This is a genomic window from Amycolatopsis speibonae (assembly GCF_042647925.1).
Classification (GTDB): Bacteria; Actinomycetota; Actinomycetes; order Mycobacteriales; family Pseudonocardiaceae; genus Amycolatopsis; species Amycolatopsis speibonae.
Map to the genome: position 1 here is coordinate 57672 of NZ_JBHRWK010000038.1, position 115343 is coordinate 173014.

Annotated in this window: 93 protein-coding genes and 3 pseudogenes (2 of these 96 cut by a window edge); 61 read left to right on the top strand and 35 right to left on the bottom strand. The window is 65.4% G+C overall.

The window, feature by feature from the left end; genetic code table 11:
- Positions 1-3877: the 5' portion of a type VII secretion protein EccCa gene (gene eccCa / locus ACFOSH_RS24480; RefSeq protein WP_378241379.1), read on the bottom strand. The gene continues 107 nt to the left of window position 1, outside the view; 3877 of the gene's 3984 nt are visible here — the first part of the coding sequence; it begins with the start codon at positions 3875-3877; the stop codon falls past the left edge of the window.
- Between the two features lie 132 nt (positions 3878-4009).
- Between eccCa and eccD the strand changes: the two genes are divergently transcribed.
- From eccD to ACFOSH_RS24515, 7 genes are all read left to right on the top strand, one after another.
- Complete coding sequence (eccD, locus tag ACFOSH_RS24485; protein ID WP_378241380.1) at positions 4010-5404, top strand: type VII secretion integral membrane protein EccD; 1395 nt, start codon at positions 4010-4012, stop codon at positions 5402-5404.
- Positions 5404-6831, top strand: a complete 1428-nt coding sequence (gene eccB, locus ACFOSH_RS24490; protein WP_378241381.1) for a type VII secretion protein EccB — start codon at positions 5404-5406, stop codon at positions 6829-6831. Before eccD ends, eccB begins: the two co-directional genes overlap by 1 nt.
- 163 nt (positions 6832-6994) lie before the next feature.
- Positions 6995-7327, top strand: a complete 333-nt coding sequence (locus ACFOSH_RS24495) for a hypothetical protein (protein ID WP_378241382.1) — start codon at positions 6995-6997, stop codon at positions 7325-7327.
- Between the two features lie 45 nt (positions 7328-7372).
- A complete protein-coding gene (locus ACFOSH_RS24500; protein ID WP_378241383.1) occupies positions 7373-7666 on the top strand; it encodes a WXG100 family type VII secretion target in 294 nt (97 codons plus the stop codon).
- 88 nt (positions 7667-7754) lie between these two features.
- Positions 7755-8201 carry a hypothetical protein gene (locus ACFOSH_RS24505; RefSeq protein ID WP_378241384.1) on the top strand — a complete coding sequence of 149 codons (447 nt, stop codon included), beginning with the start codon at positions 7755-7757 and terminating at the stop codon, positions 8199-8201.
- A 93-nt stretch (positions 8202-8294) separates the two neighbouring features.
- Positions 8295-11021, top strand: coding sequence for a large repetitive protein (locus ACFOSH_RS24510; protein ID WP_378241385.1), 2727 nt, complete (start codon positions 8295-8297; stop codon positions 11019-11021).
- Between the two features lie 3 nt (positions 11022-11024).
- Positions 11025-12677: a WXG100 family type VII secretion target gene (locus tag ACFOSH_RS24515; protein ID WP_378241386.1), complete on the top strand. Its 1653-nt coding sequence runs from the start codon at positions 11025-11027 to the stop codon at positions 12675-12677.
- A gap of 1106 nt (positions 12678-13783) precedes the next feature.
- On the opposite strand, the gene ACFOSH_RS24520 is transcribed toward ACFOSH_RS24515, so the two are convergent.
- From ACFOSH_RS24520 to ACFOSH_RS24540, 5 genes and pseudogenes are all read right to left on the bottom strand, one after another.
- Positions 13784-14359, bottom strand: coding sequence for a MarR family winged helix-turn-helix transcriptional regulator (locus ACFOSH_RS24520; protein ID WP_378241387.1), 576 nt, complete (start codon positions 14357-14359; stop codon positions 13784-13786).
- Between the two features lie 163 nt (positions 14360-14522).
- Positions 14523-14896, bottom strand: a pseudogene (locus tag ACFOSH_RS24525) (S8 family peptidase); the annotation flags it as partial.
- A 318-nt stretch (positions 14897-15214) separates the two neighbouring features.
- Positions 15215-15667: an SsgA family sporulation/cell division regulator gene (locus tag ACFOSH_RS24530; protein WP_378241388.1), complete on the bottom strand. Its 453-nt coding sequence runs from the start codon at positions 15665-15667 to the stop codon at positions 15215-15217.
- Between the two features lie 96 nt (positions 15668-15763).
- Positions 15764-16177 (bottom strand): cold-shock protein, encoded by a 414-nt coding sequence (locus ACFOSH_RS24535; RefSeq protein ID WP_378241389.1) that lies wholly within the window; start codon positions 16175-16177, stop codon positions 15764-15766.
- 241 nt (positions 16178-16418) lie between these two features.
- Positions 16419-16901, bottom strand: a complete 483-nt coding sequence (locus tag ACFOSH_RS24540) for a MarR family winged helix-turn-helix transcriptional regulator (RefSeq protein WP_378241390.1) — start codon at positions 16899-16901, stop codon at positions 16419-16421.
- An 86-nt stretch (positions 16902-16987) separates the two neighbouring features.
- Here ACFOSH_RS24540 and ACFOSH_RS24545 point away from each other — a divergent pair, with 86 nt between their 5' ends.
- Both ACFOSH_RS24545 and ACFOSH_RS24550 read left to right on the top strand, forming a co-directional pair.
- Complete coding sequence (locus tag ACFOSH_RS24545) at positions 16988-17398, top strand: DUF6069 family protein (protein ID WP_378241391.1); 411 nt, start codon at positions 16988-16990, stop codon at positions 17396-17398.
- 144 nt (positions 17399-17542) lie between these two features.
- Complete coding sequence (locus ACFOSH_RS24550) at positions 17543-18607, top strand: hypothetical protein (RefSeq protein ID WP_378241392.1); 1065 nt, start codon at positions 17543-17545, stop codon at positions 18605-18607.
- A gap of 920 nt (positions 18608-19527) precedes the next feature.
- On the opposite strand, the gene ACFOSH_RS24555 is transcribed toward ACFOSH_RS24550, so the two are convergent.
- Positions 19528-22362 carry an AfsR/SARP family transcriptional regulator gene (locus ACFOSH_RS24555; protein WP_378241393.1) on the bottom strand — a complete coding sequence of 945 codons (2835 nt, stop codon included), beginning with the start codon at positions 22360-22362 and terminating at the stop codon, positions 19528-19530.
- A 660-nt stretch (positions 22363-23022) separates the two neighbouring features.
- Here ACFOSH_RS24555 and ACFOSH_RS24560 point away from each other — a divergent pair.
- Positions 23023-23943 carry a hypothetical protein gene (locus ACFOSH_RS24560; protein ID WP_378241394.1) on the top strand — a complete coding sequence of 307 codons (921 nt, stop codon included), beginning with the start codon at positions 23023-23025 and terminating at the stop codon, positions 23941-23943.
- Positions 23944-24402: 459 nt separating this feature from the next.
- Here the strand turns inward: ACFOSH_RS24560 and ACFOSH_RS24565 are convergent, their stop codons facing one another.
- The gene (locus ACFOSH_RS24565; protein ID WP_378241395.1) at positions 24403-25020 is read right to left on the bottom strand and encodes a superoxide dismutase; all 618 of its coding nucleotides are present in this window, start codon (positions 25018-25020) and stop codon (positions 24403-24405) included.
- A gap of 229 nt (positions 25021-25249) precedes the next feature.
- On the opposite strand from ACFOSH_RS24565, the gene ACFOSH_RS24570 reads away from it, so the two are divergent.
- From ACFOSH_RS24570 to ACFOSH_RS24600, 7 genes are all read left to right on the top strand, one after another.
- On the top strand, positions 25250-26371 hold the full coding sequence (locus ACFOSH_RS24570; RefSeq protein ID WP_378241396.1) for a zinc-binding dehydrogenase: 1122 nt from the start codon (positions 25250-25252) through the stop codon (positions 26369-26371).
- Positions 26372-26476: 105 nt separating this feature from the next.
- Positions 26477-27367: a GntR family transcriptional regulator gene (locus ACFOSH_RS24575; RefSeq protein WP_378241397.1), complete on the top strand. Its 891-nt coding sequence runs from the start codon at positions 26477-26479 to the stop codon at positions 27365-27367.
- A 424-nt stretch (positions 27368-27791) separates the two neighbouring features.
- Positions 27792-28412, top strand: a complete 621-nt coding sequence (locus tag ACFOSH_RS24580) for a helix-turn-helix transcriptional regulator (RefSeq protein ID WP_378241398.1) — start codon at positions 27792-27794, stop codon at positions 28410-28412.
- A gap of 54 nt (positions 28413-28466) precedes the next feature.
- Positions 28467-29735 (top strand): ABC transporter substrate-binding protein, encoded by a 1269-nt coding sequence (locus ACFOSH_RS24585; protein ID WP_378241399.1) that lies wholly within the window; start codon positions 28467-28469, stop codon positions 29733-29735.
- Positions 29719-30639, top strand: a complete 921-nt coding sequence (locus ACFOSH_RS24590; RefSeq protein WP_378241400.1) for a carbohydrate ABC transporter permease — start codon at positions 29719-29721, stop codon at positions 30637-30639. The genes ACFOSH_RS24585 and ACFOSH_RS24590 overlap by 17 nt, the downstream gene beginning before the upstream one ends.
- Positions 30639-31538 carry a carbohydrate ABC transporter permease gene (locus tag ACFOSH_RS24595; RefSeq protein ID WP_378241401.1) on the top strand — a complete coding sequence of 300 codons (900 nt, stop codon included), beginning with the start codon at positions 30639-30641 and terminating at the stop codon, positions 31536-31538. Before ACFOSH_RS24590 ends, ACFOSH_RS24595 begins: the two co-directional genes overlap by 1 nt.
- Positions 31535-32923: a GH1 family beta-glucosidase gene (locus ACFOSH_RS24600; RefSeq protein ID WP_378241402.1), complete on the top strand. Its 1389-nt coding sequence runs from the start codon at positions 31535-31537 to the stop codon at positions 32921-32923. Before ACFOSH_RS24595 ends, ACFOSH_RS24600 begins: the two co-directional genes overlap by 4 nt.
- Here the strand turns inward: ACFOSH_RS24600 and ACFOSH_RS24605 are convergent.
- Both ACFOSH_RS24605 and ACFOSH_RS24610 read right to left on the bottom strand, forming a co-directional pair.
- Positions 32895-36371 (bottom strand): BTAD domain-containing putative transcriptional regulator, encoded by a 3477-nt coding sequence (locus tag ACFOSH_RS24605; protein WP_378241403.1) that lies wholly within the window; start codon positions 36369-36371, stop codon positions 32895-32897. The genes ACFOSH_RS24600 and ACFOSH_RS24605 overlap by 29 nt on opposite strands.
- A gap of 197 nt (positions 36372-36568) precedes the next feature.
- A complete protein-coding gene (locus tag ACFOSH_RS24610; protein WP_378241404.1) occupies positions 36569-39754 on the bottom strand; it encodes a BTAD domain-containing putative transcriptional regulator in 3186 nt (1061 codons plus the stop codon).
- Positions 39755-40404: 650 nt separating this feature from the next.
- Between ACFOSH_RS24610 and ACFOSH_RS24615 the strand changes: the two genes are divergently transcribed.
- The 10 genes and pseudogenes from ACFOSH_RS24615 (at position 40405) to ACFOSH_RS24660 (ending at position 49791) form a co-directional block, all read left to right on the top strand.
- A complete protein-coding gene (locus tag ACFOSH_RS24615; RefSeq protein WP_378241500.1) occupies positions 40405-41643 on the top strand; it encodes a helix-turn-helix transcriptional regulator in 1239 nt (412 codons plus the stop codon).
- 201 nt (positions 41644-41844) lie between these two features.
- Positions 41845-42207: a hypothetical protein gene (locus ACFOSH_RS24620; protein ID WP_378241405.1), complete on the top strand. Its 363-nt coding sequence runs from the start codon at positions 41845-41847 to the stop codon at positions 42205-42207.
- A 107-nt stretch (positions 42208-42314) separates the two neighbouring features.
- Positions 42315-42845, top strand: coding sequence for a hypothetical protein (locus ACFOSH_RS24625; RefSeq protein WP_378241406.1), 531 nt, complete (start codon positions 42315-42317; stop codon positions 42843-42845).
- Positions 42846-42862: 17 nt separating this feature from the next.
- Positions 42863-43042 (top strand): hypothetical protein, encoded by a 180-nt coding sequence (locus tag ACFOSH_RS24630; protein ID WP_378241407.1) that lies wholly within the window; start codon positions 42863-42865, stop codon positions 43040-43042.
- A gap of 559 nt (positions 43043-43601) precedes the next feature.
- Positions 43602-43973, top strand: coding sequence for a thioredoxin family protein (locus ACFOSH_RS24635; RefSeq protein ID WP_378241408.1), 372 nt, complete (start codon positions 43602-43604; stop codon positions 43971-43973).
- 46 nt (positions 43974-44019) lie between these two features.
- Positions 44020-44478: pseudogene (locus ACFOSH_RS24640) on the top strand (peroxiredoxin); the annotation flags it as partial.
- A gap of 394 nt (positions 44479-44872) precedes the next feature.
- Positions 44873-45508, top strand: a complete 636-nt coding sequence (locus ACFOSH_RS24645; RefSeq protein WP_378241409.1) for a helix-turn-helix transcriptional regulator — start codon at positions 44873-44875, stop codon at positions 45506-45508.
- A gap of 104 nt (positions 45509-45612) precedes the next feature.
- Entirely contained in the window at positions 45613-46233 is a 621-nt protein-coding gene (locus tag ACFOSH_RS24650) for a helix-turn-helix transcriptional regulator (protein ID WP_378241410.1), read from the top strand.
- A gap of 513 nt (positions 46234-46746) precedes the next feature.
- Positions 46747-49314 (top strand): LuxR C-terminal-related transcriptional regulator, encoded by a 2568-nt coding sequence (locus ACFOSH_RS24655; RefSeq protein ID WP_378241411.1) that lies wholly within the window; start codon positions 46747-46749, stop codon positions 49312-49314.
- An 18-nt stretch (positions 49315-49332) separates the two neighbouring features.
- Complete coding sequence (locus ACFOSH_RS24660) at positions 49333-49791, top strand: SsgA family sporulation/cell division regulator (protein WP_378241412.1); 459 nt, start codon at positions 49333-49335, stop codon at positions 49789-49791.
- Between the two features lie 74 nt (positions 49792-49865).
- Here the strand turns inward: ACFOSH_RS24660 and ACFOSH_RS24665 are convergent, their stop codons facing one another.
- Positions 49866-52589 carry an ATP-binding protein gene (locus ACFOSH_RS24665; protein WP_378241413.1) on the bottom strand — a complete coding sequence of 908 codons (2724 nt, stop codon included), beginning with the start codon at positions 52587-52589 and terminating at the stop codon, positions 49866-49868.
- Positions 52590-52821: 232 nt separating this feature from the next.
- Between ACFOSH_RS24665 and ACFOSH_RS24675 the strand changes: the two genes are divergently transcribed.
- The 3 genes from ACFOSH_RS24675 (at position 52822) to ACFOSH_RS24685 (ending at position 59467) form a co-directional block, all read left to right on the top strand.
- Positions 52822-55218: a right-handed parallel beta-helix repeat-containing protein gene (locus ACFOSH_RS24675; protein ID WP_449224194.1), complete on the top strand. Its 2397-nt coding sequence runs from the start codon at positions 52822-52824 to the stop codon at positions 55216-55218.
- A 56-nt stretch (positions 55219-55274) separates the two neighbouring features.
- Positions 55275-57740, top strand: coding sequence for a hypothetical protein (locus tag ACFOSH_RS24680; RefSeq protein ID WP_378241414.1), 2466 nt, complete (start codon positions 55275-55277; stop codon positions 57738-57740).
- Positions 57741-58039: 299 nt separating this feature from the next.
- Positions 58040-59467 (top strand): LuxR C-terminal-related transcriptional regulator, encoded by a 1428-nt coding sequence (locus tag ACFOSH_RS24685; RefSeq protein WP_378241415.1) that lies wholly within the window; start codon positions 58040-58042, stop codon positions 59465-59467.
- A 337-nt stretch (positions 59468-59804) separates the two neighbouring features.
- On the opposite strand, the gene ACFOSH_RS24690 is transcribed toward ACFOSH_RS24685, so the two are convergent.
- The 6 genes from ACFOSH_RS24690 to phoU all read right to left on the bottom strand — a co-directional run bounded on the left by ACFOSH_RS24690 (position 59805) and on the right by phoU (position 63495).
- Positions 59805-60215, bottom strand: coding sequence for a DUF6221 family protein (locus ACFOSH_RS24690; RefSeq protein WP_378241416.1), 411 nt, complete (start codon positions 60213-60215; stop codon positions 59805-59807).
- Positions 60208-60666, bottom strand: a complete 459-nt coding sequence (locus tag ACFOSH_RS24695; RefSeq protein WP_378241417.1) for a PaaI family thioesterase — start codon at positions 60664-60666, stop codon at positions 60208-60210. The genes ACFOSH_RS24690 and ACFOSH_RS24695 overlap by 8 nt, the downstream gene beginning before the upstream one ends.
- Positions 60667-60679: 13 nt before the next feature.
- Entirely contained in the window at positions 60680-61519 is an 840-nt protein-coding gene (locus ACFOSH_RS24700) for a cytochrome P450 (protein ID WP_378241418.1), read from the bottom strand.
- Entirely contained in the window at positions 61497-61859 is a 363-nt protein-coding gene (locus ACFOSH_RS24705) for a hypothetical protein (protein ID WP_378241419.1), read from the bottom strand. Before ACFOSH_RS24705 ends, ACFOSH_RS24700 begins: the two co-directional genes overlap by 23 nt.
- A 404-nt stretch (positions 61860-62263) precedes the next feature.
- The gene (locus ACFOSH_RS24710; RefSeq protein ID WP_378241420.1) at positions 62264-62695 is read right to left on the bottom strand and encodes a hypothetical protein; all 432 of its coding nucleotides are present in this window, start codon (positions 62693-62695) and stop codon (positions 62264-62266) included.
- Between the two features lie 146 nt (positions 62696-62841).
- On the bottom strand, positions 62842-63495 hold the full coding sequence (gene phoU, locus ACFOSH_RS24715) for a phosphate signaling complex protein PhoU (protein WP_378241421.1): 654 nt from the start codon (positions 63493-63495) through the stop codon (positions 62842-62844).
- A gap of 631 nt (positions 63496-64126) precedes the next feature.
- Here phoU and ACFOSH_RS24720 point away from each other — a divergent pair.
- A complete protein-coding gene (locus ACFOSH_RS24720) occupies positions 64127-66133 on the top strand; it encodes a tetratricopeptide repeat protein (RefSeq protein ID WP_378241422.1) in 2007 nt (668 codons plus the stop codon).
- On the opposite strand, the gene ACFOSH_RS24725 is transcribed toward ACFOSH_RS24720, so the two are convergent.
- From ACFOSH_RS24725 to ACFOSH_RS24735, 3 genes are all read right to left on the bottom strand, one after another.
- Entirely contained in the window at positions 66090-67598 is a 1509-nt protein-coding gene (locus ACFOSH_RS24725) for a hypothetical protein (protein ID WP_378241423.1), read from the bottom strand. The two genes, ACFOSH_RS24720 and ACFOSH_RS24725, sit on opposite strands and share 44 nt — an antisense overlap.
- 576 nt (positions 67599-68174) lie before the next feature.
- Positions 68175-68591: an ATP-binding protein gene (locus ACFOSH_RS24730; RefSeq protein ID WP_378241424.1), complete on the bottom strand. Its 417-nt coding sequence runs from the start codon at positions 68589-68591 to the stop codon at positions 68175-68177.
- 323 nt (positions 68592-68914) lie between these two features.
- Positions 68915-69142 carry a hypothetical protein gene (locus ACFOSH_RS24735; protein ID WP_378241425.1) on the bottom strand — a complete coding sequence of 76 codons (228 nt, stop codon included), beginning with the start codon at positions 69140-69142 and terminating at the stop codon, positions 68915-68917.
- 169 nt (positions 69143-69311) lie between these two features.
- Between ACFOSH_RS24735 and ACFOSH_RS24740 the strand changes: the two genes are divergently transcribed.
- A complete protein-coding gene (locus ACFOSH_RS24740) occupies positions 69312-69500 on the top strand; it encodes a DUF6292 family protein (RefSeq protein WP_378241502.1) in 189 nt (62 codons plus the stop codon).
- Positions 69501-69577: 77 nt separating this feature from the next.
- On the opposite strand, the gene ACFOSH_RS24745 is transcribed toward ACFOSH_RS24740, so the two are convergent.
- The gene (locus tag ACFOSH_RS24745; RefSeq protein WP_378241426.1) at positions 69578-70717 is read right to left on the bottom strand and encodes a serine protease; all 1140 of its coding nucleotides are present in this window, start codon (positions 70715-70717) and stop codon (positions 69578-69580) included.
- A gap of 573 nt (positions 70718-71290) precedes the next feature.
- On the opposite strand from ACFOSH_RS24745, the gene ACFOSH_RS24750 reads away from it, so the two are divergent.
- Positions 71291-71599, top strand: coding sequence for a hypothetical protein (locus tag ACFOSH_RS24750; RefSeq protein WP_378241427.1), 309 nt, complete (start codon positions 71291-71293; stop codon positions 71597-71599).
- A 40-nt stretch (positions 71600-71639) separates the two neighbouring features.
- Here ACFOSH_RS24750 and ACFOSH_RS24755 read toward each other — a convergent pair whose 3' ends face one another.
- Positions 71640-71852, bottom strand: coding sequence for a WhiB family transcriptional regulator (locus ACFOSH_RS24755; RefSeq protein ID WP_378241428.1), 213 nt, complete (start codon positions 71850-71852; stop codon positions 71640-71642).
- Positions 71853-72367: 515 nt separating this feature from the next.
- On the opposite strand from ACFOSH_RS24755, the gene ACFOSH_RS24760 reads away from it, so the two are divergent.
- The 8 genes from ACFOSH_RS24760 to ACFOSH_RS24795 all read left to right on the top strand — a co-directional run bounded on the left by ACFOSH_RS24760 (position 72368) and on the right by ACFOSH_RS24795 (position 78364).
- Positions 72368-72652 carry a PaaI family thioesterase gene (locus tag ACFOSH_RS24760; protein WP_378241429.1) on the top strand — a complete coding sequence of 95 codons (285 nt, stop codon included), beginning with the start codon at positions 72368-72370 and terminating at the stop codon, positions 72650-72652.
- Between the two features lie 59 nt (positions 72653-72711).
- Positions 72712-73053 carry a DUF6221 family protein gene (locus ACFOSH_RS24765; protein ID WP_378241430.1) on the top strand — a complete coding sequence of 114 codons (342 nt, stop codon included), beginning with the start codon at positions 72712-72714 and terminating at the stop codon, positions 73051-73053.
- A 196-nt stretch (positions 73054-73249) separates the two neighbouring features.
- A complete protein-coding gene (locus ACFOSH_RS24770) occupies positions 73250-73711 on the top strand; it encodes a carboxymuconolactone decarboxylase family protein (RefSeq protein ID WP_378241431.1) in 462 nt (153 codons plus the stop codon).
- Between the two features lie 4 nt (positions 73712-73715).
- A complete protein-coding gene (locus tag ACFOSH_RS24775; RefSeq protein ID WP_378241432.1) occupies positions 73716-74483 on the top strand; it encodes a thioesterase II family protein in 768 nt (255 codons plus the stop codon).
- Positions 74480-75658 carry a cytochrome P450 gene (locus ACFOSH_RS24780; protein ID WP_378241433.1) on the top strand — a complete coding sequence of 393 codons (1179 nt, stop codon included), beginning with the start codon at positions 74480-74482 and terminating at the stop codon, positions 75656-75658. Before ACFOSH_RS24775 ends, ACFOSH_RS24780 begins: the two co-directional genes overlap by 4 nt.
- Entirely contained in the window at positions 75655-75903 is a 249-nt protein-coding gene (locus ACFOSH_RS24785) for a phosphopantetheine-binding protein (protein WP_378241434.1), read from the top strand. The genes ACFOSH_RS24780 and ACFOSH_RS24785 overlap by 4 nt, the downstream gene beginning before the upstream one ends.
- On the top strand, positions 75900-77468 hold the full coding sequence (locus ACFOSH_RS24790; RefSeq protein WP_378241435.1) for an amino acid adenylation domain-containing protein: 1569 nt from the start codon (positions 75900-75902) through the stop codon (positions 77466-77468). Before ACFOSH_RS24785 ends, ACFOSH_RS24790 begins: the two co-directional genes overlap by 4 nt.
- 224 nt (positions 77469-77692) lie before the next feature.
- On the top strand, positions 77693-78364 hold the full coding sequence (locus ACFOSH_RS24795; protein WP_378241436.1) for a DUF6537 domain-containing protein: 672 nt from the start codon (positions 77693-77695) through the stop codon (positions 78362-78364).
- 610 nt (positions 78365-78974) lie between these two features.
- On the opposite strand, the gene ACFOSH_RS24800 is transcribed toward ACFOSH_RS24795, so the two are convergent.
- Together ACFOSH_RS24800 and ACFOSH_RS24805 are read right to left on the bottom strand one after the other, a co-directional pair.
- The gene (locus tag ACFOSH_RS24800; RefSeq protein WP_378241437.1) at positions 78975-79820 is read right to left on the bottom strand and encodes an ABC transporter permease; all 846 of its coding nucleotides are present in this window, start codon (positions 79818-79820) and stop codon (positions 78975-78977) included.
- Complete coding sequence (locus ACFOSH_RS24805; protein ID WP_378241438.1) at positions 79820-80761, bottom strand: ABC transporter ATP-binding protein; 942 nt, start codon at positions 80759-80761, stop codon at positions 79820-79822. The genes ACFOSH_RS24800 and ACFOSH_RS24805 overlap by 1 nt, the downstream gene beginning before the upstream one ends.
- A 154-nt stretch (positions 80762-80915) precedes the next feature.
- On the opposite strand from ACFOSH_RS24805, the gene ACFOSH_RS24810 reads away from it, so the two are divergent.
- On the top strand, positions 80916-82085 hold the full coding sequence (locus tag ACFOSH_RS24810; RefSeq protein ID WP_378241439.1) for a sensor histidine kinase: 1170 nt from the start codon (positions 80916-80918) through the stop codon (positions 82083-82085).
- Positions 82082-82756 carry a response regulator transcription factor gene (locus ACFOSH_RS24815; RefSeq protein ID WP_378241440.1) on the top strand — a complete coding sequence of 225 codons (675 nt, stop codon included), beginning with the start codon at positions 82082-82084 and terminating at the stop codon, positions 82754-82756. Before ACFOSH_RS24810 ends, ACFOSH_RS24815 begins: the two co-directional genes overlap by 4 nt.
- Before the next feature lie 861 nt (positions 82757-83617).
- Here the strand turns inward: ACFOSH_RS24815 and ACFOSH_RS24820 are convergent.
- A complete protein-coding gene (locus tag ACFOSH_RS24820) occupies positions 83618-84211 on the bottom strand; it encodes a TetR/AcrR family transcriptional regulator (protein ID WP_378241441.1) in 594 nt (197 codons plus the stop codon).
- A gap of 114 nt (positions 84212-84325) precedes the next feature.
- Between ACFOSH_RS24820 and ACFOSH_RS24825 the strand changes: the two genes are divergently transcribed.
- Positions 84326-85510: a cytochrome P450 gene (locus ACFOSH_RS24825; RefSeq protein WP_378241442.1), complete on the top strand. Its 1185-nt coding sequence runs from the start codon at positions 84326-84328 to the stop codon at positions 85508-85510.
- Here ACFOSH_RS24825 and ACFOSH_RS24830 read toward each other — a convergent pair.
- A complete protein-coding gene (locus ACFOSH_RS24830) occupies positions 85491-86042 on the bottom strand; it encodes a hypothetical protein (RefSeq protein ID WP_378241443.1) in 552 nt (183 codons plus the stop codon). The genes ACFOSH_RS24825 and ACFOSH_RS24830 overlap by 20 nt on opposite strands.
- Positions 86043-86285: 243 nt before the next feature.
- Complete coding sequence (locus ACFOSH_RS24835) at positions 86286-86555, bottom strand: hypothetical protein (protein ID WP_378241444.1); 270 nt, start codon at positions 86553-86555, stop codon at positions 86286-86288.
- A gap of 263 nt (positions 86556-86818) precedes the next feature.
- Here ACFOSH_RS24835 and ACFOSH_RS24840 point away from each other — a divergent pair, with 263 nt between their 5' ends.
- The 3 genes from ACFOSH_RS24840 to ACFOSH_RS24850 are packed head-to-tail and all read left to right on the top strand — an operon-like array spanning position 86819 to position 89154.
- Positions 86819-88033 carry a polyketide synthase dehydratase domain-containing protein gene (locus ACFOSH_RS24840; RefSeq protein ID WP_378241445.1) on the top strand — a complete coding sequence of 405 codons (1215 nt, stop codon included), beginning with the start codon at positions 86819-86821 and terminating at the stop codon, positions 88031-88033.
- A complete protein-coding gene (locus ACFOSH_RS24845) occupies positions 88030-88461 on the top strand; it encodes an acyl-CoA thioesterase (RefSeq protein ID WP_378241446.1) in 432 nt (143 codons plus the stop codon). Before ACFOSH_RS24840 ends, ACFOSH_RS24845 begins: the two co-directional genes overlap by 4 nt.
- 12 nt (positions 88462-88473) lie before the next feature.
- Positions 88474-89154 carry a winged helix-turn-helix transcriptional regulator gene (locus ACFOSH_RS24850; RefSeq protein WP_378241447.1) on the top strand — a complete coding sequence of 227 codons (681 nt, stop codon included), beginning with the start codon at positions 88474-88476 and terminating at the stop codon, positions 89152-89154.
- 16 nt (positions 89155-89170) lie between these two features.
- On the opposite strand, the gene ACFOSH_RS24855 is transcribed toward ACFOSH_RS24850, so the two are convergent.
- Together ACFOSH_RS24855 and ACFOSH_RS24860 are read right to left on the bottom strand one after the other, a co-directional pair.
- Positions 89171-89893, bottom strand: coding sequence for a hypothetical protein (locus ACFOSH_RS24855; RefSeq protein WP_378241448.1), 723 nt, complete (start codon positions 89891-89893; stop codon positions 89171-89173).
- Between the two features lie 196 nt (positions 89894-90089).
- Positions 90090-91154, bottom strand: coding sequence for a cobalamin-independent methionine synthase II family protein (locus ACFOSH_RS24860; protein WP_378241503.1), 1065 nt, complete (start codon positions 91152-91154; stop codon positions 90090-90092).
- A 558-nt stretch (positions 91155-91712) separates the two neighbouring features.
- Between ACFOSH_RS24860 and ACFOSH_RS24865 the strand changes: the two genes are divergently transcribed.
- The gene (locus ACFOSH_RS24865) at positions 91713-91847 is read left to right on the top strand and encodes a hypothetical protein (protein ID WP_378241449.1); all 135 of its coding nucleotides are present in this window, start codon (positions 91713-91715) and stop codon (positions 91845-91847) included.
- Between the two features lie 320 nt (positions 91848-92167).
- Here the strand turns inward: ACFOSH_RS24865 and ACFOSH_RS24870 are convergent, their stop codons facing one another.
- Positions 92168-94984 carry an AfsR/SARP family transcriptional regulator gene (locus tag ACFOSH_RS24870; RefSeq protein WP_378241450.1) on the bottom strand — a complete coding sequence of 939 codons (2817 nt, stop codon included), beginning with the start codon at positions 94982-94984 and terminating at the stop codon, positions 92168-92170.
- A 118-nt stretch (positions 94985-95102) separates the two neighbouring features.
- On the opposite strand from ACFOSH_RS24870, the gene ACFOSH_RS24875 reads away from it, so the two are divergent.
- The 13 genes and pseudogenes from ACFOSH_RS24875 (at position 95103) to ACFOSH_RS24935 (ending at position 110397) form a co-directional block, all read left to right on the top strand.
- On the top strand, positions 95103-95783 hold the full coding sequence (locus ACFOSH_RS24875) for a hypothetical protein (RefSeq protein ID WP_378241451.1): 681 nt from the start codon (positions 95103-95105) through the stop codon (positions 95781-95783).
- Between the two features lie 119 nt (positions 95784-95902).
- On the top strand, positions 95903-97459 hold the full coding sequence (locus ACFOSH_RS24880; RefSeq protein ID WP_378241452.1) for a PrsW family intramembrane metalloprotease: 1557 nt from the start codon (positions 95903-95905) through the stop codon (positions 97457-97459).
- Positions 97452-98375 (top strand): hypothetical protein, encoded by a 924-nt coding sequence (locus ACFOSH_RS24885; RefSeq protein ID WP_378241453.1) that lies wholly within the window; start codon positions 97452-97454, stop codon positions 98373-98375. Before ACFOSH_RS24880 ends, ACFOSH_RS24885 begins: the two co-directional genes overlap by 8 nt.
- Positions 98376-98397: 22 nt before the next feature.
- Positions 98398-98901 (top strand): hypothetical protein, encoded by a 504-nt coding sequence (locus ACFOSH_RS24890; protein WP_378241454.1) that lies wholly within the window; start codon positions 98398-98400, stop codon positions 98899-98901.
- Positions 98902-98951: 50 nt separating this feature from the next.
- A complete protein-coding gene (locus ACFOSH_RS24895; protein ID WP_378241455.1) occupies positions 98952-99794 on the top strand; it encodes a hypothetical protein in 843 nt (280 codons plus the stop codon).
- A gap of 340 nt (positions 99795-100134) precedes the next feature.
- A pseudogene (locus ACFOSH_RS24900) lies at positions 100135-100350 on the top strand (transposase); the annotation flags it as partial.
- 715 nt (positions 100351-101065) lie between these two features.
- Positions 101066-104095, top strand: a complete 3030-nt coding sequence (locus ACFOSH_RS24905) for a VWD domain-containing protein (protein ID WP_378241456.1) — start codon at positions 101066-101068, stop codon at positions 104093-104095.
- 471 nt (positions 104096-104566) lie between these two features.
- A complete protein-coding gene (locus tag ACFOSH_RS24910) occupies positions 104567-104989 on the top strand; it encodes a hypothetical protein (RefSeq protein ID WP_378241457.1) in 423 nt (140 codons plus the stop codon).
- A gap of 2 nt (positions 104990-104991) precedes the next feature.
- A complete protein-coding gene (locus tag ACFOSH_RS24915) occupies positions 104992-105573 on the top strand; it encodes a DUF4917 family protein (RefSeq protein WP_378241458.1) in 582 nt (193 codons plus the stop codon).
- A gap of 549 nt (positions 105574-106122) precedes the next feature.
- Positions 106123-106329: a YqhA family protein gene (locus tag ACFOSH_RS24920; protein ID WP_378241459.1), complete on the top strand. Its 207-nt coding sequence runs from the start codon at positions 106123-106125 to the stop codon at positions 106327-106329.
- A gap of 331 nt (positions 106330-106660) precedes the next feature.
- Positions 106661-108157 carry a UvrD-helicase domain-containing protein gene (locus tag ACFOSH_RS24925; RefSeq protein ID WP_378241460.1) on the top strand — a complete coding sequence of 499 codons (1497 nt, stop codon included), beginning with the start codon at positions 106661-106663 and terminating at the stop codon, positions 108155-108157.
- A gap of 133 nt (positions 108158-108290) precedes the next feature.
- Positions 108291-108890: an ADP-ribosyltransferase gene (locus ACFOSH_RS24930; RefSeq protein ID WP_378241461.1), complete on the top strand. Its 600-nt coding sequence runs from the start codon at positions 108291-108293 to the stop codon at positions 108888-108890.
- Positions 108891-109068: 178 nt separating this feature from the next.
- A complete protein-coding gene (locus tag ACFOSH_RS24935) occupies positions 109069-110397 on the top strand; it encodes a GNAT family N-acetyltransferase (RefSeq protein WP_378241462.1) in 1329 nt (442 codons plus the stop codon).
- Positions 110398-110479: 82 nt separating this feature from the next.
- On the opposite strand, the gene ACFOSH_RS24940 is transcribed toward ACFOSH_RS24935, so the two are convergent.
- The 5 genes from ACFOSH_RS24940 to ACFOSH_RS24960 all read right to left on the bottom strand — a co-directional run.
- Positions 110480-110677 carry an SAM-dependent methyltransferase gene (locus ACFOSH_RS24940; RefSeq protein ID WP_378241463.1) on the bottom strand — a complete coding sequence of 66 codons (198 nt, stop codon included), beginning with the start codon at positions 110675-110677 and terminating at the stop codon, positions 110480-110482.
- A gap of 222 nt (positions 110678-110899) precedes the next feature.
- On the bottom strand, positions 110900-112063 hold the full coding sequence (locus tag ACFOSH_RS24945; RefSeq protein ID WP_378241464.1) for a glycosyltransferase: 1164 nt from the start codon (positions 112061-112063) through the stop codon (positions 110900-110902).
- On the bottom strand, positions 112060-112827 hold the full coding sequence (locus ACFOSH_RS24950) for an alpha/beta fold hydrolase (RefSeq protein ID WP_378241465.1): 768 nt from the start codon (positions 112825-112827) through the stop codon (positions 112060-112062). Before ACFOSH_RS24950 ends, ACFOSH_RS24945 begins: the two co-directional genes overlap by 4 nt.
- Positions 112828-112830: 3 nt before the next feature.
- Positions 112831-113106, bottom strand: a complete 276-nt coding sequence (locus ACFOSH_RS24955; RefSeq protein ID WP_378241466.1) for an acyl carrier protein — start codon at positions 113104-113106, stop codon at positions 112831-112833.
- Positions 113103-115343: the 3' portion of a beta-ketoacyl synthase N-terminal-like domain-containing protein gene (locus ACFOSH_RS24960; protein ID WP_378241467.1), read on the bottom strand. The gene runs 1743 nt beyond the window's last position; 2241 of the gene's 3984 nt are visible here — the last part of the coding sequence; its start codon lies beyond the right edge, outside the window; its stop codon occupies positions 113103-113105. The genes ACFOSH_RS24955 and ACFOSH_RS24960 overlap by 4 nt, the downstream gene beginning before the upstream one ends.

A 115343-nucleotide genomic window follows, 5' to 3' on the forward strand; every position in this document is an offset into this window, starting at 1 on the left:
GGTTTCCGAGGAAGGCACCCTCGGTCTTGGGACAGGAAAGCAACAGGGCAGGGGTCCCCAGCTCCCACATGCGGCGGATCGCGGGATTGCCCATCGAACGGCTTGCTCCGGCGGTGCTCCGGGCCAGGATCACGTGGATCCCGACGTCCGACGCCTGGGCGAGGACTGGCATCAGGGCCCCCAAGGGCCCCGCGCTCCCGGCGCTCTCGGACAGCTCGAAGTCGTCGATGATGATGTAGAGCCGCCCCCCTGTCCACCAGTCTCGCAACGGCAGCCTGTCGGGGCTGATCTCGGGCCCTGGTATGCGCTTTTCGATCACCGATGCCACGCCCGCGATGGACTTCGTGAGGGCCTCGGAGCCCACGGCGTACTCAAGCTGATACTCGGGGGGAATCGAACCCCGCAGCTCGCGGCGGAAGTCGCCGAACATGATGCGAGCCTCGTCGGCAGTATGGTGCGCCACCACGGACCGGGCGATGTGCCGGAGAAGGTTGGTCTTCCCGCTCTCGGCGTCACCGTAGACCAGCAGGTGTGGGCTGACGTCGAAATCGTGCCACTCGGGTTCCAAATGGACGTCTTCCAGGCCGAGCGCCATCCGCATCTCCGCGGACGGGGACGGCGCACGGGGCGCGGGGAGTTCGCGCACGTGCAAGGTCTGCGGCAGGAGCCGGACCTGGGGGGCGCGAGGTGCGCCTGCGGGCGCCAGCGATTCGGCCAGTTCGACCGTCGCCTCGGCGAGGTCCTCCGTCCAGGAGTCACCGTCGATCCGGGGGAGAGCGGTGAGGAAATGAAGTCGGTCCGGCGTGATACCCCGGCCGGGGATGGCGGGCACGGTGGCGGCGAACCGGCTGTTGATCTCCGAATCGACAGGGTCACCGAGCTTGAGCTCGAACCGGGTGCCTACGACGTCCCGCAGCCACGGCCGCATCTCCGACCAGCGGTTGGACGCGATCACGAGGTGGATGCCGAAGCTCAGCCCCCGGGCTGCCAGCTCGGTGAATTTCTCCTCCAGCTCCTCGAAGTCCTGGCGGATGGTGTACCAGCCGTCGACGACCAGGAAGACGTCGCCGTACGGATCGATGTCCCGGTACTCGCCCCGCGCCCGGGCGCGGCGGTAGCTGGCCATGGAGTCGACGTTGTGCTCGGCGAAGATGCCTTCCCGGCGGGCCATCAGGTTGGTGACTTCCAGGACCGTCCGGGTGGCGCGGTCGCGGTCGAGCCTGTTGGCGATGCTGCCGATGTGCGGCATCGACGCGAGAGCGGAGAGCGTCCCGCCGAAGTCCAGGCAATAGAACTGGACCTGTTCCGCGGTGTGGGTGACCGCGAGAGCACAGATCAGCGTACGCAGGAGGGTGCTCTTCCCGCTTTGCGGGCCGCCGACCACCGCCACGTTGCCCTTGCTGCCCGACAAGTCCGCGAGAAGCAGCTCGCGCCGCTGTTGCGCGGGCAGGTCGATCAGGCCCACCGGAACGGTGAGGTTCGCCGTGTTCAGCTCGCCGACCGGGCGCGGGCCGAACGTCGGATGATCGACGAGCGGCGGGAGCAGCTGATCCAGTGTGGCCGATTTCTTGAGCGGGGGGAGCCAGACCTGGTGTGCGCGGGGACCGATTCCGCGCAGACGGCCGATGAGTACGTCGATCATGGTGTCGGTGCCCTCATCGGACTGGTCGTCTTCGACAGCCGGCTCTGGCTCGCGGGTGACCGGGGATTCGACGAATCGTGGGCTGAAGGGAACGATGTGCTGTTCGACCGCGAGCCCCGTTTGCCGTCGTTTCGCCCGGTAGGGCGCGGAGGAGAAGGCCCCCTTGAAGCGAACCAGCGTCTGGGTGTCCGGCCTGAGGTAGCCGTTGCCCGGGCTGTTCGGCAGCTCATAGGCGTCGGGAACACCGATGACGCTCCGGCTCTCCATCGCGGAGAACGTGCGCAGACCGATCCGGTAGGAAAGATGCGTCTCGACCTTGTGGATCCGTCCTTCGTCGAGCCGCTGCGACGCGAGCAGCAGGTGGACACCGAGGCTGCGGCCGAGCCTGCCGATCATCGCGAACACGTCGATGAACTCCGGCTTGCTCGACAGCATCTCGCTGAACTCGTCCACCACGATGAAGAGCGCGGGCATCGGTTCGAGCGGCACGCCCTGAGCGCGGGCGGCCTCATAGTCCCGCCTGGAGGCGTAGTTGCCCGCCGCCCGCAGGTGTTCCTGACGCCGGTTGAGTTCGCCGGTGAGCGCGTCCTGCATCCGGTCGACGAGTTCGAGTTCTTCGGCGAGGTTGGTGATCACCGCTGACGTGTGCGGCAGCTGGTCGAAGCCGAGGAACGCGGCCCCGCCCTTGAAGTCCACCAGGACGAAGTTGAGATCGTCCGAGGAGTGTGTGGTGGCCAGCGCCAGCACCAGCGTGCGCAGCAGTTCGCTCTTGCCGGAACCGGTCGCGCCGACGCACAGCCCGTGCGGACCCATGCCGTCCTCGGCCGCCTCCTTGATGTCGAGTTCGAGTGGAGAGCCGGCTCCGGCGATCCCGATCGGTACCCGGAGGCGGCGCTTGCTGGTCTTACGGTCGCGCCGGTACTTCACCGGGTCGAACGTCGCCACATCGCCGATACCGAGCAGCGTGGCCAGGTCGTAGTCGCCGGCGAGCGGCTCGTCGTCCTCGGCGGCTTCGCCGACCCGGAACCGTGCCATCGTCCGGGCCAGGGCATTCGCCGCGACCTCGCTGAGGTGGTCCGGGCGGCACAAAGAGGCCGTCTCCTGCTTGCCGACCCGGTCGAAGGAGACTGTCCTGACTTCGTCGGCGTCGACCTCCAGGAAGAGTGCCCCGGCGCGCTGTTGCCAGGGCAGTGAGCCGGAAATGTCCAGTATGACCGCGTTGCGATAGCCTTCGTCGGCGAGGCGGTGGTCGCTGGGTACTGGAACGCCGTCGAGGATGAGGATGACGAACGGTTCGGACACGGTGACCGGGGTGTCGGCCTCGAAGCGTGGTCGTCCGGTGAACGAGGCGCCGCCGAGCAAGAGTTCGGTCTGGTTGATGTCGTGGGCCGCGAGCCGCCGGGCCCCCGCGGCGTCGCGGCTCTCCAGGTCTTGATTGTGCGGAAGCCATTTCAGCCAGTCCCAGCGGCCAAGCCGCCTGTCGTCGGCGCAGACCGCGATCCGGACGTCGCCGGGGGCGTGCGCCGTCGTCAGCTGACCGAGGATGGCTCGCACCAGGCCGAGAACGGCCTCGTCGTCCCCGCTGAACTGGATCTGCCCGAAGCCCCGCAAATAGACGGCGATCGGCGAGCCGGGCAGTGTGTTGTAGGCACGCATGAATCGGCGCAGAGCGTGCGCTGAGAGAGGTTCCAGGTCTTCGATCGGCTGGCTGTCCGGCGGGACGAGTTTGTGCGCCGAACGCTGGGTTCCCAGTCCGAGCCTGATTTCACCGAAGTCGTCGTGGGTGGGCCGGCGCTCCCAAAGCCGGTAACCGAGTGCCATCGACCACAGCGCGTGCGGATCCGGGTGGATCCAGCGAGCGGCCTGTCGTTGCGCGGCCAAAGAACCGCGCACTCGCTTCCGCAACTGGCCCAGGTAGCGGATGTAGTCACGCCGATGGCCGTTCAGCTTCTGCTTGTGCGTGACTGAACTGCGCACCATCTGAGTAATGACCATGCCGATGGCGGACAGGACCATGAGGCCTCCGCCGACGTAGGCGAACGCGCCCGCACCTGGCCGGACGAACATCATGACCATGGCAAGCGAGCCCAGGGCCATCGGCGCGTACATCAGGACAGAGCTGATCCCGCCTCCGGTGTCCTCGGGAACCCCGGGCGGTGGCTGCAGTTCGATTTCGGTGTCTGGAGCAGGCGGTTTGGGGCGACGTGCCCGCCTGGCGAACAAGGTGGTACTCACAGGCTCTCCCTTGGTGAGCGGACTTCCCCATTTCCTGGCCGATGGCCCTGACGCGGCCCACTGCGACGGTGCGCGGCGTTAGCGTCGGGCCTGGTCTCGTGGCTAGACGAGGTAGGGAAGGCCTTCTGTCCGATGGAAGAGCAGACACAGCATCGCACAACAAGTTCGGCGAGGCTACGGTTCGTTCTGGGTGATCAGGTGCGGGATCTCGCACTACCGGCGGAGGTGCCGCTGGCCGATCTGCTGCCCGCGGTGCTCACCCTATTCGGGGCCCAGACGATCGAGCAGGGTGCGGAACACGAAGGGTGGGTGCTTCAGCGAATCGGCGACGCCCCGCTGGACGAGGACCGTACCTTGACCCAATTGGGTGTGTTCGACGGGGAGAGTCTTCATCTGTTGCCTCGTTCGGAGCAGCTCGCCACGATCGACTACGACGATCTGGTCGACGGTGTCGGGGAACAGGTGCGTGAGAATCCGGGCGCCGTGACTCCGGCGCGGGTTCGGTGGCTGTTCCACTCGAGTGCCGTGATGGCTTTGCTGCTCGGATGGTGGCTGCTGCTGGCCGACACGGCGAGCGCGGCCCAGGTCCTGCTTTCGGCGGGGCTGGCTGTCGTCCTGCTGGTGGCGGGAGCGCTTGTGGCGCGTGGTGCGGCGAGAACCAAACCCGCGGTGATCTTGGTGGCCGCGGCCGTGGCCCACGCCGGACTGGCCGGGCTGCTCCTGGTCCTGGCACTCGATCCGGCGGCGAGTCCCATGGTGAAGGTCACCAGCGCGTCCGGCGCGGCGTTGCTGACTCTCATGGCCGGGGTCGTCGCGATAGCGGACGCCGCCCTGCTTTTCGCCGGAGCAGCCCTCTTCTCGGCCGTATTGTTGATCACCGGGTTGATCGGCTCCGTGACCCCGGCGACCCCCGCTCAGGCGACAGCCATCGGGTTGGTGCTGGCCCTGATCTTGGGGCTCTTCATCCCGACCGCGGCGTTCCGCCTGTCCGGACTGACGCTGCCGATGCTCCCGACAGGGGCGGAAGAACTACACGAGGACATCGACCCGGTGCCACACAAGATGGTGGTGGAACGCGGGGCGGCGACCTTCGGCTATTCGACGGCGCTGTATACGGGGCTCGGTCTCGCGCTGACGATCCTGTTACCGGTGCTGGTCGTCGATGGCGATCCGTGGAGCATGACGTTGTCACTGGTCATAGCGCTGCTCTTGCTGCTGCGGTCCCGCCATCCGAATGGGATGATCCAGCGGTGCGCGGTGCTGCTGCCCGCCGCCGGCGTGATCTTCGTCAACGTCGGCTATTGGAGCTCTGCTCTCCCGGTCTATGCCCGCTTTCTTGCGGTGGTCCCCCTCGTCATGATCGCCGGATTGTTCCTGCTGGGCGGCGAGTACCTCCCAGGTAAGCGGTTTCGTCCTTACTGGGGCCGTGCGGTGGAGATCTTCGAGCTGATCACCGCGATCGCGATCCTGCCGATCCTGCTGCAGGTTCTCCACGTCTACGCCTTCATGCGGAACCTGGTCGGCTGATGAAATCACGCAAGGATCAAGTCCAAGCCTACTTTTTCGTGGTGGGCAGGCTGGCCGCCGCTGTGACACACGGAAAACCGGACGTCCTCGAGTCACCGAGCAAACGGATGACGACCGGAACGGTGCTCGGATTCGTCCTGGCGGCGGTGATCGCGGGGGTCTTCGGAATCTTCGGTATGTTCGTGCCTCCCACAGGGAACTCCTCCTGGCGTCAGGAGGGGGCGATCGTGATGAACAAGGTGAGCGGCGCACGCTATGTCTATCTCGGCGGTCAACTGCGCCCTGTGTTCAACTTCGCCTCCGCCCGGCTGGTGTCCGGCAGCTCCGAGGTCACGTCGGTGGCGCCGGCGGCACTGGCCGGTGCCACGGTCGGTCAGCCGATCGGTATTCCCGACGCGCCGGATTCGTTGCCCCCGGCGGACAAGAACGGCGCCGGTTCGTGGACGGTCTGCATGCAGGCCGCCGCTTCTCCGGGGGGCAAACCCGCGGAAGTGAGTCTGTTGCTCGACGGACCCGGCGGTGCCGCGCCCGGCGAGGAAAAGGCATTCCTGGTGTCCGTGCCGGGAGGGAGTACCTTCCTGGTCACAGACGGGAAGCGATTCCGGGTCCCGAGCCGCTCCGCCATCGCCGCTCTGGGATATGGCGGAGTAAGCCCCGTCGACGTCGCCCCGGTTTGGCTCAATACGATTCCCCAGGGCACCGATCTGAGTGCGCCGCCCGTACCGGGTACCGGCGAAAACGGTCCGTTGATCGAGGGAAGGCAAAGTCTGGTCGGCCAGTTGTATCAGGTGCGGAACTCCGCGCTGGGAACCGACCAGATGTACCTCGTCCGGAGAGACGGTCTTGCCGCGATCAGCCGGACCGGCGCCGCGCTGCTCCTGGCCGCGGCGAGTACGGGGCAGGCTTACCCCGCCGGCGCACCGGTCGAGCCCATCCGGGTGGGGCCCACCGCGCTGGCCGGGGTGCCGATCACGGGTGCGTCCGGTCTGGCGAACGACCTGCCGGCGGTTCCTCCCGAAGTCGTCACGCCGCCGCCGGGATCGCAGCCCTGTGTGAGGCACAGCACCACGGCCGCCGGGGAGCTGATCGTGGCGACCGAGGTGCTGTCCGGTGACGACGTCACACGGGCTTCGGTGCCGCTGGGTACCCATCAAACGGGGAACACAGCCGACCGGATCGGGATACCGGCGGGCGGAGGCTTCCTCGCCCGGGATCTTCCTGCCTCCGGTGCGGTGCCCACGGGCGTCATCTACCTCATCACCGAAGTGGGAAAGAAGTATCCACTGGCAGACCCGGAGGCAATAAAAGCCCTCGGTTACACCGAAAGTGCGGCGAAGCCTGTCCGCAAGCAGTTGCTCGACCTGCTCCCGACGGGGCCGACGCTCAGTGTCGGAGCGGCTCGGGAGACTCAAGCGGTACAGCCTTGACGTCGGACCGGCCTTTCGTAGGGGGAGTCCCTACCCTCGGGCCTGGAGACGTCGAAAGAGCCTTTCGAGTGGTTCTCGGTGGCTAATCTTTGAACATGGCCGCGCGGCAGCTGATGCGCAAGGCCCGCCAAGTCGTAGTAGCGAGTAGCAGGAGGAACTGAGAATGTCGCAGACCACTCATCTCGATAATGAGGTCATTCTGGCGCAGGCCAGTGCGCATGACACGACCCGGGAGAACATCGACAAGCAGCTCAACGATCTGAGGGCGTTCATCCAGACCACCCTCGAAGCCAGTTCGAGCGCGGCGACCAAGGCGTTGAAGACCACCTGTGACAACTGGGTCGAGTCGCTGCGCAAGTCGGCGATGTCGCACCTGGAGAGCATGGCTCAGAACATGCGCGTCGAGGCCGGAAAGGGCGAGGCGACGGACAGCGAGAACATGCAGCGAATCCTCAGCATCCCCATGGAGACCGGGAACTTCCTGGGCGCTTCCTGATCCTGCCAACGCGTAACAAAAAATACTTCAAAAAGGAGACTTGACATGGCTGACGCCACCATCACCTACGACTACGCGGCGATCGAAGAATGCGTCTCCGCGATGCAGCAGCGAGCCAACACGATCCAGGAAGAGACGGACAAGCTCGCGAGCGATGCGCAGAAGCTCTACGGCGCAGGCTGGAAGGGGCAGAGCGCGGATGCGTACAAGGCGCTCGCCGACGACCTCAGGAACGACCTGACCGCTAACCGGGAGAACCTCGAAAACCTCAAGCGGGCGCTGAGTGACGGTGCCAGTGGAATGCAGCACACCGACGCGAACGGTGCGAAGTCCTTTTGATGACCGCGGTGTGCCGGGTCCGTGTCACCCGGCACACCGTTTTCCTTGATCCGGGTGAAATCCGCAGCGGAAAAAGCAGGAGATGGCTATGTCCACGAAGTTCGACAGTGATGCAATCAGGCAGGCCGCGGGGAACATCGGCCAGATCATGAGCGATATGAAAGCCTTCGAGGCGTTGAAACCGCACTGGCCGAACGCGGGGAAGTTCGAGCTCGCCGTGTGGCTGGAGCGTCTCGTGGACGACCGCCGAAACGGGGTCGTCGCGCACGCGGAGCATCTCAAGATCGCCTTCTCGGAGATCGAAAAGAAGCTCACCGCCATTGCGAACGACTTCGAGAACGCCGACGGTGAAAACGCCGACAAGATCAAGTCCAGTCTCGGCGAACTCGAATCCAAGGTCATTGGAGGGGTCAACGCCTTCGATGACGACACGGAAGAAAAGCAGCACAACTACACCGCGGATCCCGGTGCTGACAACAAGTCCCACGCCGGCGACGGATACGCCCAGAACCTGAACGAGCCGGTCGCCACCTGACCTGCTCGCTCGAATCAGGAACAAAGATCGGCCCGCATATCCGCTGTGTCCGTCGGCCTCGGTGATGGCCGCCCTCCCTGTTAAGGATGATCGATGCCCGAGAAAACTCCGCCGACGCTGGTCGGCCAGTACGCGTCGTCCGCGCCTGGGGTGGACCCGTCGCAATTCTCGTCGCTGGAGGCGATCAACGGCGCCGTGAACGACATTGTGTACAACTCGGATGGTTCAAAGGCGAGCATTTCGAGGTCCACCTCCGCGGAGGAGTGGTACACGCTCGAGGCGGATGTCAAGGCTGCGACCGAAGCTCTTGGTGCGATCAACGAACGGTTCGCCAAAGAGATCAAGGCAATGCGTGATGCCTTGGAGGGCGATACCGGCGACGGATTCAACAAGTACGCGACGGCGATTCTGAACACCAGTGAAGATGTATACAAGACTCTCTCTGAGAAGCAGTTCGGCACTTCTATGGGCAACATCGGGCACGCTTCTCAGGTTTTCGCCGATGGCTTTTGGCGAACTCAGCAGTTGTCAAAAGAGACGGCGGACAACTTTGCTGAAACGTTGAAAAATGGCGCCAATAATCGGATTCAGAACGCTCAGACGGTTTCAGAGGTCCTGAATATCGGTGCGCAATTAAAGACTGACACTGCGGAGATGTACAAGAATATGGACGCCGCACTTCTGCGAGCTCTGCAGGAAGCTTTGGTGGCCTTGGGACACCAGTACAGCGATCGGGGCGCGGACCTGGTCCCGCTCTATATCTCCGACGGCAACACCGCTACTACCGCACCGGCCACGGACTGGATGGGGACGGACCCGAGCCCAGCCCCCGCGCCGCCCAACGCGCCCACCGAGGCGACTCCTCCCCAGCCGGGTGACGAGAAGGACCGCAAACAGCAGGACGGGGAAGCACCCAAGCCAGAGGACGCGCCGCCTACGGAGACGCGGGAGCATGACAAGGCGCCCGACGCGCCGGTGAAAAGTCCGCCCGTGCAGTCGACCGGGCCCGATCAGCCGGGGGCAGGGGGCAGCGAGGGGAACCCCGCGGACGCGACTCCGCTTTCCCCGGTGACTTCTAGCTTGCCGGGCGGAACGGAAGCGGGCCAGGACACGCCGACCGAGCCGTCGTCGGAAACTGGACAAGAGTCACCGTCGGCACCTGGTCAACAGGGGTCGAGTCCGGAGACTCAGCAGGCGTTGTCCGATGCCAAGGACGCGGCAGGCAAGGCGATCGACGGGCTCAAGGGGGAGACAGCGGATCCGGAGACCACGAAAGCGCTGGACGATGCCAAGCAGGCAGCGCAGGGAGCCATCGACGGTCTGACGGATCCCGCCGGGGGTTCGGGCGGGGCCTCAGGCGGGGGGACGCCGGGTGGGGACACGGGCGGTTCCGGAGAGCCGGGTGCAGGCACTGATGCCGGTGGCGGCGGCGCACCGGCGGTGCCGCAGGCGTTGACGGACGCGAAGAACGCGGCAGGCAAGGCGATCGACGGCCTTAGTGCTCAGTCGACAGACCCGAAGCGCACAAAGGCGCTGGATGATGCCAAAAAGGCCGCGGGCGAGGCGATCGACGGGCTCACGGATCCCAATGCTTTGCCAGAGAGTCAGCTCACCGGCGGTCCTGGGGATGAAAAACTGGACGCCGCCAAGGACGCCGCCTCGAAGGCGATCGACGACCTCGCCAAGCCAGGCGATTCGGCGGCCACACAGCAGGCTCTGGAAGACGCCAAGAAGTCCGCCACGGACGCGATAGACGGCGTTGGCAAAGAGGGTGGGACCACCGGCGGAGGTGGGGCCGCGGGTGGGGGCGCGGGCGCCGAGGACCGCGGGGCGTTGCTGGATGCCAAGCAGGCGGCTACGAAGGCGATCGACGGTCTGATCGACGGTACTGACGATCCCGAACGCAAGGAAGCGCTTGAAAACGCGAAGAACGCGGTGAGCGACGCGATCGGCAAGACGGCGGCTCCGGAGCACTTCCAGCAGGTCGCGGACGCGAAGGATACGGCGAACAAGGCGATCGACGGGCTTCGCGCTTCTGAAGACGATCCGGCGCGGCAGCACGCGCTGGACGAGGCCAAAGCGGCGGCTGACAAGGCCATCGATCAGATCAACGATGCCCCCGACCTCAGCGGCCCTGAACACGACAAGGCGCTTCAGGAAGCCAAAGACGCCGCGGGCAAGGCGATCGACGACCTGGCCAAGCCCGGTGACACGCCCGCCGAACGGCAGGCACTGGCCGACGCCAAAGACGCCATGCACCAGGCCATCGACGGCGTCAAACCGGAAGACAACGGCGATGCCATGCGCCAATTCCTGGCACCGGGCAACGAAGCCGTCGAGTCGCCTCGCGGTGATATCGGGGGTGGCTCCGGCGGCACCGGTGGCGGTTCTGGCGGTGTCGGCCTCACCTCGCATGCACCGGCGGTCACCGGTCTCGGCGCCAGCGGAGGTTCCGGTGGCACCGGTGTCGGTGGACCGGGTGCTGCTGGGCCGGGTGTCGGTGGGCCGGGTGCTGCTGGGCCGGGTGTCGGTGGGCCGGGTGCCGGAAGGTTCGACACCCAGCCCATGTCGCCCGCCGCCGCTTCAGTGAACACGCAGGGCGGCCCCAGCAGCGTCCCGGCCGGCCCGCCGGGAGGCGCGGCGGCCCCCGGTGGCATGCCGATGGGCGGTGGTGCGCCGATGGGCGGCGGCGGTATGGGCGGCGGAGGTCAGCAGGGTGAGAAGGAACGGGAACCGCAGATCTGGATGCAAGCCGAAGAGGGCGCCTGGGGCGACGGAGACGGCAACTCCGCGCAGAACCAGGTGCTGGGCAGGGATTGATCCGTGGATACCCGCGAACAGCCTCCGGTCGACGATCCGGCCTTGCAATACCTCACTGTCGAGCAGCTCTCGCAGCTGATCAACGAGGTGAGCCCGGACGGCTTCTACGAGCGCGCGGCTGCGTTCGACAACGCGACGGCGCGGCTTGAGCAGATTCAGGACGATCTTGAGCGTGAAACCCGGAACATGTGGGAAGCGTGGAACGGCAGGGTCGCGGAGTCGTTCGAAGATCTGGTGCTGCGGCTGACCGGGCTGACCGGCGCCGTGGTGCAAGCGATGGCCAGCCCCGGTTATGGAGCCGCTTTGCGCCAGGCGGGCGACGCGCTGGCCCGGGCGCAGCAACGGCTCCGTGACCTGCAGACGCAGAACCGGCAGGGGGATATCGCGGCCGTCCGCCAGGTGCTGCATGACCTGAGTACGGCGTACCGGGACCTAGGAGTGGGCATCTTGCCGTTGCCCGAAGCCGTCACTGAGCAACCCGCGGGTGTCAATGCCACTGGCGGAGCTCAGGGGAGTGGCGGGGGCGGGGGCGCGGCTACGTTCGCCACGCCTGGTCCTCAAGCTGTCGTTCAGACCGGGCACCATCTGGGCGGAACCGGTGCGCAAGCCGGCCCTTCGCCGGTACCTTTCGCCGCGTTCGCGTCTTTGGGCGTGTCGAACCAGGCCGGGCCTGCGGCGCCGGGCCGGCAGACTGTTTCGCCACGATCAGCCGGGGATGAAGGTGATCGTGTGGTACCTGCCGTGCTGGGACGGGGCGCAGCGCCCGCTCCGTTGCCCATGTCCGGGCAAGAAAGCGAAAAGCGGCACTCTGAGGTCGCTGCCGTGCTGGGCCGGACCGTGAAAGCCACTGAAGCCCGGCCGAGTGCGCCGAAGCAGAAGACCAGCGTCGCCAAGCACCCGGTCGAGACTGAAGATCAGCAGGTCGAGCCGAGTGCGAAAGCCGGAGAAGTCGTAGCCACCTCTGCGGGACCGGTGTCGCATGGGCCACCCGTATCCTCGGTGCCACCGGTGGCGGGCGCGACGCAGCCCTCTACGGCAGCCTCGACACCAGCGCCCGAGGTGGCAAGGGCGACCGCCGCGTCGGCATCCGTGCCCGCCGCGCCGCCGACGCCCGTTCCGGCCCCCGCCGCGGCCATGCCCGCACACACGAGCGGTCCCGGCCACGTGCCGTCGCCGCATCAGCCGGGCTCAGCGGCTCTTCCCAGCCCCGCCGGGCATGCGGCGGGGCCGCCGCATCCAGGTAAGGCACCGATGGAAGCCGCATTACCGGCTTCACCGACGTTCCGGCCGGTCAACGGAGGCTTGGACGCCATCGCACCGCTGGACGCGCCACCTCTGGCGCCCGCCGGTGCCGGAACAGGGCGTGTGGGTGGCGACTCCTCGTTCATGGGTGGCTATGGGGGGCCGATGTCCCGAGGGGTCCAAGGGCCGGATGATTCGACGAACAATCGTCATCCTTCTGGTTTGATCGGGCCCGACGGCGTTGTCTGGAATGGCGCGGGAGACGGGGCCGTGGTACTTGGGCGACCTGCTGCGCCGCCTTCGCCCGCCGCCGAAGACGACGGTCCGCTTCGCGGCAAGGATCCCGAGAGCACCGACCGTCCAGCGTCGTCGCCGCAGGTACTAGGTCGCTCCAATTCGCGTAGGGAGAGCTGAAGAGTCCCCCGTCGGGTCTCGGCCGACGGGGGAGCAACTCCTCAAGGACGATGAGCTCCTTCTAGATGAGTGATTCCGGTGCGAACCAAGGTCGTGAAGGCCTCCTTGCCTACTCTGAGGGTCAATGCCAGGAACTTAAGGTTGATGGCGTGGGCGTTTCTGACGTGTTTGCCCTGGTCAGACAGGATCTTGGGAGGACGGTGGCAGGACCAGGACGGGTCACCCGCGGGAAGTGAACATGCTCTCGCGTTCTCTAGTACATGAAGGCCCCCTTCCTTGCGCCAGGCGCAAGGAAGGGGGCCTTCACACAGCAGAGGACTCGGACAAACGACGGCCAACCGGATAATTCGACGCGGCACGAGTCCTTTGTGGACAGCCCCGAGAACCTCAGGCGCTGCCCCTTAAGTTCCTGGCATTGACTCTGAGGGTAAGCATGGAGGCCTTCACAACCTTGACGATATGGACATACTGTATCTAATCGGACGATTTGACTCGCAAAGTGTCCTCTATGGACAGCCATGGCGCCTCACTGAGCTTCACGTGATTTTCACGGAATCAACTGTCTATGCCAAGGAAGGCAGGCGAGGACCGCGCGCCAGCTGGTGTCGCGCCGGGGCCAGGCTGACGTGGTTTCCAATCGTGGACGCGGCGGTGACCAGCAAGATCCCGAGTCGCCGGATGATTCGAGACGAGCGTGCGGCAGACCTCGTCGGCGTGCCCAGTGAGGCCATCGCATATCGCGGTCGCCATCACCTTTTCATCCTCGGCCACCAGCACGCACAAACTTCGTCTCTTACACGTGCGCCCGGCGAAGAAAAAGGTGCTTGCGGATAACGCTTAAGGAGACTTTGAGCACTTCCGCCGGTCACTTTCTACCAGGACGTCTGTCGCCTCTGCCGGAGACGTTCCTGGTCGCAGTCGTGGAGCTGTCGTACTGGCCGTTTCGCATAGGGCTGATACGAGGCTCCGAGTGGCAATCGCTGTTCGGTGGCTTGCGCACTGCCATCGCCACCGCGGGGTCGATGGCAAGGCCGGACTGCTTGCCGACGCGGAATGGGGTGAAAGGGCCTGGCGAGAAGCTCTAATCCAGGACACTTGAGTATTGACTAGGGGCGCGGTGACGGCAAAGGAGCTTCTTCGCGGGCTGATGTGAGAACCGAACCGTAGGCTGTCCTTGTGGGCGATTCAGTCCCGTGCGCGACAGTTGCGGATGCGTAAGCCCCGTCGTGGTGGTGTGTCATCGAGGGCCGAGTGCCGGTGCCCTGGCTGTAACGGATCAAGAACTGGGCGAACTGCAGGCGCTCGGCCGGTTCCCACGTCGCAGTGATGCGTTCGAAGGTCTCGCGCTGTTCGGAGGCGTAGCGACGGAGTTCCCTGTCACCGGCGTCAGTGAGTTCAAGGACGGTGCGTCGCCCGTTCGATGGGGAGTCCGCGTGGCGCAACAGTCCGTCGACGATACAGGCGGCGATGGTGCGGCTTGCGACGGGCCGGGTAACCCTCATTTCGGTGGCGATACCGCTGATCGTCATCTCACCGAGCGAGTCCGCGACCAGGTTCAGGACCAGATTGCGCGTCAGGTCCCAACGTCCGCCGGCGGTGCGCCGCCGCAGACGTGACAGCGCGGGCCCGACCTGTTCAAGAAGAGCGCTAAGGGATTCCGAGGGCGGTGAACAGCTGCTCATGCCGCCATCCTAAGGAGTTCCACCCACCATGAGCACACCGCCCTTTAGGTATGTGCATAGCCTCAGGTATCTATCTACGCCGATTGCGTAGTCACCTTTCGGTGAACAAATTCGTGGAGGACCTGAACCCTATTCACGTCGCAGTCAAGCCACTTGGGTTTCCGGTGTCGTTGGTGTTCCACGACGCCGTTATGTTCGTGCCCGGCGCGAAGATGTCCACCAGGTTGCCGTAGTTGGAGAAGCTGGACCGCGAGCCGACGGTGATCGCCTGGGTCACGCGGGCGGGGGAGTAGCCCGAGGTGTTCGCGTTGGAATTCCCGGCGGCCACGCCGTGGGTGACGCCTGCGGCGATCGACCGGCGGACGGCGTCGTCGAGGGTGGTGGAGGCGCCGCCGCCGAGGCTCATGTTGGCCGTGGCGGGCTTGACGTGGTTACGGGTGACCCAAGTTCGATGTCCGCGATGACACCGGCGGTGGTGCCGCTGCCGGAGTTGTCGAGCACGCGGACGCCGTAGACCGTGGCGAGCTTGGCGGATCCCGCAGCGAGGATCTGTCCCTCGGCGGCTTGCGCGGGAGCGGCGGTCACGCTGGTCGCCGCAGCGACCGCGCTCGCCGGACCGGCACCGGAAAGCCAATTTACCGACCGTGTCTTTCGCGTGCGATTGTCCTGCCTGTTAGCGGGACGGAAGCCTGTGATTGACGATAGGGCCGCTGGCCCTCAGCGCTGATCATGCTTTTCGGTATGCGAAGAACGGCAGCAATGGCAGTTATGTCTGAAAGTGCTGATGACAATGATTTCGGCGGTGAAGCGCAATCGCGTATTCGTGCGCCGACGACGGATTCCTGCCGTCCATCGCTAGCTCGACGCAAGTCGCTGGAGTTCGTGATCGAAATCGATCCAGGATGATTCGTCGCCAGGCTGGACCAGGTCGTAGGTGCATTCGAGAAAGTTGGCGAGAGCCCAGGCGGATACTGTCAGGGTTGCCACGCCTGCCGGGGATTCCAATTCGACCTGAATGGCCTCGAAGTCGTCAATGCACGGACTGAACTTGACGTCACCGTAGCCGGCCTTGGCCAGCATGCCGACCGCGAGCAGTTCACGGGCGAACAGCCACTCGACCTCATGAGAGGTTCCGGTGGAAAAACTGGCTTTGACCGCATAGGGATCGCGGGTGTCGTAGCTCAGCGCGACCTCGAGCGCCAGGTCGTGTTCTCCCATGGTCCTGTGAGTGAAGAGCACCGTGTGCTGGTGCACCTCGTGATCAGGTGCAAAACCGTCCCGGGCATGCCGTTGCGTATCGTCGTTCATGTTTCCAGTGTCGATGGTGAGACTTCATTCCACCTCCACGGAAATAGTGCACATTCGTGAGAGAGTAAGTACTCTTCGTGATTGAAGGGCCGCCTGCTACTCGCTGACCCAACCGTGTGTGAGCGCCAAGGCGATGAATCCCTGCCGGATCTCGACGATCTGCTGTCCTGTCAGCAGTGGACTGCCCAGCAGGAGGACTTCGGTCACTTCATCGCGGAGGTCCTGGGCGGTCAGCACGTCGTGGTCGCCCCCGGCTTCGGGGTGAACGGTTCCCCCGCGCGGGGTTGACGACTCGTCCCCGCCGCGGTCCACTAGCCGCACTTCCGAGGCTTTGAGGCCACGTTCACCCTCTTCGGTGCAGAACTGGACATGAACGCCGGCGGCGAGGAGGCGCTTGTCGAAAGTGAGATCGTTGACGTGCAGGAAGACGTCTTCACTTCCGCTGTCAGGGGCCACGAAACCGTAGCCGCGCAACTCGTCATATCGAACCACTTTGCCCGTCACTGTCATGACCGTCTCCTAGGAAGTATTGCCCCAAAGTCCCGACTCGTGGATTCTACCGTTGCCGGCTTTCGTCCGTGACAGCCCGGCTGGCCGGGCGAAGTGATCATCGCCGCCCGGCGCGCTTCCCCGAATGATGGCGGGACTTCGACGTTGTGAGACCGGCCCTGAGCGTGCCAGGGTGTTTTCGGCGCCGTGATCTGCCCGAAATTCCCTCTGGTGGGAGTCGGCTCTGTTCAGCCTGCTCGCGTCAGGTCGGGAGTCCCAGAGCTTCCACGATGCGCCCGGCAGCGGTGGCGACTGTGATGAATTCGTCCCCGAGAGGCTCGATGACCAGTCTGCGGATATTCGCGATGTGTTCGGGGGACGCCGTCCGGACGTGAGTACGTCCCTCGGCGGTCAGGCTCACGACAGTGAAGCGCCTGCCCTGTCCTGTGCGGACCGTGCGTTTCACCCAGCCGCGATCTTCGAGTCGCGTCACGGCATGTGAGATGCGTGGAAGCGATCCGTTGGCCATCTGCGCGACCACGCTCATGCGCAGCGTCGACTCGGGAACGGCCTCCAGGCGGGACAGGATCATGTAGCCGAGCAGGGTCAGGTCGGCGTCCCGCAAGAGTTGACTTTCGAGGGTGCCGGGGAGTGCGAGCAGGACCTTCACCAGGTTGAGCCAAGCGTGGCCCTGGCCTGTCTCGAGCCATCCTGCCGGTTCACCGTTCTCACGCACCACGTCCATAGACTATCTGAACCACAGTTGACTTTAACATGCAAGTCACTTAGCGTTGAGTTGCACACGCAACCCAGCACAACTATGGAGTGGTCATGACCGCAACGCTTGCGAAGTCACCTGCTGTAGCGACACGACTTGGTTTGGCCGCGTTGGCGGCCGCGGCCGCCAACGCGGCCATCGCGCTGGCGGCGGGCACTCTCGTCTCTGGCGGTGTCCGAACCGGACTCGCCCCGGTCGAATTCCTGCCCGCCACTGTTATCGGGATCGTCATCGGTGCTATCGGCTGGACTTTGGTCGCCCGCTATGCGCCGAAGGCACTGCGCGTGGTCGTCCCGGCGGCGCTCGTCTTGACGTGGATTCCCGATCTGTTGCTCCTGAACGCAGGCGTGACCATCGGAAATGTCATCGCCCTCATGCTCATGCATTTAGTCGTGGCCACGGCCGTCGTCACCGCTATGCGCCCTGGCGTGCGCCGTGCGCGCGGCGACGATTCCGCCCGGTAGCCGGCGCGGCTGGTCCGATTCCTGGCGGCGGCTGAATGTTCGTGGAAACTGTACTTTTGGGCACTCCGGCCGCATGCGGGCAGCAGGCTTCAACCGGTTCGAGTCAGAATGGTCGAATAAACCTGGCCGACCCGGGAGCGGTGAATGAGTCACCCTTACAGTTTCGCGCTGCACGAAACACTTCTGCGCGTCGCCGGCTGGTTGCCTGACGAGCTGCTGGCCAGCGCACGCAGCCTCCTGGCCGATGATCGCTGCGGCGAGGTCGCGGAGGTTCTCGCGTTCGCGGGCAGGAGGACAGTGCTGCCGCTGAGCGAGGATGATCTCGACACGCTGACCGAGTTGCTGGAGAGCGATGGGGTGAGTCCCGAGGTCCTGCACGCGGTCGAACTCGCTCCTCACAACACGCCCCTCTTGTGGCGCTTCTCGGCGGAGTGGCATGAGGTGGACCTCCAGGAGGGCGAGGGTGAGAACAGCCCCATGACGGTTGCCGCGTTCGCTGCGGAGGATCTGCTGGCGGCGGTCGAAGAGGAGCCCGGCATGCGAGCGTTGTGGAGTGCCGTGCGGCGTCCTGTGGGCGGTGCGCGATATCCGCGACCTCGGGTGGTTTACGTGGCCGAAGTGGACGACGAGGAGAGCGGTACCGCCGAGCTGCCTGAACTGGTCGGCCGGATCCAGGCGCGGCTGATCGCGGCAGGGGAACGCGATCCGCAGGTCGAGCTGCTGTCCGTGCGCAGCAGCTGGCCGGACTACCAGCTTGCCGTGCGAGTGGAAGGGAAGCTCCTCTGGTCGGCCGCGGGCGATGTCGAGATCAAGGTCGCAAGGATCTTCGACGAGGTTGATCCTGAGACAGGTCCCAGATTCGAGCCTGACCGAGCGAAGATCACCGATGAGGACACGCGGAACGCGCTCATCTCTTACCTCGGTTCGGGAACCGCGCTGCTCGTCACGACGGCGATGCTGGAGGACGTCGTGGATACGGCACAGGGTGCTGTGGTGCCGACGAGTTTCCGGACGGACGGTACTTGGGTTTGGACCGATGCCGTCGCCTACTACCTCGAGCACCATCAGCTCGCTCCTGATCCCGAGCTGGTCGCGCACATCGAAGCCGCAGGCGGCCCCCCGTCTGCCGTGGACAGCGTTGCGCTCGGCCGCGCGATGGAAGCCTTGAAGTCGTCGCGTGACGATCGGCCGGTATGGACCACTTCTTGAGCCGTCTGAAGCGCAGGCGAGCTACTGAGCCGAATCCGGCCGCGCAGGCCCTGTGCTCGCATGAGCCGGGCGATCAGTTTCCGTCCGTGGTGTGATCTCTGCCCGCGGTGGGCGTGATAGGCGGCTCGGGAGACCTGAAATAGTTCACCGGTTCTCCGCCTCCAACGCCGCCAGTTCGTCCAGCTCGCCGCTGGTCGGGCCGTCGGCCCGGGCCCGGCGTCGAGCTCGGCCTTGGAACCGCTGAGGCTTTCTCCTTGCCCATGGATACCGTCATGATCCGAGATGCGCTGCGGTTCGCTGGGGTAAAGGCTTCGAAAACTTTCGTTTGGTCTTGGCGAAAGTCCGCCATGCGCTGTCGCCGAGTCTCCGGGGAGCTGAGGGGGTCCGAAAGACGCTCGGCAAGGTCCAGCCGGTGAGCAAAAGGTGACTGGGGAGAGCCCGTCTTCTGACCGGGCGACAGCGACCCGCTCTCCAGGAGGTTGTCGTAGCCGGAGAGCGGGCCGCTGTCGTTCATCCATGACCCTCGGAAGCCGTTAGTGCGCCGCGGAGGCAGAGTCTCGCAAGAGAGACCGCCTGTGCTTCGAGGCGCCAACCGAGGGCCACGTACGCCTATTCTAGGCGATCAAACCGGGTAAATAGGGGAAGACAATTTAGCCGCTTTTACCTGCTGTGCGTCCCAACGGCATGGCCGGTTTTGTCGGGTTAAGTTACTTTCGGTGATCTTGAAGATCAAGGCCGTAGCTTCTTGCTGTTGTCTCCGGCATTCAGCGGACAGTTTCTTCAAGCGTGGGCCGGTGAAAGAGATCGGTATTGCCGGAACATCCCTGCCGTTCGGTCAAAAGAGGCACGCGTGGGGAAGGTTTGCCGCCGAAATCTCAGTCTGTCATACTACAGTCGTCTCGTAGGTCGAACGAAGTCGATTAGCTCGGTCCGGCTGGCCCTTCGGTATCCAAGTTCGAGAGCAAGGCGCGAGCGACATCAACCTCTTCGGCGTCGAGACGAACGAGAATGTCGAGTGCGCGCTGCGCCGGTTCACGAGCTTCGTCATAGCGGGATGTCCGGCGATGAAGTACCGCGATTCCCAGTAGCGCCAGCGCTTCGTGGTAGCGGTCGCCCAGTGTTTCGCAGAGGTCCAGGGCTGCCTCGTACTCCCGCGTCGCCGACGTGACATCGCCTAGATCGCGATGAGCGTGAGCCATGTTCACAAGAATATTGGCCTCGAGTAGGCCTGCGCCTGCTGCTTTCGCGGATTCGAGGCCGATCTCACCGTATTTGAGTGCTTCTTCTGGTTGGCCGGACTCGGCGTACAGTTCGCACAGGGAATCGAGACTTCCGGCTTTCGTGTAGTGGTCATCGCCTTTCAATGCCAGTTCGACTGCCTCTTGTGCGTAACGTATTCCCTCATTGTACTGTTTCATTTCGCGCAATGTCGAAGCCAGGTTTACCAAAAAGCGCAGCGTGATGTACTGGTTGTCTGTTCCGCGAATGATTGCGAGGCCGCGCTCAAGGCACTGAACCGCGGTTTCGTTCTGTCCGATCCGGGAGTACGCGATACTGATCTGCGTCAAGATCCGTGCTTGTGGCTCCGGATCCTCCAGCTGTTCAGCAGAGGAAAGTCCGATCGTCAGCAATTCGATCCACTCGGTGAGCAGGCCCGTCGAATAGTAGTGCTCGTACATGCACCAGGCGAGTTGCCAGGCGATCTCGTGTTCACCCAGCTCCGCCGCGTGCTGGGTAAGTGCCAGGATGTTCGGCGCTTCGACTTCGTACCAGGCATAAGTCGACTCGCGGGTGTCGATCTTCGGCAGCGCGTGCCGCGTTTCCGGTACGCCCGGCGGGACGAGCGGGAAGCCCGGCAGAACACACAGCAACGCCGCCCGCACACTGAACAGGTACCAGACCATGAGTTCACGAAGGGCTGACGAACGCTGTTCCGGGGTTTCCTCGCTGAGCGCAAGCTCGCCGGCGTAGACCCTGATGAGATCGTGAAAATGGAATTGGCCGTCCGAGCTGCCGAGCAGATGCTGATCACTCAAGGTCTGGAGCTGCTTCTCGGCTTCGGAGGCAGGTTCGTCGATCAAGGCGGAGACAGCGGCGGCGCAGATGCCGGGGCCGCGCACCAGTCCGAGGTAGCGGAACGTTCGGGCGAGCGCCGGTTCGAGCGACTTGTACGACCAGGAGAAGACGCCCCTGACCGACGACATCTCGTCGTCATCGACATCCAGCGCGTCCAGGCGGCTCTGCTCCTCGTTCAGCTTCTCGACATGAGCGCGAAGTGTCGACTCCGGCTTGGAAGAGATCTTCTCCGCTGCGACTCGCAAAGCCAGCGGAAGGTAGCCGCAAAGCCGGGCGAGTCTCGCAGCCTCCTCCGGTTCGGCGTCGATGCGTTCGTGACCGACAGTACCGCGCAGCAGCTCCAGGGCATCAGCCTCAGGCAGCAGGCCGAGCGTCAGGCGCCGTGCTCCATCGCGTACGACCAGGCCCGCAAGGCGGTTACGGCTGGTGACGAGAATGAGGCTGTTCGACTCCCCAGGAAGCAGTTCACGCACTTGTTCGGTCGACGCCGCGTTGTCCAGCAAGATGAGTACCCGTTTGCCGGAAAGCAGGCTGCGGTACAGCGAGGAGAGCGCATCCGGCTCCTGGCGACGGCTGGAGCTTCCGAGAGCCCAGAGTAGCTGGCCGAGCGCGTCGGCAGTGGTGAGGGGCGGACGACTCGGGTCGAACCCGCGGAGATCGAGATAGAGTTGGCCATCGGGGTAGTCCCCCGCGATACGCCGGGCGAACCTCACCGCGAGTGAGGTCTTGCCGATGCCGCCGACGCCGTCGATGGCCGATATCACGAGTGCGTGACCGACCGATTCCGTCGCGGTCCGCCAGGCCGAGAGTTGGTCGAGTTCGCTCGCCCTGCCGACGAAGTCGGGCACTTCATGGGGTAGCTGAGCGGGAATCGGCGAACCCGATTGAGGCTCCCGTGCCGGTGCCGGTGCCGGTGCGAGATCGGGATCGGAGCGCAGCATCCGGACGTGCAGCTCCGTGAGCTCGGCGCCGGGATCGAGCCCGAGCTCGTCGATGAACAGCCGCCGGACCGTGTCGAACTCGGTCAGGGCGTCTGCCCGCCGTCCGCTTCGATACAGGGCGAGCATGTGCTGAGCGCGCAGACGCTCGCTGAAAGGTTCCGCTTCCACGGCCTCGGTCAGATCGGCGATCAACTCTTGGTGCCTGCCGGTGGCGAGCATCAGATCGGCTCGCTCCTCGACAAGCTGGTAACGCAGCTTGGTCAAGCGTACGCGTTCCGTGTCGGCGAATGGGCCAGGAATACCGAACAGCGGAACGCCGCGCCACAGCTTGAGGCAGTCGGCGATGAGGTCGGACGCCGCCGACTTGTCGCCGGACACGGCGACAAGTCGTGCCTGTCGGAGCCGCGTCTCGACCACGGCAAGATCGAGGTCGTCCGGGCCGATCGCGAGTTGATAACCCGACCCGGTCCTCGTCAGTATGTCCTCGCCTGCCACGGACAGCGCTCGGCGTAGCCCATGGATGTAAGTGTGCACACTGCCCTCGACGGAAGGGGGGGGAGAGCTTCCCCACACCCCGTCGATCAGTTCACTGCGCGAAACCGTCTGATTTGCCCGTGTGGCCAGGATGGCGAGCACTGCTCGCTGCCGGGGAGCGCCGAGGGGGATCGCCAGGCTTCCCGCGCGGGCAACGACGTCGCCGAGTAGGGCGACCCACAGTGTCCGATCAGCGCCGGCCATTTCTTTCCAACCTCCAGCTCATACCTCACCATCGCGGAACTAGCTGAGGTCACCCTAACTGACGAGGTCATGGTTGCCCTTTTCCTTACCTACTGTCCATTTTACCCGCAGGGCCTGTGATGACCCGCAAGCGGGCAGTCCATAGAGAAGTAATGAAGTGACGAGACCGACAGTAGAAGGGAAGAAAAGTCGAGTCGAGACGGGTGAGTGGGATGGAGTTGACCAAGCGGGAGTATGCGATCTTACGGGCTGTGGCGTCCGGACGTGGCATGTTGATCGCCTGTTGTGAGCCGGACCTCGCGGTCGACGGCGGATGGTGCGATCATGCCGCGGTTCACCGGCTGCTGGAGCTGAGCCTCATCGAAGGAGAGCGGCAAGTGTCTTTCGGGAAGTCGACCAGAGCTGTCGTGACAAAGGCAGGAGCCGCAGTTCTCGCCGAGACAACAGAGTTGGCCGCCTAGATCTGCGACGCGATTGCCTCAAGGGGCAGTATCTTTAGACTGAAGTCCTCGAAATCTTGACCTGCAACATTCGTGACTTTCTTCCTGAATTACGTGGAAATAAGACACTGATTTTCGCTGAACCGTTTGGGTGACGCTTGCGTGTCGATAACGTAGGGGTTCCAGAAGATCTGGAAACCAAGGTTGCAGGGAGAAGGATATGCGCAGTAAACGAGCAGTATCGTCGGTTGTATTCATTGCCGCCGCGGCGCTGTCGCTCGCGGCTTGCGGTTCGGATAGTCCTGCTTCGACTCCGGCGCAGGAAGCCGCACAGGTAAATGCGGGTGCATCCCCGGTTCTCCTCGCCGCGGGGACAGCAAAAGCCAACAACGCTCAACCGGGCACGGGCGACTGGGCGGTCGGAACCGACGGTACGCCGAACACGGCGACGCAAGAGGTCTCCCGGACATGGGTGCAGCTCAGGGCGGCCGAGGCGGGAGCCCTTGGCCCGGTCGTCGTCAACGGTGCCGGCCTGACTCTCTACCGCTTCGACAAGGACACGGCCAAACCGTCAAAGTCCACATGCGATGGTGCATGTGCGAAGACGTGGCCCCCGGTGCTTGTGAACACGGGGAGCAAGATCTTCCTCGCCGGGGTCAAGAAGTCCGCGGTCGGGACAGTCAAGAGGAACGACGGATCGCTGCAGGTCACGATCGGTGGTTGGCCGGTTTATCGCTTCGCGAAGGACGTCAAGCCTGGCGACACGAAGGGGCAGGGTGTCGGGGGAACCTGGTTCGGCGTCGCACCGGCAGGGCAGAAAGCCCAAAGGTTGAACGAATCTCCCGCCGAAGCTGCGCCGCCGGAGCAGGCCGCTCCGGAAGATCGGCAGAGTTCGACCAGTGCGATCCTGTTCGACGGCAAGAACTTCAGTGACAACGAGCCTTCGCAGGGTATCGCGGGGCCAGGCTGCAAAAACGTGGCACGCCCGAATGTCACGTCGTCGGTCTCGGTGAGCGGTTCCCTGAAGCTGTGGAGCGAAAAGGATTGCAAAGGTAGGTCCGTGGTGATCGACGGTGATGTCGCGGACCTCGCCACGATCGACTTCGACGATCAGCTCGCCTCGGTGTTCTTCGGATCGTAGGCCTTTGCGAGGCAAGGCAAGGCGGGGAGCTGGGTGACGAAGCTTCACTTCGCCCCGGTTCCCCGCCTCGTGCGCGTCAGGCGCCTCCACCGTCACATCAGCCACCGACCGCATCCGTCCATGCTGAACGTATCGCCCTTGTGGAGACATTCGGATCTGTCGCGGGAGCCCAGGATTCAGCGCATTCCCGCGTCTGCCGGAACCGTTGACTGGACACGGCGATGTTTTTGGCTGACTGTCCCCGCGCTGTGCGCGACAATTGGCGGTCGGCAAAAGGTGCCATTGGTCCAGGTGGCTGTGAAGGTCTCCTTGCCTACCTCGAAGGTGCGGAACGCGCCATCCGTTGCCGCAGCTCGCGACCGGTACGGGCCACGCCTGTGGCAAGGATCTCTTGTACTCCCTGCCACTGTCGACGCAGAAATCCACCGATAGCTGTAGGTCCGCCGAGTGGCGGTTCGGCTATCGCCCGAATTCGGTGGTCACGCAGGCGATGCGTTCGCCCGCGGTGCCCGCCACTCCTGCGGCGGTCTTGGTATGCCCGACGTGCAGAACAACGGAATTGGCTTCCTTCTCACGGAAGATCCAGGATACGTTCGAGGTCGTTTCGCCAAGTCCGTTCGCGTCGATCATCAAGTCGAGCCAGAGCTCGTTCGCCGGGTTCGCGTACGCTGGGTCAACGGAAGGTCGCACCGTGTCTTTCACGTTCTGATAGTGGGGCCCCGACCCGTTCGGATCGACGCCGCAGGGTTTGGCATGAGCGTGGGCCGTGTACATCCGACCGGGGTTCAGGCCCTTGGTGGTCATCGTGACCGAGGTCTGCTTGCCGGCGGTTCTGACTCTGACCGTGACTTTTGCCCCAGGGGGGACGAGGTCGGTTCGGTAGGTGATCAACGCAGGCAAGGCGGTCTGGTCATTGGCGGGACGATGGTTCAAAGTCTGAAAGGACCCCTGCAGCGTCGTCGTCCTGCTGTCGACAGTGGGAAGGGAAGGGGCAGGCGCCTGCCCGGACTCGCCGGAGCAGCCGGCCAGCGCGGACATGAGGATGATCAGGTAAAGGGCCGCAGATTCGGGCTTCATACCTTCCCTTTCACTGCTCGCTGACGGTAATAACAGATTTAACCGCCTTTGGGAGCTGCGGAGAGATACAGGGGAGTTTTGGGCAGCTTTTCACGCCGAAAGACCGGACTCCGGTGGTCCTATCTTGCTGAATTTGCTGGCGGAGGCTTGAATCCATGAGGGCCCGCATGCGCTGGGTCAGGCTGGCGCTGGCTGGTCTCGTCGGCTGAGTGTCCGAGGGAGAGTGGCAATGGGGGAGGGTTCTTCGTACCGCGTGATCTCATGCCCGCGGGCCGCGGTGATGGAGAAAATCGGTGCGGACGGACAGCTTCCGGCCACCATGCGTGCGGTGAGATTCGATTCGGACACCGGCGCCTTGACCGTCGATGAAGTGCCGCTGCCTGTTCCCGATCTGGATGAGGTCGTCGTCAGGGTGGTGGCTTGCGGTGTCGGCAAGTACGACGTGAACAGGATCGAGGGTCGCGTAAAGCCCGTGTCGCCGGTCTTCACGCCAGGTCGTGAGGCGGCGGGTTTGGTCATGGCGGTCGGCGAGCGTGTGAAGTTCTGGTCGCCTGGCGATCGGGTGGTCATGACGGCGGTGCGGGAGTGCCGCAGTTGCGCCGACTGCAGAATGGGAGGTGGTGCTGACAACTGTACGGAGCCTCAAATGATGGCGACCCACTACGACGGTGCGTGGGCGGAGTACACTGTCACCTCCGCCACTGCGCTGGTCGCTGTGCCCGATTCGATCCCGCTGGAATACGCGACAGTGCTTTCCGGGGCTGTATCCACTCCATACGGAGCTCTCGATACCGCAAGGCTGCGGCCCGCTGAAGCCGTCGGTGTCTGGGGGCTCGGCAGTTTCGGTACGCATATGGTGCAGTTGGCCCGTATTTGCGGTGCGTCACCCATCGTTGCGCTTGACGAATGTCCCGTGGCTCGAGAGAGGGCGCTGAAGCTGGGTGCGGATGTGGCACTCGATCCAGCCAATCGACACATGACGTCGTATATCAGGGAGATCACGAAGGGTCTTGGTCTGGACGTGGCATTCGACTTTGTAGGAAGTACGTCCACCAGCAGGCAGGCTCGAGAGGTGCTCGGTGAACGAGGACGCCTGGTGATGGTGGGATCCTCGCCGGATATATACCACTCTCAGCCGGAGTTCGCGGGTGTGCGCAACAAGCAGACCATCCTGAGTCACAGCGGGTACAGCGTGAAGCATTTGAAGGATCTGGTGGAGCTCCTCGAGCGCGGCAGGCTTGATGTCTCTGCGTCGATCACTGCGATCGTGCCGCTGGAACAAGTATCGGAGGGCTTGCGCAAGGTGCGTGAAGGCGATGGTGACCCACTCCGTTTGCTGCTCCGGCCTTGACCGAGGGAATTCGGCGCGGTTGTCACCGGGGCACGTGGCGGCTCGTGGCCGCGTATCGAAGGGCTCGTCCAATGGTGATTGGCCCAGGAGAGGGGAGGGAACCCAGTGGCACGGGGAAAAACGAGGGCTGACTCGCCGTCCAAGCTGATCGCCGCGGATATCCGCCAGCACATCGTGAGCGGAGAACTGGCACCAGGTGACCGTGTACCGTCCACGCGCGCGATTTCGGAGAAATGGGGCGTTGCCCATGCCACTGCTACGAAAGTGTTGGCGATCCTCCGGGAGGAAGGGCTGGTCGAGGCTGTGCCGGGCGCTTGGACGTTGGTCGCCGGGGGGTCGACCCAGGAGGCTGTGTGGCGCATTCGCGAGAGGATCGTCGAGGCCGCCACCGACATCGCGGACGTCAGCGGTTTGGACGCGGCATCCATGCGAGCCATCGCCGCCCGGCTGGACGGTGCTGTCATGTCGCTTTATCACTACGTGAAGAGCAGGGAGGAACTCGTCCTTCTGATGGCGGACGCGGCTTTCGGCGAAATGATCCCGGCCGATGGTCTGGAAGGCTGGCGTCCCCGGCTCGATGCCTCGGCGAGGTCGTTGTGGTCTGGCTACCGGCGCCATCCTTGGCTGGTTCAGGTCAATCTCGGCAGACAGCTGCGGTTGCCGAATGTCGTCGGGCATATGGCGTGGACCTTCAGTGCGCTCGTAAGCTGGGGGATGGATTCACCGGCGGCCCTGCGGCAGTATGTGCTTCTGCACAGCTTCGTGCACGGCGCCGCGGCGAACCTGCTTGGTAAGGAGGGTTTGTCGGCGTGTCTACGGGGTGACCCCTCGTTCGGTGAGGAGTCAGAGAAGCAAGCGGAGGCGCACTCGCCCCTTGTGCCCTTTATTTCGAACCTGCGAGACCTCGACCTTCGATCCGAGGTCGACGACCCGTTCGAGGTGGGGCTCCGTCAGCTTCTCGATGGCTGTGGAAAGCTCCTCGAGGATCCGGCCTGACATCAGGCGCCGGCTTGGTCGAAGCGACAGCGGCCCACCGGTTCGGCGGGGTCGTTGCCGGGTCAGTAGACCGCTGTCGTCTTCCTCATTCGTGGCACTTCCGCGGGGCTTGTGTTCACCGAGGGCAGAGGTTCACCGGGGGGAATGAAGCGCCCTGCCCAGGGGCCAACTGAGTGCCACGATTCGACCACTCTAAGCCACTGTGCGGTGCGCGCGGGGGCGGAAGTGTTGTCCAAAAGTCCCGGATCTCGCCCGATATCGTCTGCACCTGTTGACGCCGGCTGGGCGGCGATCGATCCATCGAGTGCCGAGAGACGCAGTGCCGCCGATCTCTCAATGCTCTGGCCAGGGCATTGAGAGATCGTGAAGTCCGCTCTCGCATGCTTCTGACCAAGGGGTGGTTGAGTGTGGGAAGGACTACACAGTGGAACCGGTACGCGTTGCGGTGCAGACGGTCGATCCGATCATGCAGGCCGGCCTCGGGAGCTTCCTGCGGACTCGGCCGGAACTGGTAGTGGTGGATCGGAACCAGTTGACCGAGAGGGATGTGCTGGTCGTCCAGATCGACCGGATGACACCCCAGGTGGTGGCGGATCTGAAAAGCGAAGCCGGTCCAGTTGGCGTTCCGAAGGTGTTGCTGGCCGGCGAGATGCGAGAGAACGACATTCTGACCGCGGTTGAATGTCAGGTGGTGGCCGTACTTGCGCGTGCCAAGACGTCGGGAGACTCTCTCGTCGAGACCATTCTTTCCGTGCCGCGACAGCGCCGCTTGCCGACGGACCTCATGGACCAGCTGATCGACAGTGTCCGGCGCCTTAAAGAGGAGGTCGTACCTCCGCGCGGTTTCGAATCCGCCGGTCTGACGCCGCGTGAGGTCGATGTTCTGCGGCTCATGGCGGAGGGGCACGACACTGTCGATATCGCGGTCAAGCTCTGCTACTCCGCGCGGACGGTGAAGAACGTCATCTATGGACTGACCAGCCGACTGAACTTGCGAAACCGGCCCCATGCCGTCGCCTACGCCATGCGTGCCGGCTTGATCTAGCACCGCCCGACTTCCAACCTTAGCGGTCCTTCGTTGCGGGTGAGAGGAAATAGCGTGGTTTTCAACCCGGTCGACAAGCTGAAGTACTTGACGGCGGCCTTGCTCGCGGTGGTCCTGGCGGCAGGATGTGCGTCCGAGGCTGAGGGTACCGTCAAGCTGACTATCGCCACTTTCGGTGAGTTCGGCTACGACCCGCTTCTCAAGGAGTACGAGGCCGCGCATCCCGGCATCCGGATCGAAAGCCGAGTCGCCGAGTTCGAGGCCCATCACAAGGGCGCCGCGACGCAGATGGCCGCTGGGCGAGGCGCGGCGGACATCTTGGCTATCGAAGAGCAGTACATGCCCCAGTTCCGGCAATCGGCCGCGAAGTTCGTAGATCTGGCCCGGTTCGGGGCCCGCGACCTGCAGACCCGGTGGCCCCAGTGGAAATGGGAGCAGGGGCTTGGCCCCGCAGGGGCTGTGCTGGGTCTTGGTACCGATATGGGCAGCCTGGCGATGTGCTTCCGTAAGGACTACTTCGGGCAGGCCGGCCTGCCGACGGATCGTGACGCCGTGTCTCGCCTGTGGCCCACTTGGGAGGACTACGCGAGGGTGGCCGACCAGTTTTCCGCGAAGGTCCCCGCGACCAAGTTCGCCGACTCGGCCGGTGGCATTTACACAGCGATCCTCAATCAATCGCCGGAAAACTTCTTCTCCGCCTCGGACGACTCCTTTATCGCGGACAGGAACCCAGGCCTTCAGCGTGCGTTCACCCTCGCCGGGCAGATCGGTGCCAAAGGGCAGACGGCTCGTGTCACACCCTTCACCCAGCCGTGGAACGTCGCGATCAAGCAGGGCAGCTTCGCGACCATCGCGTGCCCGGCGTGGATGCTGACGCAGATCCAGGAGGCAGGCGGCGCGGAGAATGCCGGAAAGTGGGATGTCGCGAGTGTTCCCGGTGGAGGGGGTAACAATGGTGGCTCCTTCCTCACGGTTCCCGCGCAGAGCGAGCATCCACAACAGGCTTATGAACTGGCGAAATGGCTCACTGATCCGGCACAGGAGATCCGTCTGTTCTCGGCGTCCAACATTCTGCCGAGCGAGCCGGCTGCCTATCGCTCGCCGGCGGTCCTCGAAAAGGTCGATCCGTACTTCAGCGGCGCGCCCATCGGTCGGATCTACGCCGCGTCCGCCGACACGCTGCAGCCGAACTATCGTGGTCTCAAGGACGCAGTGGTACGGCCGACATTCGGCACCGCGCTAGGCCGGGTGGAGTCCGGTAAACAGTCGCTGGACGCCGCGTGGAACCAAGCGGTCGCGGAAGCCCGTGCCGCGGTCTCGTAAGCGGGATCTGCTGGCATCGCTGGATCGGCGGGCGACCCCGATCCTGCTGGTGACGCCGTTTTTCGTCCTCTTTGCCGTGTTCGGCCTGTTTCCTCTGCTGTACACGTTCTGGGTATCGTTGCATGATTGGCAGCTGATCAACGGGGATCAGGGCTTCGTCGGGCTGCGGAACTTTTCGGAGTTGTTCGGCGACAGCCACTTTTACAACGCGTTGAGCAATACGGTGACGTTGTTCCTGCTCTCGACGGTGCCGCAGATCGCGCTCGCACTCGGCATCGCGGCCCTGTTGGACCGCCCCTTGCGCGCGAGGGCCTTTTGGCGCTCGGTGGTGTTGCTCCCGAACGTCGTCTCGGTGGCGGCGATCGCCTTGATCTTCGCTCAACTGTTCGGGCGAGACTTCGGAGTGGTGAACTGGCTGCTCGGCTTGTTCGGCATGTCACCGCTCGACTGGCAAGCGCAAGGCTGGTCCGCACAGCCGGCGATCGCGCTGATCGTGATCTGGCGGTGGGCGGGGTACAACTCCCTGCTGTATCTGGCGGCGATGCAGAGTGTGCCGACCGAACTCTACGAGGCCGCCGAGCTCGATGGTGCCTCACGCTGGCGGCAGTTCTTCTCGATAACGGTGCCCGGAATCCGGCCGACGATCGTGTTCACCACGGTGGTTTCAGCCATCGGCGGGATGCAGATCTTTGTCGAGCCACAACTGTTCGACTCTTCCGGGGTCGCCGGTACCGGCGGTGACGACCGTCAGTTCCAGACCCTGATCATGTACTTGTACGAAAAGGGCTTCACACAGTTCGACGCCGGCTATGCCGCCGCGATCGCCTGGGTGGTGTTCCTGGCCAGTGTGGTGCTGGCGCTGGCCGGTGTCGTTCTGGCCCGTCGTATTGCCGGGAGCGGCTGATGGCGGTCATCGAGAGCACCGAATCGCCCCGCCGCGCCGGGGCCCGGAGGGGACGTCGCCGACCTGGCTTCGTCGTTTACCTCGCGTTGCTGGCAGTGGCCGTGACCTCGGTTTTTCCGCTGTACTGGTCGTTCGTGGTGGCTACCAGTGATGGTTCCGCGATCGCGGAACGGACTCCGCCGTTGACCCCCGGAGGGCATCTTTTCGAGAATCTGCGATCGGTTTTCGACAAGGTCGATTTTTGGCTCGCCTTGGAGAATTCCGCGATCGTTTCGGGTACGGTGATGGTGTCCAACGTGCTGCTGGCCAGCCTGGCAGGCTTCGCCTTCGCTCGACTCCGTTTCCCCGGTCGTAACACGCTGTTCCTGTTCGTGATCGGCACGGTCATGGTGCCGTCTCAGCTGGGGATAATCCCGATGTACATCGTGGTGAGCGACTTGGGCTGGTATGGCCGGCTTCCCGCGGTGATCGTTCCGGGATTGGTAAGCGCCTTCAGTGTCTTCTGGATGCGTCAGACTTGCGAGGAGGCGGTTTCCCGTGACTTGGTCGACGCGGCCGCGATGGACGGCTGCTCGATCTTGAAGACCTACTGGCACGTGGTCTTGCCCGCGATACGGCCGCAAGCCGCCGTCCTGGGCATGCTGACCTTCATGGCGGCATGGAACGACTTCTTCTTTCCTCTCGCGGTCCTGGACCCGAATGAAAGCCCGACCGTCCAGGTGGCGCTCTCGACGCTCGCCAGCGGCTACTACACCGACTATGCCTTGATGCTCACCGGAACGACCTTGGGAGTGCTCCCGGTGATCGTACTGTTCGTCCTGCTCTCGCGGCACATCGTCAGCGGGACTTTACGCGGTGTGCCGGGTGTCGAATCGAAGCGAGGAAAGGAGAAGCGGTGAACGACGAACTGCGGTATCGGTTTCCGGCCGGTTTCCGGTGGGGAGCGGGTACCTCGGCGTTCCAGATCGAAGGGGGTGTGACCGAGGATGGGCGAGGCCCGTCGGTGTGGGACACGTTCGCCGCCGCCGAAGGCAGCATCCACTCTCGCCATACAGCGGAGGTGGCCTGCGATCACTTTCACCGGTACGAGGCCGACATCGCCCTGATGGCCGAGATCGGCCTTCCGGAGTACCGGTTCTCCGTGTCTTGGCCCCGGGTGATGGCTGATGGTCGCAATCCGGAGCCTCGCGGGCTCGAATTCTATGATCGCGTGGTCGATGCCCTGCTGGGGCGCGGAATCAATCCGTCAGTGACGCTCTATCATTGGGACCTGCCCCAGGCACTCGAAGACGAAGGTGGCTGGCCTGCTCGGGACACGGCTTACCGGTTCGCTGACTACGCCGCGCTCGTCCAACGGTCGCTGGGGGACAGGGTCGACCAGTGGACGACGGTCAACGAGCCCTTCTGCGCCGCGTTCCTTGGCTACGGTATCGGCGTACACGCACCGGGTATCCAGGATGACGTTCTCGCGCTGCAAGCAGGGCACCACTTGATGCTCGGACACGGTTTGGCCATGCAGGCGTTGAGGGCGGGTTCACGGACAGGGCAGGAATTCGGCTTGGCGTTGAACTTTTCGCCGGCCCTGGCCGACGTCGACGACCGCCGGCATGCGGAAGCACGGCGTAAATTCGACGGCCTGCACAATCGCTTCTTCCTCGACGCCATGCTGGGCAGGGGTTATCCGGCGGATGTCGTGGCCGATACCCGTCATCTGGGTGAGTGGACATCGGCGATCCGCGACGGCGACCTCGATCTCGTCGCGCAGCCGGTCGATTGGCTCGGTGTCAACTACTACGCCCCGGCCAGAGTGCTTCCTTTGGATGACCCTGAGGCTGTGAGTAATTGCCGGTTACCGGGTCTCCGCGGAGTGGACGTCCTCCCGCCGCGAGGACCGTTGACGTCGTTCGGCTGGGAACAGGCACCAGGGGCGTTGACGAGCCTTCTGACTTGGCTGCACGAGTACGCCGGTGGTATCCCGTTGGCAGTCCTCGAGAACGGTGCCGCATTCGAGGACAAGGTCGAGGCGGACGGCCGGGTCCACGACAAAGAGCGTGAGCGTTATCTCCACGAGCATCTGCACGCGGTACTCGACGGGATCCGTGCGGGAGCGGACGTCCGTGCTTACGTCGTCTGGTCCTTTCTGGACAACTTCGAATGGGCGCTCGGCTATACGCAGCGATTCGGCCTGGTCCACGTTGATTTCGCCGATGGTCTCGACCGGCGGATCAAGGACAGCGCCTACTACTACGCCCGCGTCATAGAGACGAACGCGTTACCTGACTGACGGGAGGTGGTTCCCGCATCCTCTCGGCGAGTCCGCTCCGAGACGTGAGCCCGAGCTTGGCAAGAATTCGCGTGACGTGCGCTTGAACCGTCCTGCGGGGTAGCACCAGCGTGTCGGCGATCTCGGGGTTGGAGCGCCCTCGACTGACCAGTTCCGCGATCTCACGCTCGACCGGCGTCAACGACGACCACCCGCGAGTCGGCTGCGAGACCTCGGGCGTACGCGGGGTGATGTCGTACTCGCACATCCTGCTCTCCAAGTACTGCATGTCCCACACCGCACCCAATCGGCCGAATTCCCTGATCGCTTCGTCCGCCGCGTCCTGTGCCTCGTCCCGTCGCCTTTCCGCGCCCAACAGGACGGCGACATCGCTTAGAGCCGACGCTCGCTCGATCGTCCGCCCGACGTTGCCGAAGTGCACGATGGTCTGCAGCAGCGGTTCCGGATTCCCGGATGCGAGCGCCTCGCACCACTGGGCGGCAGCGGTGGCCCGTGCCGGCACCACCTCCTTAATGGCTTCCTCTTTGCAGACCTCGAGTGCGTCGGTCACGATTTGCTCCCGGCCGTGTATTCGGGCGAGCCGGACCAGCCACGGCAACCATTGATGACGAAGCATCATCTGGGCGTAGGTCGGATCCATTATCGGTGCCAGGATGTCGATGGCCTTCGCCAGGTCACCGTCCTGTTCTGCCTGTAGCGAGCGTGCGACCAGCAAGAAGTCGCAACTTTCTCGCTCGGAGTCCGTGACCGGGAGGCGTCCGGCGGCCGCGTAGAGGTGGGCTGCCGCTTCTTCGGTGTCGCCCCGGCGCCCGCAGACCAATCCGGCAAGGCCGTGGAGAAGGAGAGTAGGCGGACCCGGTTCTCGAAGACCGTGAAAGGTTATCGCGGGCCCGTCTTCGTTGACGGTGTCCAGTTCGGCCAGCGCGTCGTCCCAACTGCCGCGCCAGTAGTCCTGCACGGCAGATGAGACTTGGAGGCCGTGGGGCAACGAGTATTTCGTGGCCGCGCGTCTCGCGGTGTACAGGGTTTTCCGCGCCTCTTCCAGGCGATCCAGGTTCTGGAGGGTGAAGATCCGGTTGTCGAGCAGATCGAAGTAGAACTCCGCGTTGTCGGCCTGGCCTTCCACTGTGGTGATGGCGCGGTCGATATGGCGCAACGCCGCACCATGGTCGCGGTGGATCGATTCGACCAGCCAGAGCGTCTGGAGGGCATGGCCGATCGGATACGGCTCGCCGTCGGCGAGCGCGGTGCGGTAGGTCTGCCGCGCCTTCCGGGCGGTACGGCCCAGATCGTCGAGGCGGCCACGACTGAAATTCGCCAGCAGAGCCCGCCGTCGTTTCCGCCAGAGCGATGGTGTAGTGGGCGAATCGTTGCCTTCCAGCAGCGCGATGGCTTCTTCGGTTTCCCCTCGGCGGTGCAACATCGCCGCCGCGATGTGCCGCATCTCCGCCGCCCGGTCCGGATCCTGGCTCGAAACCATGGCTTCTTGTGCCTGTTCCAAAGGTTCTTGATCGAGCCGGAACAACAGGAGGACATACGCGGCCAGGAGTACCTCGCGACGTGGATCGCGGACGGTGCAGTTGTCCAACGACCTGTGCAGGATGGTCGTCGCGATGAGCGGGGCGCGGTTCGCCAGGGGCATGTGGTGATCGACCAGCCAGTCGATCACCCAGTCGTCCACCGCCGCCGGTACCGCCACGAGCTGTTGCGCGACGTGCTCGACTCCCGAACCTATTCCCGCGAGGGCTTTGGCGGCGCGGCGATGCCAATCGGCCCGCGCGCCGTCGGGAATTTCATGGTAAAGCGCCCACCGCAGCATGGGATGCCGGAACGCCAGGTGGGTCCCTGTGTCGACGATGATCCGCATTTCCATGGCGTCTTCGAAAGCCGCGATCAGCTCGGAGGGCATCTTGTCCATTGTCGCCGCGACCTGCGCCAGCCCGAATTCCATGCCCAGGACGGCTGCCCTGCGTAGTGTCTCTTTCGCGACCTCGTCTACCTGATCAAGTGTTCGGCTGACCGCCTCGAGCAGGGAATCGGGCGCCTGCCAGGCCGTGCCGCTCCGAACTTTCGTGATTCCGTCGACGGTCTCGAGGGCATGGTCACGTACAAGTGCTCCGGTCACCTCTCGGAGGTACAGCGGGTTCCCCGCGGCCTTCACGACGAGCGATCGCAGTTCCTCGTCAGGCTGTGCACCGAGGAGATCACTGATCAGGTCCTCGGCGTGGGTATCCGCTAGAGGACCGAGCTCGACGATCTCGAGGCCTCGTGATTCGGCCGCGCGGCGCACTTGGCCGAGTTCCACACGCCGAGGTACCGGGCGTGAGGCCGCGACAAGCAGCAGCGGAAGCTGGCGGGCAGCGGTCGAAAGCCGGTTCCACATGAGTACGCTCGCGTCGTCCGCCCAGTGAAGGTCGTCGATGACCATCACCAGCGGAGCCGTGGCACAGAGTTGATCGATGTAGGCGAGTATCCGATCCGCGGTCGTCGCCACCAGATCGACGTCCGTCTCCGAGGACCTTGTCGCGGTTTCGTCGATTTCCAGACCCAGGCACTCCATGATCACTTGGAGCGGGAACAGCTGACCCAGCTCGCCGGCAGCGGCCCACGCGACATGGCACCCGCGTTCGCCGAGGTCTGCGAGGGCCGTTGTCAGCAACTCCGATTTGCCGATGCCGGGTTCACCCTCGATCCAAGCGGTCCGGCCGTTCCCGCTCACCACTTCATCGGCCAGACACCGGAGCCGGGCGATCTCGGGTTCACGTCCACGGCAGAAATGCGGGGTGGTCCGTCGTTCTTCGATGGCGTGGGCCACTTGCCCCGGGAACACAGCGAGCAGTTCATCGACGGGGTCCGTCTCCGACAGTGCCGGAGTCAGTGCCTGATCGTTGGTCAGGATCTGCTGGTGAACCTGGGCGAGTTCCGGGCCGGGGGCGATGTCCAGCTCTCGCCGTAAGATGTCCCGGGCGTTTCGGAACGCGTCCAGCGCCTCTGTGGTCCGGCCGCTGCGGTGCAAGGCGAGCATCAGCGATTGCCACAAGGACTCTCGTAGCGGATGCTCCCGGACCAGGACGGTCAGCTCCGGGACGAGATCGTCATAGGTGCCCAGCTTCAAAAGAGCGGCGGCGCGCATTTCGAGGGCGAGGATCCGGTGCTCGGCCAGGCTTGTTCGAAGGGACTCGGCATAAGGTCCGGGAACACCGGAGAGTGCCTCTCCGCTCCAGAGCGCGAGAGCTCGGTTCAAAGTGTCCACCGTGCTGGCGGCGTCGCCCGTCTGCCAGTGCGTCCTGGCCGTGTCGCACTGCTGCTCGAAAACGTGGACGTCGAGGGAATCGCTGCCGACATTGAGCCGATAGCCGGACGCGTCCGACAGCAGAAGGCCGTCCGTCGACCACCTGGTCCGACTCGGTTCAAGGATCCGCCGGAGTCCCGAGACGTAGGTGTGCACGCTCCCGTTGGCACTCGCGGGCGCGGCTTCGCCCCACACCGCTGTGATCAGCTCGGCCCTGCTCATCGGCTGCGTGACCGCGCGCGTCGCCAACGCGGCGAAGACCGCGCGTTGGCGTGCCGGCCCCAGCGCGAGTTCCTGGTCGCCGAGCCAGGCACGGAGCGAACCGAGCGCTTCTACTCGCAGCTTGCCAGCCGTCATGCGATCGTCCGTTGTCGTTCGGTGGCGACACGTTGTTTCGCACGCCGGGCGTCCAGCACGGCACCGAGCTCGTCGTAGCCACTCAACGCCACGTACAATGCCGCCCCGGCTTTGACCATTTTGCCGCTTCTCGCCAGCAGCGCCGCAGCGTCCTCCATGGCCTGAGCTTCGCCGAATCGGTTACCGGATACGCGCAGCTGAGCGGCCGCGGTGAGGGCGCTAGTGGGGTCTCCGTCGAGCAATGCCCGGCACCTCAGGGCGGCTGCTTCCTGACCGGGAGTACGTTCACACAGCACTGTCGCGAGCTTGGCGTGGTCGTGTTCGTCCAGGTCGACAGCAAGCCGGACCAGGCTCGGCATCCAGGGGCAGACGGCTCCGTTTTCGACCTCCAGCATGCTCGCGAGCAGGCTGAACGCGACGGTCGGCCGATTCTGCATTTCGGCCAGTAGCGCGTTGGTGGCGATGATGAAATCAGTGCCGTCGGTACCGAACTCGCCGGCAGGTGCGAGGGCCCAGATGGACATCAGATGGGTACGCGCGTCCTCCGGGGAGCCTCGGTGCGCGGCGATCGCCGCCGCGACGCCGCTGAGCTGCCGCAGGGCCGTCGGATGGCCCAGTGTGTGCAGTGCGAGCGTCGGCCCCCCACAGAGCCGGTGGGTGAGTTCTGCCGGCGGGTCGTCCCATCGGCCCAGCCAGTACGAGTCCCTGGCATTGAATTTCGGTGACGTCCGCTGTGCGGGAATTCGTGCCACGGCTTCGGCACCCTCGGACGTACAGACCGGCCACCACTCCACTCGCGTCCGGGACAGGAGGGCTTCGTGCAACGGTCGCCAATGCGCAGGCGTGTCGTGGTCGCGCAAAGCTTCCTTGACCTTCCTTGCCGCTTGGTCGACGTCGCCGCGCAGCACGCGCGAGTACGCCAGAAGCCAGCGCATCTCCGCCACCACATCCGGGTTCTTGGTTCGCGCGGCGACCTGGCCCGCTTCGGTTGTGAGGTCTCGTTCGAGCCAGAGCATGATTCTCGCCGTCGCGACTCCGAGGTCCTCGCGAAGCGCCGGAGGAACGGTGCCCGAGGTGTTCACCTTCTGGAGCAACCGCATGGCGGACAGAGGTACCCGGCCCGCGAGGTTGTAGACCTCGCGGGCAAGCCATTCGCAGATCCACTTGTCGACGGGTATCGGCGCTGCCAGAAGCTGGGAAGCCACGCGCTCCATCGGAGCGCCTGCCGACGCGAGGGTCTCCGCCAGTTGCCTGTGCAACGCCAGGCGGATCGATGTCGGTGTCCGGGCGTACAACGCTTCGCGGATGACCGGATGTTTGAAGGTGAGCTTGCCGCGCGAGCGGACCACCAGACCAACATCCTCGACTTCGCGGAGAATGCGGTTCAAGGCCTCCGCGGGACGCCCCAACGCAGCCGCGAGATCGTCGTGTGTGAAGTAACGGTCGAGCAAGGCCGCCCAGCGGAGAACCTCCGAAGCGGCGGAGGACAGAAAACCCAGCTGTCGGTTGAGCGCGTCCAAGGCGGTCTGAGGAATCGCCGGCCTTCCGTCTGTGCCGACGGGCTCAGGCGCCTCGTTCCCACCAAGTGCCCGAACGATCTCCTGAACGAAGAGCGGATTCCCCGCCGCGGTCCGGCCGAGTTCGAGGAGAGCCGGCCCCGGGGCGGCGCCGGTGAGACCAGCGAGGAGGTCGTGCACTTCGTCCGATGAGAGCGTTGACAGTTTGTGGACGCAGGTGCCCGTTTTCGCAACTTTTGAACGCAGCTCGTTGAGCTGGTGATCGCGGGGCATTCGTCGGCTCACGCCGATCAACAGTAGAGGAGCCCGAGTGCATTCGGTCGCGAGCCGCTGCCAAGTTAAGAGACTCTTAGGATCCGCCCAGTGCAAATCATCCATAACAAGGATGATGGGATGTTCGCGGCACAGGTCGATGACAAGATCGACGATCAGGTCTACCGCCCCGAGGAGGGCTTCGTCGTCGTCAGGAGAAATATGGCGAATGGCGCGTGCCGCCTCGCGGCGGCGGGGATCCGGCGAATTCGTCCCGATGCTCAGGCAATCGAGAATGAGCCGTAGTGGGACACGCTGACCCGGTTCATCCGCGGAAGCCATCGCGATCTCGCAGTCCACGACGTTCGCGAGACCCGAAGCGATCAGCGCCGACTTGCCAATACCGAGTTCACCCTCCAGCCACAGGGAGCTCCCGTGCCCGTTGGCGAGCCTGCTCAGCGATGTCCTGATGGAAGCCAGTTCGCAACTCCGGCCGACGAGCAGGGCGGGAGGATCGACCTGCGGTGGGCGTGCGGTGATCGAAGGGCGCGGTGTGCAAGCCAGCTTTCGCCACAGTGCCGGATCGTCGACTCGGATCTGCTCGTACCGGTGAGTAAGGTCGGCTCCCGGTTCGATGCCGAGTTCTTCGATGGTGTTGGCCTGAAGTCCTTCGAACACCCGCAGTGCTTCGTTTCGCTGTCCACATCGGTAAAGCGCGAGTAGATGGAGACTTTGCAGCCCTTCTCGCATCGGGTGAGCCGCCGCGAAGGGGTGGAGGTCGGCAAGCACCTGCTGGTGTTCGCCGGTGTCGAGCATGAGCTTGGCGCGCCGTTCGACGGCGTCGAGGCGTAGTTCTTGCAGTCGTTCACGTTGAGTCGTCGCGAAGGGGCCCGTGAGGCCGGCCATGGGGTCGTCACGGAAGAGTGCGAGCGCCTTGTCCAGCGCGGAGAGTGCGCCGGCTGTGTCTTGGCCGCGCTGGCACATTCGCGCCCGTTCGCGAAGGTTTTCGAACCGGACGACGTCGATCGATTCCGCGTCGACGCGGAGGCAGTAGCCCGCGCCGCTGGACGCCAGCACCTCTGCCGCCTCGCGTCGGGTGCGCTCGGGATCCAGCGCGGACCTGAGAGAAGAGATGTAGGTGTAGATGCTGCCATTGGCGCTGGACGGTGCCTTTTCGCCCCAAATGGCGTCAATGAGCTCGGTGCGCGTGACAACTTGGTTCGCATGCAAGGCCAGGACGGCCAGCAGGGTTCGGCGCTGGGCCGACCCGAGTACCACTTCCTGGCTGCCGCGCCAGGCTCGAACCGGACCGAAAAGGTCAAGTCGCAACCGCATCTGCGCCTCCGGCGGTGTGCTACAAAAGTGCCAACCGTGCTGAGATCCGTGTCTTATCTTGTTGGTGAAGTTGGTCATCAGTTCACTCGGATGATCGTTGACGACGTGAAATGAGGATCGTCCGGTTACGTGGCGTGTGCGTCATCCAAGGTGAGATACTGTGGTTTTCCCACAGGTTGCGACACGAAAGCGAGAGGGATTTGTGTCCATGGCGAAGCTTTTCGTGGCGGGCGGGCGGGCGGCCGTCGAGATACGGCATACATATGAACTTTGATGACATGGGTTAAGTCGACGTGTATCCGGCCGCCTGTGACTAACTGTGACTAACCCGACAAGGTGAGGCTGTCTCCTTGATTTCGAGGTCGAGGCAGAATTTGTCGTTGCCAAGATCGTCAATGGTCGGCACTCCGTGATGGTGGGCTGGTGTTGGCCACTCTCACGGTCTGCTAGCCCTCTTCAGAGATTCTTAAGACGATCCGTTTGCCCTGGGGGTGGGGCCATCGGGCATCGAAGATGCCTTGGCTCATGGCGTGTGCCGATCGGGTGCAAGCCGCGGTTCCGGATCGTGTCGGCGCAGCTGACTACGCTCTGTGCCCGCTGGCCGGGTTGGGACAAGCTGTGAGGAAGCCAGGCGGTGACCTGAACGAGCCCTACCGGCGGTACTGTCACCACATGGTCAGCGTCTCAAGCTGCGGAAACCCGACTGCGGCTGGGAGGTGTCGGGCGTGATGGAAGACAGGTCGTCGTCGAAGGCTCCCGCCTGGATGGCGTCGGAGTTCGGATCCTTCTGGCAAACCTCGCCTACATCGCACGAAGAATGCGCGGCCGAGAGCGCACTAGGGTTGCTGGCTCGGGGTGTCGACCGGACAGGCGCCGTCCAGCGCGCGGAGTCGGCGCTCGGGAACGCTTCCTGCCTGGCCAGGCCTCGCTGTCTGTGGCGTGGAGTCACGGTCTTGCTGTGCGCGGGTGAACTGGTCGGCGCGGATGCTCAGCTCCGGCGGCTGGAGAATACCTGTGACGACCGCTTCGCTGACATGTTTTCTTTGCTGCGTGCTACCCATGCCCGACTTGCCGGGGACCTCGCGGGCGCGCAGGGATCGCTGGCTCCGCTCGTCACGATGAAAGCGGCGCCGTTCATCCGCCGGGTCGCCATGCCGTTCCTCTTGGAGACGCTCGCAGTGGCCGGCGAGGTCGAAGAAGCTGATGCGTTGCTTCGCGAGCATGAGGCCGGGCAACGGGCAGCCGGTGAGCAAACTCTCCGTCCTTTGATGCTGGCAACGCGAGGCATGGTGCACCTGGCGGCCGGCCGTTACTCAGAAGCCGTCGAGGACTTGTTGCCGTGTGTACGGCTCCCTGCCGCTAATCTGGCGGCCCACCCTTCCGTGATGCACCGCCGCGGACTGGCCGCGCTGGCCGCCGGCCGTGGCGGACGCTCCCAGCTCGCCGACGCCTTGGCGACCGAGGAGGAGGAATCTGCGCTGATATGGGGCGCGCCGGCACACGTCGGATGGGCGCTCTACGTCCGCGCGATCGTCGACGGGCCCGCGGGGGCGACTGGCCCTCTTGTCGACGCCATCGAGCTGCTGGAAGTCTCCCGTACCCGGGTCGGGCTCGCGGAGGCGCGCTACGAGCTGGGGCTCCGGCTCGCCGGGGCCGGTGATGACATCACGGCGAAGGTGCAACTCGAACAGGCCGAGCGGTCGGCGCGGCAGATCGGGAACAAAAACCTGGCAGCGAGAGTGGAAGCCGTACTGGGTCGGCTGGCGCACGCGAGCGCGCCTCGCTCGCTGACCGGGCAAGAGGTGAAGATCGCCGAGCTGGCGCGGGCCGGCTACACCAACAGGCGGATCGCGGAGAAGCTCTTTCTCACCGTCCGTACGGTGGAATTCCATTTGTCGAACGTCTACCGGAAACTCGGTATTGCCGGTCGGCGAGAGCTGATGTCGGGCACATTCAAGCTGACGTGACCGTCGGACGGTCCCTGGTGCGAAGTCGCTGTGACCGGGGAGTATTGCGCCAGGTAACCGTGGAGTCACCGCATCGAGCGTGAAAATACGACTGAACGGAGGTGGACGGTATGGTGATACCTGGGAACAATGAAAGCAGGTCTGCTAATCGAGACTCGACTATCAGGCAGGGAAAGAGCGATAACAGTGAGGTGGAACAGCGTGGAGCAAAAAGGTCGGTCCGGTGAGTCGGCTGACGGTTCGAACGAGGCCGCTATCGGCTCGTGCGGCGGCAACGGCACCGGCGGCGCCCCGGCCAGGCCTGCGTTCGTGATGGTCCCAGGCTTGGAGTTGGCAATCTGGCTCGACCGCTGCGTCGACAAGCTGATCAAGGACAATCCGGACTGCGGTGATCTTCGGGCAAGTGAACAGCGTCTAGATCTGCTGACCGGCCTCTGCAACGCGGCTGACGCGCTCCGGGCGTCGGACCGCTGCGACCATGAGCAAGCCGAGCGTCAGCTCCGGTCGGCCGTCGGTATGCTCCGGAGGATCGACCTGGAGAAATTCTCACTGCCTGTTCTTTAAGTAAGGTACCCGTGTTCTGGAGACCTTCGCGCAGAACACGGTGACAAAAGTCTGTAATCTTCCTGTGGCTACGTGTCCAGGGTAGGAACACGCAGTAAACAACTTGCATGTCAGCCAGCAGCTCCGAAGGGAGCCAACCGGATCGCGTCGAATGCGCGCTCGACGCCGAGCATCCACATTTCCGCATCAGCGAGGGAACCACGCTGATCAATCCCGGGGTCTCAACCGCGACCGGGATGGTCACAGCTTCGGCGGGCAAGCTGCGGATGCAGATTCCGGTGGGTATGAACAGGGCGACTCTTGTTGTGGAGACGTTTCGCGGAAGTCCTGTCGACCTGATCGACACCTACGACGACGTGATCGAGTTCGGATACTGGTCCGCGACGGGTGCCGTCGCGGTGCTGGACTGGTCGCTAGCCCTGCTCTGTTGCCTGAGCCCCTTGCCTATCGGCGCAGGGGACTATCGCATGCGCTATCACGTGAGAAGTGGTGGCCCGGACCAAGGTGCCCTAGAGGCAGAGATGCTGATCCAGATCTGGCCCGGAGCACTGGGGACTGAGAAAGAACTCAAGATCACCAGCCAGTTCGGCCACTTCTGGCAACCTGGCGAACGCCTGCGGCGCAGTATGGAGCTTTGAGCGTACATGGCGCCTCTGTGCTGGCCGGCTTCCGCCATGTGTCAGATCTTCCTCTCGGCTCGGCCGCACGTGCGCCGCTGTGGGAGGCGGAGACCGTGTTCATTTTCGGGCAGTCACTGCCCAGCGATGCGCTCGCCTTTGTCGAACTTTATGATCTCCCCGCCGGAACCGACGCGGCGATGACCGGACGCCAATAAGCCTTGGTGGCCATGAATGTCGGCCCGGCCCGGCGCGGTGCACGCTGCCGACGAGGGAGAGCGTGCGTCGCTCCCGGAAGGCACAAAATCAAAGCCATAAGGGCAAGAATTCTGTACGAACATCTCAATTGTCCGCCCTGTGCTTCCCGTCGAGTGACCGGAGTTGAGCTAATGGAGTTCTCCTGTTTCCTATATCCGCTGAGGCTCGGGTGGGATTCAGAGTGAAGGGAGGCGTGGCATGACGCTGCCGCAACCCTGTAACGTCCGGTCAGGTGTGCCAGGCACCGTCCGTTTGCGTCGGCCGCCAGTGGGGATGGCGGGTGCTTTGGGGCACTTCGTGCCGATGCTCTCGCGTTCACCGCTTCCGTTCGCTGTCCGGCTGTGGCGACACGTCCTTGGCGTGTCCGCGGTCGTCGTCGCCCTACGCGGGGCGCTCGCTTCCTGTGGTCTTTCGGGCTACCTCCGACCGGTGGCGGGGCGTTCCCGGCGAGCCGAACGGAAGCCGCTCGGTCTCATCGAGGAAGTCGATCTCCGACCGAAAGAACGGGAGGTTCTGTAAATGCCCATCGTCGGCCGGGAAATCGTTGCACTTGATGTCGACAAGTTTCAGGAGATCGTCAAGTCCGACGATGTTGTCATCATCCACTTGTCCGCTCAATGGTGTGGTCCCTGTCGCGCGTTCACGACGGTGTTTCGCGAGGCGGCGGGTAATCATGACGATGTCGTTTTCGCTTCGCTCGACACCGACTCGCAGCCGGAGCTTGGATCGGCATTCAATGTGAACTCGATTCCTGCCATTGCTGTGATGCGTGGTGGCGCGCTGATTTTCACGCATGAGGGCTCGGTTGGGGAAGCGGCTCTGAACGACGTGATCCGCCAAGCGCGGGCGATCGAAGTCGGTGAGGTGCACCGGTCCGTGACTTCGGGGTGAATCGGATCCCTGTAGGCATTGCAAGCCAGGTCGGAAGGAATATCGTGTGGGCTTAGGAATCGGATCGCCGGCACCAGACTTCACCCTTGAGGGAAGCGGCATGAAGCCGGTTAGCCTGTCTTCATTCGCCGGCGACAAGAGTGTCTTGCTGGTGTACTACCCGCGTGCCTTCACGCCAATCTGCTGCGGGGAACTATGTCAATTGCGGGATGAGGTGGACCTCTATCAAAAGTATGACGTACAGATCATCGGGGTATCCGTCGATTCCCCGTTCTGTCTCAATGCGTGGGCGCAAGAGCAGGGTTACCCGTTCCCCTTGCTGTCCGACTTCTGGCCGCACGGCGAAGTGGCCGCCGCCTATGGGGCGTTCGACGACTTGGCCGGTGTCGCCCGGAGGGGAACTTTCCTGATCGACACCGACGGCATCATCCGGTTCGCTCAGGTGCAGCAGGAGGATGTGGCCCGCGATCAGGATATGTGGAAAGACGAGGTCGCGAGGTTGCTTGGCCCGCAGAATCGGAAAAGTTCTCAGGTTTCGGTTCCTGTGGCGCCCGGCAACTGGATCTCCCTTGTCGGTGGAGGCCTGGAGGTTTCGTAGTGGCATGCAGGGGGGTGCGTGGAGCGTCAGGGGTCCCGATGGCGCGAACCTGGCGCCCGTCGACCTCTCGTGGTTGGGGACTTGGGGCGGAGTTGATCATTTGAGCACCGCCGAAAGGTGCAATCTGGTAGCGGGCATATAACTGTAAGTGACCGAGTTTCGTCACCTCGGGGACTTGCGGCCTGAGAATGCATCACTCGGTCAGTGGTCAGCAGGGATTGCGAAGCGTAATATAGCCGCTGTGAAGTGGTCGTCGTCAGGCTTTCGCTGCATCTCGGGAGAGATCGGAGGGAGCAGGGCAATGGACGCAGTGAAAGTCCTGGTGCACGCGGCTGATGGGTTCACCGAGGCCGGGGTGAACGCCATGCTGGGTGCGAGCGAACTGTTGCGTGTGGTTCCGGACAGCCGAACCGCTCCTCCGGACGTTGTCGTCGTGGCCGTCGATGATGTGGTGGGGAGTAGCACCTTCGCGTTCCTTCGGCGGTTTCAGGGAGCGGGGAAGGGGAAGAGTCCTCGAGCCGTTGTGATCGCCAACCGGTTCCGTTCCGAAGACATGCTCATGGCGGTCGAATGCGGAATGTCGGCTTTGCTGCCCCGGGCTGAGGTCAAGGATGGGTCGTTGGCTGCGGCGGTTCTGGCGGTGAGTCGCGGTGCGGCGTTGATACCTCTCCAGCTCCAAGGAATTCTCCTGAGCCAGATAACCCAGTTACGGTTACAGGTTCTCGCTCCTGCGGGCCTGACCCTCACCGGGGTGGAGACTCGCGAGCGCGATGTTCTGCAGCTGATCGCGGCCGGCTACCAGACCGACGAGATCGCGAAGCAGCTCACCTACTCCGAAGGCACAGTGAAGAACGTCTTGTACGGCTGGATGGCGAGGCTTCACCTCAATTCACGATCCCAGGCGGTCGCCTACGCGATGCGTGCCGGCGTGATCTGACTCTGGCTCCTTGAAGGGCAGGTGCGGGACCGGCGGGCACCTCGCTCAGTATCCCACTGTTAGTTAGGCTCTGTGGGCTGTCGCTTGATTGTGGAGGACTTCAAATGGAAGCAGTACGAGTAGGAGTCCACGCGGCCGACTCGATCACGCACACTGGGTTGACCAGCTTTTTGCGCACGCGGAGCGAAGTCGTGGTCGTCGACACTGACGAGCTGACCGATCGCGATGTATTGGTTTTTCAAGCGAACCGGATCACTCCTCAGGTGATGGCAGAACTCCGTGCCGAAGATCTGGACTCAGTGCCCAAAGTGTTGGTAACGGATGAACTGAAGGAAAGCGATGTGGTGGGTGCGGTGGAATGCCGCGTCGTCGCGGTGTTGTCGCGTAGCCGGACTTCGGGGGATCGCTTGGTGGAGGCCGTTGTCGCCGCCGGTTCTGGACGGGGCCTCATTCCCCCGGAGTTGCTCGGGCGGCTGCTCGACAGTGTTCGTCGACTGCAGCACGACGTGCTCGCGCCACGGGGTCTTGGTGCCGCAGGGCTGACCGCACGTGAGGTCGACGTGCTCAGGCTCATGGCAGAGGGTCGGGACACCGCTGAGATCGCGGAACTGTTGTGCTACTCGGAGCGAACGGTCAAGAACGTGGTCTACGAACTGACCAACAGGTTGAAGCTCCGGAATCGTCCGCACGCGGTGGCTTATGCGATGCAAGCCGGGGTCATCTGAACCGGTCGGTACCCGGTACCGACACCTCACCGGTAGCACCAGTCACTCGAGACCCAGAAACCACAAAACTGCGCCACGGTAAAAGTGCTCACTGGGCTGTGCGGATCTATCGTCCTGTGTGCAGGTCGGTCCGCCGAGGTATGAAAGTTCTTCACAGCACGCCCGGGCGCGAAACTTTCACCTGCTCGCAAGCTACCCGAAGCAGCGCTCACGCTTCCCTCGTCGGCGACAGGCATTCCCAGACCACTGTATGCACCTCGCCGGATGGTCTCTTTCCCGCGACACTCGAGGTTTTGAAGTCGCGAACTCGCAGGTCGGCGAAGGATAGAGTTTTTATTGAGTCGCCCTTGATGAGATCAGGTAAGTCCGCGGTGAAGGCGGACGGATTCGGGCCACGGTCCGAGGAGCCGGAGCCGAAGGGACGGCGAGATGAGGCGTCAGCGGTGTGGGCTGGTAGGTCGGCGAACGGAGCTCGCCGCGATCGTCGACGCGCAATCCACTGAGGACTTCACCTTGGTCTACGGCCTGCCCGGCTGCGGGAAAACCGCGGTGCTGGAGGCTGCGAGCCGCTTCCTGGCCGAGAAAGGGACACCGGTTCTCGCCGTGTCGTTTCCGGCGACACTGCCCGATTGGGATCTCTTCGGCATCCGTGCGCTGCTGATGGCGGTCCGCGAACAGTACGACGACTTCGCCACGGACAGCCGGCTTCCGGCCGCGCTCGAAAGCGTGAGCCGATTGTGCACAGAAGAGGACTACGCGGATTCCTGGCGAAGGTTCTGCTTACTCCATGCCGTCGGGACCATGTTCACGCGCCTGAGCAGGACCGCGCGGGTGACGGTCGTGCTCGATGGTGTCGACAACTTGCCCGATCCCGTTCCGGCGGTGATGGCGATCCATCGTGCCGGCCACGCCGTGATCGCGTCCTGCCGAACCTGGTCGGCCGCGCCGCCGGATCTGTTCGACGGCGTCACCGTTGTGAGCAAAGTCGAGTTGGGCCCGCTTCCGCATGACGACTCGTCGGCTCTCTTACGGCGCGTTCTGAACGCACCCGTTTCGCCGAGGGCCGAGCAGACATTCCGGGAAGCACTCGGTCCGATGTGGGGTAATCCGAGCGCCGTGCTGTTGACAGCGGCCGAACTCTGCGAAATCCGCGGGCTCGAGGTCGTCGATGGTCTCGCCTGTCTGCGGGCCCCGGACGCGCCCATCGCGCTGCCCTCCGAACATTCCATCTACCAAGTTCTCGAGCCGTACGAAGAACTCGGCAAGCACCTGATCTTGCTCGCGACGAGTCCCACGGGTCTGTACGTCGAGGACATGCCACTCCTCGCGAAGGAAGGATTCCGGACGAAGGGCGCGGGACGGGCGGTCGACGCGTTCGTGCGAGCCGGCCTCTTCGAGTGTGAGGCATCGGGGAGGATCCGATGCCGGGTTCCTGCCTTCGGAACCGGAGTCGTTCGGGGAGCAGCCGGGGACACGCGGCAGCGGCTCCGTAGCGGGATGGCCCGTAGGCTGCTGGTGAACGAAAAGGCCGCAGACCATCAGCCCGCGATGCTCGCCAGGAGCATCGCGGCGGCCGGCCGGGCTCTGAGCCGTCGGTCTGAGCTCGTTGACGTGCTTCGTGCCGCCGAGTGTTCTCTGCCCGCGGATTCCCCCGCACGCACCGCTTACCTCTACGCGGCCTGGTGGCATGCCGATCGGGGGCTGCATCGCACCGAACGCCTGCGGGAACTCATTCGCCACCTCGTCCGCATCGCCGACTACGCGACCTTGACCACGATCGTGATCGAGGTGTCGAACGATGGGCCGGCAGACGGAGCGCGGGACGCGCTCGCGTTCTCGGCGTTCATGTCGGCCGTGCATCTCGGCCGTCCGGTCCCCTCGAACGTACGCGACCTGCTGAACCACGAAGGCAGGTTCCCGATGACGCTAGACCTCGCCGATCGTTGGTTCGCGGGTGAGAGAATCGGGTCGGACGAGCTGGCGGACTGCTTGCTTCCGGTCTGGCGTCAACTCAGCTTCGCCGCACCTCGGGATGGATTGCGTTTCGGACGAGTCGGACGTCTCGACGTCCGGCTCGCCGACGCCTGTGCTGCCGGGGACCTTGTGCCGGTCCTCAGAGCGGTGCTGGGCAGGGATTATTGCGTGCCCATATCGGGACCGCTTGCCACATACAGCCGTGCGCTCGCCGCGCATGCGGAGGGACGTTGGGACGAAGCACTCGACGCGGTACACGGACTCGAGCTTCAGGACAAGGTGGACGAACGCAGCCGTGAGCACACTCGATTGCTCGCGGCAGAGATGTACGGATGGCTGGGGCAGGACCGGCAAGCGGTCGCCTGGCTGGCCAAGGTGGCTGAGAACGGCCATTTCCCACTTCTCCGGGCTTGGGTGGAATCAGGTCTGCGTCGTCGCTCGGGAGACCTGCGTGAAGCGTTCGAGGGCGGTTGGCGTGTCTGGAGCACGGACTCGGCCACGGGTGACGAGATCGGTGCTGCCCGCCTGCTGTTCAGGCTTGCCTGGTTCGCACAGCGTCTCGATGGCCAGGTCTCGTGCGGCGCCATCGCCGCTTCCGCCGAGGCGTGGCATGGCAGGCAAAGGTCCCGGCGCTCGTCCGAAGTGCTGACGTTGGTGCGCGGTCTCGCCATCGGTGACGAAACAGGGATCCGCAGGCTGGAAGAGCACGCGCGGAAACAGGGTGACCGGCACGGGCTCGTGTTGCTCAGCGAAGCCGCGGCGGCGCGTACCTCCGATTGCCCTGAGATCTGGTTGCGCGAGGCGAACGAACGTCTCCGCATCGGTGCCGCCAAAACAGGCATCACCACGAAATCCGCTTTGGACAGCCGCAAGATCACCGACGTGGTGAAGGTGGACGATCGCGGACAGTTGTCGGAAACCGAGCTCGAGATAGTGGGCCTCATCCGAGGTGGGCGGACGAATCGGCAGATCGCCAAGGCGGTCCGGATCAGCGAAAAGACCGTCGAAAGGTACCTGACCAGGCTCTACAGCAAAGCAGGATGTCGGACGAGACATGGTTTGGCGATGTCGGGTTTGGCCAGGCAGCAGGACGCCATCGGCGCCTGACATCTTCCGGGAGCAGGGATGGACATGAATCAGTTCTCGTGCAAAGCCACCGGCAACGGGACGCCACCCGGACACAACGGGCATGAGCATCCGGTGGCGTTGACCCTGCTGTCGTTCGGTGAGCCGGTCGTGGTGGGGGCGTTTTTGTGTTACCACACCGCCGATCCGATCGCTGTGACGGTGTCCTTCAGCACCAGCACCAGGGTCCCCATCGATTGGGTCTTCGCGCGTGACCTTCTCGCTGAGGGAATGGTCGCCTCGGCAGGTAAGGGAGACATCCGCATCCGGCCGTCGGATCAGGAGGACCGGCTGGTCATGTTCCATCTGGAGACACCGTCGGGAAGTGCGGATTTCAGCGCGAACAGAGATCAGTTGGACGGGTTTCTGAAATGCACGGCCGAACTCGTGCCTTTCGGCCACGAAGCGAAGTGGTTGGACATCGACTCATCGATCACGCGGTTGCTCGCCGATGAGTAGTGACGTGCCTGGTTCGTGAAGGATTTTCGGCGACGGACGGACCTCGCCTCTCGTCCGGCAGGGCTCTTGGCCGGTCAGAACCGGAGGCTGCCGTTCACCATGGCGGTGGACAGTTCGATGCGAGAGCAGTATCCGGTCCGGCTGAAGAGCCGGCTCAGCCGTCCTTCCACGCTCCTCTCGCTTGCACTGAGCACAGCGGCGATCTGTTTGTTGCTCAGGCCTTCTGCCGCGAGCACGGCCAGCAGGTGCTCGTTCTCCTCGACCGTCTTTCGCCTGCCGGGTACGGCGATGCCGTGTTCCCGCATGAGGCTGCGGGTCTGGGCCCGGAGAAGAAGAGCGCCCAGGTAGCCGAGAAGCTCGTACGCTTCAGCGAGCAGGGGTGGACTCGCGACTCTGTGTTTGACCAGACGAACGATGGTCAATGCCAGTTCCAGCGGCTGGTCGCGTTCGTACGCGAGTCGCAGTGAGCGGGCCGCGGCGTTCCGATTCCCTGAAACGACTCCTCGGACGAACTCCGCCTGCAGAATGGCACGACCGGTGGCCAGAGTGGCGGCTAACCGCTCCGCGGTCGCTTGGCACCGTTCGGCGGTTTCCCGGTCGCCGAGCCCCAGAGAGAGATCGGCCAGTTCCGCGCAGGCGAGGTCAGAGCCGACCACCAGCCCGCGTTCGCCTGCGGTGGCCAGGGCCGCGGTGAACCGGTCCGCCGCCCTTCGATCGTCTCCGAGGGCACGGTCGATCTGTGCCTCGGTGAAGTCGAGCAGGTGGGCAAGTACCGGTGTTGTGGCCCTCGCCGCGGTCAACAGCGCGCGAGCTGTGGCGAGTCGTCCCTGGCAGACGAGGCCGGACACGGCGGCGTGGTACATCCCGGCGGTCGCGGCATCGAAGCTGGTACTCGACTGCTCCGCCACGATCCGGCAAGCCAGTTCGGTCGCGATGCGGAATTCTCCCCTGAGGGCAGTGGAAAGCACCTGTACACAAGGCCGTGTATTTTCCCACGAGAGATCTTCGGCTGCCAGCAGTTCTTCGGCGCGGGACAGTTCGCCGGTCATGAGCAAGCCGGTCAGATGGTTGTCGACCTGCTCCATCCTGTATCGCGGGATGTCACGGGCCGGCCAGCTTTCCCGCTCCCGCAAGCTTTGCTCGAAGAGCTCCGGCCTGCCTTGCCAGAGTGCCCCGGTCGTCTTGATGAGCCGTGCGAGCACCGTTCGGCATGGTTCGCCCGGGAGTGACGACTCGGCGGCCAGGTGCTGTTCGGCGTCCGCCCAGCGATCGAGCACGGCAGAGGCGAGAGCACGGATCACCGTTCGTGAGCCCGGTGTGCCCGACAATCGGTGGTCGCCGTTCGCGATCTCCATCAGGGCCTCGGTTTCACCGAGTTCGTTCAGTCCGTGAATCAGCAGTGACTGGCTCTCGATGAGGCTGTCCGGATTCAGCTGGTCCATGTATTCGTCCAGAAGAAGCCGAGTACAGTGGAGGGCTTGCCGGTGGTCTCCATAGCGGTGGTAGCCGGAGGCGAGCATCAACAGCGACTTCGCACGCTGTGTCCGGTCGTCGGTGAGTTCGGTGGTGGCTTTGAGCCAGCGAAGTGTGGATTCGGGGTAAGTGTCCCGGACCGCGGTCGCCTGCGTGAGCAGCTCTTCGGTGGCTCGTACAGGATCGATCAGGCGTCCCGCGTCGGCAAGGAGATTCCCGCGGAGATCCGGATCAGTGCAGGTCGCGGTGCCCGCCCAGAGGGCGTCGACGGCGATCGCCGCCAGTTCCCGGCGTTCGCAGGGGCCAACGGAATCAGCGAGTGAGATGGCGGACAGTGGGACGGTGAAACGCCAGGAGCCGCCCTTGCGCCCTCGATGGAGCACCCCTGCCCGGCGCAGGACTTCCAGCAGGTCCAGCGTCTCTCGCTCGTCGGTCCCGATCGCCTGTCCGATGAGCCGGGGCATTGCCGGCCCGAGTGGAAACAGGATCGCCGCAGCCTTGGCCGCTTCCCATACAGCCCGTCCCAGCGCCCTGACCCGCTTGGCGTACTCGCTTTGCGGGAATGGTTCGGCCTCCGCCGTTCCTGGAACCAGGTACGCCGACCGGTCCACGACCTTGATCGCACCGCGTCGGAGTAGTAGGTCCGTGGCCTCGCTCACGGTGGCGTGAACGCCTCGGCTGAGGTCGTGCACCCGTGTGATCAACGCAGGCTCCGGAGTGGCGAGAAGCGTGGCCGCCAGTCTTTCCGCGACTTCTTCCTTACCCATGGGTTTCACACGCAGTGTGCGGACCAGGTTCTCTTCGCGAAGACGAGCCAGTGATTCGGGGCCGTATCTTGCGGCGTCGCCGCCCGCCGGGACACGGAGGGCTCCGACGCACGTCACCTGCATACCGTCGATTATGCGGAGCAGCCTTTCCAGCACAGCGAGCGAGTTCCTGTCGATCCACTGCAGATCGTCGAGCAGGACGATGCCTTCGCCGGTCCGCTGCAGCGCCATCGCCGCGGCATGGGCCGCGCGCGCCGCCACCGCCGGTTCATCGGCGGCGTTCGCCACCGGGCCGATGGGTGCCCAGACCGGCTCCCCCCGCATCGGGCCCCGCAGCTGTGTCGTGGAGATGTGATCACGGCCGTTACCGTCGAGGGTGAATCGAGTGGGAAGGACGTCTCCTCGAGCGGTGAACCGCATCGCCGAGACATGTCTGCCCGCAGCCTCGTACTTGTCAGAGAGCGAGGCCAATGTCGAGGTACGCCCCGCACCGCGGAGACCGGTGAGCAGCACCAGGGGCGGCCCGCCCGCCTGGACGGCGTCGATGATGTCCTCCACCCCAGACATCATCGACGGTACTGATCCCAGGAACGTGAAACTGCTGCCAGTGAGGTGTTTTCGTCCAGGACTGTGCCCGAAGTTCCCGAATCGACGCCGGCGTCCGCACCCGAGGCGGTGTGGAACGTCCATCCGATGGATAGAGATTTCGTTGAGTCGGGCATGGTCAGCTCATACCTGCGAGAAGTCCATGGTGGGCGTGTGAACGACGATGATGAAGGAGTGCCGGAACGTGAGCCAGAACGTCGTCATGGTCACGCAGACGCCAGGACACGGGTACCGGAGAATCGGCGACGCCGTCGCCACAGCGCCCGAAGGTGCGCTGATCGTCGTGGGGCCGGGGCGTTATAGCGAGAACCTCGTCTTGTCGAAAGCGGTGACCATCACCGCGGAGGACGGCATCGGCTCGGTGACGGTCACCGCTGCCAGAGGTGTGGCGGTGACGCTGACGGCCCCGTCGGCCGCGCTTTCCGGAATCGCGGTGGTGGCCAAGGACGCCGACAACCCGGCGGTCTTCGTGGAACAGGGGCAGCTGAGCCTGACGGAATGCTCGCTGCAGGGGGCGGGGTGGTCCACGGTCTTCGCTTCGGGCCAAGGCACCGTCCTCATGCGCGGCTGCGAGGTGCGCAACGACGTCGGCGCCGGCGTCGTGGTCACTTCGCCCCATGGCGGCGTACTCGAATCCTGCCGGTTCGACGAGATCGGCACATCCGCCGTTGTGGTCGCCGACGACGGCGCCCTGCTGATTCGTGCCTGCACGGTCGTCAAGGCAGTGGCCAACGGTATCTGTCTCAACGGCCGTGGCCGGCTGACCGTCGAGGACACCGCCATCTCCGCCACAGGCAAGCCCGCGGTCGCGGTCGAACAACAGGCGGCTATCGCCGCGACACGACTGACCGTATCCAGTGTCGACGGCATCGGTTTCTATCTTGCCAGCGGCGGTACCGTCACGCTCGAGGACTGCGTGGCGGAGCGCTTGGGCGCCGAAGGTTTCTTTGTCGCGGAGGGGTGTAAACCATCTCTGCGGAGTTGCCGGGCGCGATCCACCGCTTCGCGTGGAGTGCATTTCGCGGCTCGGTCGGGTGGCAAGGTCATCGATTGCGAAATCTCGGACATCGACGGGATCGGAGTCAATGTCACCGAGCGTTCGACACCGGAGTTCGACCGTCTTTTCGTCACGGGTTGTTCGGCGACCGGAGTGCGGGTCTCCGATGCTGCCGATCCGTTCTTTCGCAGGTTGCGGGTGCAGGGAACGGACGGCGTGAGCATCGAGGCCACCGGTGGTGGCCGCGGAACGTTGGAGAACGTGGAGGTCGACGGGGGCGAGGTAGGGCTGCGGGTGATCGGGGATTCACGGCTCTCGGTGAGCGGGCTCAGTCTGCGGAACACCGCGGCCGCTGGTGTGGAGGTCTTCGATGCGGCACTGGCCTTGGCCGACAGCGCGATCGACGGCTCTGGGGGAAACGCCGTGCATGCGGGAACCGGTGCCAGCTTGTCCGTTCTTCGCTGCCGTGTACACAGCAGCGTGGGTGTGGGCTGTCTCTTCGCCGATGGCGCGGCGGGCACGGTGTCCGAGTCCGAGTTTTCGGGTGGCAAATCGGATGGGATAAGGCTCGACACGGAGGAATCCGTGCGTGTGGCGAACTGTACCGTCCGGGACAACCAGGGCAGTGGCCTCCGTCAGGCACGTCCGGGGACGGGCATCGAGGTTCTCGATCTCATCACCAGCGGAAATCTCAAACCGGATGCTTATGGGACATCCGCTTCGGCAGGAGTGACGGAAGTCCCCTCGCCCGCGCCGGAGCAGCGTGCGACCGTCGCGGATCCTCTTGAGCAGTTGCAGGCTCTGGTCGGGCTGGCCGGGGTGAAACGTGAAGTGACCTCGCTGATCAATCTGAACAAAATGGCCAAGCGACGTCAGGATGCCGGGTTGTCGGCGCCGCCGATGGCCAGGCACCTGGTGTTCGCCGGGGCGCCGGGCACCGGCAAGACCACGGTCGCGCGCCTCTATGGGCAGGTCCTCGCGCAGCTCGGAGTGCTCCGGGAAGGCCATCTGATCGAAGTCGCCCGTGCCGATCTGGTCGCACAGATCATCGGAGGCACCGCGATCAAGACGACGGAAGCGTTCAACACCGCGCTCGGTGGTGTCCTGTTCATCGACGAGGCGTACACCTTGAGCTCCAGCAAGGGAGGCAGCGGCCCGGACTTCGGCCGTGAAGCCATCGACACCCTGGTCAAGCTGATGGAGGACCACCGGGAAGACGTCGTGGTGATCGCCGCCGGCTACTCGAACGAGATGTCGAAGTTTCTCGAGTCGAACCCCGGTATGGAGTCCAGGTTCAGCCGGACCATCGAGTTCGCCAACTACACCGCGGAGGAACTCGTCACGATCGTCGAGTCCCAGTGCGCCAAACACGACTATCTCCTCGACGACGAGGCGGCAGGGGCGCTCCACGTGTACTTCGAAGAGATCCCGAAGGACGGCACTTTCGGAAACGGCCGGACCGCCCGGCGGGTGTTCGAACGGATGACCGACCGGCAGGCTTCACGACTCGCGGAAGCAGAGTCGGTGAGCCAGGTCGACTTGAAGTTGCTGACGTCCGATGACCTCGAAACCGGTGTGAAATGACGCGGACACTAAGGGAAACCAGGTCGCCGGGACGAACTGCCGAGGCAGGAGACGAAATGAATCACAAGCCTGCGGAACAGGCGGCTGGCGACCTCGTCGTCGAATGGTACGGCCGACACCTGCTGGTCCGTCGCCACGACGAAGGAAATACCTTCATCGGGTCGTTCGGCTGGCCGGAACCGGTTCCGGCGCAGGTCTTCGTGTTGGTGTCACCGGAAGCTGCGCGGGATCCTTCAGCCGTCACGGTTCTTCCTTCGCTGTTGTACCGCAAGCTGGTCGCAGGTGACAACGCGTCTGTGCGGATCGGGTTGCCGGGGTTGGGGAAGGACCCGCTCGTTCCGCAGGCGTTGGCCGACGTGCTGAGCAAGGATGTTCTCGCGCCGGACGGAGCTTTCGCCACAACACCAGGAGCGGCTCTCTTCGCCGGGTACGGAACCGGTGGTACAGGGTGGACGCGCTTCCGTCCGGGCCGTACTTCGTCACCCGGTGGACAGCGTCATCCGGTACCGGAATGGGAAGATGCGTTGCCGGAAACGCCGGTGACGGCGGCCGGTGTGACGGCCGAGCCCATTCCCGCGGGCATCGTGGTGCGGCGTGCCCAGGGGCGCCCTGCGACACCGACGGATCCTGCCTTCGGTATTCCAGTCGACCTCGCCGCGGCGAGGATCGTCATCGGTGGGGACAAGGATGTTCCGGAGCCCGCAGCCGCGGCGGCTCTGGTCGCCAAGCTGCCACAGGTGACCACGCAGCTCGTTGTCCTGGCGCCCGCGGCCGGTACACATTCGTGGTTGAGTGCATACGCCAGGTCACTTGGCAGGGATGTCGTCGTCGTGGGTTCGGTGGGATTCGTCCAACCTTTCGTGACGAAGCTGAAACAGCGCGTCGACGGCTTCCAAGAGATTCTGCAAGCCGCGGAGCCGCCGCCGGGGTGGCAGCGCCGTGACCACTCCGGTTACCGGCTTGGTGCTGTGATGGCAGACGTCGTGCCTTCCGGTGTGGTACTGCGTATGGGGATCGCCGACCCCGCTACTCGACGACAGCCTTTCGCACCCGACACGTGGACCCTGTATCTGGGAACGCCGGGCTCACCGATCGAGCCTGATGTGCTTTACGCCGCTGAATCACTCCTAGGCAGTGTCTCTCCCGAGACCCGTCGATGCGCTCGGCTGCAGCTGCTCGGTGTGTTGGACGACAGGGCCAGGGAAATCTTCGATCGCACGCCGGACGACGCTAATGCGGAGATCAAGGTTCAACCGACGGCTGGTGCTGAGCCGTCGCGACCGGCTCCGCCTGCAAGCCCTGTGCCGGTGATGCCGCGTGCGCTCATGGTGTCGGCGGCACCGGTGGCCACCGTGTCCGGCTCGCCGGGCGCTGTTCCGGCGAGTCCGCCGGAGACCACCGCGTCGCTGCCGGCCGAGGTCGAGCAGCCGCCCACCGGTGTAGGCCACCAGGCCTCCGAGCCTTCCCGATGGCAGGCCATGCCCCCGCGACCCGCTGTACTGGCCGAAGCGGCTGTAGAACGAGATCGCGTATCGGAAACCGGTAGTCGAGTGGAGACGGACAGGGGGAACGCCGACGACGATGTTCTGGCGTCGCCTTTCGATGGGAATGCTCCCGTCGCCGTATCCGAGCCGATGGTGGCCACGGTCGAGTCTGGCGCGTCGGTACGCTCTGGTAAGCCACTCGCCATCGCCGACAGGGCAAGCACCGGGGCCGAGCAGATGCGGTTCACCGCCGCCGCCGGCGACATCTACAGTGAGGCGCTCGCGACTGTGAACGCCGCTTTGGCCACCTGGCCGTCGATGCGGCAAGAGGACACTGCCGGCGTCAAGGCCGACTATGTGGCTGTATGTCTCTACTTGGGGCGTGGGCTGGGGAACTCAAGCGAGTTGAACGCGGCCGTCCGGGGCGGGAATGACGGAGCAGTCGATGGATATGTCCATTGCCTCGCGTCGGGTCTGCGCCGGCTGCCCACACACCGGCGCGCCGTGCTCCGCCAGGGCGCGGCCGCGCAGTCGCCCGAACGGACCGTGGATCCGGGCAAGGTCTTGACCGAGCCGGGCTTCTTGTCCGGTTGCACGGATCTCGACGTGGCGGTGCCGGGCGCGGATCTGGATGTCCTCATCTGGCCCGCGTCGGCTCGGCGGACCTCGGAATTGAAGATCGGCCAGTCGGTGAACGAGGTCGTCTTTTTCGCTGGAGCACGGTTCAAGGCGCTGGCCATCCGAACGGCTGAACAGGCGGTTGAGGCCGAGGACGGGAATCTGGCCGTGCCCCGGACCGCGGCTCTATTCAGGGAACTCGCCCCGAATGAGTCGGTTCCTTCGACCGGTGAACTCGACGAACTCGATCTCGCGGTGCTGGCGAAGCTCGATCGAGCGCTCGAGCGCAGGCGTCGTGGCTCGCTGAGGCTTGTCGATGAACCTGAGACGAGGGACCGGTTGACGACCTCCCTGCTCGAATGGCATGAGGACATGGTTGTTACGGCATCGGCTGCTCGAACGGCTACTTTGGCGTCTTAGCAGGGACTCCGTCGGATGTGCGACCGCACCCCGGCGGGCCTCTGAGTCAGACGGCATCGACTGAGTGTACGAAGCGAGTACGACGTGGCATACACCTGATCGAGTGTCAATGGCCCCCTTGACATGACTGCTGACGCCGAGAAAAGTCGCTTCCTGGGTCAGCGGGACTCGCCGAGGGGAGAGCTGCATGTCCGCCGAGCCGACATCCACGCCTCGCAGGCTGGGGGTGCTGGTCGGTGTCCTTGCGGTCATCGGTCCTGCAGCCGTCATCTCGATCCTCGAACCGTGGTGGGAGTGGTATGACTGAACCGGGTAACGAGGACGACGCAGAGGCGATTCTCAGCTATCTGGACGAGGCCCGATCTGAGCGGGCTCGGTTCTGCGCCATGGGGCGCTTCAGCGAGGCTGACGAGGCCGTCCTGAGGGCCTTGCGTCACGTTCTGTCGGTTGCGTCGCCCAATATCACCGGGCCTGATCTCGGCAATCTGGTCTACGTCGCGGGCAGACCTCGGCCTGGGGCGCCCCGGACACTGTATGTGCCCAGGCAGCCGGTTCCTGCCAAACGTCTGACTGCGACGTGTGCGTTGATGCTGGTCAATCGGGGTTGTGAGCCGAAGACCGCGGTCGACATGGCGGACGGGGCCCTGTTTTCGTACAAGTGGGATGACATGGGCACGTTCTGGTACGCCGTGACCACGATGGTGTACGCGGGCGAGGCGGACCTCGCACGAGCTCACCTTGAACGTGCCGTCGCGCACTCCGGCTGGCTCGCCTCGCCCGTGCCCTATTCTCTGCTTACCGTGCTGCGTGGGCGAGCCGCAGCACTGCGTGGAGAGCCGGCGGCTGCCCGCCAACTGTTCGAAAGCGTCCTCGAACGTGGTGCCGTTCCCCAATTCGCCGAGGTGACGGTTGCCTGGGCGGTGGCGGCTTTGGTCGATCTCGGTGACATCGACAGCGCGAGTACCTTGCTGCGCGTTCATCGTTTCGACCGGAACTTGGACAACGTCGTGGATCGTGCCGAAGTGTTCGCGGCGCGAGGCGGCCTGTATCAGGCTCTAGGTCGCTCACAGTTGGCGTACGAGGACTACCTCGCGTGTGGGCGTGAACTCACTGGTTTGGGGGTCACAAATCCTGCGGTGATCGCGTGGCGGTCGCAGGCGGCACTGTGCGCCGCCGCGATGGGGCGGCTGACTCTCGCTTTTTCACTGGCGCAGGAAGAACTTGTCCAGGCGCGACGCTGGGGAGTTCCTCAGACGGTCGGAACGGCTCTCCGCGCGGTTGCCCACTTGGCCGAGGAAGGCCGTGACGTGGAGTTGCTGAGGGAGGCGATCGGCCTACTGAGGAAAAACCAAAGCGGGGCGAAGAGTGTGCTGATGCGCGCCCAGTACGAGCTTGGGGTCAAGCTGAGTTTTCGGGGACAGAGTGAAGAGGGGCGGGCGGCGCTTCGGGAATCCCTGGACACGGCGATTTCGATAGGCAGCAAGGTTTGGGCGGACCGAGTCGATGACGCGATAAGGAGGTGGGCGGTCGCCAGTGCCGTCGAGAAACTCACTGTGCGGGAAGCCAAAGTCGCGAACCTGGCGAAAGCAGGGTCCGGCAACAAAGAGATCGCAGCCCACCTGAAGTTGGCCAACAGCACGGTCGAATTTCATCTCTCGAATGTCTATCGCAAGCTGGGGATCTCCGGTCGAGACGAGTTGCGCTCGATCATGGTTCCCCTTCTGTAGCGAGAGGGAACCATGGTGCGCCATCGAAGCAGATCGGCGTTGGCCGATGGCGACGTTGTCGAAGCCCTCGTCGGTATCGAGCCCTCATAGCGGACCGCTTCCTGACCAAGAACCGCCGTAGGTCTTCAGACCGACCACTTCCGATCCCTGGCCACGATCACGGCCGCGGTCACCAAGGCGATTTTCGACATCGGATCCGGTGGGGATTCGTCATTGCTCGCCGCCTCGGACGCCCTGCTGCCAGGCGGACTGCAGAAGGTCAGTGATCACTGGGTGTTCGGAGCCGGGCGGCGATGGCTCTCGGAGGTACCTGATCGGCACGGTGCTCTCCGTCTGATCAGATCAGATCGCCGGCCTCCGGGGCGAGCTTGTCCGTTCGGGCACGGCGTGGACTGGGGACGACGCCACCGTAGTCGAGCGCCACGCGCCACTCATCGCGATAGCCAGGTTGCCCGGCGTACGGTAGAGCCAGGAGCGGAACGTGACGGCATGGCCATATCTCAGGGCCGACATCGGTACGGCATACCGCGCACGCCAGGTGGTACTCCGGCTCGTCGTCCATATCCCAGGTGACCGCGAAGTGGCCCGGCCGGTGGCCGTGGAGCAGGTGACGCTTGGCGGCGATCTCGGCCAGCAGGCGGCGCTGATCCCATCGGGGGCGGACGCCGTTGTTCGTGTTCTCCGGCCCACCTGAGTCCCGCTCGTCGCTGGCGTACTGGTTGTTGAGGAACGTGATCAGGTCATCCATGGCCGGGCTCCTGGCGTGCTGGTCGCGACATCATGGTGGCCATCGCGAGGGCTACCAGGGTCGGCTCCTGGTCGGCGGTCACCGCGTGCAGATGAGCGGTGCACACGGTCAGCGTGCGTCCCGGTCGGGGCACGGTGCCGGTGGCACGCAGGAGCTGTCCGGGCCCCACCCCCGACATGAAGTTGATCTTCATCTCGACGGCGACGAGGTCGCGATCAGGTGTCAACGTGGTGATCGAGGCCAGGCCGCACGCCGCGTCCGCAAGCCCGCTCAGGATGCCGGGATGGGTGAGGCCATGGTGCTGGCAGAGATCAGACCGATACTCGATCTCGAGGTTCGCTTTCCCTGGCGCCAGGGCGGCCAGTCGCGCGCCGACGGTGTGCAGGAAGGTCATCCCGGTGAAGACCGTGGTCGCCTTCTCCGCGACCTTTGGATCCAACTCGTCGACCATTGCGGACTCCCGCTCAGCGCTCGAAATGGATCGGCAAGGTGGTAAGGCCACGCATCACTTGGGAGGGCCGCCAGCACAGATGCTCGGGCGAGACAGCCAGCCGAGGATTCCGCATGCGCTGCAGCAGCACGTCGAACGCGATCTCTGACTCAAGCCGGGCGAGCGCCGCGCCAATGCAGAAATGCGGTCCGCGACCGAAGGACAAATGTTCGTTGGGAGTCCGTGTCACGTCGAGTTCCGAGGCGGCGGCGAACCGCGTCTGATCGCGGTTGGCCGAGCCGATCGCCAGACTCACGATCTCGCCGCGAGGGATGACCGTGCCGTGCAGCGGGAGGTCCTCGACGGCCACACGGAACGTGGCCTTGCGGGCCGGCGAGTCGTACCGGAGGAGCTCTTCCACGACAGTGGGCAATGCCGCCGGGGTGTCGAGCACACACCGCAGTTGGCCCGGATGGCGGAGCAGCGCCAGCATGCCGTTGCCGATGAGGTTCATGGTGGTGTCGTGGCCGACGGTCAGCAGTAGGTACGCCGTGCTGATCAGCTCCTGCTCGGACAGCTGGTCGCCCCGGTCGCGGACCGCAACGAGTGCGCTGAGGAGATCACCCTCGTCGGTGGTGCTGACGCCGTCCTGTCGTTTGTACCGCACGAGGGCGGTCAGGTAAGTATGGAGCTCAGCGATGTCACCCGCGCCCGTTCCGGCGTAGCTGGGTTGCAGGGTCGCCGCCGCGAGTTCACGGAAACGTTCTGTCCGCAGGTGTTGCGGAACGCCCAGAATCGTGCAAATCGTGGCGAAGGTGAGCGGGAAGGCGAACGAGGCGAGCAGGTCGACCTCACCGTGCGCGGGAAACGCCATCGACCAGCTGCTCGGCTCGCCGCCTGATCATCGGGGCCAGCGCGGCCACCTTGCGTGGCGAGAAGGCCCGGTTCGCCAGTCGGCGCAGCCTGGTGTGTTCGGGCGGGTCGGTGTGCAGCAAATGACGGTGCAGGCCGGCAGGCCCGTCTGCATAGGCGGGCACCGCCTGCCCGAGCGAGGCGGCGGCAAGCTCGGGGCGTTTGCTCAACCGGCTGTCGGTGAGCAGGTCGCGTACGTCCGCGTAACGGGTGATGTGCCGGACTCGCAGTCCGTTCGGTTTTGTCTCCTCATATACGGGCTCGTTCTCCCGCAGCCACGAGAAAATAGGGATATGGATCACGGCGCCGATCCCGTGACAGTTGTTCCGGCGGCGAACTCGGTCGCATTGCGGCCTCAATCCCGTGAGCTGGAGAAGTCCCGGTTGGCCGCAGGGGTGTTGCGACGTCGAAATGGCACGAACGCAGCTCACAGTATCCGGCAAGATCCTGTCCTCCTGTCAACAAATCTAAACCAATAGCCATGTTTCCGAGCCGGCCGCTTTTGAAGGTCCAGGTCAACTTTGACAAGATCTACATCGGGATCCCTGGCCCAATCCAGCCTCGGCCGATGTTTCGCATGTTCGGAAGCAACTTCGCCGAGGTTTCGATGAAGATCAAGGATCTTGATCGGGGGCCTGCGTCTGCAGCGCCAGGACGAGGTGGGGTCGGCGGGATCATCCGGACTGAAGAAGGGGTCTACGAAGCACTATCCGAACCGGACAACGACAAGCGATGCGAGGAGCTCGTTCAGGTAGCCACCGTGACCCTCCAAGCGGGTCAAGGCAGTCCGAAGTCGACAGAGTGGCAAAACTGGCAGTCTGACGTCCCGCTGAGGGGTCCCGATGACTGACCCGTACAACCTGTCGAGGATGTTGGTACAGCGGGACCTCAAAGAGTCCACCAGGTACTGGTGGACCGGTTCGGCCATGAAGATCTCCCGGACTGTGTCGCTGCCGAGCTCCTCGCACCCAAGCTGGCACTCGTCGATCGCCGGCACCAGCCACGGCATAGTGGTCCCGCACGGCGCGCGGGTGATCTTGCCTTCCGGGACCTCGGACTCAGGCATCGTCTTGAACCGGTTGTAGCGATTCAGAACCTCGGTCTCCAGCTTGATTAGCAGCGCCCGGAGTCGCAGCAACGTGGCCGGATCACGACATCGCCCGGGAATGGCTCTGGCTGCCGCGGCTGGTGTTCCCGGCGGTAACGATCGTGTGGGCCGACAATGCGTACTCCTGCGAGCTGGTGTCCTGGGCCAACGACTACGGTCTCGTCGCTACGGTCTCCTCAGCGGCCGTTGTCGGGGAGTGCGCCGGTGTGGGCGAATTCGAGTCGTTTGGCCACGGAGACGGCTTGGTCGGCGAAGCGTTCATAGAAGCGGGTGGCCAGTGCGAGCGTGGCGGCGGGGCGCGGGCCGTGGGGCCAGCGGTCACCGGTGATGGTCGCGAGGACCTGGGCATGCAGGGCGTCGACGGTCTGGTCGGTATCGGCCAGTTCGGCGAACCCGTCGTTGGACGTGGCGCGAATCAGCTCAGCGACCCGGCAGGCCATCTGCGCGGCGATCGCGCCCAGTTCGCTGAACACCGGTTTCAGCTCCGCCGGGACGGCATGCTCGGGATGGCTGTAACGGGCGGTGTCGGCGACATGAGCGGCGAGGTCGCCCATCCGTTCGATCTTCTCCGCGCAGTAGATCACGGCCAGCACGGTGCGAAGGTCGGTGGCCACCGGAGCCTGCAACGCCAGTAGCGAGTAGGCCTCGCTCTCACACCGGCCCCGCTGCGCGTCGAGTTCTGCGTCCGCGCTCAGCACCTGCTCGGCCAGGTCGAGATCGGCGGTCAGCAGGGCCTGGGTGGCTTGCCGCATCGCCTCGGCCGCCTGGGCACACATGTCCGCCAGTATGGCGCCCAGCTGGGCCAGCTCGTCATGGAACGTCTCACGCATGATCGAACAGCCTACCCGTCGGCGCGACAACGCCCTGCACATGGAAGCCCACCCATCGCCACGGCGACAACCCCAGACGGCATGCCACCGTGCCTGTACCGGCGGGTAATCGTCCACCTGGTTCTCGCGTGGGGGTGAACCGGCGCAAAGCCGTGTCCGTCCACACAGGACTTGACGTTCGAGCACCTGCGCACCTACACCCTGGCTGCCAGTCGGAGACGAGAAGCCTACCTTCGCCGACGACGAGGCACTGATCACCGCCCGCGCCGCCTGACGCTGGAACCAGACCACCGTTTGAGTGGTCCTCGTCGACAGCGAGAGCTCAGGCTAACTCGGCCGAGGTTCTGGTTGACCCGCGCGAGTCGGTCGCAGTTACGTTGACTTGTCGATGTCATCCTTTAGCGTGGTGCGCGGTGTTCCGACGTCGCGCGCGGTGCGAGTGCCATTTCGGTGGCGGTCCTCATGGCAGCCTGCGCCGAGGACGCCCGGCGAGATGGAGTTCGAGTGCGCGATCGCGGATCGGGTGACGCCCCATGACATGGTTTCGGAAGCACGCCTTTGGCAGTTGATCACGATAGGGTCGTGCCGTCGGTGTCTGCATAGTGGTCGGCTGTTGGGTGGGGAGAGCTGTATGGTCGTGCCGCAGGAAGTTCCGCTGGGGCCGCGCGATTTCGTGAACCGGGAGGCGGATATCGCGCGGATGGATCAGTTCTGGGCTTCCCGTTCGTCGGGAGTGCCTCAGCTCGGTGTCTGCACGGGCCTGCCGGGGGTGGGGAAGACCGCGTTCATCCGTCGCTGTGTCCAGCGGTTTCGTGATGGCGGCGTGTTCTCCGGTGGCGATTTGCATGTCGAGTTCGCATCGGTCGATGGGATCGCTCCCTCGGTCGCGGACGCCCTTGCCTCCTGTTTGCTTGCGCTGGGTGTCGCGAAGGACGTGATGCCTTCGACTGTGGCAGGGCGCGCGAACCATTTGCGGAGTATCACGGCGGAGAAGCCGGTGTTGATCGTCCTTGAGGACGTTACCGATGCCGCGCAAGTGCTCCCCTTCGTGCCGAACGGCGCGGACAGCGCCGTTCTGGTGACGAGCAGTGCTCAGCTGAGTGATCTGCTGGCCGACGGCGCCGAGGCGATTCGGCTCGAACCGCTTGACGATGTCAGTGGGGCGCACCTGGTGGTCACCTTGGTCGGGGCACGGGCAGCGGCTGAGCCAGAGGCGGTTGGGCGGCTGGTTCAGCTGTGTTCGGGCCTGCCTGTGGCGTTGAAGGTGGCGGCATCGCGGCTACTGGCTCGTCCCAGCCTGCGTGTGGGTGATCTGGTCGCTCAGATCGAGAGTGGCCGCTCGGGATTCGCGGTCGGCGGCAAAGACAAGGTCTCGGCCGTTTTCGCCGTGGCGTATGACGCGTTGGATTCGGTGTCCGCCCGGGTATATCGGTTGCTCGGGTTGTTCGCAGGTCGTGATCTGGCGCTGGACACTGTGGCGAGGCTTGTCGAGGTCGGCGGGGAAGCGTTGAGCTCCGCGGTGGAGACCTTGATCGAGTCCGGATTGCTGAACGAGGATTCAGGCAATCGGCTCTCGCTGCACGCCATGGTGCGGCGGCATGCCCGGCAACTGGCTTTCACCAAGGACGGCGCTGACGGATGCGAGGCCGCGGTGCGGCGAGTGGTCACCCATCTGGTGGCCACCGCGGCATTCGCGGACCTTGCCCTGTTGGGGCCCCGGCGCTACCGGGTCGACCCGGATACGGTGACTGGCGGGCGAAAGCCGCCCTTCCTCGGTGATACCGCGAAAGGAGAGGCACTGGCGTGGCTTGATCGTGAACGGGCGAATCTGCTGGCGGTACAACGTGCCGCCGCGGAGTCCGGCATGCACGACGAGTCGTGGAGATTGGCCGAAGCCCTGTCTGCCTTGTACGTCACCCGCCGTTATTTGGTCGATTGGACCGAGTCGAGCGATCTTGGAGCGGTGTCTGCCCGGATCGCCGGAAACGTGCGAGCCGAGGCCCGCCTGCGCAGCTTCGTGTCCCGCGCTTGGACCGACTTGGGTGACCTTGACCGGGCGGGCGAAGAGCTCGACCGAGCGCTGCCCTTGGCGGAAGGAACGAGTGACACGCGGTTGCTGGCCTCGGTATGGGAGATGCTGGGCAGGTTCCGCGACCACACCGACCCCGGTAGTGCGGTGGAGGCGTATCAGCGTGCGATTGCCTTGTTCGCGCAGGAATCCGACACCCGCGGTGTTGCGTTCACCTCCTTCTTCCTCGGAAGCTCGCACCACAGCGCTGGCCGGCTCGACCAGGCGGAGAGCATCTTGCGTAACGCGTTGGAGCAGGTTCGCGAGGTCGGCGATGCACGCATGCTCGGAAGGTGCCTTACCGAGCTTGGGACCGTTCTGCGAGCCAGGGGACGAACGGAGGAGGCGCATCAGGTACTGGACGAGGCGATCGCGATCCTGCATCGTGACGACCAGCCGTACTACGAGGCGACGGCGCGGGAGAGCCTCCTCCCCGTCGTTGAGGCCGATGACGATCGAACGCGATCGTGTTTGCAGGCCTTGACCGACATTCACCAGCGCCTCGGTAGCGGGCGGGCCGACGAGTTCAGGGAGCTGCTTCGCCGACTGCAAAATTCCACGTCAGAGTGACAGAGGTCGATTCCGAACCCACGCACACAAGCACCTGGCGATCACGAAGGTCACCTGAAAGCCAACAGCAATAGACGACGGAGGCTGCACCAAACACCCACCGGTGGCTGTCGGCCATGCCGATCTGGACGACGACGCCGCCGCGCACCACGGCGAGACCTCCACGTGCGGTCGCGGTGATCGCGACGCGGGCACCCGGATGGGATGCCAAAGCGGAGGTCACCCACTGGTGCGCTTCGGACACATCGAGCGGCCGGTCTCTCACGATCGCGGCAGCTCGTTCGAGGATCTTCACGTCGCGTTCGGTCTCGTCAGCGACTACGTGGGTAGCCCTGCCGTTCCGGTCCGGACGGACGGCCGCCGGGTACCTGGTCAGGGACAGGGCGCCATCCTCGACTCCAACCGTGTCCACCACATACGAGGTAACAGCGCGGAGGTCGGGTTCCGGGAGTGGGAACCTGTGCAATGACAAGGCATCCGATGGGGGTGTGAGTGAGAGCCGCCGGTAGATCAGGTTCCGCAGGTTGGTGTCGGCCTCGGACGTATGGGCGAACACGCGATCGGTGACGTGATGGAACCGGCCGGGCCGGTGAACGCTCCTGCAGTGATCCAGTTGCTCTCGGAGCGGTGTGTTCCGATCGAGTTCCGACGTCTCGCTCAACAGTTCGTCGGGAGGGGTGCCCACGACGATCTCCGCGGAAGCGCCAGTGTGGAGGATCGGCTTGTCGAGGGCAGCCGCGAACAAGCCGAGTGAACCATGATCGGTGATCACCTGATCCGCGGCGATCAGAGCGGCTTGCCATCCGGAATCCGGCGGTAGCAGCAGCAGACCGGCATCCAGTGCGGACGAGAACCACCACAAGATCTGGGCGGGACCGTAAAAGGACCACACGTTCGGGTGGACCGCAAGACACACCTGGTACAAGTCGGCCGGAAGCTCCGCCATCAACCGCGATGGCAGGGATTGCCACTTGCCCAGCAGCGAATCCCGTCTCCAGGTCGAGGTCAGCACGACCAGTGTCCGGCCTTTGGTCCCGAACGCCTCCCGATAGCGGTCTCGCAAACCCAGGCTTGCGAGCAACCGCGCCAGCGTTGGATCGCCGACGATTTCCGTTCGCCCTTCGCTGGCCGGACAGGCTGTCGACAGCTGCTGCCGTTGCTCTGGGTGGGAGAGAACCACGGTCGCCTTGTCGGCACGCAGAACCCACTCTGGAGGAAGCCCGGCCAACCGCGTACCGCCACCGTTGCTGTCAGGCACGAACTTGTTGAACCCAAGCCCATGTGGAAGAACGACGGTATGTTTCGTGACGTCCTGGAAATCGATGTTCTCACTCGCGGACAGGACCAGATCGTAGGCGACCTGGTTCGTTTGGACGTCCTGCCAAGAGACCAGCCGAACCCCGGCCTGCCGAAGTACGTCCTCGACTCCGCCGCTGAACGCCGATGTGTCGTTGACCGTGAACAACAGCTTGACGCGAAAGTCGTCGCGGAACAGCGCCCACGCCTCGAGCAGGCGATACGCCGAGGTCAGTGTCCGGGCGACAACAAGAACTGTGTGGTCACACCGGAACGTTCCCCAAGGCTCCCGGCTCCCGGCTCCCGGCTCCCGGCTCCCGGCTCCCGGCTCCCGGCTCCCGGCTCCCGGCTCCCGGCTCCCGGCTCCCGGCTCCCGGCTCCCGGCATTGTCTGATTGTAGCATCATGATTACCCAGAGTATCTGGCGGTCTGGGTAATTCTCCGTTCTGATCGCTGTCGGTCATCAGGAGCATAGCTATCGGCGAGCTGGCCTTGGGGCGATGCAGGAGTGATCTCGACCCCAACCGGTGATGTCGGAGACCTTCGAGCCTGTGACGAACCAGCGAAACCGGAATAGTCCCGCCTTCGCTCTCGACGTCGGCCTTCTCGGCTCTTTGATGGTTGTCTGTCAATGGTCAGTTTCTCTCCCCGTAGACGGCCAAGTATTTCCCGGCCTGGGTGGAACTCATCTCACTGCAACGGCCTCACCTCCTGTCCTGAGGTAGCCTGCGCGAGACGGAAGCTGTCACCTTTGGGTAACAACAACATGTGCGTGATGCAGGAGCCGATCGACTGTCGCGGTAGCCAAAGTTTCGGCATGGATCTCGTCGCACCCTGACGGATGCAGATTCGAGCTCACCGCGAGCGCGCGGCGCTCGTATGCGGCATCTACCAACCGGTAGAAACCGTCGGCCGCATCAGGATTGACCGGCAACAGCCCGATGTCATCAATAATGATCAAATCGGTGCGGATCAGCCGAGCCAGAGCCCGGGTGATGGAGTCGTCGACCCGATGCCGACGCACGAGCGCGCCGAGATCCTCGATGGTGAACCAGGCGACAGGCAGCCCGGCTTCGATCGCGGCCTGCCCGAGCGCCTCGCAGAAGTGTGACTTGCCGGTCCCGGGCGGTCCGCAGATGCAGAGATTTTCCTTGTTCCGCACCCATTCCAGGGTTTCAGCGAGTCCTGGGTGGGCCGCGCGATGGAAGACACCTGCTCGTCCCAGTCGCCGAAGGTCTTGCCCGCTGGGAACGCGGCACGTTTGCGCCGCGTCCGCAGGTTCGCCGCGTCCCGGCGTTGCGTCTTCGCGGTCGGGATCAGGTCGGTCAACACGCGCCGCAGGTGCGGCAGTTTCGTCAACGCGACAGCTTCGGCGAGAGGGGCACCGGCGGGGTTGGTATCGGTGAGCACCAGGTCGGCCTTCGCGATGCGGACCGTCGCGTCCGACCCGCCCTTGGTCTGCCCTTGGATGGCGGATCTCAACGATCAGAACGTCTCATGGTCGGTTGCAAGCCCGAGCATCGCGAGCAGCGTGGCCCGGTCGGCATCGTCGCGTACCAGGCGGCACACGGTGCGAACGGCTCGGGCGCGGGTGTCGAGATCAAGCTGTCGCGTCCTGCTCTCTGTGCCGGTAGGCAGGGTGTAGTCAGGTGGGCGGCGAGGTCGAAGCGTGGTGTGCTTGCCCGTTTCCCATGAGGGTGAATCGGTGGTCATCCGCGGTGTCCTTTCGGCAAGTTGTCGACGTTGCTCAACTCCGGCACATACGTGACGCCCTGAATGTCACCGGCGGGAATGGTGTCGGCTTACGATCTGTCCTCTTCGCCGGGCACCGAAAGGTAATGGGCCCGGGTGGCGGGCCAGTACATCGCGATCTGGACCATGGATACTCAGCCACCGAGTATGTCCCTGTCACGCAAAGGATACCGACGTTTCCGGCGAGGATGTCGCGCTCGTGTGGGATGAGAAGCCCGGTTGGGCCGTCGCGCTGGAGATCAACTCCGGGTTCGAACTGGTCACCGTGCGCTATCTCGCGGGCGACGTCCTGGCTGCCCCCGGCGTCGTGGGGAGGTGATCACACACGCCCGCCCCACGACGCCTATCCCCACCGTGGACCACACCCGTCCCGATCGGGTGTGGTCCCAGTAGGCGCTATCGGGTGGCGCGGCTCCCGGTCCCGTTCTGCTCGGTACCGATCAGGCCGGCGATGCGGACACCGAGGAGGTGTTCGACCAGCGGCATCGGGTTGAGCACGGCGACCTGGGGTGAGGTCGCGAACAACAGCCCGACCGCGCGGCGCGCCGGGTCGGTGGCGACGGCACCGGAGTCCCCGCCCGGGGACAAAGCTCCCGGGGTGATGATCTGCTTGGCGAACCGGGCTATCCGGCCGTTGGGGTAGTTGACCTCGATGGTGGCGTGGAGGCCCAGAATCGGGGCGGTGGTGTAGTCGCCGGCTCGTCCGCTCTTGCGCAGGATGTCCCCGATCTGCGGGGTCGGGTTGCTCTCGGAGACCTCGCCGATCCAATGGATACCCCGTTCCAGTTGGTAGAACCGGCCTTCGGCGATCGCGGCGTCGACCAGGTTGACTGGCGCCCATCCATCATGGGCCGCCGTGCGACGGTGGAATTTGAGTGGCACGAACCGGGCCAGCCGGGCGACCGCATCCATGGGGTGGTGGCCGCCGTCGGCAGGGGCGGGCTGCACGATCAGGTCCCCGATCGCGGCGTCGTTACAGCGGGCGAGCACGTGGTTATTGGACAGCACGTAGAACCGGCGTGCCGCACCGGTGTTCCGCTCCGACGGCTGGGGCATGTCCTGGCAGCAGATCCCGGGCGCGCCCGCCGCGTGGGCGCGGGTGGCCGAGTTCAGCGCCGCGACCTGCTCGGCGTGCGGTAGCGTCGACATCACTGCTCGCAACGCCGCTGCGGCCGGGTCGTGCTCGCGGCCGCTGAGGTGGTCGCGTTCCTCTCCGTAACTTTCCACCCAGTCTCGCGCCCGCGGAGGTGTCGGTACAGCCCCTGCCCCCGCCTGCACGAGCCCGACCTCTATCACATCCGTGGGCGTCGCCCCGATCTTCGCGGGCACGATCTCGTCCCGCTGCAACAGATCCGGAGACATTTTCATGTCCACCAAAACCTGCACGCACGGTGTGCCGGTGTCTCTGCCCTCGGTGTGCTTGTGCCCGAGAGCCACACCCACCACATTCGGCAACGCGAGCAGCTTGTCTTCATGCTCGGCCTGTGCGGGGGCCAGCTTCCGCAGATCGGCGGGAATCAACAAATCGGTGACCATCAACGGTTCCTGCTTCCTTGACGGGGAAAACTCACCGGAGCTGGCGCACTCCGAATCCGTAGCATTCCGGGATTCTCGTCAGGAAATCCACACCCGGAAAACCGGTGCACTCGAACGATGTTGATCTTCACGCGAAAGAATATCGGTTTTTCGGGCAGGCGTGAACTGGCCCCGCCGCATGGCGGCCTGGCCGGAGGGGCTTGCCCGTTCGGCGGATCGTGGCCAAGACTCACATCGTCTGTCGAAAATCCTCACCCTGCCCCAATTCGCAGCGCGGGGCGCGGGCTCGTGAGGTCCACAACGGACGTTCACGGCGTCCGATGTGGACACCCGGCTGGGAAACAGGTGGGTGGAATGGCCCCGTCCGGGGGACTGGTCTTGCTGTCAAGGTGGAGCCGTCATCACGATGTGTCGTGTGGCAGCTCGCCGCGGCGCGTGACAGGAGTTCCGATGACTCGCTCCACTGCAGGTGAACGGTGGTTCTTCCTGGACATCAGCACTGGTGACGCAGACTGTGCGGGCACCGTCGGTGACGTCCACCTACGACTGTGCGACGCGCGGGGCGTGTGCACGGTGGAGCAGGTGCTCTGTCAGGCCAGTCATGACCACTTCGAGCGAGGCCGCACCGAGCGACACTTCGTCCGCGTTCCGCCGGAGTTCGCCGAACCCGATCACGTCCTGATACGGCTCGCGACCGGCGGCCGCTGGCTACTCCACGACGTTCGGGTCAGCACCCCGGACAACCGCGGAAGCTATGCCAGCGGACCCACTGATGTGTGGCTGACCAGCGACACTGATGGCACCGGTGACGAAGTATCCCTTCGTCTCACGCCCGACCAGCAGCACAACACCACCGCAACGCCACAGCACTCGCGCATCTGAGGTTCCCCCTGATCGCCGGGCACCGCCAACATGATCATCTTCAATGCCGGACAACAGATCCCGGGAGGCGTTCGCGCTCGGTCATGCCGCCCCGCATACCGAACTCGATGCGGTCGTCCAACCCTTCGACCGGATACTCCGTGTGCACCGGGCAGGTACTGCGCACCGCCACCTTGACCGCCCGCTGCTCCGCTCGGCGACGAACAGCCGGTTCGGGTCGTGACTGCGGCAGGTCGCCGCGTGCCGCCGGCACTTGTCGATTGTGGCCCTCTCCTTCACGGCTTCGCCCACGTCACCGGCGAACAGATGGCGACATCTCAGTGCGGCCCACGAACCCCGCCTGTGTGGCGCTTGTCGGCCTGGGTTTCGCGGTACCGGCGCATCTCGTCCTTGAAGTTGAAACGACACCGGGTGGCCTGCCTTCGGGAAGGGACATCCCGTGCGGCGTACCTGGGCCCTGAACAGACCCGTTTCCCGGACAAGACAGATCTTTGCCCTTCTCATGGATCGTGTCGCCCGATTGATCGAGTCCAGGCCGGACGCGCCGGGAGAGAGTAAACCTTAGTCCAATTCCCTGGTGTGAGCGTTGACACGATCACGTGGGTACCTCGAAGGTCACTGACGGGACCAGGCTGCCGCAGGAGCCGACTTGTGACTCCTGCGGACATTCTGGGCCTCAGGAGCCTGCCGGAGCTTTTCCGACCCGCGAGAACAGGGTTGTGATGCGCGTAAGTTCGCCTTCGGACGTGACGTTGAGGGACCGGTATCGTGATCCGTATCGGTATTTTTCGGTTGGCCGCGATCACCGCGCAGGCCACGGACCGTGACGTCGTCGCCGTCGACCAGAAGATCAACTTTCTGTCCGGGGCAGGCCCCGGACAGGTCCTTCGCGCCACCGGCACCGTGTCCCGGGCAGGACGCACGCTGACCGTGCGCACGGCTCACCTGCACGCGGTGACCGCCGACCACGACGAACACCTGGTCGCGCTCGCGCTCGCCACCCTGATGGCCCGCAACAGTTCGCCGGCTGCTGAGGAGCACGACCGTGGATGATCTGATCGCGTTCCTCAACGATCAGTACGCCAAGGACGAGCGATACATACGTGCGCGCGATGAAGCACACGAACGACGGCGCCGGCTCTCGGTGGCACCCGCAGCGCTTGCTCGCCGAGATCGCCGCCAAACGCAGCCTCCTCCAAGGACACGGACCGGAACACTTTGCCGTCAACTGGGACATGGACGGCAACCCCGACTACCGCATCGCGTGCGGGGCGTGCGGCACAGACGTCGACCCCGAAAACTGGCCGTGCCGCCACGTCCGCTTACTCACCCTGCCCTACGACGGGCAACCCAACTATCGCGAGGAGTGGCGCCCGTCGGTCGATGCTCTGTGCATCGCGAGTATTGCAGCTCTTGCGCAGCGACCCTTCAGGACGAGTATGTCCATTCCGTGACCAGCGGTCTGATCGCGAAAGGCAAGCGCCGTGTCGAGCGAGTGTCTCGAAGAACCCGTCCCTGCCCGAACTCCGGATGCCCGTAGTGCCGGTACTGAAAGGCGGCCTGGACAGTTCCATGGTGACCGGCGAACGATTGTCACGCAATGCGGCGGTCCGCTGACACGGATGCCAAGTACAAATAGTGGGAGGCCTCATGGAGGACTCGGCGCAGCGACGTCTTGTCCGCGGACGCTCTATTTTCGACCGTGTCGATCCGACTGGCGGCGACGCGCTGTTATCGCAGCTGAGCGAGGTGGCACCGGACTTCGCGGAATTGGTCCTGGGATTCGTTTACGGCGACATCTACGATCGCTCGACGCTGCCGTTGCGGGAACGTCAACTGATCAGGCTGGCGGTCCTGGCAGCTCTCGACCCCGGCCCAACCACACTGCGTGCCAACATCGGTGCCGCCGTCCACATCGGCATCCCAGCCGAGCACATCGCCGAGGTGTTCATCCAGTGCCTGCCCTACATCGGCTTTCCCCGAGTGATTAACGCCCTGACCGTCGCCCAGCAGTTTCTCGCCGACACCGATTCGCCAGGCGACGGCGCATCCGAAACCCCCGAAGCAGACCGACCTCGCCCCAAGCCGACCACGACCACCGGAAAGGGATGACAGGATGATGCAAAGAATCAGCCGGAGCATCTTCCGACTTGACACGACTCCAGCCGATCCTGCCGCCCGTATCATCTGTTTCCCCTACGCCGGTGGCGCGGCGCAGCTTTTCCGGAGTTGGCCCGAGGCCCTGGCACCGGCGGAGGTTCTGGCCATCACCTTGCCCGGCCGTGGCGTGCGTCTCCGAGAACCTCTGGACAGTGATCTGCGGTCGATCGCGCACTCGGTGAGTGATGATCTCGAGGGTTTCCTCGACCGGCCGTACGTGCTGTTCGGGCACAGCATGGGCGGGCTCGTCGCGTACGAGTGCGCGCTCGAGTTGGCCCGGCGTGGTCTGCCTGGACCGCTGATGCTGGGGGTGGCATCCACTCCGGCTCCGCATTTGGTGGTTGCGGAAGCCGACGGCCCGGAATCGGATGAGCAGTTGGTCGACCGCATCCTGCGGCTGGGCATGGATTCTGGACGGCTCGTGGAGCACCCCGAGGCAGTGGCGGCTCTCCTGCCGGGAATCCGGGCCGACTTCCAGGCATTCGACACCTACCACTGTGGACAGGAGCCACCCCTGGACATCCCGATCTCCGCGTGGGCCGGCGACCAGGACACCGTGGTTTCCCCCGGAAATGTCGCCGCATGGCGGGCGTACACGACGAGAGAGTTCACGCTTACCGGCGTGCCCGCGGGCCATTCCTATATCGAGGAGCAGCGAGACCTGATCCTCCCGCCGATCCTGAATCTCCTGACATCCTCGCTACCCGAAGGAGCGCTGCAGTGAGTCATCTGATCGACTTCTCGGACCCGGAATTCATGGCCGCCCCCTGGCCCGCCTACCGGGAGCTGCGGCAGACACAGCCGGTGCACTGGGCACCGGGAGCAAAAGCCTTCATGGTGCTGCGCCATGATGACGTGACACGGCTGCTCGCCGACCAGCGGCTCACCACGGACTTCCCGCTCCGGGCCATCCGGCAGCTGTTCGGCCCCACCATGCTCGACACCGAAGGACAGGAGCACCGATCCCTGCGCCGGGCGTTCGCCACATTCCTCGGCGCCCGGGCAATGACGGACTTCGGCAGGGCACTGGTCATCGACACGGTCGAGGAGGTCTTGGGACGGCTGGACGGCACGACCACGGTCGATTTCACCGAGCAAGTCGCCGGCCCGATCCCCTTCGGAGTCGCCACCCGCCTGCTGGGACTGCCCAACGACGACGGCCCCAGGCTGCACCAGCTGGTCCAACCACTGATCCACGCTATGGACTACCCGCCCGGACCCCTCGACATCGCGCAAGCGGCACGGGCGGAACTCACCGACTACCTGCTCGACGTGCACATCCGCCCCCGGTTCCCGTCCGGACACTCCACCCTGCTTGGGTCCATGGTGGACAATGGCCTGGAGCGAACCGATCCGGAGTTCATCAGTACCGCGCTGTTCTTCCTGCTCGCGATCACGGGCACCAGCATCGCCGGTCTCGGCACCACCGTCGCGGCGATCCTGTCCCAGCAGCCGCCTGCCCCGTGGCCAGACAGTGGGATGACGTCCGCGATGATCACCGAAAGCCTCCGCTGGGAACCCCCCGTCCATCACGTACTCAGATACGCCACCGAGGACTTGGAGGTGCGCGGCGTGCGGATCGGCAGGCGTATGCCGGTAATGCTGGCGCTGGGCTCGGCCAACCGGGACGAACAGGCGTTCGAGCAACCGGATCGGTGGTGGCCAGACAGGCCCGGCGGACGTTCGGTCACCTTCGGCGCCGGGCCGCACAACTGCTTGGGACTGTCCCTGGTCACCGCCGAGCTCATCGTACTGCTGGATCGGATGAATGCTCACTTCGCCGACATCCGGCTGGACGAACAGCCGGTATGGACGCGCAGCATGGGCTTCCGAGGACCCGAGCGCATGACGGTCACCTGGACTTCTCTGCCCCATCCCTCCAAGGCAGGTGTCCGGTGAGCCCGGCCCCCGCGGACACGATTGCGGAGCTGAAGACCTGGCTGGCCGACCGTGCTCCCGAGATCGACGACGACACCGACCTCAACGATGTCCTCGAAGACTCTCTAGCCTTCATCGAACTGCTCGTCCGGGTCGAGACGCTGCGCGGAATCCCGATCGACTCCGCCCTGATCGACCTGGAGAACTTTCGGACGCTCACCCGCATCCGCGACAACTTCTTCAGTGTCGAGAGTGAGCGGACATGACCGACGACCACAGCCCGCAGGGCGCCGGATACCCACATGATTGGGATCCGGTTCTGGTTGGCAGGTTCATCATGCGGCACGCCACCCGAGTTCCGCAGGCGACCGCGATCGTCGCGCACGGACGCGGCCACACCTATGCCGAACTGGCCGCTGCGGCCGAGTCCTACGGCACTGTTCTGCGCGATGCCGGACTCCAGCACGGCGACACCGTCGCGGTGTGCATGGAACCCGGTTTCGAGTCCGTCAGCGTGCTGCTCGCCTGTAGTGAGGCCGGTTACGTCTTCGTGCCGTTGAATGCCGACCAACCCGTATCCCGGATCGCGGACATCTGCCACCGGATCGATGCCCGGATGTTCGTCGTCGGCCCGGGATCCAGCCTTTCCGCGGTCGACGCCCGGGAATTGGCCAGCCGGTCCGCGATGGCGCAGGAGGATACGTTGACTCTGCACGGACCGCCGATGGCCGGTCAGCGTACCGGGCGGCTGGTACTGGAAAGCGACGTCGCCTATGTCATCTTCACCTCCGGCTCCACCGGTGCGCCCAAGGGCGTCACCATGAGCCACCGCGCCGCTGTCGTGGCACTCCGCGCGATCACCCACGGCTGCGACGCCTACCCGCGCCTGGCCTCAGTAGCGCCGCTCGGCTTCGACTTCAGCATCCTGGACACCGTCGCCGCGCTCGGCACCGGCGGAACCGTCTTCTTCGTTCCCCGCCAGGTCACCATGCACCCCTTCCGGCTCCTCGAATACCTCCGCGATCACCGGATCCAGCAACTGCACTGCGTGCCAACCCTCATGCAAGTGCTCCTCACCCACTGCGGAACCCGGCTCGCCGAACTCACCGAACTGCGCCGGATCGTCACTGGTGGCGAGGAAATCCTCGTCCCCGTACTCGACCGACTCCGCAAGGTGCTGCCGGGCCTGGAGTTCACGATCATGTACGGCCAGACCGAGTCGATCTGCTGCACCTTCGGTCACGTGCCCAACCCCATCCCGGCCACCCAGCGCGCCATCCCGCTCGGCTCCGCCTACCCCGGCGCTGAGCTCCTGCTTCTGGACAACCACGGCGCCCGGATCACCGAGCCCGGCGTGACCGGCGAGCTGTACCTCCGCGCGGCCAGCCTGTTCAACGGCTACTGGCAGGACCCCGAAACCACCGCCCGAGCACTCGTCCCCGACCCGCAACGACCGCACTCCGGCGAACTCCTCCTACGCACCGGGGATCTCGCCGTACTCGGCCCGGACGGTCTGATCTTCGCCGGCCGCCGCGACCACCAGGTGCAGATCTACGGCAACCGCGTCGAACTCGGCGAAATCGAACGCTGCATCACCGCCATCCCCTTGGTACGCGAAGCACTCGTCACCGCCCACCAGGAAGGACCCGCACACCGGCTCATCGCCACCGTCGTCACCGATGACGAACTACGCGGCGACAGCACCCGAATCCGCGACCACTGCCGGACCCACCTACCCGCCTACATGGTTCCCGCCCAGATCCAGTTCGTGGACAACCTCTCATACCTGCCGTCCGGAAAGCTCGACAGAAACGCGGGAGACGCCGGCTAATCCTCGATCCACCGTGCTGTTCCCGCGCAATGCGTCCGAGATCGTCACTCTGGGTCTGCACGGTATTGCCATGTCTCGGGCGTCGGGCTGTCTCGTCGCACTGAAGATCGTCGCCGACGTCGCAGGCGGCGTATGGGTCGTGGACGACACCGTTTCCCGGATTCGGATCACCACTCCTCAAACCAGCTGGGAAGCAAGCGAAAGACCTCATCCCTCTGCCGGCCTTGGCCGGGTCCACCCTCGAAGGCGAGGTCCGGCGTCTCGTGGAGATTCGGGCTTCCGAGCTCGTGGGGTTCCAGGATGTGAAGACCGCCGAGAACTACATCCGGTTCGTCCAGCGAGTGTGGGACGCCGAGCGTGCGGTCACTTCAGAGACCCGCTTCAGCGAGGCAGTCGCGCGCTACCTGTACAAGCTCACGGCCTACAAAGACGAGTACGAAGTCGCCCGGCTCCTCACGGCTCCCGGTTTCGCCGAGGCAGCCACCGCTGAGGTCCCCGGTAGCGGTCGAGTGGCTTTCCAGCTCCACCCGCCCATGCTCCGCGCGCTGGGACGACAGAAGAAAATGGCATTCGGCCCCCGATCCCACCGGATGCTGCGCGTCTTGGCCACCTTGAAGAGGCTGCGCGGGACTCCGTTCGACGTATTCGGGTACACCCACGTCCGGCGGCTCGAGCGCGCCCTGGTTGCGCACTATCGCGAAGTCCTCACCGGCCTCGCCGAGAGCCTCTCTCCCCAGAGCTACCAGCGCGCCGTCCGTGTTGCGAGCCTGCCCGATCTCATACGCGGCTTCGAAGGCGTCAAGCTCGCCACTATCACCACCTACCGTGACTGCCTCGCGGCCGAAGGCATCGATGAAGGCCAGTTGGGCCGACTGCCTCGACGCCAAGACAGCTGACGGCGGCGCCGAACCACGTGGGCAGCTTGCGCTCCGGCCGATTTGTGCGGCGATCGGTGTCACGCTGGAAGGTCGTCAGGATGCTTGAGTTCTAGAAGTGGTCGCAACATCAGCTGTGAAAGATGTTGCAGTGACTGGATTTCGGCAAAATCACAGGACGTAGATCCTCTCGCCGGGCAGTGATTCCCGCACCCTGGGCCGAGAGCGACCCGGCAGTCAGTGTGTCCTAGCCGGCGGAGTCGCGATTGCGGCGTTTCGCCGGTGCGCCACGGTTGAGTAGTTGCTCGGCAAGGCGGTCGGCCGCAGTAAACCTCTTCGACCCGTTCAAGCCGTATCTGAACCAGCGCTGGGCCGAGGCGTCATCGACGCTGCGCAACTCGGCAATGAGATCTCCGCTCGGGGGTACGCGGGCAGCGAGCGGACCGTCCGCCGCTACCTGAGGCCGTGGCCGCGCACGGCGGAACCGTGCACTTTCAGGCGCCGCCCGACGGCCGGGGTGCCTGCGTACGGATCGAGCTGCCTGCCGCTTGGGTTCTCCTCCCGGAACCGCAGCGGATCCATCCTTGTCGGGGCGCACCGGCTTGCCCCGCGGGCGGGCGAGGGCGACGGCTCATGCGTCGCGCCGGTTGATCATCAGGATGGCCGCCCCGAGCACGACCACGACCCAGGCGGCGAGGACCGCGGCGCCGGCGCCCGCGTCGAGGGTGCTCTTCCCGGCGGCCGTCACAGTGGTGAACGACGCGGCGGCGGAACTGGGGAGGAACCGCAGGATGGTGTCCCAGCTGTCGGGGAGCAGTGCCCCGGCGATGCTCGGGAGGATCAGGATGCCGCCGATCACGGCGCCGATGCTGCCGGCGACGCTGCGCAGCAGGATGCCCAGGCCCAGTCCCAGCAAGGCGATCGCCGTGATGTATCCGGCCATGCCGAGGATCGAGCGCAGGACGCCGTTGTCGGTCAGCGACACGGTGGTGGCGTCGTTGGACGAGAGGATGTTCATGCCGACGCTGTAGGCGCCGAAGACACCGATCAGCGCGCCCGGGACGACGATGTAGGCAAGCGCGGCTGTCTTGGCGACGACGACCTGCCAGCGCCGGGGCACAGCCGCGACGGTGGCGGTGATCATCCGCGAGCCGTACTCGCGGGCGCCGGCGAGGCTGCCGAGAACGCCGATGAGAAGCACCGCGAAGGTGGAGCCGGTCAGCACGGTCGAAAGGGGCCCGCCGCCGAACCCGTTCGGCGGACCTCCGTTCGGCGGGGCTGTGATCGTGCCGGTGGACACTGCCGCGGCGATGGCCCCGAATCCGATCGTGATGACGATGACGGCGGCCAGGAAGACCCAGGTGCTGCGCAGGCTGCGGATCTTGATCCATTCCGAGCGGATCGCCCGGCCGAGGGTCTGGGGGTGCGTGGTGATCGTCTCGGTGGGACGAGGTGACGCTTCGATTGTGGTGGTCATCAGGCAGCCTTGTCGGTTTCGTCGGTTTGGTGCGGGACAGTCGCGGCGAACTCGACGCTGTCGCGGGTCAGTTCGAGGTAGGCGGACTCGAGCGAGGCCGTGACGGGGGTCAGCTCGTGGATCCGGAGTCCGTGTCCGGCCGCGATGTCGCCGATCGCGGGAGCGGTCTGGCCGCGGACTTCGAACCGGCCGGGTTCGCGGGTGGTCAGGGACACGCCGTCTCCGGCGAGCAGCGGCGCCAGCGTGCCGGCGTCGGGGGAGACCACGATGACCGCGCCGCCGCTGGAGGCCTCCTCGATGAAGTCCTGGATCGAGGTGTCAGCGAGGATGCGGCCCTGGCCGATGACCAGGAGATGGTCGGCGACGAGCTGCATCTCGCTCATCAGGTGGGAGGACAGCAGCACCGTGCGTCCCTCGCCGGCGAGTTGGTTGAGCAGGTCGCGGATCCACTGGACGCCGTCGACGTCGAGGCCGTTGACGGGTTCGTCCAGGAGCAGGACAGCGGGGTCGGCGAGCAGAGCGGCGGCGATGCCGAGGCGCTGTCCCATGCCGAGGGAGAACGACTTCGCCGCTTTGTTCGCCACCTCGCTCAGGCCGACCGAGGCGAGCACGTCGTCGACACGTCGCGCGCCGATGCCGACCGTCGCGCCGAGGGCGAGCAGGTGATTGCGGGCGCTTCGGCCGCCGTCGACCGCCTTGGCGTCGAGCAACGCGCCGACTTCGGCCAGCGGCGCGCGGGAGGAGACATAGGAGTGTCCGTTGACCAGCGCGGTTCCGGAGGCGGGCCGGTCGAGGCCGACGATCAGGCGCATCGTCGTGGACTTGCCGGCCCCGTTCGGGCCGAGGAAGCCGGTGACGACACCCGGCCGGATGTTCGCGGTGATGCCGTCCACGGCGCGCTTGTCGCCGTAGGTTTTGGTGAGTCCTTGCAGCTCGATCATGTCGTCAACGGTCCTGGATCCGCGACGCGTCCGCGTCGTCCGGTTGCGGAAACTTCGGCCCGCTGGAACTACCGCGGTCGTTGTATACCCCCGGATTCGGGGTACTGCGGTCGGAAGACGACTCGGAACACAGTGGACGGTTACAGTGATCGGCATGAACGGGCTGGCGATCCGGCAGTGGATGGCTCGCCATCCGCTGCTCCATGACGCGGCGCTGGCGTGCGCCGTGGTGGCCTTCGGTGTCGTCGGTGAGTTGGCCGGGATGGGCGACCGGTCCATCACCACCCGTGATGTCGTGGCGATGGCCATCGCGCTGCTCGCGATGGCCGCCCGCCGCTGGCGGCCACCACTCGTCCTGGCCGGCTTTGCTGTTGCCGCGTCAGTGTTCTTCGGGGTCACTGGTGCCAGACAGCTCGCGCTGTTCGCCGCAGCGGGGATTCTCATGTTCACCGTGGCGTCGAGAGACCGCCTCTCGGCGTTCTTGGTGGGCGGTCCGGTCACCGTCGGCCTGTATCTCACCAATGCGTTCGTCAGCGCGGGGTCGGCGTGGTCTCCCCAGAGCCTGGGGCTGGTGGCCTGGCTCGGCATGACGGCCGCCGCCGGCGACGCCGTGGGGAACCGCCGCGCGTACGTCAAAGAGGTCGAGGAGCGAGCCCGGCGCGCCGAGCAGACCCGCGAGGAGGAAGCCGGCCGCCGCGTTGCCCAGGAGCGGGTGCGCATCGCCCGGGAACTGCACGACGTGGTCGCCCACCACATCGCCGTGATCAACGTGCAGGCCGGTGCCGCGAGCCACGTCCTCAAGCGACATCCCGAGCAGGCCGACCGGGCGCTCGCCCACATCCGAGACGCCTGCGACACGGTGCTCGGCGAGCTCGCCTCGATCGTCGGCGTCCTGCGCCAGTACGAGGACGCGGACTCCGCCACCGAACCCGTGCCCGGATTGGCCCGGCTGACCGACATGCTCGACGCGCTCGCCGCCGCAGGTCTCACGGTCCGGCGCGAGCAGGTCGGCGAGGCGAGGGAACTGCCCGCCGTGGTGGACCTCGCTGCGTACCGCATCCTGCAGGAAGCTCTCACCAATGCTCAGAAGTACGGGACCGGCTCGGCGAGCGTGACCATCACCTACACCGCCGATGCCCTCACCCTCGACGTCGTCAACAACACTGCCGCGGACCGCATCCCCACCCGGTCCGGCTACGGCATCCTCGGCATGCGGGAACGTGCCACCACCGCCGGCGGCCGCCTCGGCGCCGAGGCCCGGCCCGACGGGCGCTTCGTCGTGCACGCGAACCTGCCCGCCCCGGCACTGAAGGCCGCGACGTGACCATCCGGGTGCTGCTCGCCGACGACCAGGCACTCATCCGCGCCGGCTACAAGATGATCCTCGACTCCGAGCCCGACTTCGAGGTTGTCGGCGAGGCCGTCAACGGACGCGAAGCCGTGTTCCTGGCCCGCACCAGCCGCGCCGACATCGTGCTCATGGACATCCGCATGCCTGAGGTGGACGGCATCGAGGCCACCCGCCGCATCGCCGCCGACGAGGACCTCGCCGGCGTGCGGATCCTGATCCTGACCACCTTCGAGAACGACGAGAACGTCCTGCATGCGGTCCGGGCCGGCGCCAGCGGTTTCCTCGGCAAGAACGTCGGACCCGACGAGCTGATCCACGCCGTCCGGGTCGTCGCGACCGGCGACGCCCTGCTTTCCCCGAAAGCAACCCGGGGCCTCGTCCAGCACGTCGTCGACCACCCGGAACCGGTACTCCGGCCGGCAGCCGCCCTCGACCAGCTGACTGCCCGCGAACGCGAAGTTGTCATCCTTGTCGCATATGGACTGTCCAATGACGACATCGCCGAGCGCCTTCACCTCTCCCCGCTGACCGCGAAGACCCACGTCAACCGCGCGATGGCGAAACTCGCTGCCCGCGACCGCGCCCAACTGGTCGTCGTCGCCTACCAGAACGGCCTCGTGCGGCCAGGTGACACCCTGCCCTGACCAGCGCCGACACGGGGCTCTCACCCGTTCGGGTAAGCCGCCACCGTTTCGGGATGCGCTGTCCTGTGTGTCCCGAGCCAAGGCGGCTCCGTGAAAGGTCGCAAGAAGTTGATCACCAGCGCACCGCGCTCACCCTGGCACAGCACCGAATCCGACTCGCATCGTCACCACCGGATCCGTGCCAGAGCCGGAATTTCTGTGTAAGTGGGCATCGGCTCAGTGGTCAGTTCCCGAAGTGGTGGACTGGGGTGCCGGCCCATCATGAAGGGTTGGTCTGATCGCGTGTGGCATCACGGGTACGCCTCCAGGCGACCACGGACTATGCGGGACTGGATGGGGGATCTTCGCGATCTCATGGCAAACCGGCATCGAATTGGTGCCACTGTCGCCGAGGCGCCATCAAGCGGCCATCCCAGTGGTTCCCCGAGCAGTTCCGGTTCTGGATCACCGGTTCCCAGGGGCGAGCGTCCACGTCCCACGGAGGAGAGGGCGGCCTGGGTTCGGTACGGCCGCACGTCCAAGTCCGTTCTGTCCGTCGTACACCGCCGTGTGATCAAGCACCCCACCGTGTCCAGGATCCCGGGATGGGCCCGAAGGTGTTCGGTTACCGTCCCGGCCCACGAGTGACTGCGAGGAGGAGCCGCGGGATCTTGCGACGCCGGGCTGCGCAGCGGCACGCTGACGGTATCGGTGATCAACGACTCGATGCGCGCCTGCGACGGCGACGACTCGCTGGCGCCGGTCACGACCACGAAGACCGTCGGGGTCGTACCGCCCGAGCTCGGCCAGAACTGACCGTGATCCGCACGCGGCCGCTCTCGCGGACGCGAGACGGCCTGGCCGAGGGCGAGCGGTACGTGCTTAGGCCTGCGGCGCGAGGGTGGCCATTGCGCGGTCGATGGCCTCGCCGAGTGTCCCGGTGCCGGATGCCAGCCACGAGTGCTGGGCGGCGACCAGGCAACCGAAGGCGGCCGCCATGAGCGCGCGGGGTGCCGGGTCGTCGACGGTGTAGGGCTTGCCGATCGCCGCGGCGCGTTCGTAGACGACGTCGACCACCGCCTCCTGCATCTGTTGCAGCTTGCCCAGGTAGGCGGCGAGCAGTGCGGGGGTCTCCAGGATTATGCGGTGGGTCTGCTCGGCGGTCTTCGGTGTGTCCGGCTGATCCAGCATGAAGAACAGCCGCCGCAGCGACACCCAGACCGGCTCGTCGGGTGGCCGCGCTCGCAGCACCTCCTGCATCGGTTCCACGACCAGGTCCATCTTGCTGACGACGATCTCTTCCTTGGTGCGGAAGTACCGGAAGACGCTGCGCTGCGACATGCCGACGGCCGCGGCGACGTCGGCGATCGTGGTGTTGTCGTAGCCGCGTTCGAGGAACAGCGCGAGCGCCGCCTCGCCGATCTCGCGCTGGATCGCACGACGGGTGCGTTCGCGAATGCCTGTGCTGAGTTCCATCGCGGGTGACTCTAACTCCCCCCGGAGCTTGACGGTCACCGACAACTATGTCATAGACTGTCAGCCAGTCAAGGGATCGACTTCTCCGCTCTCGACTCGATGGGATGGATGTTGATGAATTCAGTGCTGCCGATCGCCCGGACCTGCCCGTTCGCGCCGCCGGACGAGCACGTCCGGCTGCAGGAGACCGAGCCGGTGGCCTGGGTGACGCTGCCCAGCGGCGACCACGCCTGGGCGTTGAGCAGGATCGCCGACATCCGAGCGATGTTGACCGACCCCCGGTTCACCGCGGACCGCACGCATCCCGGCGTCCCCCAGGTCGAGCCGGGTACGCGGGTGGTCGGAGGCGCGGTCGGGCGGACGATGGTTTCGCTGGACCCGCCCGAGCACGGCCGGGCACGCGGATCGGTGACCGGCGAGTTCACCGTCCGGCGGATGGCCGCGCTGCGCCCGAGGATCCAGCGGATCGTCGATGAGCGCATCGACGCGCTGCTGGCCGGCTCGCGCCCGGCTGATCTGGTGCAGGAGCTGTCGCTGCCCGTGCCATCGCTCGTCATCTGCCACCTGCTCGGCGTTCCCTACGACGACCACGAGTTCTTCCAGGGCCACACGGCCACCATGCTGCGGCACACCATCCCGCCCGAGGACCGTCAGGCCGCGCTTGGGCAGATCTACGCCCACGTCTCCGGGCTGGTTTCCGGCAAGACCACCGAGCCCGGGGACGATCTGATCAGCCGTCAGCTCGCGGGGGGCGCCGAGCCGGAGGATGTCGTCAGCCTGGCCATGCTGTTGCTGGTCGCCGGGCACGAGACCACGGCGAACATGATCTCCCTCGGCGCCATGCTGCTGATGGACGATCCCGGCCAGGTCGCCGTGCTCCGCGCTGACCCCGGCAAGACCCCGGCCGCTGTCGAGGAGATGCTGCGCTACTTCTCGATCGGAGAGTTCGCCCTCTCCCGCGTCGCTGTCAGCGACGTCGAGATCGGCGGGCAGCTCATCCGCGCGGGGGAGGGGGTCATCGTGCTGAACCAAGCCGCCAACCGTGACCCGGCCGTCTTCCCCGGCGGCGACCGATTCGACCTCGAACGCGGCTCCCGCCACCACATCGCATTCGGCTTCGGCGCCCACCAGTGCCTGGGACAGAATCTCGCCCGCATGGAACTGCAGATCGTGTTCGACACACTTTTCCGTCGCGTGCCCGACATCCGGCTGACCACACCCGTCAACGACCTGCCGTTCAAGAACGACGCCCGGATCTTCGGCCTCTACCAGCTGCCGGTCACCTGGGACGAGAAGTGACGCGCATCGTCGCGGACGTACCCTGATGCATCGGCGCCGGCCAGTGCGTCTTCACCGACCCGGACACGTTCGACCAGCACGAGGAGAACGGCACTGTCCTGTAACGGATCTCCCCGGCAGGGACACCGCCCAGCTCGGTGAACGCGGCGAGATGACCGGCGAAGAACGCCTCCTGACCCTGCGACGAATACACGCGGTGAATTGCCTTGCCGGAGAACGACATTCGCAGCGTCAAGAGGAAGCACTTGGTGTCGATGCCGCCGACGTTGACCCAGATCTCGGCGAAGTCGACCTCGGCGTCCTGGCCCGGAAAATGCGTCTGTGGCACAAAACCATCCATCACACTCGCCCGATTCCTGGCTTCCAGTGCGATCTGCGGGCGGCGTTTGGCGACATACTTCGACACCGTGCGATACGCGATCGTCGCGCCGTGTTCATCGACCAGCCACTCCCAGATCCGGTGCGCGGTATGCGGCGCCTTGGGGGCGAGTTTGTCGGTCTTGGCAAGGTCGGTGCGGATCTTGTCCCCCACCCGGCGATTCCTGGCTCGTCGCGGGCTGCTTCGTGCGGCTGAGGATGACCGAGGAAACGTACCCTGACGTCGACGTACGGACCACACCCGATCGTGTGGTCCGCGTCTCTCGGTGACTTTCCCAGGGAATGGATTCGTCGGCGGTTGCGAGGTTGTCGGGCACGTCTAGTTCGAAGGGTTCCCGTCGTGGTCAAGATCGACCTCATGTCGGTGCGAGCGCATGTTCGTCGCTACCTGATGTGGTCAGTCGGTCCGGGCGCGGCAGGCTTCCAGCGCCCAGAGTTGCCGGCCGTAGGCATTGCGGAAGATCCGGTAGCAGGTGGTGAGCTCGGCGGCGTCGCAGGCGTCGTGGGCGATCCACGGATCGGCGTCGTGTTCGACCACTGCGATGTCCATGCAGTCGGCGACGGTCCGCGCTGCGGGCGTCGCTGCCGCTGCCTGCGGTACTACGACGACGGCGGACGCCAGTGCGAGCCCGCCAAACATGAGTGTCCGGACGACGTTCTTGATCACAGTGGCTCCTGGTCGACGAGGGAAATATCCTGATATACGACCAAGTACAGGACCTGCCGTTCGTGCCACAACAGCTGTCCGGAGAAATCAGCCGGTCATGCGAAGATTTTCATCAGATTCGGGAGAGCCTCCGCGACGACCTGACATACCGGGTGGCCGACGGGGCCTTGCTGAGCGCTGTGGCCGACAAGCCCGAGTAATGGTGCGCTGGCGTGGCTGACTCGCCAGGCCGAAATCTTCCGGGACACCTACGTCCGCCATCCTTGCTCGGCGCTCACCAGCCGGAGGTCGAGATCGTCGCGGACGCGACGCTGTCCTCGCGAACCGACCCGTGGCTGGACGGGCATCGTGTCGACGGGCTCACGCTGCCCCCTGCTGTAGTCGGCCTGGAGGCGATGGCTCAGGCCGCGTCCGCGGTCGCCGGGCGGGCGCTGACCACGGCCGAGCGCGTCCGGTTCGACCGGCCGATCGTCATTCCCGCGGACGGTGAGCGCGTCCTGCGCGTGTGCGCGCTCCGCGACGGCGACACGATCTTCGCGGTACTGCGCAGCGCCGAGTCCGGCTTCGACGTCGACCACTTCCGTGCCGAGTTTCCGTTGTCTCCCCGTACTGCCGGGCCGATGCCGGACCTCGTGCCGGATCGCGGACGGATCGAGCCCGGCGAACTGTACGGCCGGTTGCTGTTCCAGAGTGGACCGTTTCGGCGGGTCGTCGACGCGGCCGCGCCGGACCCGTGGTCCTGTCGTGCCACCGTCACCCTCGACGACGGAGACCCCTGGTTCACCTCGGTCCTCGGGGACCCGGCCGCGCACGACGCCACCATCCATGTCCTGCAAGCCTGCGTCCCGGCTCGGCGGCTGCTGCCCGTCGGCTGCGACCGCGTGGAGATGTCCCCGCATCCCCGTGGCCCATGGCGGCTGCGCGGAGTGGAACGTCATGCCGAGGACGGCCACTACCTCTGGGACGTCCTGGCGGAGGACGCCGAAGGGCGCCTCGCCGTCCGCTGGACCGGCCTGAAGCTGGCGGATTCCGGGCCGCTTCCCGATGATCGGCCGTGGTCGTCGTCCTTGTTGTCGATTCTGGTCACGAGAACGGCGGTCGCACTCGGACTCGACCGGTCGTTGCGCGTGACGATCGGTGAACCGTTCACTGTGGACGTCGCCGGCGACTGTCCGGCCACAGGGGCCTGGGAGCCCGTCGGTCCGCGGTCAGTGACGTCGGACGAGAGCCTTCTCCGCGTCATGGAAGGTCCTTGCGCCGAGTCCCGGGAAACCCTCGCCACCCGGGCTTCGGTCATCAGCCGGTGCCTGGAACAGCGGAACATCCCGCCCTCGGCCGTCGAGTTCTCCGGCGTCTACGACGGCGGCTGGCTCGTCCTGCGCGCCGGTGACGCGCGGATCGCGTCCGCAGTGGTACCCGTCGCCGGATGTCCTCACCCGGTCGCGCTCGCCATCCTGACCGCCCGAGGCACGCCGTGACCCGCTTCTACCGGCACCGCCATCCGGTCACGCTGGAGGAGACCAACCTCGTCGGCAACGTCTATTTCGCGCATTACGTGCGCTGGCAAGGCCATTGCCGAGAACGCTTCCTCGCCGAGCACGCCCCGGACGTGCTGGCCGCGTTGTCCGACGGGTTCGCGATGGTCACCACCGCCTGCGGCTGCGAATACTTCGGGGAACTGACCGCCAACGACGTCGTCGAGCTGCGCATGACCCTGACCGGGCTCGACGGCAACCGCGTCGCCATGGCCTTCGACTACTTCCGGACCGAAATCGCGGTGCCCCAGCTGGTCGCCCGCGGACATCAGGCCATCGCCTGCATGACCCGCGGCCCCGCCGGACTGGAACCCGTCCCCGTGCCGCCGAAACTCCGGGAAGCCCTCGGGCCGTACTTGAATATCCGGTAGTACTCTGGCGAGATGACGACCACCGTACGCCGGGAACGGCAGTACCGGCAGTACTGCGGGCTGGCTGCCGCGCTCGACGCCGTGGGCGAACGCTGGACCCTGCTCATCGTGCGGGAGTTGCTGCTCGGGCCCCGTCGCTACACCGAGCTGATCGCCGATCTGCCGGGCATGGGCACGAACCTGCTCGCCGATCGGCTGAAGAAACTGTGCGCGGCCGGCATCGTGGAACGGGAGGACACCGTGTCCGGGCACGTGTACCGGCTCGGACCGGTGGGGGAGCGGCTGCGTGAACCGGTGCTGGCCCTGTCCAAATGGGGTGTCGCCCTGCTCGGAGAGCCCAGCGCCGACATGATCACCCGGCCGCATTGGGCGCTGCTGGCGGTCCAGGCCATGGCCGACGCGAGCCGGTTGCCGGACGTCACCGAGACCTACGAGTTCCACGTCGATGACGAGACGTTCCACCTGGCCATCGACCGTGGCACGCTGACCGCCGCGCGCGGTCCCGCGCCGGAACCGGCGATGTGCATCCGCACCGATGCCACGACCTTCGTCCGGATCGGCGCGGGGGCGCTGGGGCCGTTCGAGGCGCTCGCCACCGGCAAGCTCACCTTCACCGGTGAGCCGGACGCGGTCTTGCGCTGCTCGAGGGTGCTGGGACTGGTCGAACGGCCCGGTCCGGTCCAGCTGGACTGAACCGGGCCGTCGACGATCAGAGTCCGCCGACCTTCACCGGGAACTTCTGGATGGTCGCGATGATCGTGTCAGGATCGTCCGGAAGCACCAGGTCCACTGGATTCTGCAACCGGTAGAGGTCTCCTCGCGGCGGGAACTGGGTCAGTTTCCCGACGAGCAGCGCGGGGTCCTTCGTGGTCAGCACCAACGGCTCGTAGGCCTTGCTGGAGCGGATCCCCGCCCGGCGCAACAGACTTTCGGGCTGATCGATCGTCATGGTGAAGCTCAGGACCATGACCTGCTCATAGCGCGGCGGGAATCGTTGGGTCAGCCGCAACAGGCTCTTCGCGTCGACATCCACGTCGTTCTGCTCGATCGTGATCGTCCCGCCTTGGTCTTGCCCGTCGCCGCCCGGAAGTTCGGCGGAGACCCGGTGCCCGACCACCCGCAGCCGCACCGAGTTCACCGGGTCGTCGGGGTTGACGTCGACCCTGACCTTGATCCCGCCCCGGAAGTCCACACTGACCAAGGAAGTCCTGATCTGCAACGGGGTGTTGATCGCCAGGCAGCTGCACGGGATCTCCGCGCCGATCGGCGGCAAACCGGTCTGCTCGACCGAAGCACGCGCCGCCTCCCCGCCCAGCAGGCCGCCGGCGGCGACCCCGCCGACCCCCAAGGCCGCCGCGGCGGCGGCTCCCTTCAGGAAGTTCCGCCGGTCTTGGCCGGACGGGGGTTCCTCGTCGTCGTTCGGAGCAGGCATCGTCAACCTCCGCAGTTCGTGTCGAAGAGTCAGCCCACTTGAATTTAAGATAGTGGCCAGCGAGGGGATAGGTGCTCACGGAAGGTCGACACGGTCGTGTCCGAGCGGGAACGAAGCGGTCGCCGATGAGTTCACGGCCGTGACTCGAACAGGGTGCCCGGTGCACGCGATCGGGTCGCGCGCACCGGACAGACCGTCACAGGCCGAGTGCTTGGGATGCCAGGGCGGTTCCCTGTACCCGAGCTTCGATCTTGGCGAAGGCGAGATCGCGTGATGTCGAAGTGTCGTCCGCGAACGGCGAGAACCCGCAGTCGTCGCACGTGCCGAGCTGATCCACCGGGATGTACCGCGCCGCGAGCAGCACCCGATCTCGCACTTCTTCAGGCGTCTCCACGGTGGTACCGATCGGATCGGTGACACCGACGAACACGCGGATCCCAGGACGAAGCTGATCGGCGATGATCCGGAGGACGCGCTCGGGGTCGGGTTCGCTCGCCAGCTGCACGTAGAAGTTGCCGACCTTCAGCCGGAAGAGCTTCGGCAGCAAGTCCGCGTAGTCCACGTCCAGGCTGTGTGTGGAGTCGTGATCACCGCCCGGGCAGGTGTGCACCCCCAGCCGGGCGCGTTCGTCGTCGCTGAACCGGCCGAGGACCTCGTTGTTGAGGGCGATGAAGTCGTCGAGCACGCCGCCGGACGGGTCGAGTTTGAGCGACAGTCGCCCTTCGGTGAAGTCCAGCTGTACTCGGTGCGCGCCGGCTGTCAGGCAGCCGCGGATATCGGCTTCGGCCTCGTCGGCGAGGTCACGCAAGAAAGCTTCGCGCGAGTATCCGTCAATGGGCTCCGCCGGATACAGCAAGCTGAGCGCGGAAGGTGCGATGACCGCCTGCTTGACCGGACGGTCGGTGTGGCGGCGAGCGTCACGCAAATACGTTTCCGCACGAACTTGATACCTGAACGGGCCCGAGGTCAGACAGGGCAACTGTCGGGTGTGTCCATCGGCGAAGGGTATGACCGCGCCATGCGAGGCAAGGGTGCCGAGGCCGGCCAGCGGGTACGTCACGAAACTCGGCTTGCCCTGCTCGCCGTCCACCAGCACGGTGCAGCCGAGTTCCTCCAACCTGGCAAGGGTATCGGCCGTCGCTTGCTGCTGAAGCCCCGCCAGATCTGTGTCGCTCAGACGTCCTTCGGCATGTTCGGCGAGGGCCTCCTGCAGAGAACGCGGGCGCGGAATACTGCCGATCGGTTCGGTGGGAATGCTCATGAAACGGACCGTAAGGCAGCCCGCGTGCGCCTGCAGCGACCGATGGCTCACGTCGGGATCCTGGTCTTGCGCCGCCGCGGAATCCGGATCGTCGCAGGTCACCTCCGAGGATCGACCCGTGGAGCGCGCTACGAATCAGCCGGAATCCGGCGCGTGTTCACCCACCGAGAAGGCAAAGAAATTCACCCGGTCCGGAGATCAAGCGCCGGAGTCGGCCATGTGAGCGCTCGCGGACCCGGCTGACAATGAGGGCGTAGGTTTGCGTGCAGGTAGCGGGTTCGGGCCGTGGACGGCGGAGGATGCGGTATGGCCGGACTGATCGACAGGGGTTCGTGATGCGGGCGGTTGAGGGCGCGGTGTGGGCGCAGCCGCCCGCACCAGGGGTCCCGTCGCGTCGTTGACGACCCTGACGCCCGCACGATCTGCTGGCTGAACCGGAGGATCGCGTCGCGTGGCACGTGACCCCACGACGCGTGCGAGCGGGTCCCCGTCGGGTACCGGATCGGGGTCGAACGGATCCGGACCTGGGCGGCGTACCTGCACTGGACCGCGCACTTGATGGGGAAGGACTGGATCACCGACACCACGTGGGACGAGATGGTTCTCGACTCTCTCAATCCGGCCAGCATCGCCACTGGCGGTATCCGTCCGGTCGTTCTGCGCGATCTCGGCCACCGCAACGTCGGCGATTGAGGTCTTCCCGAAGCGTCGACCGCGTGGTGGAGGAGCCGCCCTTGTCCTGCCAGATGAGGAAACCAGGGCGGCTCAACCCCGGTACGATCCGGCCGCAGGCATCGATGTGCGGACCGCTGTTCCGCGCGATGCCTTGGATTCCGTACTCCCGGTGGGTTGGACACTAGAGTGTCACAAACAGGCCGAGCGGTGACTTTCACGGCCACGGTGGATCGCGCCACCACCATAGCAACGAACACTGGGTGAACCGGGCGGGACACTCCAACTGGCCGACGTACGACAAAGGGGGGTTGCGTCGTCCGAACGCGGCCCCAAAATTGTCACGTCGGGTCCAAAGAACGTGGTGTACCTGCGGGGTGTCGGCGACATGCGCTGGTGTTGAGGAGCTTGGATTCGATCTCGACGGTGTCGGGGTGGGCCAGAGGGGTAAGGATTTCGAGCGCGCGGGTCCATGCGTCGAAGGCTCCGGGGTGGTCGCCTGCAACCTGTAACGCGTCGCCGAGGTGGTCGAGAGTTGTTGCTTCCAGGTAGGGACTGCCTAGTTCGTGGAACAGGGCGAGTGAGTCGCGGTAGCCCTGCGCGGCTTCGGTGTACTGGCCGAGGTTGTGGTGTGCGCGTGCGAGGCAGTGGAGGTTGTGGGCTCGGCCGTCTCGGTCTCCGATGCGGTCCAGTAAGGGTTTGGCCTCTTTGCAGCGGGCGAGGGATTGGGCGTGGTGGCCTGTTTTGCCGTGATACCAGCCGATGGCGGTGAGCGTGAATGCTTCCCATGCGTGGTCGCCCGCTTCGCGGCATAGCCGTAGTGCGTGGTGGGCGTGCGTCAGTGCCCGGGTGTGGCACTGCTGTAGGTCGTAGGCAGAGCTGAGGGAGAAATGGGTGATGGCCATACCGGTGGTGTCCCCGAGGCGTGTGTAAAGGTCGAGCGCGTGCCGCAGGTGCTCCAGGGCTTGGTCTTGGTCGCCCAGCAGGATTTCGGCCCTGCCGAGTAGTTGGCGGCTGGTGGCTCGGGCGAAGTCGTCGTCGAGGCGGTCCGCTGCCGCTAGTGCCGTGCACTGGGACTCGGCGCGGTGCACCAGATGGCCTCGCCTGCTCAGGTATGTGCTGTGCACCCAGGGCAACTGCCAGGCGTGCACGTCGAGGCCTGCGCGGACGGCTGCCGCCGTCGCTGCGAGCAGGGTGTCGTGCTCCGTGGTGAGCCAGTGCATGGCCTGGTGGTAGTCGTTGACGGGCAGATGTGGGACGTGGTCCTGTGCTGTGGCGAGCACGATCGGTGGCCAGTGCGGTGCCAGGTGCCGTTCGGCGGCGAATCCGGTGTGGAGGTAGAAGTCGAGACATCGGTGCAGTGCGGTTCTCCGTTCGTCGTCGGTGTCCTCCAGCTCAGCCAGTTCGGCCGCGTAGACGCGGAGCAGGTCGTGTGAGCGGAAGCGGCCGGGGCGGTGCTCGTCGACGAGGTGTGTCCGTGTCAGTTCGTTCAGCAGAGTGCGGGTGCGTGACATGTCGATCCCGGCCAGCGCGGCCGCGGCGAACCGGCTCGCGTCGGGGCCGGGGTGCAGGCTCAGCAGCCGGAACAGCCGGGCCGCCTCGGGGCTCAGCGTGCGGTACGACCAGGAGAACACCGCTCGCACGCTCGATGCGGTGCCTTCCGCGTCCAACGCGTCCAGCCGCGCTCGCTCATCGCGTAGTTCATCGGCCAGTGCGCTCAGCGGGAAGGCGGGATTGGCCACCGCGCGACCCGCCACTACGGCCAGGGCCAGCGGGAGTCGGGCGGAGTGCGCGAGAAGGTGCGCGACCGCGTCGGGTTCGGCGGTCACCCGGTCGGATCCCAGCCGCCTGACGAGAAGTGACATGGCCTCGATCTCCTCGAGCACGGTCAGGCGGACGGGCACGGCTCCCTCATGGGTGATCAGATCGGTGGCCCGCTCACGACTGGTGATCACCGTGAGGCAATCCGCGCCACCTGGAAGAAGAGGCCGGACCTGGTCGGCGTCGTAGGCGTTGTCCAGTAGCACCAGTGCTCGCCGGCGGGCGAGCAGACTGCGGTACAGCGCGGCCCGCGCGTCCGGGCCGGCCGGGACGTGCTCTGCCGGCACGCCCAGCGCCTCCAGGAAACCGTGCAGTACATCGGCCGGAGACAACGGCTTGCCCACTCGATCGAACCCGCGGAGGTTCACGTACAGCTGCCCGCCGGGGAACCGCCCGGCCTCGCGATGCGCCCAGTGCAGCGCCAGGGACGTCTTGCCCGACCCTCCGGTACCCGTCACCAGAACGAGGCCGGCGGCGTCATTCCGCGCCTTGTCGAACAGACCGAGTTCACGGGTGCGGGCGACGAACCATGGTGACGTCGCCGGTAGCTGCCGTGGCACCGGCTCCTGGGCCTGCTCCGCCCGCTGGGCGGCGGGCGGAGGCGGCACCTGCGAGGCGAGCATCTGCTGATGCAGACGTCGCAGCTGATCGTCGGGCTCGACTCCGATCTCCGCCACGAGCCGGGCGCGGAACGTGCGGTACTGCGTCAACGCCTCCACCCGACGCCCGCATCTGTACAGGGCGAGCAGGTGCTGACCGGCGAGTCGCTCGTCGAACGGGTTCGCCGCTGTCGCGGTGGTCAGCTCGGCCAGTAGTTCGGCATGCATCCCGAGGTTCAGTGCGACGTCGTGGCGCTCGACCTGGGCGGTGTACCGCTCTTTCTGCAGCTGGTCGCGCATAGCCGCCAGCCAGGGGCTGTCCAGCTCGTCGAACGGCGCACCTCGCCAGAGCCGCAACGCGCGGTCGAACAGGGTCAGCGCCCGCCGACCTTCGGCGGCTTCGCGAGCCTGCCCGAGCAGACGCCGGAAGAGGTGCAGGTCGACGGTCTCGACGTCGACTTGCAGCACGTATCCGCCATTTCGGTGAGCGATGTCGAACCCCGCGACGTCCTGCAGGGCGGTCCTGAGCCGGAAGAGGTAGCTGTAGAGGGCGTTCCGAGCTTGGCGAGGGGCTCGCTCGCCCCACACCCGGTCTTCCAGCTGGGCAGCGGTCACTTTGTGGCCTGCCTCGGAGAGCAGGACGGCGAGCACGGACCGCTGGCGAGCGTGCCCGATGTCCAGATCCTTTCCGTCGAGCCGAACACGAACATCGCCGAGAACGGCGAACTCGACCTCCACAACAACTCCCTCTCCACCTGCGGATTCAAGATTAGCGCGAGATACGTACAGGACTGATCACCCACGGTAGTAGTCCAAGGCCGACGCACGTAGCGGCTTCAGGACGGAGGACGAACGCATGAGGCTTCACCTCGGTGGGCCGGTGCCGCAGTCGGTCATCGCCGTGGTCCAGCCGGTACTCGTGGTCGCGTCGTCGCTGGCCGGGGCCCGGCTGTGCGCGCACTCGTCGCGCGTGCTGGGAGGGGTCCTGCTCGGCGTCGGCTTGTTGCTCTGGCTGACCTCCATTCTCCTGGCCGCGCCGCTGGGATGGGTCATGGCGGGTGCGGCGGCCACGGTGATCGCCGCTTTCGCGGCGTGGGAGGGGGTGAACGACGCGGCGTTGTCCGAACGCGGCGTCCGCACGTCCTGCACGGTGCTCGACATCCAGACCCGTCGCGTGCCGATCCGAACCTATGACGGGGAGCAATGGAGCACGACCACGGACACGTACTACGACCATCGCCTTGCCTGCGAGGGCGAACGCGAGGAGAACGTGTCTCTGTCATACCGTGCCGCTGGTGAAGGCGCCCGGTTGGACGTCGTCTACGACCCCGCCGGCGCGGTCGCGACCCAGCCTGCCGACGCGGTGTCGGACGGAACCCTTTCCTCGTGGATCGGTGGTGCCTCGTTGCTGGTCGCCGTGGGCGCGCGCGTGGCCGGGGTCGTGCACGACGGGCGGCCCTTCACCGGCCACATTCGGCGTGGGAGAGGCCGGCGACCGTGGCAGGCCCGGTTGCCGGAAGGGGCACGTCCGTCGTGACTCGGGAACTCATCTGTGCTTCCGGAGGCAGGGGCACCGGCCAGAGGGCGGGATACGAACCTGATCCGCACCGGCGGATCTTGGTGATTTGCGCGGTGATCGGTGGCGTCCTCGCTCTGGTGCCGTTTCTGCTTTTCCTGACCAAGCCGGCATTGGAGATTCAGGCCGGCGCGTTCTCCGAGAGCTTCGGAGCCGCGGCGAGCACGCGGTCCCGGTCGTTCGCCGGCGGATTCCTGGTGGTCATCCGGCTCCTGATGCTCATCATCCTGTATCGAGCGGTGCGTCATCGCTGGCTCGCCACCCCCGACGCACCGGTGACGCGCGCCCTGGTGGTCATGGCAGTTGCGCAGGCCACGCTGTCCGCCTTCCATCTGGTGGTGGCGGCCGTGCAGTTCGTCCGGCCGGAGTACCAGGTGTCGGAGATGGTCTCCGCGAACATGAACGCCGGGCTCAGTGCCCTGCTGCTTGCGTGCCTGATCCTGGGCGGTGACCGACTCCACCCCAGCCGTGCCGTCGACGGTGAGCGACTGCGGCGCCGGGACAGGAACAGTCAGTTGTGGATCGCACTCGCGTGTGCTCTGCCGCCGATCGCGCTCCTGATCAAGATGATCCACGCGAGGGCCGAGAGCGGGGCGGACTTGGTGTCCGCGGCGCTGCTTTCGCTGCCCACGACGGCGATCGCGCTCTGGGCCGTGCACCGGATGCAACGCCATCGGCGGATGCCGTTCCGGATCCTGCTCGCCGGATTCGGCTGGGGCGCGGCGGTGGCCGTCGGATACGGAATGGCACTGCCGGTCCTGTACAACTCCTTGAGCGATCAATTGCTGGGCTTCACCAGGTTCGTCGCGATCATCGACGGGGTCAAAGCGCCTGTCTTCGAGGAACTGGCCAAGGGCGTCGGCGTGCTGCTGATCGCCGTCGCGGTGCGGCGTTGGGTCACCGACCTGGTGTCCGGTCTCGTCGTCGGTGCCAGTGTCGGCCTGGGGTTCAACTTCCTCGAATCCATGTTGTACATGTCCGCCCCTGGCACGGGCGGCGCCGTCTATCAGCACTGGCTGCGGCAGGTGGTCGGGATCATGCTGATGCATGTGGCCTTCTCGGCGCTGGTCGGTGCGGCGATCGGCGCCGCCCGGCAGGTGCGGAACCCGAGGACACGGCTCGCTGTGATCGGTTGCGGCCTGCTGACCGCGATCTGCGGCCACTATCTGTACAACAGCCTGATCTCGTTGCTGCCGCTGATGTTCCGTGTCAGCGAGCCGGTGTTCGCCATGGTCGTGTTGCCATTCCTGGTTCTGCTGCTGCTCGGCCCGCTTCTGGTGATGTATCTGGTGCTTCTGCGCCGCGGCCTGCGCTACCAGAGCACCGCGCTCGCCGCCGAACTCCGGAACGAGGCGAACAGTGGGCACCACGCGGTCACCGCCGCCGAACTGCCGGTGCTGCTCGACCCCGCCCGCCGCTTCCGTACCCTCGTCGACGCCTTCCGGCGTGGTGGGCCGCTTGCCTATCGCCGACTGTCCCGCCTGTACCAAGCCCAACTCGACCTGGGCATGTGTCACTGGCACCAGGCGCGTCAGGACCCCGACCGGGCGGAGGTGGACTTCACCCGGCTACGGCGGCAGATCCAGGAGTTCAAGACCGGCCACGAAATCCGCACAGGACGGGCCGCTGATGCGTAACGCGCTCTGGAAGGCCGTACACCTCGTCACCATCGTGCTCGCCGTGCTGTTGCTCACCCCCGCGACAGCGGTCGCCCGATGCACGGGTGGCCTGGTCAACACCCTTGGCTCCACAGGAGACGACGGCTGCGGCGGTATCTACCCGGCGGTCGGCTCCGCCGTCGCGGTGGCAGCCGCTCTCGCCGTCGCTGCCGGCCACGCCGTGCTCAGTTACGCCCGAGGCGGGACCTCCGGTGAGGAACTGGGCCGCGCGGACACCACCGGGCGAAAGGTCGGCACTGGCGCCAAGACCGGCATCGACCCGACACCGGAGTCGATTGCCCATGGCACGGTACGGATGGAGGAACACTCCGGTTTCGTAGCCGAGACTGCAAGGGTGGAGGCGATGGGCTTCACGATCGTCGCGGTCGAGAGCGACCCCTCGGTGGCGATCCGCCGCATCGTCGGGCTGGCAGGCGAGACGATCAGGACCGATCTCGAGTTCAGGCTTCGACCAGGCATGCGTTATCTGGACCTCGAGCACGAACTCGGACACATCAACCAACTCTTCGACACGAATCGCTTCCCTGCTGGCCCACCTCCGAGCGAGATCGTCACACCGACACGGAACTCACCGAAGGGCTACAAGCGAGCGTTCAACCAGAGCGGAGTATTGACGATCAATCAGAACGCGGTCCTGGAATACCACAACCGGTTGCAGGAACTGCTCTGGCTCAGCGAGCGTGGCGTCCCGCCGGACGTCATGCGGGAGCATCTCGCCGGGGCCGAAGACTGGTTCGACCGCTACCGCAAGGCCACGTCCGGACGCCAGGGGAACAGGACGGTCGGCTGGCAACGCAGACACTTCGGTGACCTCCAGGAACTGGAGCAGCAGGTGCGTTCGATCCGCACCCACCTGTGGCCCTGGGCGCGGTGACGAGCAGGAGGAAGGTGGCGTCGTGAAGGTGACTCCCCAAGCGGACTACCCGGTAGAAGTGCGTTCTCGGCGCTGGGAGGTGGATGACCGTCAAGCCGCGCTCTACGAGGGCGTCTGGGACGTTCTGCTCAACAGAATGGTGACGGTTTCCTTCGTTCCCGACATCGGTCAGCCGGTCCACGACCGCGCTCGATGGCCGGCCGACCTCGATGAGATCGCCACCGAGCGACAGGCTCGGCTGGAAGCCGCCATGTTCTCCGACTACACGGTGACGCCGAACACCGAATTGGCTGGCCGCGCCACCCGGTCACAGGCCACATCCTGGCGTGAGAACCGGTACGGCGTGGTGTTCTACGTCGACCCGGCCGAGTACGCGCGACTGGCGGCCGACCTGCAGGCACTCGACGTCGTGGGGGCCACGGTCTCCGAACTTCGCGGGCACCCGGCCGTGGATTTCGTCGAACGTATCGTCGCCTCGCCCGAGTTCGCCGACGAGGATGCGTTCTGGTTGCGCGGAGAGGGCTGACGGCGGTCAACTCGCCGGGTCGCCGTTTCAGTGTGTTTTAAGGAGAAACAATGGAATTCGACTTCTATGTCACCGATCTCGGGAGCCTGTTGGGCGGCTGGACGGTCAACGTGGTCGGGGCCGAACTGAGTAAGTACAACCGGTTGCTGTGTGCTGAGGCGTCTAGTTCGTCGTACTCCACTTCGGACAGAGTCGTCAGAGCTGGTCGGGAGGATCGGGATCGCTGGTGTTCGGCGACGCGCCGACTGCTGGCGCAGATCCAGGCCCTGCAGGAACGTGAGGAAGCCGTCAGCCTCCACCTGCGGGCGCCGTTTCGGGGTGGTCTGTGGTGGCGGATTAAGTACGCGCGGCGGAACTGGTTGCTGCGAAAGGGATATGACGCGGCGAGCGCGCGGCTGCGGTCGGACTTCGCCGCTGCTCTCGCGGATCACCAGAAGAGCATGGATGATCTTCCGCGTTACCTGGAGGAGTACGCCATGCGGGAGAAGGAGCGCGTGCGGCGAGAAGATGAGCAGGCCAGGAAGAAGCGTGCGGAGGCACTCGACGGCGTGTCCGGTCCGGTGTGGGCCTACGAGATTCGCAAGCATTCAGGCGGACGCCGCAGTTTCTGGATCTATCTGGGGAGCCTGGACGCCGGAGGTGGCAGTAAGCACACCGTGCGAGAGGTCCACGCCGCGCTGACCGCGGAACGGGCCGAACATCACTACACCGGCGTGTATTGGGGGCAGGAGACCGCTCGCGCGTTGGCGGAGGAATACGAGACCGTGGTATCCGGTTGGGCGCGGCTCACCGGTGAAGTGATCATCCCGCTTCCCCGCGACCCGAGTGATCCGCCGATGTGGTCGAAGTATCACGGCGCTCCCTCGAGCAGCTACGGCAGTGGCAGCTTCTGACGAAGGGAAGGCAAACGTCGTGGTGCGATGGTGGCTCGCTCTTGGGACCGTGGCGGGGCTCGGCTGTCGGAGTGACAGTGGTTCTCGTCAGGGTGCCGGTGCTGTCGAGAACTCCGGCGTGCAAAGCTCTCCACCGGAGCCGATGAGCAGCGCCAGCGCATCGACGCTTGCCAGCACGTGGTCCCGCCGGGCTACGAGACGCGGACGACCGGGCTCCTATCGCTACATTGAGCGGGCCAAGCCGTCTCCGATTGGGGTCCGTTGCCGGAGAAGAGCCGGATACAACCCGACACTGCTTGACACCTGGGCGGCCTGGGAGGCGGGTCCTGACCTGCGCAACGACGTGCTGCCCCCGCCCTACCTGCACGGCTTATCCTCAGGGGACTTCGTGTCCGCGCTGGGCCACTTCCTCGGCTCAGCGAAGGGCCTGTCGGGCCCGGTGATCACGAAGCTGACCGAGCAGTGGAAGGTCGAGCAGCGCGCGTTCTGCGAGCGCGACCTGTCCACCGTGGACTTCGTATATCTGTGGGCGGATGGGATCCACGTCAACATCCGCTTTCGGCGTGGAGCTGACGACTGCCGCTAAGGCGGTTATGTTGTCCTTTTCGGATTGTCAACGGTTTCCCATGCGCGGGAGTTCTTTCACCGCCAGGGCTTTGAGCCGGTGGCGGCTTACCCGGCAACGAGCTCCTGGTTCCCTGCATGGTGGGCCGACTCATCTCAGGAAACACCTGGCGAGCCGTATCGGAAGGAAGCTTCCGCTGACCCGGTTCGGCTCGCCGCCGATGCTCGGCCAGCGCCGAGGGCATGTCGATCGAGGAGCTCGCGCAATGTGGTGTGCATGAGTTGGGTGTTTGGAGCGGTCGGGGTGAGATAGGTCAGCCGGATGATCGTGCTGGCCCGGAGCGGTGATCCGAAAGGTCTCGAAGTCGTGAGGTGGGAGCACGTTGGCCAAATCCGTACTGTCTGGGCGACCGGGCGCGACGTTGGAAGGAGTTTCTTGGCCCCGTGGTTGCGGACGGCGCCGTACATGATCCCGGCGGCCTGAAGGCAGTCGCCCACCGTGGCGCCGTGTCGATGCACGTCTGGTTTCATCTCCGCTCTGAAGCGGTCATCGATCCAGCATTGGACGTCCAGTCGAAGGGCTTCGCGTGCGCTGCCCTCGAGGGCGGGCTTTTTCGCCTTTTTGTTCGTCTTCGAGGACGTTCCGTGTCCTCTTGGGGTGAGCCATGGTCGGCGGACAAGATCCACTGGCTTTCGGGGGAACATCGATGGCTCGCCTTGTCCGCGTCGTCCTGCTGACGGCGTTCACCTTGCTGATCGCGCAACCGGCGCTGGCTCAGGACGCGGGTCTCGACCTCGCTCTGTCGACAGGACAGACCACGTATGTGCCCGGTGAGCGGGTCGTGCTGACGGCCACGGTGACCAACAAGGGCACCGCGCCTTGTCAGGTGGCCACGATCGCCGCGGGTTCGGTGCAGGTGGCGGCGGTGACCCGTGACGGCAAGGCGGTGGCGTCTCAGCTCGGGGCGGCGTATCACGACCGGCCGCTGGTCGATGTCGTTCGCGGCAGTATGAAGACGGTCCAGCCGGGCGACGCCGTGTCGTTTCGCCTGGGCAGCGCGTCCGCCGGTCCCGATGGCGGGGCGGAGGTCAGTTCCACCGACGTCCTGCCGACCGGTCGTGGCCTGATCGCGAGCCGGCCGTTGACTGAAACCGGCGCGTACGTCGTGTCCGCACGGTACGCGGCCCCGCCGTTCGGCGGCCTTGAGCCCGCTCCGTGCGCGGGTACGACGAAGGTGGCCACCGTGACTTTCGCCGTCGGCTCATCCGAGCCGGGGTTTCCGTGGCTGTGGGTGTCGATCGGGGTCGGCGCGCTGCTGCTGGTGGCGGCGTTGTTCCTGATCCTGCGCAGGGTTCGCGGCCGGGCCCCGGCGGCTGGCGTGGTGCTGCTCCTTCTTGTCGCGGGAATGACCGGCGCTGGCGTCAACCCCGCGGAGGCGAAACTGGAGCCGGTGCCCATGCCGCCCGAGCACGCGTCCGAGAAGTCCAAACAGGACGCTCGGGATTTCGCCGCGGCGGTGTCGGGGTGCATGTCCGTTTTCACCGCTGACGCGTCGAGCGCACCTGACATCAAGATCGTGACGGACTGGCTGAACGATCCCTCGACGACCGCGGTGCGCATCGTGCCGCACGACGGCAACAGTTTCGCCAGGCCGTACTGGGTGGCGGACCTGGCCACGGGCGAGTACGTCTGGGGAGTCGATCCCAAGACGGGCAAGCCTGTTCCGCCGGTTCCGTATGCCGTGGAGGTGGGCTGGGACCGGTCCTGGGAGGGGGAGTTCTCCAATGGCGCACCCTTCGATTCGTGCTCGACGTTGTTCCATGAGCTGGTGCACGCGTGGTCGATGGGGCACGGTCTCGACTACGACTGGCTCGAGGCCCGCGAGCTGATGTGCCCGTACACCAAGAGCGAACTCCATCCTGAGGGTGACGAGGCGACGGAGATCCGTGCGACGCTCGCGGAGAACTCGTACCGCCGGTTGCACGGTCTCAAGGAACGGGACGGGTACGGTTCGAAACCGGCGCCGCCGTCGCTGGGTGATTGCGAGAGCGACCCGGCCAAGGTCCCGCCGCCGGACCGGACTCATCACCCGGTTCCGCCGGGAAAGCCCGGGCCCCGGCCGGCGCAGACACTGCCTAACCTGCCGAACTACCCGGCCAAGCCGCCCGGCACCGGCCAGAAGACCAAGGGAGGCTTCCCCGGGCGTTCCCAGCCACCCGGCGTGGTTACGAAGCCGTTCCCCATCGAGCAAGGACCCGGCGGTATCCCGCAAGGAGGATGGGACGGCACAGACCGCGGCTCCGTCGCGCCGCCCGTGGGCGGTGGCGGCTCTGACGGCGACCCGCATCTGACCACCCTCGATCACCACAGCTACGACTTCCAGGCGGTCGGCGAATTCACCGTCGTCCGTTCCACTGGTGGTGACCTGGAGATCCAGAGCCGCCAGACGGCGATAGAGAACGACCGCACGGTCAGCGTCAACTCGGCCGTGGCCACCAGGATCGGGCCCGACCGGGTCACCTTCACCATGAATGGCGGTGACGTCGTCCTGCGGGTGAACGGTGAACCCACGACCCTGGCACGCGGAGAGCGAAAGCTCCCCGGCGGCGGGACCGTCCTCCGGAGGGGCAGTTCGATCATGCTTGCCGAGGACGGCTACACCGTCCGGTGGCCGGACGGGTCGTCGGCCTGGCTCGACCCGCTCGGGCGCTGGGGCCTGCGACTATACGTATCCCTTGTGGACGGTCGTAAGGGGCAGGCCGCCGGGCTGCTCGGTAACTTCGACGGCAATGCTGACAACGACCTGACCACGAAGGACGGCAAGCCGGTGTCGGCCCGGCCGTCGTTCGAGCAGCTCTACCGGACCTTCGGCGAGAGCTGGCGGATCAGCCAGGCCGATTCGCTGTTCGACTACGCGCCGGGCGAGAGCACCGAGAAGTTCACCGACCGCGCCCTCCCCGAGAAGGAGGTGAAGGTGGACGACCTGCCCGTGGAGCAGCGCGACCAAGCCCGGGGCGCGTGCACGATGGCGGGCGTCCGGAATCCGGCACTGATGGACGGCTGCATACTCGACGTGGCCCTGACCGGTCAGCCGATCTTCGCGGTCACCGGCGGCAACTCGCAGCGCGCCACCACCATTCCCACCACGCCACCGGACCCGCCGCCCGGCGAGCCGCTCGGCCCGCTCCGTGACGGCAGCCGGGTGACCTCCGCCCGGCACGGCGACTATCAGCTCGACCTCGGCGGGGCGACCGACTTCGAACTGGCCGACGTCACCGGGGACATCACCACCCAAGTAGCGTGTCCCGGCCAGAATGCCGAGCACGTGCTCATCGGCGTCCACCAGTTCCGGCTGCCCACGCCGGCGAACTGCCGGCTCACGGTGACCGGCACCGGCGGATCGTACGGATTCCGTCTGGTCACCCTGAAACATCGTGCGCTGCCCGCGAAGATCGGGGACCGGATCACCGGCAGCCTCGACGTACCCGGCCGCGTGGACACCTACCGGATTGACGCGGTAGGAGAGGGAAAGATCGTGCCCACAGACGGAAAACCTTGCGAGGGCGTGACACTCGGCGTATCGGGCGACGGCGAGCGGCCCCGGGTGTTCACACCGCACGGCGCGTGTTACGGACTGCCGATCGCCAACCCCGATCCGGACAAGCCGATGTTCCTCGTCGTCTGGTCCGACAACGCCGAAGTTGTCGACTACACGTTCCGGCTCGAGACCGGCTGACGGCCACCATTCCTCACCTCGAACGAATCGCCGCCCCGACCGCCGGTTTCCCGTGTTCATTCTGGCAGCCTCGAGCCCATTAATGATCATGACCTGATCCGGGTGTCCTGCGCCGACACCGCGACAAGCTACGAGGGCGACCTCGAAACCATCATTCTCGGCGAGGGCTACAAGTCACTATCGCTCCGCACCGAAACGGCAGCGGGCCAGTGTAGCCGCAGGGGAGATCGTCGCGGACCTCGCCGACCAGATCGTCGCCTTCGAGATCATCCCCGAATTGACGGCCCGGCTGGCCCGGATCTACTACCGCCCCGCCCCTGTCCTTCCTGCCGGAGCTCGGCGAGCTCGACCGGTATCGGACCGGTCTTGCCCGGCTCGGCCGTGGCCTGCCTGAGGAGACCCGGCTCCGCGCTTCCGTGCGGCCGGTCACCGAGGTCGCCGGCCACATCGTGCGGGCCACCGAGATCCTGCGTGAAGTCTGGCCGGAGGCGGCAGAGGAAGCCCGGGTCCTGGTGCTCGACGTTCGCGGGAGACGGCTTCTCCACCGCGCTGGCCGGCCGAGTTCTGGACCTGCTGGAGGCCGACGACGGTGTACTCTACCGACAAGCCGCCGAACGAGGCGCGCGACTCAAAGCGGACAACCCCGGACAGATCGCTGCAATGCGCGGCCGGGGAATGATGCTGGGCGTGGAGTTCGTCTCGACAGTGCCGGAGTTCGGCTACCGGGCCGCCGGATATCTGTTGCGGGAACACGCGATCCGTATCTTGCTCACCGCGATTGCCGGGACCACGCTGCGCGTCGAGCCGTCGGTGTCCCTAACCGACCAGGAGATCGTGCGCACAGATCGCGCTTTGCGCGGCCTGCGCGCCGTCATGGCCACTGCGGACTTGTAGTGATGAGGACCGCTGTCGATGACGACCTGCAGGATTGGCGCACACTCGACGATCGCGAGTGGCTGACCCTGCTCATCGGGAACGGACTGAGCATCAACCTGTGGGGTGACTTCGCCTATCCCCGCTTGTTCGACAAGGCGACATTGTCCGCGCAGGCGAAGAACATCTTCGCGGAGTTGGAGACGACCGACTTCGAGAAGACGCTGGAGTGCCTCTACCACGCCCGGATCGTGCTGGAGGCTCTCGGACAGGGCACCAGTCAAGTCGACACCGTGTACGCCGAAGTTCGTGACGCGCTTTTCGGCGCGGTGGCGGACGTTCAGGCGAACTGGAACCGGTTCTCCACCGACGCGCGGACAAAGATCGCGGAGACCTTGGCGAAGTACCGGTCGACGTACACGACAAATTATGACCTGTGCCTCTACTTCGCCCGCATCCACTACCTCCACGGCGGGATCCACCTCTGGAAGAGTGACAAATCGCAGCTTTTCGTCAGCGAGGGCACCTTCAAGGCGAAGATCCGCACGATCCAGCGGTCGCCGTATCCGAGGTCCTGCCTCGAGTCGCTCGCTGCGAACGAATAGGACACGGTGATCTTCGGGCATTCCCTCGGTTCCCAGGATCGGTACATCATCGACGTCGTTAACGCGGGCCGGAAGCGGACAGTGGCGGTCTCGATCTATCCGAGCGGCGTTCCGGGGAAGATCATCGAAGAGAAGGTCCGCATTCGACAGGCCTTCGATCGCCATCAGGTCTGTTTCTACGACTCGACCACCCAGCCCCTCGCCGCGCATCGGAGCCGTGACGTCATCCGGTCTGTCGTAAATCCGCGAGCAGGAGGCACAGCACGGCCACTGCGGTGACGATCCCGGGAGCCGCTGGTGATGGGGACGAACCGCTTGTGAGAAGCAGCTGGTGATGGGCGCAGCTGGAAGTGGTGAAGGTCTCGACAACGCTTGCTGATTACCGGAGCGTCAGGCGAGTGACTCACCTTCGGCGGAAACCTGTGCCGTTCGCCTCGCGATGTGGGTGCACCGCTAAGAAGTTGATCATGAGTGGGCGCCGGTACCGCGTGACGATGTGCATGCCGGGTTCGCCGCTCTCGCAACGTCGAAGCTTGAGGCCGGTTCCGCATGCCCGCACGCAGTACCCCAACGTCTACTCGGCATCGTGGACCTGCCGGGGTCGGGAAGCTGTTGTTCTTCAGCCGCTGGTTGCAGGTTCCGCTCTATCTCGGGTTGATCGTCGCGCAGTTGGTGTACGTCTGGCGGTTCCTGATCGAGACCTGGAATCTGGTGGGCAGGCGTTCACCGGTGTGGGGTTCACCGAGGGCGACGTGATGCTCGGCGCCGAGTGTGTACTGCCTATAGTCCACTGCCGGGTACGTTCCTCGTGCCACCGGTAGCACGACAAGATCCGCCGGTTACCGGGAAAAATCCCGCAGGGAATGGTGAGCTCTTCCCGCGAGGGCCTCATTGGCTGGCGGCGAGGGCGTGTCCGAGCGGGGTTCGCGTATAGAGCGACGAGGGCTTTGTCGACTTCGGGGGCCTGCCCGGTTTGTTGTCCGGGCAGGCACCGATTCGTTTCGCCTTGGTAGACCGTTTTGGCCGTCGAGATATGCCGTCCTGGTATGTGATCGTGAGTTGCTCACGTGCTTCAGGGAGGAACTCGATGTCGTCACGGCGTCCGACAGCGGAGCAGGAGGCTGCGGTGGAGGCGTTTCGCCGTGGCGATGATCTGGTCTTGCAGGCGGGCGCGGGAACAGGAAAGACCACGACGTTGACGATGCTGGGTGCCGCGTCTCGCTGGCAGGGCCGGTATCTGGCGTTCAACAGATCGATCGCGCGGGAGGCGCAGCGGAGATTCCGGGGCAATGTACGGTGCTCGACCGCGCACGCGCTGGCGTTCAAGGCTGTCGGGCACAGGTTCGAGGAGCGGATGGAACGCCCTCGGATGGCCACGGCGAAGCTGGCGCAGCTGCTGGGTATCACGATGAATGTCACGATCGGTGCCCGGCACTTGCGGGCGTCGACGCTGTGCTCGTTGGCCCGGGACACGGTGATGCAGTTCTGCTACTCGGCCGCTGACGTCCTCAGTCGTCTGCACGTGCCTTGGCCCAAGGGCATCAGTGATGAGCATGAGCATGACCAGCTCGTGGAGATCGTGCTGCCGTTGGCCGAGCGGATGTGGGCCGACCTGCAGACCCCGGACCGGGGCAAGGTGCCGTTCAAGCACGACCATTACTTGAAGATGTGGGCGCTGAGCCGGCCGAGGATCTACGGCGAGTTCCTCCTGCTGGATGAGGCGCAGGACACCAACCCGGTGGTCGAGCAGGTGTTCCTCGCTCAGGGCGCGCACGCACAACTGGTCATGGTCGGCGACTCGGCGCAGGCGATCTACGGTTGGCGCGGCGCGCGGGATGTGATGACCGGGTTCCAGGCCCGGCAGCTGGCGTTGTCGCATTCGTTCCGGTTCGGTCCCGCGGTCGCCGCCGAGGCCAACCGGTGGCTCACGATCGCCCATGCCCCGATCCGTCTGACCGGTTCCCCGACGGTCAGAAGCGAACTCGCTCCCGTCGATACCCCGAAAGCGATCCTGTGCCGCACGAACGGCGGCGCGATCGCCGAGATCCTCACCCTGCTGGCCGGCGGCCGCCGGGTCGCGCTCGCCGGTCGCGCTGCCGAGCTGCGGAACCTGGCCGAGGCCGCACGGGACTTACAGGCCGGCCGTCGCACGACCCACCGTGAGCTGCTGCTGTTCTCCACCTGGGGCGAGGTGCAGGACTACGTCGAATGGGACCGCGACGGACGCGACTTGCTGCCGTTCGTCGACGTGATCGACGAGCACGGTGTCGACGTCGTGCTGCGGACGCTTTCCCAGCTCAGTTCCGAAACCCAGGCCGAGGTCATCGTGTCCACCGCCCACGCCGCGAAGGGACGTGAGTGGCCGACGGTCCGCATCGCCGGCGACTTCACCGAACCGGACGATCCCGAGGACACCAGCCTCGGTGGCGACCCAGCGCCCGGCACGATCGAACCCGCCGAAGCTCGCCTCGCCTACGTCGCGGTCACCCGCGCTCAGTATCGCCTCGATCTCGGCGGGCTGTCCTGGATCAACCAACACCCCGAGGGCGAGCGCCCAGCCTCCCTGGCGGAACGCCGTGCCTGAAACACATCGACCTTCGCCGCGCAGGAGTTCGGGCTGTTTCTGCCACCGGTGTCATCCCCTGATGTGTGGGTGCCCGGCCTCGTCCGGGTGATGGTTCTCGGGCTGCCGCCATGGGCGCCCTAGCGTGCTTGTCATGATGAGAACTCTTCTGCGCAGCCGGGCCGCAGCCGTCATCTTGTCCCTCACGGCTGTCCTCACCGTATCCGCCGCCGTGCTCCCGGCGACCGCTACCGCTGCTCAGGCCATACCCTTCTGTCCCCAATTCGCCGACCCGGTCAAGGCAGCCGCGGACCGTCGCGTCGACGTCGGCCGCATCACCCCGGAGCCGGTCTGGCGCAAGACCTGTGGCACCCTCTACCGCTCCGACAGCCGCGGGCCTGCCGTCGTCTTCGAACAGGGATTCCTTCCCAGGGACGTCATCAACGGCCAGTACGACATCGAGAAGTACGTTCTCGTCAACCAGCCTTCCCCGTACGTCAGCACGACCTACGACCACGACCTCTACAAGACGTGGTACAAGTCCGGCTACAACTACTACATCGACGCTCCCGGTGGTATCGACGTCAACAGGACCATCGGGGACACCCACCGGTGGGCCGACCAGGTCGAGGTCGCCTTCCCAGGAGGGATCACCCGGCAATACATCATCGGCGTGTGCCCGGTCGACAGGATCACCAAGACCGAGATCATGAACGACTGCAAGGACAACCCGCATTACAAACCCTGGCACTAGGCCTGGACGACGCCCGGGCTGACATCCTCGCTTGGCGGCGCGGCCGAACAACGCCGATGTGGTCTGGATCAGGCTTCGCCCGCGATTTCCCTTACGCGCCGGTGTCGTGCGGCTGTATTAACTGAATCGTGACAGGCGGAGAAGCCGGAGGCAAAGGAGGTAACAGAACCTTGTCCACATGAACGAATCGGAGGTGCGGTCGGAGACCGCAAAAGCGGCGAAGACCTCAATGAGCCGCGAGCTGATCGAGCTCGCGGCCCTGTTCATCGCCGCGGGTGTCGCCCACCTGTTCGTCAGTATGTTGTCGCTCAACAGCGTCGGGCCGGTCGTGCTGTTCGCGCTGGGTCTGCTCCTGATCGCCACCGCCGCTTTGCGGCGATGGTGGACCCACCGCCCACGAGCGAAGGTGACCCGGGTCGTGGCGGACGAACTCCCGCCGCCGCCAGGAGGGGCGTGGCGGATCCGCGCCACGGTGCGCGATGTGCCCGGGAGTTTGGCGGCGGTGACGGCCGCGTTGGCGGCGCACCGGTACGACATCGTGTCCATGCAAGTCCTTGCCGTGCCGGACGGTGTGGTCGACGAGTTTCTCCTGCGCGCGCCGGCCGGTGTGACAGCGGCGGATATCGCCGCGGTGACCCAATTGGGCGGAGGCAAGGAGGTGCGAGTCGTTCCGGCCGACGTTCACGAGTTCGTCGACCTGCCGACCCGGGTACTGACGATCGCGGCCCAAGCGGCCGGCCCACCGGCCGACTCGGCGCAGCTGCTGCGTGCCGTACTGGGTGATTGCGTTATCACCCCGCAGCAGACCAAAGGAAGACCTCGGGCACAAGGGTCCGGCGAGTGCGTCGAGGGAACGTCGATGCGGCTGGTCGCGCCTGACGGCGGCCTGATGATGGTCACGCGTCCGCCGCTGCCTTTCACCCTGGTGGAGTTCGCAAGGGCCAAAGCCGTTCTCGACCTCAAGCGGTGCCTCGCCGGTGCGCCGATCACCACGACGACCCTGCGGTTGGCTGCCGGCACGGAAGTGGCGATCCGTCCCGTCACCCCTGGCGACGCGGCAGCGATCGAGGAGATGCACGAACGGTGTAGCGCCGAGAGTCGCGGTCGGCGGTACGGCCGCGAACGGCCACCGGCGTTCGAGCGCCTGCTCGAACACAAGGGCACTCGTACTCTGCTTGCCGAGACCCTGGCAGATGGGGTGATCGCGGTGGCGACGTTGCGAAAACGCGGTCGATGCGCGGAGGTCGGCATCCTCGTCGAAGACCAGTGGCAAGGCCGCCGTATTGGTACAGCCCTGCTTTGCAGGCTGATCACCCTCGCGCGGATCGACGGCTGCGTGGCACTCGTCGCGATCGCCCAGGAGGCGAACACCGCGATGATCCGCGCGATGTGGCGAGCTGGTGCACAAACCGACCATGTCGAACCGGACCTGACCCACCTCACGGTATACCTGAACGCACGTTCGGGAGTTCCAGGTCCGCGGCCAGGCGACATCGGCCTGCAGTAGCGACACATCCCGTGCGCTTTCGCATCCGGGCCCAGCTCGTTGTGGCCGTAGTTGGGCGAGGAACTTCCGGCGGAGACCGCGCCTAGGTTTTGCGGCCGACGCCGGTGCAGACCTCGTTGGGTTCCACGTCGCGCAGGCCTGGTTCCGGGTGCCACAGTGGTGCGCTGACCACGCCGGGTTCGACCAGGTCCAGCCCGTCGAAGAGGGCCGTGACCTCGTCATAGGGGCGGAAGTACATAGGGGCCCGACTGTTCCTCATCGCGTCGGCGACCGCCGCCATTTCCCGCGGGGCGTGGTCGGCGGTCCGGTGTGCAGCGCGACCGGGCTACCCGCCGGCGCCCTGCCACCGCTGAGCACTGCGCCCGCTCGGAGCACGATTTTCGCCCAGCGGCTCTTCGGTGGCGTCAGCGGATACCTCGTCCCGCCGGGTCGCGTGCGGAGGAAAGCCGATCTGGCGCCGATCTCGGCGAGAGTTGTCTGCCGCGAGTTCGGCCGGTTCCGGTCATTGTGGGGAGTGTGGTGTCGTGGGGAGCAGCCGGCAGAGGAGGTCGGCGGCCGCAATGGCGCCACCGGCACCCCTGAATGAGTCGCGGATGTGACGTGCCTTGGTTCGGTAGGCGGGATCGGTGAGGACGGTGTCGAAGGCGGAGCCGATGTGTCCCGCGTTGGCGCGGGAGAAGCGCAGACGCTCCGCTGCGCCTGCCGTGACCGCTTGGCCTGCGACGATCTGCTGGTCGTCTCGGATCGGTGCGACGACCAGGGGTACGCCGTGCCATAGGGATTCGCAGACGGTGTTGTGTCCGGCGTGGCACAGCACGGCGTCGACGGCGGACAGGATGGTGGCCTGAGGGACGGTAGGGAACACGGTTGTGCACGGTGGCTGTGGGCCGAGATACGCGCCAGGGTCGGCGATGATGGCGCGGAGAGCGCCGCCGCGTTCGGCGACGGCGTCCGCCGCCGCCGTGAGGAATGTCCCGGTGACGTCTTTGTTGGCGGTCCCCATGGTGATGAGCACGGTGGGCCGGTCACGGTACGGCCATGGCCAGAGCCACCCGGTTTCCGGCCGCCCGGTGAGAACCGGTCCCACGAGGTGCGTCTGGCGGGGGAGTGGGACGGGGCCGAGGAGTGCCTCGGTGGTGTAGGCGAGCACGAGATGCGGCGAGAGACGCAGGTCGCCGTGCCCTGTCAGGCCGAATCGTGTCCGTAGCCCGGCAAGGAGACCGGCGATCCACGCTTCGACCTTCGGCGGGTACGGGCTTGTCAGCTCCGCGGACGTGGAAGCCGAGGTCGCCCAGGGGAGACCGAACTGCTCGGCGACCAGCGCGCCCGCAAACGCTTGCTGGTCCGCGACGATCACGTCGGGCCGGAACCCCCGGACGGCCGCGGCGGTCTTGTCGACCATGGCCTCGGCCAGGGGAATCAGATAGTCCGACCACAGGAACCTGAGTGCTTCCGCGCCGAACACGTCCGGCCGTTCCTCGGCCCGTTCCGCAAAGGTGGCATGCACGACGTCGTAGATCTCGGCATCGCCGACCAGCGGCTTGATCTTCGTGGCGAGCCCTGCCCACGCGATCTCATGTCCCCGTTCCCGGAGCCGGTCGGCGACCCCGGTCAGCGGGTTGATGTGTCCCACCAGTGGCGGTACGACGAACAGGAACCGGCTCATCGCATCGACCGTTCGGTCAGCCACGGCACCAGCAGCGCCCGGACCTGCAGCGGTGCGTCGGCCAGCAGCAGGTGGGTCTGTCCTGGGATTACCCTCGTTTCACACGTCGTCAGCAGATCCTCGAGTTCGGCACGTACCAACGCGAGGTCGGACTGCTCGCCGAGTATCAGGAGTTTCGGGTGGGTGACGGCTCGGACCTGGTCGGGGGACAGTAGCCCGCTCGGGTCCAGTGAATCGGTCATCGCCGTGGTGTGTGCGGCCAGTTCCCGGCCGCGTGCGGCGGCCTTGTGGGCGACCTCGTCCTGTTCGGCCATGAAAGCCGCGTCGTTGATCACCGCGTCGGCCCGTGCCAGCGCGTCGGTCATCCGGTTCGCCCATGCCTTGGTCGGTGGCTCCCCCTCGATCATCGCGATATCCGCGACCCGGCCAGGGTGACGGTGCGCGAAGCTGATCGCGATGGTGGTGCCGAGGGAGTAGCCGACCAGATGGACGGGCCGGTCGACGCCGAGTGCGTCGAGCAGGGCGGCGAGATCCTCGCCCGAGTTCAGGAGGGTGTATCCGGTCGGGGGTCGTTCGCTGCGTCCGTGGCCGCGCAGGTCATAGCTGATCACGTCGAACCCGGCTTCGGCGAGCGGGCCGGTGAGGGTGAAGTAGAACGAGGCGAGCGAATCGGCCAGGCCGTGTACCAGCACGACGACGGGTGCACCGGGTCGTGGTTGCCGCTGGACGTGGAGTTCGACTCCGTTGGCGGTGACGAACGGCATGCCTCAGGCCGCCCGGCAGTGGTCGATGTAGTCGGCGAGATCGCCGACGGTGAGTGCGACGATCTCATCAAGGTCCATTTCGGACAGATGACGGGGGAGGTTGACCAGCTCACCGTATTTCTCATGGACATGGCCGCTGAGCACCACGAGGTCGATGCTTGCGAACGCGAGATCACGCTGGAACGCGGTTTCGCGGGTGATCGGGCCGTCCAGCTCGTAGCCGTCGAGGACGGTCTCGATCATCTCGGCGACTTCGGAAAGTGTGGTGTCGGTGCTCATGCGGTGCCTTCCTCAGGTGAGCAGACGATGACGTAGGACTTGCCTTCGTGGGAAAGCGGAGTTCCCGGTGCGGTGCCGGACGGAAGCACCTCGATGCCGACCGGCGTCCCCGGCGGGCGGACGGCGGCGGCCCCGATACCGTCGTGCCGCGCCACCGCGATGGTCAGATCGGGTAGCGGTGGCCCATGCCTGCGGGTCGCGGTCACTCGTCCGGGACCGGTGTCGGTGACTTCGAGTTCGATCGGGTACAGCTGGCCCCAGCCGATGTCCCACAAGTACAGGCGCACCGCGTCCTTGACCGCCATCCGGCCGAGCAGCCATCCCCTGCGGTCGCGGGGATGCTGACGTTCGTACTCGGTCCATTCGGGCCTGCTGAGATAACGCCGGGCCATGATCTCCCGGCTGGCCAGGCCGGGCCACGCTTCCCGCACCACCGCCCAGTCACCGGTCGGCCGTTCGGCGAGTACCGAGGTCCCGCCCGAGCGTTCCACCCCGCGCAGCCGTTCGTCGCTGGCGAATCGCTGCACGGTCCACCCCTCGGCGAATGCCCACAACCGGCCGCCGGGGCGGACCAGTTGGACATCCGCGGTCACCGTGGACTCGGTCACCGCCCGGATCCGTACGACGCAGGAAAGCCGTTCGCCGGCCGGTGGATGTCCGGTGTAGAAGCGAATTCGTTCGAAACGCACGGGGAATACCCGGCTGTTGCGGTCGAAGGTCTCCAGGATCCAGTAGCCGACGAGATGCCCGGCGTTGTCCAGCAGCGCGCCCGGCGCGGCGGGAGTGTTGATGACACCGCGCACATGGTCATCTGAGATCGCGGTGATCTCGGTGACGCCCTGATACGCCGGGCCGTGGAACATCCACCTTCGTTCGTAGAGTTCCCTCGCGGTCAGCCGAGGCCGCCGCTCGCCGGCGAGCGCCCCCGCCCAGACCGGTGGCGTCCGCGCCGGATACCGGCGGCCGAGTTCCACCGTCGCCCCGGCGTAGCCGCGCGCGGTCACCCGCACCTTGTCCAGCTGCTCCCGAACACACTCGAACGTCGCCTTCACCGCGGGTTCGACGGCCAGCCACTTCTCGAACCGTGCGTCGTGCACCGCCACCGGAACCGTGTCCGGCTCGGCGGCCAGTTCCATCATGAGCCGGACCAGTTCGGTGGCGGGCACGACCGGGAACCGATCGAAGTCGTCGGGCCAGTCTTCCGGGACCGCGTAGAAGCTGTGGTCGCGAAGATGCGGCATGACTCGCAGCGACATCTCCCGCGTCGTCGTTTTCGTTGCCTCCGTGGGGGAACGGCGGGCGGCGGCGAGCACACTGAGCGCGGCTTCGCGGGTGACGTGTAGCAAATCGTCCACTTCGGAGTGTCCGGAATGGACAGGATCCCGCTGATCGCCGAGCAGCCCGGCGGCGTCCGGGCCGAGAGAGACCAAGGGACTGCCGAGCCGCAGCTTGTCCAGTCTGCCTCGGGAGTGCCGTCGCAGCGGGGTGATCAGCTCGTCGCTGACCTCGCGGCCTTCCACCCAGAGCGCGGCGGTCACCCGGGCGAGCTGACCGAGACCGCTGTGCCGCGTCGTGTTCGCCGCGATCGCCAGATGGTCACGGTCCTTGAGCGTGTCGGAGATCAGTGTGTTCAGCCGGCCGGGACCGGCCTGGACGAACACTCGGGCGCCCGCGCCGTGCAGATTCTCGATCAGCGTGCGGAACCGGACGGTTTCCAGCAGATGCCGGTAGAACAGGGTCCGGACGTCGTCCGGGGCCGCCGGGTACGGCGACGCAGTGGTCGCCGACCAGATCGGACGGGTGGCCGGGCGCAGCGGCATCTTCTCGGAGCCGAGCCGGATCTGCTTCAGGTACGGCTCCAGTTCCGGGGTGTGGAAGCCGGAGCGGAACGGCAGCAGCTGCCCCATGATCCGCTCGTCGAGCAACTCGGACAGCAGCGTGCGCACCGGCTGTTCCGGCCCGCACACGATGCACTGGTTGGGCGAGTTGTCGTGCGACAACGTGATGCCGGTACCCGCGAGCCGGGGCAGCACCCGCTCGGCGGCACAGCCGAGTGCCGCGAACACCAGGTCGGGTACTTCGAAGGAGTCCACGGTGTAGGTGTCGAGCACGTGATCGAGCTGGTCGTCGTCGAACATCCCGGCCGAGATCATCGCGGTCCACTCACCGACGGAATGACCCGCGACGGCGTCAGGGGTGACACCGAGACGGTCCAGCGCGGCGTGGACGAATCGGCT

Excerpts from the sequence above, each read along its gene's own strand:
- eccD (WP_378241380.1), top strand. The coding sequence starts at position 4,010 with ATGGAAGAGCAGACACAGCATCGCACAACAAGTTCGGCGAGGCTACGG.
- eccB (WP_378241381.1), top strand. The coding sequence starts at position 5,404 with ATGAAATCACGCAAGGATCAAGTCCAAGCCTACTTTTTCGTGGTGGGC.
- ACFOSH_RS24495 (WP_378241382.1), top strand. The coding sequence starts at position 6,995 with ATGTCGCAGACCACTCATCTCGATAATGAGGTCATTCTGGCGCAGGCC.
- ACFOSH_RS24500 (WP_378241383.1), top strand. The coding sequence starts at position 7,373 with ATGGCTGACGCCACCATCACCTACGACTACGCGGCGATCGAAGAATGC.
- ACFOSH_RS24505 (WP_378241384.1), top strand. The coding sequence starts at position 7,755 with ATGTCCACGAAGTTCGACAGTGATGCAATCAGGCAGGCCGCGGGGAAC.
- ACFOSH_RS24510 (WP_378241385.1), top strand. The coding sequence starts at position 8,295 with ATGCCCGAGAAAACTCCGCCGACGCTGGTCGGCCAGTACGCGTCGTCC.
- ACFOSH_RS24520 (WP_378241387.1), bottom strand. The coding sequence starts at position 14,359 with ATGAGCAGCTGTTCACCGCCCTCGGAATCCCTTAGCGCTCTTCTTGAA.
- ACFOSH_RS24530 (WP_378241388.1), bottom strand. The coding sequence starts at position 15,667 with ATGAACGACGATACGCAACGGCATGCCCGGGACGGTTTTGCACCTGAT.
- ACFOSH_RS24535 (WP_378241389.1), bottom strand. The coding sequence starts at position 16,177 with ATGACAGTGACGGGCAAAGTGGTTCGATATGACGAGTTGCGCGGCTAC.
- ACFOSH_RS24540 (WP_378241390.1), bottom strand. The coding sequence starts at position 16,901 with ATGGACGTGGTGCGTGAGAACGGTGAACCGGCAGGATGGCTCGAGACA.
- ACFOSH_RS24545 (WP_378241391.1), top strand. The coding sequence starts at position 16,988 with ATGACCGCAACGCTTGCGAAGTCACCTGCTGTAGCGACACGACTTGGT.
- ACFOSH_RS24550 (WP_378241392.1), top strand. The coding sequence starts at position 17,543 with ATGAGTCACCCTTACAGTTTCGCGCTGCACGAAACACTTCTGCGCGTC.
- ACFOSH_RS24555 (WP_378241393.1), bottom strand. The coding sequence starts at position 22,362 with ATGGCCGGCGCTGATCGGACACTGTGGGTCGCCCTACTCGGCGACGTC.
- ACFOSH_RS24560 (WP_378241394.1), top strand. The coding sequence starts at position 23,023 with ATGCGCAGTAAACGAGCAGTATCGTCGGTTGTATTCATTGCCGCCGCG.
- ACFOSH_RS24565 (WP_378241395.1), bottom strand. The coding sequence starts at position 25,020 with ATGAAGCCCGAATCTGCGGCCCTTTACCTGATCATCCTCATGTCCGCG.
- ACFOSH_RS24570 (WP_378241396.1), top strand. The coding sequence starts at position 25,250 with ATGGGGGAGGGTTCTTCGTACCGCGTGATCTCATGCCCGCGGGCCGCG.
- ACFOSH_RS24595 (WP_378241401.1), top strand. The coding sequence starts at position 30,639 with ATGGCGGTCATCGAGAGCACCGAATCGCCCCGCCGCGCCGGGGCCCGG.
- ACFOSH_RS24610 (WP_378241404.1), bottom strand. The coding sequence starts at position 39,754 with ATGACCAACTTCACCAACAAGATAAGACACGGATCTCAGCACGGTTGG.
- ACFOSH_RS24615 (WP_378241500.1), top strand. The coding sequence starts at position 40,405 with ATGGAAGACAGGTCGTCGTCGAAGGCTCCCGCCTGGATGGCGTCGGAG.
- ACFOSH_RS24625 (WP_378241406.1), top strand. The coding sequence starts at position 42,315 with ATGTCAGCCAGCAGCTCCGAAGGGAGCCAACCGGATCGCGTCGAATGC.
- ACFOSH_RS24635 (WP_378241408.1), top strand. The coding sequence starts at position 43,602 with ATGCCCATCGTCGGCCGGGAAATCGTTGCACTTGATGTCGACAAGTTT.
- ACFOSH_RS24645 (WP_378241409.1), top strand. The coding sequence starts at position 44,873 with ATGGACGCAGTGAAAGTCCTGGTGCACGCGGCTGATGGGTTCACCGAG.
- ACFOSH_RS24650 (WP_378241410.1), top strand. The coding sequence starts at position 45,613 with ATGGAAGCAGTACGAGTAGGAGTCCACGCGGCCGACTCGATCACGCAC.
- ACFOSH_RS24660 (WP_378241412.1), top strand. The coding sequence starts at position 49,333 with ATGGACATGAATCAGTTCTCGTGCAAAGCCACCGGCAACGGGACGCCA.
- ACFOSH_RS24680 (WP_378241414.1), top strand. The coding sequence starts at position 55,275 with ATGAATCACAAGCCTGCGGAACAGGCGGCTGGCGACCTCGTCGTCGAA.
- ACFOSH_RS24685 (WP_378241415.1), top strand. The coding sequence starts at position 58,040 with ATGACTGAACCGGGTAACGAGGACGACGCAGAGGCGATTCTCAGCTAT.
- ACFOSH_RS24690 (WP_378241416.1), bottom strand. The coding sequence starts at position 60,215 with ATGGATGACCTGATCACGTTCCTCAACAACCAGTACGCCAGCGACGAG.
- ACFOSH_RS24695 (WP_378241417.1), bottom strand. The coding sequence starts at position 60,666 with ATGGTCGACGAGTTGGATCCAAAGGTCGCGGAGAAGGCGACCACGGTC.
- ACFOSH_RS24700 (WP_378241418.1), bottom strand. The coding sequence starts at position 61,519 with ATGGCGTTTCCCGCGCACGGTGAGGTCGACCTGCTCGCCTCGTTCGCC.
- phoU (WP_378241421.1), bottom strand. The coding sequence starts at position 63,495 with ATGCGTGAGACGTTCCATGACGAGCTGGCCCAGCTGGGCGCCATACTG.
- ACFOSH_RS24720 (WP_378241422.1), top strand. The coding sequence starts at position 64,127 with ATGGTCGTGCCGCAGGAAGTTCCGCTGGGGCCGCGCGATTTCGTGAAC.
- ACFOSH_RS24735 (WP_378241425.1), bottom strand. The coding sequence starts at position 69,142 with ATGACCACCGATTCACCCTCATGGGAAACGGGCAAGCACACCACGCTT.
- ACFOSH_RS24745 (WP_378241426.1), bottom strand. The coding sequence starts at position 70,717 with ATGGTCACCGATTTGTTGATTCCCGCCGATCTGCGGAAGCTGGCCCCC.
- ACFOSH_RS24765 (WP_378241430.1), top strand. The coding sequence starts at position 72,712 with ATGAAGCACACGAACGACGGCGCCGGCTCTCGGTGGCACCCGCAGCGC.
- ACFOSH_RS24770 (WP_378241431.1), top strand. The coding sequence starts at position 73,250 with ATGGAGGACTCGGCGCAGCGACGTCTTGTCCGCGGACGCTCTATTTTC.
- ACFOSH_RS24775 (WP_378241432.1), top strand. The coding sequence starts at position 73,716 with ATGATGCAAAGAATCAGCCGGAGCATCTTCCGACTTGACACGACTCCA.
- ACFOSH_RS24790 (WP_378241435.1), top strand. The coding sequence starts at position 75,900 with ATGACCGACGACCACAGCCCGCAGGGCGCCGGATACCCACATGATTGG.
- ACFOSH_RS24800 (WP_378241437.1), bottom strand. The coding sequence starts at position 79,820 with ATGACCACCACAATCGAAGCGTCACCTCGTCCCACCGAGACGATCACC.
- ACFOSH_RS24805 (WP_378241438.1), bottom strand. The coding sequence starts at position 80,761 with ATGATCGAGCTGCAAGGACTCACCAAAACCTACGGCGACAAGCGCGCC.
- ACFOSH_RS24810 (WP_378241439.1), top strand. The coding sequence starts at position 80,916 with ATGAACGGGCTGGCGATCCGGCAGTGGATGGCTCGCCATCCGCTGCTC.
- ACFOSH_RS24820 (WP_378241441.1), bottom strand. The coding sequence starts at position 84,211 with ATGGAACTCAGCACAGGCATTCGCGAACGCACCCGTCGTGCGATCCAG.
- ACFOSH_RS24825 (WP_378241442.1), top strand. The coding sequence starts at position 84,326 with ATGAATTCAGTGCTGCCGATCGCCCGGACCTGCCCGTTCGCGCCGCCG.
- ACFOSH_RS24850 (WP_378241447.1), top strand. The coding sequence starts at position 88,474 with ATGACGACCACCGTACGCCGGGAACGGCAGTACCGGCAGTACTGCGGG.
- ACFOSH_RS24855 (WP_378241448.1), bottom strand. The coding sequence starts at position 89,893 with ATGCCTGCTCCGAACGACGACGAGGAACCCCCGTCCGGCCAAGACCGG.
- ACFOSH_RS24860 (WP_378241503.1), bottom strand. The coding sequence starts at position 91,154 with ATGAGCATTCCCACCGAACCGATCGGCAGTATTCCGCGCCCGCGTTCT.
- ACFOSH_RS24865 (WP_378241449.1), top strand. The coding sequence starts at position 91,713 with ATGGGGAAGGACTGGATCACCGACACCACGTGGGACGAGATGGTTCTC.
- ACFOSH_RS24875 (WP_378241451.1), top strand. The coding sequence starts at position 95,103 with ATGAGGCTTCACCTCGGTGGGCCGGTGCCGCAGTCGGTCATCGCCGTG.
- ACFOSH_RS24885 (WP_378241453.1), top strand. The coding sequence starts at position 97,452 with ATGCGTAACGCGCTCTGGAAGGCCGTACACCTCGTCACCATCGTGCTC.
- ACFOSH_RS24895 (WP_378241455.1), top strand. The coding sequence starts at position 98,952 with ATGGAATTCGACTTCTATGTCACCGATCTCGGGAGCCTGTTGGGCGGC.
- ACFOSH_RS24905 (WP_378241456.1), top strand. The coding sequence starts at position 101,066 with ATGGCTCGCCTTGTCCGCGTCGTCCTGCTGACGGCGTTCACCTTGCTG.
- ACFOSH_RS24915 (WP_378241458.1), top strand. The coding sequence starts at position 104,992 with ATGAGGACCGCTGTCGATGACGACCTGCAGGATTGGCGCACACTCGAC.
- ACFOSH_RS24920 (WP_378241459.1), top strand. The coding sequence starts at position 106,123 with ATGCCCGCACGCAGTACCCCAACGTCTACTCGGCATCGTGGACCTGCC.
- ACFOSH_RS24925 (WP_378241460.1), top strand. The coding sequence starts at position 106,661 with ATGTCGTCACGGCGTCCGACAGCGGAGCAGGAGGCTGCGGTGGAGGCG.
- ACFOSH_RS24930 (WP_378241461.1), top strand. The coding sequence starts at position 108,291 with ATGATGAGAACTCTTCTGCGCAGCCGGGCCGCAGCCGTCATCTTGTCC.
- ACFOSH_RS24935 (WP_378241462.1), top strand. The coding sequence starts at position 109,069 with ATGAACGAATCGGAGGTGCGGTCGGAGACCGCAAAAGCGGCGAAGACC.
- ACFOSH_RS24940 (WP_378241463.1), bottom strand. The coding sequence starts at position 110,677 with ATGGCGGCGGTCGCCGACGCGATGAGGAACAGTCGGGCCCCTATGTAC.
- ACFOSH_RS24945 (WP_378241464.1), bottom strand. The coding sequence starts at position 112,063 with ATGAGCCGGTTCCTGTTCGTCGTACCGCCACTGGTGGGACACATCAAC.
- ACFOSH_RS24950 (WP_378241465.1), bottom strand. The coding sequence starts at position 112,827 with ATGCCGTTCGTCACCGCCAACGGAGTCGAACTCCACGTCCAGCGGCAA.
- ACFOSH_RS24955 (WP_378241466.1), bottom strand. The coding sequence starts at position 113,106 with ATGAGCACCGACACCACACTTTCCGAAGTCGCCGAGATGATCGAGACC.